General features: G+C 60.6%; 105 protein-coding genes and 7 pseudogenes (1 of these 112 cut by a window edge). 61 read left to right on the forward strand and 51 right to left on the reverse strand.

Features of this window, described 5'->3' with window-relative positions; genetic code table 11:
- The first annotated feature begins 15 nt into the window (after positions 1-15).
- Genes AC07X9_RS17695 through AC07X9_RS17705 form a run of 3 tightly spaced genes read left to right on the forward strand, consistent with a single transcriptional unit; the run spans position 16 to position 5,762 of the window.
- On the forward strand, positions 16-3,192 hold the full coding sequence (locus AC07X9_RS17695) for an efflux RND transporter permease subunit (RefSeq protein ID WP_086486342.1): 3,177 nt from the start codon (positions 16-18) through the stop codon (positions 3,190-3,192).
- On the forward strand, positions 3,185-4,357 hold the full coding sequence (locus tag AC07X9_RS17700; protein ID WP_086486341.1) for an efflux RND transporter periplasmic adaptor subunit: 1,173 nt from the start codon (positions 3,185-3,187) through the stop codon (positions 4,355-4,357). Before AC07X9_RS17695 ends, AC07X9_RS17700 begins: the two co-directional genes overlap by 8 nt.
- The gene (locus tag AC07X9_RS17705) at positions 4,344-5,762 is read left to right on the forward strand and encodes an efflux transporter outer membrane subunit (protein WP_086486340.1); all 1,419 of its coding nucleotides are present in this window, start codon (positions 4,344-4,346) and stop codon (positions 5,760-5,762) included. The genes AC07X9_RS17700 and AC07X9_RS17705 overlap by 14 nt, the downstream gene beginning before the upstream one ends.
- A 17-nt stretch (positions 5,763-5,779) precedes the next feature.
- Here the strand turns inward: AC07X9_RS17705 and AC07X9_RS17710 are convergent, their stop codons facing one another.
- Genes AC07X9_RS17710 through AC07X9_RS17735 form a run of 6 tightly spaced genes read right to left on the reverse strand, consistent with a single transcriptional unit; the run spans position 5,780 to position 11,990 of the window.
- Entirely contained in the window at positions 5,780-6,403 is a 624-nt protein-coding gene (locus tag AC07X9_RS17710; RefSeq protein ID WP_254908156.1) for a class I SAM-dependent methyltransferase, read from the reverse strand.
- A complete protein-coding gene (locus AC07X9_RS17715; RefSeq protein WP_086486338.1) occupies positions 6,396-7,745 on the reverse strand; it encodes an MBL fold metallo-hydrolase in 1,350 nt (449 codons plus the stop codon). The genes AC07X9_RS17710 and AC07X9_RS17715 overlap by 8 nt, the downstream gene beginning before the upstream one ends.
- A 47-nt stretch (positions 7,746-7,792) precedes the next feature.
- Positions 7,793-8,344 (reverse strand): DsrE family protein, encoded by a 552-nt coding sequence (locus AC07X9_RS17720; protein WP_286863887.1) that lies wholly within the window; start codon positions 8,342-8,344, stop codon positions 7,793-7,795.
- On the reverse strand, positions 8,328-10,493 hold the full coding sequence (locus tag AC07X9_RS17725) for a protein-disulfide reductase DsbD family protein (protein WP_086486452.1): 2,166 nt from the start codon (positions 10,491-10,493) through the stop codon (positions 8,328-8,330). Before AC07X9_RS17725 ends, AC07X9_RS17720 begins: the two co-directional genes overlap by 17 nt.
- A 17-nt stretch (positions 10,494-10,510) precedes the next feature.
- Entirely contained in the window at positions 10,511-11,191 is a 681-nt protein-coding gene (locus tag AC07X9_RS17730) for a DsbA family protein (RefSeq protein WP_086486336.1), read from the reverse strand.
- A 1-nt stretch (position 11,192) separates the two neighbouring features.
- A complete protein-coding gene (locus AC07X9_RS17735) occupies positions 11,193-11,990 on the reverse strand; it encodes a TlpA disulfide reductase family protein (protein ID WP_086486335.1) in 798 nt (265 codons plus the stop codon).
- An 85-nt stretch (positions 11,991-12,075) separates the two neighbouring features.
- Between AC07X9_RS17735 and AC07X9_RS17740 the strand changes: the two genes are divergently transcribed.
- The 4 genes and pseudogenes from AC07X9_RS17740 to bufA1 all read left to right on the forward strand — a co-directional run bounded on the left by AC07X9_RS17740 (position 12,076) and on the right by bufA1 (position 15,009).
- Positions 12,076-12,729 carry a winged helix-turn-helix domain-containing protein gene (locus tag AC07X9_RS17740; RefSeq protein WP_086486334.1) on the forward strand — a complete coding sequence of 218 codons (654 nt, stop codon included), beginning with the start codon at positions 12,076-12,078 and terminating at the stop codon, positions 12,727-12,729.
- Positions 12,726-14,066: an ATP-binding protein gene (locus tag AC07X9_RS17745; protein WP_086486333.1), complete on the forward strand. Its 1,341-nt coding sequence runs from the start codon at positions 12,726-12,728 to the stop codon at positions 14,064-14,066. The genes AC07X9_RS17740 and AC07X9_RS17745 overlap by 4 nt, the downstream gene beginning before the upstream one ends.
- A gap of 136 nt (positions 14,067-14,202) precedes the next feature.
- Positions 14,203-14,754 carry a DsbA family protein gene (locus AC07X9_RS17750; RefSeq protein WP_254908189.1) on the forward strand — a complete coding sequence of 184 codons (552 nt, stop codon included), beginning with the start codon at positions 14,203-14,205 and terminating at the stop codon, positions 14,752-14,754.
- A pseudogene (gene bufA1 / locus AC07X9_RS17755) lies at positions 14,751-15,009 on the forward strand (BufA1 family periplasmic bufferin-type metallophore). The gene AC07X9_RS17750 and the pseudogene bufA1 overlap by 4 nt, the downstream one beginning before the upstream one ends.
- Positions 15,010-15,276: 267 nt before the next feature.
- On the opposite strand, the gene AC07X9_RS17760 reads toward bufA1, so the two are convergent.
- Together AC07X9_RS17760 and AC07X9_RS17765 are read right to left on the reverse strand one after the other, a co-directional pair.
- A complete protein-coding gene (locus AC07X9_RS17760) occupies positions 15,277-16,476 on the reverse strand; it encodes an IS256 family transposase (protein ID WP_086486331.1) in 1,200 nt (399 codons plus the stop codon).
- Positions 16,477-16,610: 134 nt separating this feature from the next.
- Positions 16,611-16,889, reverse strand: coding sequence for a hypothetical protein (locus AC07X9_RS17765; protein ID WP_140159643.1), 279 nt, complete (start codon positions 16,887-16,889; stop codon positions 16,611-16,613).
- A 140-nt stretch (positions 16,890-17,029) separates the two neighbouring features.
- Between AC07X9_RS17765 and AC07X9_RS17770 the strand changes: the two genes are divergently transcribed.
- The 5 genes from AC07X9_RS17770 to AC07X9_RS17790 are packed head-to-tail and all read left to right on the forward strand — an operon-like array spanning position 17,030 to position 22,058.
- A complete protein-coding gene (locus AC07X9_RS17770) occupies positions 17,030-17,512 on the forward strand; it encodes a MarR family winged helix-turn-helix transcriptional regulator (RefSeq protein WP_086486329.1) in 483 nt (160 codons plus the stop codon).
- Positions 17,509-19,491, forward strand: coding sequence for an FUSC family protein (locus AC07X9_RS17775; RefSeq protein WP_086486328.1), 1,983 nt, complete (start codon positions 17,509-17,511; stop codon positions 19,489-19,491). The genes AC07X9_RS17770 and AC07X9_RS17775 overlap by 4 nt, the downstream gene beginning before the upstream one ends.
- Positions 19,488-19,700 (forward strand): DUF1656 domain-containing protein, encoded by a 213-nt coding sequence (locus tag AC07X9_RS17780; RefSeq protein WP_086486327.1) that lies wholly within the window; start codon positions 19,488-19,490, stop codon positions 19,698-19,700. Before AC07X9_RS17775 ends, AC07X9_RS17780 begins: the two co-directional genes overlap by 4 nt.
- 10 nt (positions 19,701-19,710) lie before the next feature.
- The gene (locus AC07X9_RS17785) at positions 19,711-20,619 is read left to right on the forward strand and encodes an HlyD family secretion protein (protein ID WP_086486394.1); all 909 of its coding nucleotides are present in this window, start codon (positions 19,711-19,713) and stop codon (positions 20,617-20,619) included.
- On the forward strand, positions 20,616-22,058 hold the full coding sequence (locus tag AC07X9_RS17790) for an efflux transporter outer membrane subunit (RefSeq protein ID WP_239019096.1): 1,443 nt from the start codon (positions 20,616-20,618) through the stop codon (positions 22,056-22,058). The genes AC07X9_RS17785 and AC07X9_RS17790 overlap by 4 nt, the downstream gene beginning before the upstream one ends.
- Before the next feature lie 791 nt (positions 22,059-22,849).
- On the opposite strand, the gene AC07X9_RS17795 is transcribed toward AC07X9_RS17790, so the two are convergent.
- The 9 genes from AC07X9_RS17795 to AC07X9_RS17835 all read right to left on the reverse strand — a co-directional run bounded on the left by AC07X9_RS17795 (position 22,850) and on the right by AC07X9_RS17835 (position 32,742).
- Positions 22,850-24,337: an efflux transporter outer membrane subunit gene (locus tag AC07X9_RS17795; protein WP_086486326.1), complete on the reverse strand. Its 1,488-nt coding sequence runs from the start codon at positions 24,335-24,337 to the stop codon at positions 22,850-22,852.
- A 7-nt stretch (positions 24,338-24,344) separates the two neighbouring features.
- On the reverse strand, positions 24,345-25,850 hold the full coding sequence (locus AC07X9_RS17800) for an MDR family MFS transporter (RefSeq protein WP_024020661.1): 1,506 nt from the start codon (positions 25,848-25,850) through the stop codon (positions 24,345-24,347).
- A 53-nt stretch (positions 25,851-25,903) separates the two neighbouring features.
- Positions 25,904-27,052: an HlyD family secretion protein gene (locus AC07X9_RS17805; protein ID WP_086486325.1), complete on the reverse strand. Its 1,149-nt coding sequence runs from the start codon at positions 27,050-27,052 to the stop codon at positions 25,904-25,906.
- Positions 27,053-27,620: 568 nt separating this feature from the next.
- A complete protein-coding gene (locus AC07X9_RS17810; RefSeq protein ID WP_405053679.1) occupies positions 27,621-28,094 on the reverse strand; it encodes a hypothetical protein in 474 nt (157 codons plus the stop codon).
- Between the two features lie 149 nt (positions 28,095-28,243).
- Complete coding sequence (locus tag AC07X9_RS17815) at positions 28,244-28,822, reverse strand: DUF4142 domain-containing protein (protein WP_235955309.1); 579 nt, start codon at positions 28,820-28,822, stop codon at positions 28,244-28,246.
- A 401-nt stretch (positions 28,823-29,223) separates the two neighbouring features.
- Positions 29,224-29,781: an ABC-type transport auxiliary lipoprotein family protein gene (locus AC07X9_RS17820; RefSeq protein ID WP_235955281.1), complete on the reverse strand. Its 558-nt coding sequence runs from the start codon at positions 29,779-29,781 to the stop codon at positions 29,224-29,226.
- Between the two features lie 137 nt (positions 29,782-29,918).
- A complete protein-coding gene (locus AC07X9_RS17825; protein ID WP_024020666.1) occupies positions 29,919-30,848 on the reverse strand; it encodes an MlaD family protein in 930 nt (309 codons plus the stop codon).
- Positions 30,848-31,624: an ABC transporter ATP-binding protein gene (locus tag AC07X9_RS17830; protein WP_031309820.1), complete on the reverse strand. Its 777-nt coding sequence runs from the start codon at positions 31,622-31,624 to the stop codon at positions 30,848-30,850. Before AC07X9_RS17830 ends, AC07X9_RS17825 begins: the two co-directional genes overlap by 1 nt.
- Positions 31,625-31,632: 8 nt before the next feature.
- The gene (locus AC07X9_RS17835) at positions 31,633-32,742 is read right to left on the reverse strand and encodes an ABC transporter permease (protein WP_495197989.1); all 1,110 of its coding nucleotides are present in this window, start codon (positions 32,740-32,742) and stop codon (positions 31,633-31,635) included.
- 222 nt (positions 32,743-32,964) lie between these two features.
- Here AC07X9_RS17835 and AC07X9_RS17840 point away from each other — a divergent pair, with 222 nt between their 5' ends.
- From AC07X9_RS17840 to AC07X9_RS17870, 7 genes and pseudogenes are all read left to right on the forward strand, one after another.
- On the forward strand, positions 32,965-33,459 hold the full coding sequence (locus tag AC07X9_RS17840) for a MarR family winged helix-turn-helix transcriptional regulator (RefSeq protein ID WP_086486019.1): 495 nt from the start codon (positions 32,965-32,967) through the stop codon (positions 33,457-33,459).
- Positions 33,449-35,065 carry an ABC1 kinase family protein gene (locus tag AC07X9_RS17845; protein ID WP_024020670.1) on the forward strand — a complete coding sequence of 539 codons (1,617 nt, stop codon included), beginning with the start codon at positions 33,449-33,451 and terminating at the stop codon, positions 35,063-35,065. The genes AC07X9_RS17840 and AC07X9_RS17845 overlap by 11 nt, the downstream gene beginning before the upstream one ends.
- Positions 35,066-35,135: 70 nt before the next feature.
- The gene (locus tag AC07X9_RS17850) at positions 35,136-36,077 is read left to right on the forward strand and encodes an MlaD family protein (RefSeq protein ID WP_086486322.1); all 942 of its coding nucleotides are present in this window, start codon (positions 35,136-35,138) and stop codon (positions 36,075-36,077) included.
- A 215-nt stretch (positions 36,078-36,292) separates the two neighbouring features.
- Positions 36,293-37,165 (forward strand): alpha/beta fold hydrolase, encoded by an 873-nt coding sequence (locus AC07X9_RS17855; RefSeq protein WP_086486321.1) that lies wholly within the window; start codon positions 36,293-36,295, stop codon positions 37,163-37,165.
- Between the two features lie 159 nt (positions 37,166-37,324).
- The gene (locus AC07X9_RS17860; RefSeq protein WP_130754661.1) at positions 37,325-38,089 is read left to right on the forward strand and encodes a class I SAM-dependent methyltransferase; all 765 of its coding nucleotides are present in this window, start codon (positions 37,325-37,327) and stop codon (positions 38,087-38,089) included.
- A 25-nt stretch (positions 38,090-38,114) separates the two neighbouring features.
- Positions 38,115-38,300, forward strand: a complete 186-nt coding sequence (locus tag AC07X9_RS17865) for a hypothetical protein (protein WP_086486319.1) — start codon at positions 38,115-38,117, stop codon at positions 38,298-38,300.
- A pseudogene (locus AC07X9_RS17870) lies at positions 38,297-38,518 on the forward strand (hypothetical protein); the annotation flags it as partial. The gene AC07X9_RS17865 and the pseudogene AC07X9_RS17870, both read left to right, overlap by 4 nt.
- Positions 38,519-38,892: 374 nt before the next feature.
- Here the strand turns inward: AC07X9_RS17870 and istB are convergent.
- Both istB and istA read right to left on the reverse strand, forming a co-directional pair.
- The gene (istB, locus tag AC07X9_RS17875; protein ID WP_370569475.1) at positions 38,893-39,642 is read right to left on the reverse strand and encodes an IS21-like element helper ATPase IstB; all 750 of its coding nucleotides are present in this window, start codon (positions 39,640-39,642) and stop codon (positions 38,893-38,895) included.
- A gap of 42 nt (positions 39,643-39,684) precedes the next feature.
- Positions 39,685-41,739, reverse strand: coding sequence for an IS21 family transposase (gene istA, locus AC07X9_RS17880; RefSeq protein ID WP_254908188.1), 2,055 nt, complete (start codon positions 41,737-41,739; stop codon positions 39,685-39,687).
- 188 nt (positions 41,740-41,927) lie between these two features.
- Here istA and AC07X9_RS17885 point away from each other — a divergent pair.
- From AC07X9_RS17885 to AC07X9_RS17915, 7 genes and pseudogenes are all read left to right on the forward strand, one after another.
- Positions 41,928-42,134: pseudogene (locus tag AC07X9_RS17885) on the forward strand (transposase); the annotation flags it as partial.
- A gap of 229 nt (positions 42,135-42,363) precedes the next feature.
- A pseudogene (locus AC07X9_RS17890) lies at positions 42,364-42,591 on the forward strand (IS21 family transposase); the annotation flags it as partial.
- 61 nt (positions 42,592-42,652) lie between these two features.
- Positions 42,653-42,889: pseudogene (locus AC07X9_RS17895) on the forward strand (transposase); the annotation flags it as partial.
- A gap of 227 nt (positions 42,890-43,116) precedes the next feature.
- Positions 43,117-44,475 (forward strand): IS110 family RNA-guided transposase, encoded by a 1,359-nt coding sequence (locus AC07X9_RS17900; protein ID WP_048578827.1) that lies wholly within the window; start codon positions 43,117-43,119, stop codon positions 44,473-44,475.
- A pseudogene (locus AC07X9_RS17905) lies at positions 44,476-45,366 on the forward strand (IS3 family transposase); the annotation flags it as partial. It abuts the gene before it with no gap.
- 158 nt (positions 45,367-45,524) lie between these two features.
- On the forward strand, positions 45,525-46,556 hold the full coding sequence (locus tag AC07X9_RS17910; protein ID WP_086486315.1) for an IS110 family RNA-guided transposase: 1,032 nt from the start codon (positions 45,525-45,527) through the stop codon (positions 46,554-46,556).
- A gap of 349 nt (positions 46,557-46,905) precedes the next feature.
- Positions 46,906-47,547: pseudogene (locus AC07X9_RS17915) on the forward strand (IS110 family RNA-guided transposase); the annotation flags it as partial.
- Between the two features lie 1,208 nt (positions 47,548-48,755).
- Here AC07X9_RS17915 and mobF read toward each other — a convergent pair.
- The 4 genes from mobF to AC07X9_RS17935 all read right to left on the reverse strand — a co-directional run bounded on the left by mobF (position 48,756) and on the right by AC07X9_RS17935 (position 54,579).
- The gene (gene mobF, locus AC07X9_RS17920; RefSeq protein WP_086486314.1) at positions 48,756-51,710 is read right to left on the reverse strand and encodes a MobF family relaxase; all 2,955 of its coding nucleotides are present in this window, start codon (positions 51,708-51,710) and stop codon (positions 48,756-48,758) included.
- Positions 51,707-53,797: a type IV secretion system DNA-binding domain-containing protein gene (locus AC07X9_RS17925; RefSeq protein ID WP_086486313.1), complete on the reverse strand. Its 2,091-nt coding sequence runs from the start codon at positions 53,795-53,797 to the stop codon at positions 51,707-51,709. Before AC07X9_RS17925 ends, mobF begins: the two co-directional genes overlap by 4 nt.
- Entirely contained in the window at positions 53,794-54,045 is a 252-nt protein-coding gene (locus AC07X9_RS17930) for a CopG family transcriptional regulator (RefSeq protein WP_254908187.1), read from the reverse strand. Before AC07X9_RS17930 ends, AC07X9_RS17925 begins: the two co-directional genes overlap by 4 nt.
- Positions 54,046-54,252: 207 nt before the next feature.
- Positions 54,253-54,579 (reverse strand): hypothetical protein, encoded by a 327-nt coding sequence (locus AC07X9_RS17935; protein ID WP_086486311.1) that lies wholly within the window; start codon positions 54,577-54,579, stop codon positions 54,253-54,255.
- Between the two features lie 649 nt (positions 54,580-55,228).
- On the opposite strand from AC07X9_RS17935, the gene AC07X9_RS17940 reads away from it, so the two are divergent.
- The gene (locus AC07X9_RS17940) at positions 55,229-55,456 is read left to right on the forward strand and encodes a hypothetical protein (protein WP_235209789.1); all 228 of its coding nucleotides are present in this window, start codon (positions 55,229-55,231) and stop codon (positions 55,454-55,456) included.
- A gap of 460 nt (positions 55,457-55,916) precedes the next feature.
- On the opposite strand, the gene AC07X9_RS17945 is transcribed toward AC07X9_RS17940, so the two are convergent.
- From AC07X9_RS17945 to AC07X9_RS17980, 8 genes are all read right to left on the reverse strand, one after another.
- Positions 55,917-56,897, reverse strand: a complete 981-nt coding sequence (locus AC07X9_RS17945; protein ID WP_043152361.1) for a DUF2493 domain-containing protein — start codon at positions 56,895-56,897, stop codon at positions 55,917-55,919.
- Positions 56,898-57,310: 413 nt separating this feature from the next.
- On the reverse strand, positions 57,311-58,321 hold the full coding sequence (locus tag AC07X9_RS17950) for a DUF2493 domain-containing protein (protein ID WP_086486310.1): 1,011 nt from the start codon (positions 58,319-58,321) through the stop codon (positions 57,311-57,313).
- A 73-nt stretch (positions 58,322-58,394) separates the two neighbouring features.
- On the reverse strand, positions 58,395-58,676 hold the full coding sequence (locus AC07X9_RS17955) for a hypothetical protein (RefSeq protein ID WP_086486309.1): 282 nt from the start codon (positions 58,674-58,676) through the stop codon (positions 58,395-58,397).
- A gap of 86 nt (positions 58,677-58,762) precedes the next feature.
- Positions 58,763-59,233, reverse strand: coding sequence for a DUF736 domain-containing protein (locus AC07X9_RS17960; RefSeq protein WP_086486308.1), 471 nt, complete (start codon positions 59,231-59,233; stop codon positions 58,763-58,765).
- Between the two features lie 523 nt (positions 59,234-59,756).
- Positions 59,757-61,055, reverse strand: coding sequence for a hypothetical protein (locus tag AC07X9_RS17965; RefSeq protein WP_086486306.1), 1,299 nt, complete (start codon positions 61,053-61,055; stop codon positions 59,757-59,759).
- A 12-nt stretch (positions 61,056-61,067) separates the two neighbouring features.
- The gene (locus tag AC07X9_RS17970; protein WP_086486305.1) at positions 61,068-62,270 is read right to left on the reverse strand and encodes an ATP-binding protein; all 1,203 of its coding nucleotides are present in this window, start codon (positions 62,268-62,270) and stop codon (positions 61,068-61,070) included.
- 98 nt (positions 62,271-62,368) lie between these two features.
- On the reverse strand, positions 62,369-62,932 hold the full coding sequence (locus AC07X9_RS17975; RefSeq protein WP_281823810.1) for a DUF5983 family protein: 564 nt from the start codon (positions 62,930-62,932) through the stop codon (positions 62,369-62,371).
- A 65-nt stretch (positions 62,933-62,997) separates the two neighbouring features.
- Positions 62,998-64,665 carry an ATP-binding protein gene (locus AC07X9_RS17980; protein ID WP_086486304.1) on the reverse strand — a complete coding sequence of 556 codons (1,668 nt, stop codon included), beginning with the start codon at positions 64,663-64,665 and terminating at the stop codon, positions 62,998-63,000.
- 144 nt (positions 64,666-64,809) lie between these two features.
- On the opposite strand from AC07X9_RS17980, the gene AC07X9_RS17985 reads away from it, so the two are divergent.
- Positions 64,810-64,989, forward strand: a complete 180-nt coding sequence (locus AC07X9_RS17985) for a hypothetical protein (RefSeq protein WP_086486446.1) — start codon at positions 64,810-64,812, stop codon at positions 64,987-64,989.
- On the forward strand, positions 64,989-66,386 hold the full coding sequence (locus tag AC07X9_RS17990; protein ID WP_086486303.1) for a DUF6880 family protein: 1,398 nt from the start codon (positions 64,989-64,991) through the stop codon (positions 66,384-66,386). The genes AC07X9_RS17985 and AC07X9_RS17990 overlap by 1 nt, the downstream gene beginning before the upstream one ends.
- A gap of 37 nt (positions 66,387-66,423) precedes the next feature.
- On the opposite strand, the gene AC07X9_RS17995 is transcribed toward AC07X9_RS17990, so the two are convergent.
- The 3 genes from AC07X9_RS17995 to AC07X9_RS18005 all read right to left on the reverse strand — a co-directional run bounded on the left by AC07X9_RS17995 (position 66,424) and on the right by AC07X9_RS18005 (position 69,299).
- Positions 66,424-67,488, reverse strand: coding sequence for a DUF5983 family protein (locus tag AC07X9_RS17995; protein ID WP_086486445.1), 1,065 nt, complete (start codon positions 67,486-67,488; stop codon positions 66,424-66,426).
- Between the two features lie 309 nt (positions 67,489-67,797).
- Positions 67,798-68,010: a hypothetical protein gene (locus AC07X9_RS18000; RefSeq protein ID WP_086486302.1), complete on the reverse strand. Its 213-nt coding sequence runs from the start codon at positions 68,008-68,010 to the stop codon at positions 67,798-67,800.
- 92 nt (positions 68,011-68,102) lie between these two features.
- Positions 68,103-69,299 (reverse strand): DUF932 domain-containing protein, encoded by a 1,197-nt coding sequence (locus tag AC07X9_RS18005; protein WP_176342165.1) that lies wholly within the window; start codon positions 69,297-69,299, stop codon positions 68,103-68,105.
- 187 nt (positions 69,300-69,486) lie between these two features.
- On the opposite strand from AC07X9_RS18005, the gene AC07X9_RS18010 reads away from it, so the two are divergent.
- Entirely contained in the window at positions 69,487-69,759 is a 273-nt protein-coding gene (locus AC07X9_RS18010; RefSeq protein WP_086486444.1) for a hypothetical protein, read from the forward strand.
- The gene (locus AC07X9_RS18015; protein ID WP_254908152.1) at positions 69,749-70,300 is read left to right on the forward strand and encodes a type II toxin-antitoxin system VapC family toxin; all 552 of its coding nucleotides are present in this window, start codon (positions 69,749-69,751) and stop codon (positions 70,298-70,300) included. The genes AC07X9_RS18010 and AC07X9_RS18015 overlap by 11 nt, the downstream gene beginning before the upstream one ends.
- Positions 70,301-70,351: 51 nt before the next feature.
- Here AC07X9_RS18015 and AC07X9_RS18020 read toward each other — a convergent pair whose 3' ends face one another.
- From AC07X9_RS18020 to AC07X9_RS18040, 5 genes are all read right to left on the reverse strand, one after another.
- The gene (locus AC07X9_RS18020) at positions 70,352-70,693 is read right to left on the reverse strand and encodes a hypothetical protein (RefSeq protein WP_140159641.1); all 342 of its coding nucleotides are present in this window, start codon (positions 70,691-70,693) and stop codon (positions 70,352-70,354) included.
- Between the two features lie 31 nt (positions 70,694-70,724).
- On the reverse strand, positions 70,725-71,678 hold the full coding sequence (locus AC07X9_RS18025; RefSeq protein WP_254908151.1) for an N-6 DNA methylase: 954 nt from the start codon (positions 71,676-71,678) through the stop codon (positions 70,725-70,727).
- Positions 71,660-72,358 (reverse strand): hypothetical protein, encoded by a 699-nt coding sequence (locus AC07X9_RS18030; protein ID WP_086486443.1) that lies wholly within the window; start codon positions 72,356-72,358, stop codon positions 71,660-71,662. The genes AC07X9_RS18025 and AC07X9_RS18030 overlap by 19 nt, the downstream gene beginning before the upstream one ends.
- A 76-nt stretch (positions 72,359-72,434) precedes the next feature.
- Positions 72,435-73,067, reverse strand: coding sequence for a hypothetical protein (locus tag AC07X9_RS18035; RefSeq protein WP_086486298.1), 633 nt, complete (start codon positions 73,065-73,067; stop codon positions 72,435-72,437).
- On the reverse strand, positions 73,060-73,656 hold the full coding sequence (locus AC07X9_RS18040) for a hypothetical protein (RefSeq protein ID WP_254908150.1): 597 nt from the start codon (positions 73,654-73,656) through the stop codon (positions 73,060-73,062). The genes AC07X9_RS18035 and AC07X9_RS18040 overlap by 8 nt, the downstream gene beginning before the upstream one ends.
- A 77-nt stretch (positions 73,657-73,733) precedes the next feature.
- Between AC07X9_RS18040 and AC07X9_RS18045 the strand changes: the two genes are divergently transcribed.
- On the forward strand, positions 73,734-73,841 hold the full coding sequence (locus AC07X9_RS18045; RefSeq protein WP_254908149.1) for a MucR family transcriptional regulator: 108 nt from the start codon (positions 73,734-73,736) through the stop codon (positions 73,839-73,841).
- Positions 73,842-73,856: 15 nt separating this feature from the next.
- Positions 73,857-74,612 carry a MucR family transcriptional regulator gene (locus tag AC07X9_RS18050; protein ID WP_254908148.1) on the forward strand — a complete coding sequence of 252 codons (756 nt, stop codon included), beginning with the start codon at positions 73,857-73,859 and terminating at the stop codon, positions 74,610-74,612.
- 97 nt (positions 74,613-74,709) lie between these two features.
- On the opposite strand, the gene AC07X9_RS18055 is transcribed toward AC07X9_RS18050, so the two are convergent.
- On the reverse strand, positions 74,710-78,990 hold the full coding sequence (locus tag AC07X9_RS18055) for a strawberry notch-like NTP hydrolase domain-containing protein (RefSeq protein WP_086486296.1): 4,281 nt from the start codon (positions 78,988-78,990) through the stop codon (positions 74,710-74,712).
- Between the two features lie 127 nt (positions 78,991-79,117).
- Between AC07X9_RS18055 and AC07X9_RS18060 the strand changes: the two genes are divergently transcribed.
- The gene (locus AC07X9_RS18060) at positions 79,118-79,783 is read left to right on the forward strand and encodes a UPF0149 family protein (RefSeq protein ID WP_086486295.1); all 666 of its coding nucleotides are present in this window, start codon (positions 79,118-79,120) and stop codon (positions 79,781-79,783) included.
- Positions 79,784-79,960: 177 nt separating this feature from the next.
- Here the strand turns inward: AC07X9_RS18060 and AC07X9_RS18065 are convergent, their stop codons facing one another.
- On the reverse strand, positions 79,961-82,000 hold the full coding sequence (locus tag AC07X9_RS18065) for a ParB/RepB/Spo0J family partition protein (protein ID WP_086486294.1): 2,040 nt from the start codon (positions 81,998-82,000) through the stop codon (positions 79,961-79,963).
- A gap of 148 nt (positions 82,001-82,148) precedes the next feature.
- Between AC07X9_RS18065 and AC07X9_RS18070 the strand changes: the two genes are divergently transcribed.
- Positions 82,149-82,424 (forward strand): HU family DNA-binding protein, encoded by a 276-nt coding sequence (locus AC07X9_RS18070; protein WP_086486293.1) that lies wholly within the window; start codon positions 82,149-82,151, stop codon positions 82,422-82,424.
- A gap of 56 nt (positions 82,425-82,480) precedes the next feature.
- Here AC07X9_RS18070 and AC07X9_RS18075 read toward each other — a convergent pair whose 3' ends face one another.
- Positions 82,481-83,389 (reverse strand): DUF7146 domain-containing protein, encoded by a 909-nt coding sequence (locus tag AC07X9_RS18075; protein ID WP_176342164.1) that lies wholly within the window; start codon positions 83,387-83,389, stop codon positions 82,481-82,483.
- Complete coding sequence (locus tag AC07X9_RS18080; protein ID WP_086486292.1) at positions 83,386-83,874, reverse strand: sigma factor-like helix-turn-helix DNA-binding protein; 489 nt, start codon at positions 83,872-83,874, stop codon at positions 83,386-83,388. Before AC07X9_RS18080 ends, AC07X9_RS18075 begins: the two co-directional genes overlap by 4 nt.
- A gap of 357 nt (positions 83,875-84,231) precedes the next feature.
- On the opposite strand from AC07X9_RS18080, the gene AC07X9_RS18085 reads away from it, so the two are divergent.
- The 7 genes from AC07X9_RS18085 (at position 84,232) to AC07X9_RS18115 (ending at position 88,259) form a co-directional block, all read left to right on the forward strand.
- Entirely contained in the window at positions 84,232-84,783 is a 552-nt protein-coding gene (locus AC07X9_RS18085; RefSeq protein ID WP_176342163.1) for a helix-turn-helix domain-containing protein, read from the forward strand.
- A gap of 59 nt (positions 84,784-84,842) precedes the next feature.
- On the forward strand, positions 84,843-85,187 hold the full coding sequence (locus tag AC07X9_RS18090; protein WP_086486290.1) for a hypothetical protein: 345 nt from the start codon (positions 84,843-84,845) through the stop codon (positions 85,185-85,187).
- Between the two features lie 35 nt (positions 85,188-85,222).
- Complete coding sequence (locus AC07X9_RS18095; protein WP_254908145.1) at positions 85,223-85,681, forward strand: hypothetical protein; 459 nt, start codon at positions 85,223-85,225, stop codon at positions 85,679-85,681.
- A complete protein-coding gene (locus tag AC07X9_RS18100) occupies positions 85,585-86,253 on the forward strand; it encodes a JAB domain-containing protein (RefSeq protein WP_086486288.1) in 669 nt (222 codons plus the stop codon). The genes AC07X9_RS18095 and AC07X9_RS18100 overlap by 97 nt, the downstream gene beginning before the upstream one ends.
- Positions 86,254-86,335: 82 nt before the next feature.
- Complete coding sequence (locus AC07X9_RS18105; protein ID WP_217884279.1) at positions 86,336-87,076, forward strand: AbrB/MazE/SpoVT family DNA-binding domain-containing protein; 741 nt, start codon at positions 86,336-86,338, stop codon at positions 87,074-87,076.
- Positions 87,069-87,470, forward strand: coding sequence for a type II toxin-antitoxin system VapC family toxin (locus AC07X9_RS18110; protein ID WP_086486287.1), 402 nt, complete (start codon positions 87,069-87,071; stop codon positions 87,468-87,470). The genes AC07X9_RS18105 and AC07X9_RS18110 overlap by 8 nt, the downstream gene beginning before the upstream one ends.
- Positions 87,471-87,512: 42 nt before the next feature.
- On the forward strand, positions 87,513-88,259 hold the full coding sequence (locus AC07X9_RS18115; protein WP_495197990.1) for a nucleotidyltransferase domain-containing protein: 747 nt from the start codon (positions 87,513-87,515) through the stop codon (positions 88,257-88,259).
- Here AC07X9_RS18115 and AC07X9_RS18120 read toward each other — a convergent pair.
- Positions 88,208-89,020, reverse strand: coding sequence for an IS5 family transposase (locus AC07X9_RS18120; protein WP_086485423.1), 813 nt, complete (start codon positions 89,018-89,020; stop codon positions 88,208-88,210). The two genes, AC07X9_RS18115 and AC07X9_RS18120, sit on opposite strands and share 52 nt — an antisense overlap.
- A gap of 95 nt (positions 89,021-89,115) precedes the next feature.
- Here AC07X9_RS18120 and AC07X9_RS18125 point away from each other — a divergent pair, with 95 nt between their 5' ends.
- On the forward strand, positions 89,116-89,367 hold the full coding sequence (locus tag AC07X9_RS18125; protein WP_176342162.1) for a hypothetical protein: 252 nt from the start codon (positions 89,116-89,118) through the stop codon (positions 89,365-89,367).
- A gap of 91 nt (positions 89,368-89,458) precedes the next feature.
- On the opposite strand, the gene AC07X9_RS18130 is transcribed toward AC07X9_RS18125, so the two are convergent.
- Together AC07X9_RS18130 and AC07X9_RS18135 are read right to left on the reverse strand one after the other, a co-directional pair.
- Positions 89,459-90,172 (reverse strand): hypothetical protein, encoded by a 714-nt coding sequence (locus AC07X9_RS18130; protein WP_086486285.1) that lies wholly within the window; start codon positions 90,170-90,172, stop codon positions 89,459-89,461.
- Positions 90,173-90,261: 89 nt separating this feature from the next.
- Positions 90,262-90,450, reverse strand: coding sequence for a hypothetical protein (locus tag AC07X9_RS18135; RefSeq protein WP_130754741.1), 189 nt, complete (start codon positions 90,448-90,450; stop codon positions 90,262-90,264).
- Between the two features lie 339 nt (positions 90,451-90,789).
- Here AC07X9_RS18135 and AC07X9_RS18140 point away from each other — a divergent pair, with 339 nt between their 5' ends.
- The 4 genes from AC07X9_RS18140 (at position 90,790) to AC07X9_RS18155 (ending at position 97,248) form a co-directional block, all read left to right on the forward strand.
- Positions 90,790-91,356 carry an RNA polymerase sigma factor gene (locus AC07X9_RS18140; RefSeq protein WP_495197991.1) on the forward strand — a complete coding sequence of 189 codons (567 nt, stop codon included), beginning with the start codon at positions 90,790-90,792 and terminating at the stop codon, positions 91,354-91,356.
- Positions 91,353-92,462 carry a FecR family protein gene (locus AC07X9_RS18145; protein WP_086486283.1) on the forward strand — a complete coding sequence of 370 codons (1,110 nt, stop codon included), beginning with the start codon at positions 91,353-91,355 and terminating at the stop codon, positions 92,460-92,462. The genes AC07X9_RS18140 and AC07X9_RS18145 overlap by 4 nt, the downstream gene beginning before the upstream one ends.
- 73 nt (positions 92,463-92,535) lie before the next feature.
- A complete protein-coding gene (locus AC07X9_RS18150) occupies positions 92,536-95,109 on the forward strand; it encodes a TonB-dependent receptor (protein ID WP_086486282.1) in 2,574 nt (857 codons plus the stop codon).
- Between the two features lie 6 nt (positions 95,110-95,115).
- Entirely contained in the window at positions 95,116-97,248 is a 2,133-nt protein-coding gene (locus tag AC07X9_RS18155; protein WP_086486281.1) for an Atxe2 family lasso peptide isopeptidase, read from the forward strand.
- Between the two features lie 7 nt (positions 97,249-97,255).
- Here the strand turns inward: AC07X9_RS18155 and AC07X9_RS18160 are convergent, their stop codons facing one another.
- From AC07X9_RS18160 to AC07X9_RS18180, 5 genes are all read right to left on the reverse strand, one after another.
- Positions 97,256-98,962 carry an asparagine synthase-related protein gene (locus AC07X9_RS18160; protein ID WP_086486280.1) on the reverse strand — a complete coding sequence of 569 codons (1,707 nt, stop codon included), beginning with the start codon at positions 98,960-98,962 and terminating at the stop codon, positions 97,256-97,258.
- Positions 98,963-99,009: 47 nt separating this feature from the next.
- Complete coding sequence (locus AC07X9_RS18165) at positions 99,010-99,660, reverse strand: lasso peptide biosynthesis B2 protein (RefSeq protein WP_176342160.1); 651 nt, start codon at positions 99,658-99,660, stop codon at positions 99,010-99,012.
- Positions 99,661-99,711: 51 nt separating this feature from the next.
- On the reverse strand, positions 99,712-99,843 hold the full coding sequence (locus AC07X9_RS18170) for a benenodin family lasso peptide (RefSeq protein WP_120252424.1): 132 nt from the start codon (positions 99,841-99,843) through the stop codon (positions 99,712-99,714).
- Between the two features lie 177 nt (positions 99,844-100,020).
- Complete coding sequence (locus tag AC07X9_RS18175) at positions 100,021-100,617, reverse strand: GntR family transcriptional regulator (protein ID WP_176342159.1); 597 nt, start codon at positions 100,615-100,617, stop codon at positions 100,021-100,023.
- 26 nt (positions 100,618-100,643) lie between these two features.
- Positions 100,644-101,060 carry a helix-turn-helix domain-containing protein gene (locus tag AC07X9_RS18180; RefSeq protein WP_140159640.1) on the reverse strand — a complete coding sequence of 139 codons (417 nt, stop codon included), beginning with the start codon at positions 101,058-101,060 and terminating at the stop codon, positions 100,644-100,646.
- Between the two features lie 532 nt (positions 101,061-101,592).
- Between AC07X9_RS18180 and AC07X9_RS18185 the strand changes: the two genes are divergently transcribed.
- The 14 genes from AC07X9_RS18185 to AC07X9_RS18250 form a co-directional block, all read left to right on the forward strand.
- Positions 101,593-101,817, forward strand: coding sequence for a hypothetical protein (locus AC07X9_RS18185; RefSeq protein ID WP_176342158.1), 225 nt, complete (start codon positions 101,593-101,595; stop codon positions 101,815-101,817).
- Positions 101,818-102,020: 203 nt separating this feature from the next.
- The gene (locus tag AC07X9_RS18190; protein ID WP_495197992.1) at positions 102,021-102,800 is read left to right on the forward strand and encodes a DsbC family protein; all 780 of its coding nucleotides are present in this window, start codon (positions 102,021-102,023) and stop codon (positions 102,798-102,800) included.
- Between the two features lie 196 nt (positions 102,801-102,996).
- On the forward strand, positions 102,997-103,311 hold the full coding sequence (locus AC07X9_RS18195; protein WP_171899175.1) for a hypothetical protein: 315 nt from the start codon (positions 102,997-102,999) through the stop codon (positions 103,309-103,311).
- Between the two features lie 131 nt (positions 103,312-103,442).
- The gene (locus AC07X9_RS18200; RefSeq protein WP_069064025.1) at positions 103,443-103,709 is read left to right on the forward strand and encodes a type IV conjugative transfer system protein TraL; all 267 of its coding nucleotides are present in this window, start codon (positions 103,443-103,445) and stop codon (positions 103,707-103,709) included.
- A 5-nt stretch (positions 103,710-103,714) separates the two neighbouring features.
- Entirely contained in the window at positions 103,715-104,350 is a 636-nt protein-coding gene (locus tag AC07X9_RS18205) for a TraE/TraK family type IV conjugative transfer system protein (protein ID WP_086486439.1), read from the forward strand.
- Positions 104,334-105,107: a type-F conjugative transfer system secretin TraK gene (locus AC07X9_RS18210; protein WP_086486275.1), complete on the forward strand. Its 774-nt coding sequence runs from the start codon at positions 104,334-104,336 to the stop codon at positions 105,105-105,107. The genes AC07X9_RS18205 and AC07X9_RS18210 overlap by 17 nt, the downstream gene beginning before the upstream one ends.
- A complete protein-coding gene (locus tag AC07X9_RS18215) occupies positions 105,104-106,450 on the forward strand; it encodes a TraB/VirB10 family protein (protein ID WP_086486274.1) in 1,347 nt (448 codons plus the stop codon). Before AC07X9_RS18210 ends, AC07X9_RS18215 begins: the two co-directional genes overlap by 4 nt.
- A 26-nt stretch (positions 106,451-106,476) precedes the next feature.
- A complete protein-coding gene (locus AC07X9_RS18220; protein WP_176342172.1) occupies positions 106,477-107,082 on the forward strand; it encodes a TraV family lipoprotein in 606 nt (201 codons plus the stop codon).
- Positions 107,079-109,601 carry a TraC family protein gene (locus tag AC07X9_RS18225; RefSeq protein ID WP_086486272.1) on the forward strand — a complete coding sequence of 841 codons (2,523 nt, stop codon included), beginning with the start codon at positions 107,079-107,081 and terminating at the stop codon, positions 109,599-109,601. Before AC07X9_RS18220 ends, AC07X9_RS18225 begins: the two co-directional genes overlap by 4 nt.
- On the forward strand, positions 109,598-109,927 hold the full coding sequence (locus tag AC07X9_RS18230) for a hypothetical protein (RefSeq protein ID WP_086486271.1): 330 nt from the start codon (positions 109,598-109,600) through the stop codon (positions 109,925-109,927). Before AC07X9_RS18225 ends, AC07X9_RS18230 begins: the two co-directional genes overlap by 4 nt.
- Positions 109,924-110,301: a hypothetical protein gene (locus tag AC07X9_RS18235; RefSeq protein WP_140159639.1), complete on the forward strand. Its 378-nt coding sequence runs from the start codon at positions 109,924-109,926 to the stop codon at positions 110,299-110,301. Before AC07X9_RS18230 ends, AC07X9_RS18235 begins: the two co-directional genes overlap by 4 nt.
- A gap of 222 nt (positions 110,302-110,523) precedes the next feature.
- Positions 110,524-111,195, forward strand: a complete 672-nt coding sequence (locus AC07X9_RS18240) for a conjugal transfer protein TraW (RefSeq protein WP_375713723.1) — start codon at positions 110,524-110,526, stop codon at positions 111,193-111,195.
- Complete coding sequence (locus AC07X9_RS18245) at positions 111,192-112,205, forward strand: TraU family protein (protein ID WP_140159638.1); 1,014 nt, start codon at positions 111,192-111,194, stop codon at positions 112,203-112,205. Before AC07X9_RS18240 ends, AC07X9_RS18245 begins: the two co-directional genes overlap by 4 nt.
- A gap of 319 nt (positions 112,206-112,524) precedes the next feature.
- On the forward strand, positions 112,525-113,464 hold the beginning of the coding sequence (locus tag AC07X9_RS18250) for a hypothetical protein (protein WP_086486266.1). The gene runs 992 nt beyond the window's last position; the window shows 940 of its 1,932 coding nt (coding positions 1-940); it begins with the start codon at positions 112,525-112,527; the stop codon falls past the right edge of the window.

Here is a 113,464-nt window from a genome sequence, read left to right on the forward strand (position 1 = left end):
AGGGCGCGGCGAACGATGATCGCGCTAGTGCGCACCGCGCTGACGAAACCGCTGACTTTTATCGTGATGGCCGTGATGATCTTCGGCATTGGGGTATTGTCTATCCTGCGGATGCCGGTGGACATCTTCCCGCGCATCGGCGTGCCAGTGATTGCGACGGCATGGACCTATACCGGCCTTTCGCCGCAGGACATGGCCGGGCGCATCGTCACGCCTTACGAACGCGTGCTGACAAATGCGGTCAACGATATCGAGAGGATCGAAAGCCAGTCCCTGAACGGGGTCGCAGTGGTGAAGATCTATTTCCAACCGGGCGTCGACATCCGCACGGCTACGGCACAGGTCACCTCCATTTCGCAAACCATCCTGCGTCAGCTGCCGCCGGGCATCACCCCGCCCATGATCGTCAATTACGACGCCTCGACCGTGCCCATCCTGCAACTGGCCTTGTCGGGAAAGGGCTTGAGCGAACAGCAGCTATTCGATCTGGGATTGAACCAAGTCCGTCCACTATTGGTCACGGTGCCCGGGGTAGCCATGCCATTCCCTTCTGGCGGGAAGCAGCGCCAGATGCAGATCGATGTTGATCCGGCCGCGTTGCAGGCGCGTGGCCTTTCTGCGCAAGACGTAGCGAACGCGCTGACCGCGCAGACGCAAATCAGCCCGGTCGGCTTCGCCAAGATCGGCGACCTGCAGTATAATGTCCGCTTGAACAACGCCCCGGCATCGGTCGAGCAACTGAACAATCTGCCGGTGAAGGTGGTGGACGGCGCCACCATCCTGATGCGCGATATCGCACAGGTGCGAGACGGGTCCGCACCGCAGATCAACGTGGTCCATGTGGATGGGCAGCGATCCGCTTTGATGACCGTGCTTAAAAGCGGTAGCGCATCCACACTCGCCATTGTCGACGGGATCAAGCGGCGCCTGCCGCAGGCGCTGGCAGGCCTGCCCGATACGCTGAAAGTGACGGCAATAGGTGACCAGTCAGAACTGGTCAAAGCGGCGGTTTCGTCGGTGGTGACCGAAGGCGCTCTCGCTGCGCTGCTGACGTCGCTCATGATCCTGCTGTTCCTTGGATCGTGGCGATCGACCATCATCATCGTCACGGCCATTCCGCTGGCGATCCTGGGTTCCATTGCCGGTCTGGGCGCGGTGGGCCACACGCTTAACCTGATGACGCTGAGCGGGTTGGTGCTGGCCATCGGCATTCTGGTGGACGACGCCACCGTGACTATCGAAAACATGAACTGGCATCTGGAACATGGCAAGGGCGTGATCGCCGCCATCATGGATGGCGCGGCGCAAATCGTGAAACCTGCGCTGGTCGCGCTGCTGAGCATCTGCATCGTGTTCGTGCCGATGTTCTTTCTGCCTGGCATTGCGGGGTTCCTGTTCGTGCCGCTGGCGCTGGCGGTGATATTCGCCTTGCTCACGTCCTTCGTGCTCGCCCGCACGCTGGTGCCGACTATGGCGATGTTCCTGCTGCGCCCGCATGATGAAGGAGCAAAGACCCGCCCGACGCGCAATATATTTGTTCGTTTTCAGCGCGCATTCGACCAGCGGTTCGAACGGATGCGCGCCCGTTATGGCCAGTTGCTGCGCCGCGTGCTGGATGTTCGCCGCGGCTTTGCCATGGTCTTTCTAGGCGTCATGCTTCTGTCGCTGGCGCTGGTGCCGTTGCTCGGTCGGGACTTCTTCCCGGCGGTGGATTCCGGTCAGATCGCCCTGCATGTGCGGACGCCTGCGGGGACGCGGATCGAACAGAGTTCCGCCACTTTCGCGCAGGTGCAACAACATATCCGCAGCGTGATCCCCGATGCGGAAATCGAAACGATGGTCGATAATATTGGCATCTCTCTGGCGGCGCTGAACAATATTTATGCCAATTCCGGCACGGTCGGCTCCAATGAAGGCGATATCCTGATCACTTTGTCAAAGGATCACGGGGATACGAATGAATATGTGCGTGCATTGCGCCACCAGTTACCGCTCAAATTCCCAGGCGTCGATTTTGCTTTTCTGCCGGCAGACATGACGAGCCAGATTCTCAATTTCGGATCGCCAGCCCCTCTCGATATCCAGATACGCGGGCGCAACATCCCGGAAAATCAGCGATATGCGCAAAAACTGTTGAAAAGCGTGCGGCAGATTCCGGGGCTGGCCGACGCACGCATTCAACAATCGACCCGCTATCCCCAACTGAATGTCGATGTCGACCGCGCACGCATCGCGCAATATGGCCTAAGCCAGCGGGATGTGACGGCCAGCCTCGGCACTGCGCTTGCCGGTACGGCGCAAAGCTCGCCCGTATTCTACCTCAATCCGGAAAACGGCGTGTCCTATCCTGTCGTGGCGCAATTGCCGGAACGGGACGTAGGCTCCGTCGCCGATCTGGCCGCGCTGCCGGTCGCAGGCGGCGTCGATGCAGCATCGCAAACGCTTGGCGGTGTCGCGCGGATCACGCGCGGCAACACCCTGTCCGTGGTCAGCAAATATGACATTCAGCCAGTCATCAACATCTATGCCACCACGCAAGGGCGTGATCTGGGTGCCGTTGCGACCGATGTGAACGCCGCCATCGTCGCGCTGGAAAAGAACCTGCCGAAAGCATCCACCGTTACCCTGCGCGGCCAATATGAAACGATGAACATAGCCTTCAACGGCCTCGCATTCGGCCTGATCGCGGCGATCGTGCTGATCTATCTGGTGATCGTGGTGAACTTCCAGAACTGGATCGATCCGCTTGTAATCATCGGCGCGTTGCCCGCCGCATTGGCAGGCATTGCGTGGATGCTTTTCCTGACCGGCACCACCTTGTCCGTGCCGGCACTGATCGGCGCGATCATGGCAATGGGCGTATCCACCGCCAATGCCATCCTTGTCGTCAGTTTCGCGCGCGAAAGGCTGGCGGAAACGGGCAACGCTGCAACGGCCGCACTGGAAGCGGGCATGGTTCGCCTGCGCCCGGTGCTGATGACAGCGCTGGTAATGATCATCGGCATGTCGCCCATGGCGCTGGCCCTGGGCGAAGGGGCGGAACAGAACGCGCCGCTGGGCCGTGCGGTGATCGGCGGTTTGGCGTTCGCCACAATCGCCACGCTGGTGCTGGTGCCCGCGCTGTTCGCGCTGGCCCACCGCAAGGGCGCCCCCAAAACCCGCACTATCGAACTGGAACCGAGCCATGTCTGATCCCACCCCATCACGGACTTCATCGCGAAAGGGCCGCCTTTATGGTGCGGCGGCAGCTGTTGGCGTAGCGCTGCTGGTGGGTGGCGGCATCGTTGCCCGCAATGCGGACCATACCGAACAAGCAGAATTCGCCCGCGCCAATGCATTGCCGACCGTCAATGTCTTGCACCCACAACCGGCGGAAGCAGGCGCCATTCGTCTGCCCGGCATGTTGGAACCAGATAACGAAGCCGCCATCCATGCTCGCGCCAGCGGCTATGTGGCGCGGCGACTGGTCGATATTGGCGATCATGTGCGTGCGGGGCAGGTTCTAGCCGTGCTGGACGCGCCGGAGGTGGAACAACAATTGGCACAGGCGCAAGCGGACCTGCGCACGGCAGAAGCCAACCGTGGACTGGCGCAAACTACGGCCGTACGTTGGGACGCGCTGCGCGCGAAGGACGCGGTATCGCAACAGGAAACCGATGAAAAGAGCGGGCGGCTAGCAGCGGCAACGGCCCTTGCCAGTTCGGCCCGTGCCAATGTCGAACGATTGCGCGCCACGCTCGGCTTCAGCCGTGTTGTGGCACCTTTTGCAGGCCGGGTGACCAGCCGCAACGCGGAAATCGGCGCCCTGGTGAATGCGGGCAACGGCGCGGCCAGCCCCCTGTTCACCATTGCAGATGACCGCCGACTGCGCCTGCGCGTCCGTGTGCCCCAGGCCTTGTCAGGACAGCTGACGCGGGGCGTGTTGGCCAGTCTGACCGTGCCGGAATATCCGGGCGAGAGTTTCGACGCCGTACTGGCACGCACAGCAGGTGCGGTGGACCGGGCCTCGGGCACGGTGCTGGCCGAGTTCGAGGTGAACAATGCAGGCCAGCGGCTTAAGCCGGGCGGCTACGCTGAAGTGGCCATCCCGATGGCGGCAGGCACCGCCGTAACGCTACCCGCCAGCGCGCTGATTGTCACACCGAAGGGAACGATGGTGGGGCTGGTCGATCGCGAAGGGCGCGTGACGATGCGCCCGGTTATGATCGGACGGGACGATGGCGCCAGCGTGCAGATCGCTTCCGGCCTGACGCCGCAGGCCCGCGTGATCGCCACTCCTCCAGAAGCGCTGGCACAAGGCGATCGGGTTCGCATCGTCCGCAACAGGGGGAAAGGTACTGCCAATGCGCAGAATTAAATTCGCCGCGCCCGCCCTGCTGTTGATGGCGGGCTGTTCCATGGCGCCGCCACTCAATATTCCGGCCACGCCGGTGGCGGAAAGTTACAAATATGGCGCACGGTGGCAGGATGCCGCGCCGGCGGACCGGCAGCCGCGAGGGCAATGGTGGCGTGATTTCGACGACCCTGTACTGGACGACCTGATCGCGCGGGCGGACGAGGGCAGCCCAAGCCTTGCCGCAGCAGTAGCCCGGCTTGACCGCGCGCGGGCGGAGGCGCGCCTTGCGGGGTCGGATCTTGTCCCCACGCTGGATGCCCGCACGGCCATTTCGCGCGAACGGCTTTCCGCTGGACGGCCCATCGGTCCCGGCGTTCCGATAACGGCGGACCAGTATATTCTGGGCGGTGCGCTGAACTATGAAATCGATCTTTGGGGCCGGGTGCGCGACAGCGTAAGGGCTAGCGAAGCGGACGCGGGAGTCGAAGCGGCCAGTCTCGCCTCCGTCCGCCTCAGCCTTCATGGCGCGCTGGCGGATGCCTATTTCCAGTTGCGTGGACTTGACCGGGAAGGTGCCCTGCTGCGCCGCACAGTGGACGCTTACGAAGCGTCAGACGCACTGATCCGCATCCGCCATGAAGGCGGCATCGCATCGGGCGTGGATCGCAGCCGATCGCAGACGCAACTGGCCAATGCTCAGGCGCTGTTCCGGCAGATCGCCGCGCGCCGGGCAACGCTGGAAAACCGCATCGCAACACTGATTGGCATGATGCCCGGGCAATTTGCCATTGCCCCCACCGATAGCATTGGAGCTTTGCCCGCCATTGCGCCGGGCCTGCCATCCACCCTGCTCGAACGGCGACCTGACATTGCCGGAGCACAGCGGCGACTGATCGCTGCCAATGCCCGCATCGGCGTGGCGAAGGCGGCCCGGTTCCCTCGCATCGATCTGGCATTGGCGGGTGGTTTTCAGGCCAGTGGTGCGCCCCTTGTCAGCGCCCCAACCGGATATTGGGCGCTGGGACCATTGTCGGCGGTGCTCAACCTGTTTGATGGCGGGCGGCAGCGGGCTCGGGTTGCCGTCAGCGAGGCGGAATACAACATCCTCGTCGCCAATTACCGCGAAACAGTGCTGAACTCCTTCCAAGAGGTAGAGGATTCGCTGGCCAGCAACGCGGCGCTGGCGGCCGAGGAAGCCGACCGGCGGCGGGCCGCGCAGGCCGCTGCGCGCGGGGAAGAACTGGCGTTGGACCGTTATCGCGATGGCGCGGCGGACTATCTGGAAGTCGTTACCGCACAAACTGCCGCCCTGGCTGCGCAACAGGCCTTCATCACTGTGCAGACAGCGCGGCAACGGGCTGCGATCACCCTTGTTCGCGCTCTTGGCGGCGGGACGCAGGACAGGATCGAACCGGCCGGTGGCTGATACGGATCCGGCTGAGGCTAGCCGGGCTGCAGCGCAACGAGATCGATCAGTGCGGACATCCCGCCATGGCCGTTGCCTTCGCGAATATCCGCATCGTAGCTCTGCAGGGAAACAATATCCCACCCGGCAAAGGCTTCGCGCAGCATGCTTTGGGTATAGAGGTTGTCTTCCACTTTCGGCCCGCCGGTGCCATATTCCAGCTGTTCCGGGCGATAGCCTTCCAGCAGCAGAATGCCGCCGGGCCGCAAAGTTCTGGCAAAGCCGGCGAACATCTTGGCCCGCAATATGGGATCGGCAAATTGCACGAAGATCGCGACGACCGCGTCAAATGCAGCCTCCGGCCAGTCGTAGGCGGCCAGATCGACCTGCTCCAGCGTCAAGGAAACGCCACGCTGTTGCGCCAGCCTGCGCGCCTTCGCGATTCCGGCGGCGGATATGTCGGTTGCGGTAACGTCCAGCCCCTGTTGGGCCAGATAGACCCCATTGCGCCCTTCCCCATCGGCCACCGCCAGCACCCGCCCGCCTTGCGGCAAACGGCCCGCTTCACGGCGCACAAATGCATTGGGCTCGGTTCCAAAGACATAGTCTTCCGAAGCGAAGCGACTGTCCCAGAATGCGGCTGAATCCATACGATCAGTCATGCGCTGCCTTCCATGCTCCCATCGAACCAAGATAGATGTCGAGCTTTTCAAAACCGCGGCTGGCCAGCCACCCTGCGGCGACCGTCGCGCGCATGCCGCTGGCGCACATCAGGGTGTAATGCCGCTTCTTGTCCAGTTCCTGCCAACGGTCGTTAAGCTGGCCGACATAGATATGGTGCGATCCGTCGATGGCAGATTTGGCCCGTTCGTCTGCATCGCGCACATCCAGCAACGTCCACCCTTCAGCACCACCTAAACGGTTTTCGACTTCGTCCGTGTCGATCATGGGTGTCTGCTGCACAGCTACGCCTTTCGCGGCAGCGGGCACCATGCCGACATAGCCACCCACCACATTATCCAGCGCGATCCGGACCAGATGTTCCAGGGCGGCGGCCAGTTGATCTTGATCTGAAGCGATCAGGGCGACGCTGTCCCCTTCGCGGATGAACCAGCCAGCAAAGGCGGAAATCATATCCACCGGCAGGCTCATTGCGCCGGGCAGATGGCCCGAGGCATAGGCCATGGGCTCGCGGATATCGACTAGGTGATCCACTTTGCGGTCCCTTAACTGCGCGAGCGAAAGGCGGCGGGGGCGCATCACAGCCGGCGGCGCACTGCCCCCGTCCACATTCAGCCGCTCCATCAGCCGGAAATAGGGCGGTTGATAGTGGTTCTCGTTCACTTTCAATCGAATGAATTCCTCGCGATCCGTGATCTGGAGGCGCGGATTGTTCAATCGCTCATGCCCGATGGTGGAGAACTCGCGATCGGCCATGCCTGATCCGCAGACCGAGCCGGCACCGTGAGCCGGGTAGATGATGGTCTGATCGCCGAGCGCCAGCAGCTTGCGGAGGGAATCGAACAGCAGCCCGGCCACTTCCTCGCGCCGGTCGGGATAAAAATCGGTGCGGCCGACATCGCCAACGAACATGGCGTCGCCAGTGAACACGCCCACCGCCTTGTCCGGATAGGCGGTATCAAACAGCGCGTAAGCCAGATGGTCATCAGTATGGCCGGGTGTTTCCATGGCCCGGATTTCCAGTTGGCCGATGGCATAACAATCACCGTCCCGCGCCGTCGTCGCATAAACTATGGGCCGCTCCGGGTTCGGCCCATGCAGCACCTTTGCACCCGTCATGCCGGCGAGCACTGGCGCGCCAGATACAAGGTCTTCGTTACGATGAGTCTCGAGGATATACGTGATCTCAAGCCCTGCTGCACGTGCCTTCTCCAGGTAGATGGCGCAGTCGCGGCGTGGGTCGATCACGGCTGCCTGCCCGCCCGACCCCACCAGATAGGACAGGTGGGAAAGGCCCGGCGTCTTGATCTTTTCCAGCAGCATAGTTCTTTCCTTCTGGTATGGGTTTCGCGCCGCGACGACTGCTATTGTCAATCCGTAACGAGGGGCCAGCCCTGGCGTTGCAGGAGGACCAGCGTCGTCATCGCGGACAGATCGAGAGTGACCGCCGGATCGATGTCCTCCCGCGCAATGCCCTGTCCAGCGGTGGCCTGGCCACAGACATGGATTTCAACGCCAGCCCGCTTGAGTGCGGCAATCAGCGGCGTGTTTGGGTTGGCGGAGTTGAACCGCTTTTGATAGGCTTCGTCACGCAGAATCAACGGTGTGGCTGGCCCGTGGATGATGACCTTGATATCGCCCGGTTTGGTGGACACGCCGCTCGATGCGAGCAGATTGAGATAGCGCGCGACCCTGTCGAGACTACGGTTGACCCCGTTTTGCCCACGTGCCTCGCCGGTGATTTCGAACAGCGCACGCATATCATCCGTCGCGGCGGGACGGTTGGCAACCTGCGCCATGGGCGCAATCGCGCCATAGTCCGCGACCGCAGGATGCCTCGCAACTTGAGCGGATGCGGGCATGCAAACAACCAATGTGGCGGCGCCCCCCAGAATGAGTAATTTGTTATAAATGCTCATCATCTGTCTTTCCTTCCGACTCATTAGCTAGCCTGATCAGCATCTCGCTGCTTAGCATCTGCGGCAGCTCCCGAACCGGACTTTTCGACGGCGCGTAGAGATAGTAAGGGATCGAATTGCGGCCGCGGCTGGCGAGGAAGCGCGTGATCTCTGGATCGCCCCGCGTCCAGTCGGCAACGAGCATCGTCACACCCGCCTTCGCGAATGCCGCTTGCGTGTCCGCCCGGTCGATCGCCACTCGCTTGTTGACTTGGCAGACGAGGCACCAGTCTGCTGTGAAATCGACGAAGACCGGTACGCCCTGCGCGCGCAACTCAGCAAAGCGCGCTTCACTGAACATTTGTACTCCGGTATCTGCGGGAGCGGTCGCGGCGGCCGGGCGCGGCAGCTCTACCGCGATCGCGACCAGAAGCGCCGCCATCACCGGTGCCAGTCCGACCAGGGCGGAGCGCCCCCCGCTTTGTCGCAAGCCCACCCACCATAATCCCATCGCGGCCAGCGCGGCGATCAGCAGGCCCATCGCAAGCCCGTCCACGCCGCTTTGCCGCCCCAGGACCCAGGCCAGCCCGATCGCGGTCAGCAGCATCGGAATCGCAAGAATGCGGCGGAAGGTTGCCATCCACGCGCCAGGTTTCGGCAGCCAGCGTTGAAGTCGGGGCACGAAGGCGATCAGCAGGAATGGGAGCGCCATACCAAGGCCTAGGCCTGCAAAAACCGCCAGCGCAGCTGGCACCGGCAGAACCAGTGCCGCGCCCAGCGCGACGCCCATGAAGGGGCCACTACAAGGAGTCGCGATCAGCGCAGCAAGCGCACCGGTGCCAAACGCGCCGAGGCCGCCTTTCTTCGTCATCCAATTGCCGGACAAAGTGGGGCCACTCACTTCGAACAGACCAGCCAAATTGAGCGCGATTGCCAGCGACAAGAGCATCAGCAGCAGAATCATCCGGGGATCCTGAAGCTGGAAAGACCAGCCAATGTCATGGCCCATCGCGCGGGCGCCGACCAATATTGCGCCCAGCGCCGTGGTCGTCGCTACGCTCCCGGCAAAATAGGCAAGCCCTTCCACTTTCGCGGTGTGCCGGTCAGCGCCCGATCGAGCGAGGCTCAGCGCCTTGAGCGACAGGATCGGGAACACGCACGGCATCAGGTTGAGCAGCAGCCCGCCAAGGATCGCACCGGTAAGTGCAATTCTGAACGCGCGCGTGTCGGTTGGCGCGGCACGCTTAGAGCCCTGCGCCGGAGTGGGCTTGTCGGCAACGTCGGGGAGAACGGCGGCTGTGGAGGCTGGCGCCGACTGTGCAGGGGCTTCGGCCCTCGGATTTTCACGGGCACCCGAAGCCATCAACGCGAAACTGCGCTTACTATCCGCAAACACGCCGCGAAAATCTGAAGGCGTGGGCGCAGCATTGTCCGATGCGGCGACAGTCACGCGCCATCCACCTTCCCGGCGTACGACGGTCTGCGGCGCCGATGCCGCGAACCAGCCATCTTGAGCGGGAAACAGGCGCACCGACGATGCATCCAGCCTGGCTTCGCCATCAATGTCGAAGCGCCAGTCTCCACTCTGACGCCAGACCACCAGTTTAAGCCTGCCTTCCACAGGCAGTGCCGCCTTGGCGGCTCGGAAAGCCGGCGCCGCAGCTGCATTGGTTGTTCCATCACCCGCCGTTAGCAGCAGATCGAGCGTGGCGCGTTCGGGGACACACAGCGTGTCCGAACAGGCAAGCCATGAGAGGTTAACGCGCAGCGGGATGGCAGTGCCCGGAGCAACATCGTCGTTCAGGTTCAAATCTGTAAGGAGCGTGAATGCACCTTTGTGAACATAGCTTGCCAACCCCGCGAGCTCGAGCAGGGTTGGTGCGGGATGGCGCAGGTCACCCATGGTTACGCCGTCCGGCACGGTCCAGTTCGCCTCTACCGAGAGCCCGCTGTCGCCCGGATTGACCCAATAGCCATGCCAGCCAGTGCGTGGCACCATGCGGATAGCGATGCGCGTTGTCGTGCCGGGCTTTGGGGAACTGGATTCGGCCAGCACCGACGCATTGATATTTGCCGTGCCCTGAGCGGCGATCGGTCCAGCGATGAAACCAAGCAAAGCGGCTGCGAAGAGTGCGAAAAACCTTATCGCAAGACGCGGTAGTCGATCAATCATCGTCCTGGCCGGCGTTTTCATTGTGATGCAGTTCCGTTCGGATCGCGTCGCGCAAGCGCCACTGCCTCACGCACCCCGCGCAGATCCATGCCGCCGGGGATGAGATAGGGGCCGATCAGCATACCGGGCGTGCCTTGAAGGCCCAGCATTGCTGCGTATCGGCTATTGCGATCCAGCACAGCATCGATCTCAGCCTTGTGCGCGGTGAGGTCAGCCTGCAGTTTCGCCCAATCCACCCCCGCCTTGCCTGCTGCGGCGCGAATATTGTCCGATGTCAGCTTGCCTGTCATAGTCATCAGCGCATCGTTGAACGCGGCATGCTTGCCTTGCCATTTGGAGGCGATGGCTGCCCGCGCGGCTTCGGTGGACGCAGCGCCGAAGACCGGCCAGTCACGAAAGACCAGTTTCACCTTGGGGTCTTCGTTCACCAGTGCTTCGAGCGACGGGTGGAGCTTGCGGCAAAAGGGACATTGATAGTCGGAGAAAACCACGACAGTGACATCGTGCCCCTGCGGCGCGATGGCCGGGGCAACAGGATCATTCTGGATTTGCGAGCGGATGCGCAGCGCGTCTGCGCTGGAGGTGTCACTCGACGCCTGACGAGCTTGCGCCGGGTCGGCATCACCGCTCCAAAGCGCCACGCCGCCGGCCAGAAGTGCGGCCATGCCGATGCCAGCGGCGATTGTCAGTGTCTTCATCTCATTGGGTCCTTTGCAGATCACGCATCCCTGCGGTCAGCGCCGCCCGGGATATCTCGCCAGCATGGAGACCGGCAATTTCGCCCGCCTTGTTGACGAACAGGGTGGTTGGAAGCGCCACCGAAGCGACAGCCTTGCCCAAGACGCCGCCCGGATCATTCACGATTGCCCGGTTGGCCAGGCCCTGCTTGGCAAGAAACGCACGGATGGTCGCAGCGTCCTCACCTTGATTGACGAGCAGAACCGGAACTTTGGAGCTTTGCGCCACGTCGATCAGCATCGGCATTTCGCGACGGCACGGCGGACACCATGTGGCCCACAGATTGATAACCATAGGTCGCCCCGGAATGCCCAGCTCGACCGGTTTGCCATCGAGGTCCGTCAGCATCAGGCGCGGCATCGGTCGTACATCCGGTGCAATCAAGGTGGCCGCACCGAGATGAAGTACAAAAAGACCTGCGACCGTGGCGGTCAGGGCAAGACCTGCAGGTTTGCGCCCCAGCATAACCAAGATGATGATCAACGCCGCCGCAGCGCCTGCCCAGACCGAGAACCCGCCCTGCCAGATTGCAAGCATGGTCCAGGGTTCGGCGACAAAGGCATCAAGATTGGCAAGAATAAAGCCGATGCGCGCTGCAACCAGTCCGGCGAGCAAGGACAACCATCCAGCACGCATTGCCCTACTATCCAGCCGCGCGGCAATCACACCCGCGATCGCCAGAAACGCCCAGATCGCTGCAACAGCGATCAAACGGTCTGTAGCCATAGCAAGTGGGCCGATCTGTATGACGCCATCCATTGTGGTTCTCCTTGCCGCCCTTTCTTAAGGCAGGCTTAGCATCCAGCTTAAGGCGGCGGTAAGGTGGGCAGGGAAAGGAGCAGAAATGCGGATTCTGCTTGTCGAAGATGATGATATTCTGCGCGACGGGATCGTGGTGGGGCTCGGCCTTGAGGGGTTCGAGGTCGATGCCGTCGCCTGTCTTGCCGACGCGCGCGCCGCGATAGGAGATCATGCTGGCGTCGTGCTCGATATCGGCCTGCCAGATGGCTCCGGTCTCGACCTGCTAGCGGAATGGCGACGGGCCGGCGTCGAGACTCCGGTACTGCTGCTGACTGCGCGTGACATGGTCACGGACCGGGTCGAGGGCCTTGATCGCGGTGCCGACGATTATCTGGGCAAACCCTTCGATCTTACTGAATTGTCAGCCCGCCTGCGCGCGATTATGCGTCGAGCCAGTGGGCGGGCAAGCGGCGATCTGGAACTGGGCGCGCTGATAATCAGCGAAGCGCGTAGATCAGTGGCCTTGGATGGCAAGGAAATCGCCGTCTCTCGCCGGGAGTTTGCGATCCTGCATGCTTTGGCCGAGCGCCCAGGGCACGTCCTGTCGCGCAGTCAGCTGGAAGATCGCATCTACGGCTGGCAGGAGGAAATCGAAAGCAACGCGGTGGAGGTACACATCCACAAGCTCCGTGCGAAACTCGGCCGGACCCGCATCGAAACGGTGCGTGGTGAGGGTTACCGGATTACACGATCATGACTGCGTTACGGATCCGTCTGTTCATTCTCGTCGCTGGCGTGACCATGCTGGTCTGGGCGGGTGCAGCAGGCTGGACGAGTTTTTCAACCAGGGCTGAAGTGGAGCGGGTGCTTGATGGTCGGCTGGTAGAGGCAGCGCGCATGGTCGCTGCGCTCGACGTTCCCGCCAGCGGGCCGGCGCAGCGACTGGCACCGGCGCCTTACTCCCGACAGCTGTCCTGCCAGATCTGGTCGTTGGACGGCGCTTTGGTCGGCCAGTCAGCCGGAGCGCCCGATGCGCCGTTGGCCGGCGGCGCACCCGGCTTTTCCAGTCGCCAGATCGGGGATGAACATTGGCGCGTCTACACACATGTCGACGCAGCGCGTGGCATCAGGGTGATGGTCGGCGACAGCCTGGCGGTCCGCCAGCATCTGGTCAACGATCTGATGCTGGGCTTGCTGTTGCCCGCAGCGGTTGGGCTGGTTGCGCTCGCACTGCTACTTTGGTTTGGCGTCCGGAGCGGTCTTTCACCACTCGCTCGTATTGCCCGCGCAATCGAGCTGCGTTCGCCACAGGCCCTTGAGCCGCTCGCCGTTGACCCCGTGCCCGAAGAACTGAGGCCTCTAGTGCAGGCAATGGACGATCTGCTCGCCAGACTTGAGGGGGCCAGACGGGCGGAGCGCGACTTCGTGGCCAATGCCGCGCACGAGCTCCAGACCCCGCTGGCTGGACTCAAAACCCAGGCGGAAGTGGCCCGTCGCGCCACTGACTCGGCTATGCGCGACCATGCCCTGGAGCGGATTGCTATCTCGGTGGATCGCACCAGTCGACTGGTGCGCCAGCTGCTGGAGCTCGCCCGGCAGGAGGGGCGAGAGGCTGAACCGGCCAACCGCTTCTCCCGCGTGAGTGACGTGGTGAGCGGCGTCGCCAGCGACTATGCGCATCTCGCCGCGACGAGCGATCGGCCAATCGTCACCGCCTGTACGCTGCGCGATGTCGAACTTGCCATTGATTCCGAAGCCCTGCGCCTGGCGCTCGGCAATCTGGTAGAGAACGCTCTGCAGCATGGGAGCACCGGCCCGGTGCGGATCGAGTGCGCCGCAAACGAGGGATTCGAGCTGCGTGTCGTCGATGGTGGCGCGGGCATCGCGGCGGAAGAGGTTGAGCGCGTGCGCCGCCGGTTCGAACGCGGTCCTCGCGCCATGTCGGGCGGCACCGGGCTTGGCCTTTCGATTGTCGAGGCAGCAATCGCTCCCGCCCAAGGCGTTCTTCAATTTCGTTCGAATGATGCCGGCTTTGCCGCCGTGCTGCGCTTTCCATCATATCGTGTCCGGAAATCGAGCAATGGTGCCAACTGACGTTCCCCCCGATCAAGCCGATGTAGCCCCGCGCAAGGCATTCAGCCGCCGCGACTTTGCCGTGTTAACCGGACTTGCCGGAGTGGGGTGGCTCGGAAGCTGGGTACTTCGCGAAAGCGCGCCTTTGGCTCAGGACATGTCTTCAAATGGCAGAGCGCAAACCGCCGCAGACCAACGGACGAGTCGCTCGGCCGGGAACCCGGATGGGTCAGTGACCATCGTTGCGTTCAATGATTTCCTCTGTCCGATCTGCAAGGTGACCGCGCACGTTCTTGCAGCCGCTGTGAAGCATGACGGTGACGTGCGAATAGAGTATCGCGACCTCGCATTCTTTGGGCCAATGGCAGAGCGCGCCGCCCTGGTCGGCCTCGCGATGGACCGACAGAGTCTTTATCCCGCCTATCACGACCGTACGATGGCAATGCACATACCGCTGAACGAGACAGTGCTGCGCGATATTGGATACGATATAGGCGCGGATTGGGAACAGGCCACAAAGGATCTGAAAGACCGGCGCCAAGCATTTCTAAGCCGTTTGCATCAGGACGCCAATCTTGCCTTCGGTCTCGGTATCCGCGGCACACCTGCGTTCCTCGTCGAAAGCCTCCTCGCCATTGGCCGTAAGACTGAAGATGAATTCCTGGGTATATTTGCCAAGGCTCGGGACTTGGCTCGCGTCGCTAAATGACTAAGCCCGGCCAAGAGCCAACGGCCGAAGTAAGGAGCCAAGGCACTGAAATCGCCGCGCGCGAAGAATGCTTTGGCGTCGCGCTCAAGGGCCAGAACGACTGCATGGCTGGTCCCGGAACCACGCGCCGGCACATCGACCACTGATTATCAGGGCAACGCCTGGAAATATGTCGATACTGGAAGCTGCGAGGCCTCTGGTGGGTCGTTGGTCGAGCGCTCCGAAAATCCACCTCCCGCCGCCCAGAAGGGCTGAAGCCGTAGGATCGCACGGATGCTGGCTGACATGAAACTCCGGGCAAACTTGCCCCACTTGCCGCGAATCCGCTCGAGGCCCGACCGAGCCGAACTCGATGCACGCATGGCGCGGATGGGCGGTGCCACAGCCGATCCTCATCGCGGGGCACGAAAGCTACACCAGTCTGGCGAGAATTTGGGGGATTTCGGAGGCTGAGATCGTGCCCCACAACGTGGTGTAGGTTCGCTGGGATAGCCACAGCGACCTCCGGCTAAGCCGGATTGATCATGCTGCCATGGCAGGCAACGTGATGATGGGATTATCGCTTAAACCTGAGACGCTCTCAAGTGTCATGTAGCGGCAGCGTTGGACGGCCCATTCGTCGTTCTGTTCCAGAAGGATAGCGCCGACGAGACGGGTGATGGCTTCTTCGTTGGGGAAGATGCCGACGACATCAGTGCGCCGCTTGATCTCGCCATTGAGCCGCTCGATCGGATTGTTGCTGTGCAACTTGGTACGGTGCTGGGCGGGGAACGTCATATAGGCCAGCACATCTTCCTCGGCATTGTCCATGAGAGCAGCCAGCTTGGGTACGGTGGGACGTAGTTGATCGGCGACACTGCGCCACTGGGCCTTTGCGGCTTCGGGCGTTTCCTGTGCGAAGGCGGTGGCGATGAATGCTGACACGACCCGGCGTCCGCTCTTGCCGGCATGGGCCAGCGCATTGCGCATAAAATGAACCCGGCATCGCTGCCAGGTGCCGCTGAACACTTTGGCGACGGAAGCTTTTATGCCTTCGTGGGAATCGGAGATCACCAGCTTCACGCCGCGCAGACCCCGACGGGCAAGACTGCGTAGAAATTCGGTCCAGAAGACCTCAGCTTCGGAATGACCGATAGTCATGCCGAGCACTTCGCGCCGGCCATCGCTGTTAACGCCGACGGCAATGATGACCGCGACAGAGACAATGCGACCGGCTCGCCGCACTTTGATGTAGGTCGCGTCCATCCAGAGATAGGGCCAGTCGCCTTCGATCGGACGATCGAGAAAGGCCTTCACCCGCTCGTCGATCTCCACGCACAGTCGGCTGACCTGGCTCTTTGAGATCCCACTCATGCCCATGGCTTTGACCAGATCGTCCACAGAGCGGGTCGAGATCCCCTGGATATAAGCTTCCTGGATGACGGCCGTCAGTGCCTTCTCTGCCATACGGCGGGGCTCCAGAAACCCTGGAAAATATGTTCCCTTACGCAGCTTGGGGATCCGCAGCTCGACCGTGCCTGCCCGCGTCTCCCAGTCCCGATCCCGATAGCCGTTGCGCTGCGCGAGGCGCTCGGGATCCTTGTCGCCATAGGCCGCGCCCGTAAGGTCGCCCACTTCCAGCTCCATCAGCCGCTGCGCGGCAAAGCCGATCATATCGCGTAGAAAATCGCCGTCGGCTGTCTTCCCAACCAGGGCGTGCAGGTCCATCTTGTCATTGGTCATCGGTGGTCTCCGTAAGTTGAGTCTCGCAACCCAAACTTATCCGAAGTTCGCCGGTGACCACCCGCGAAACTGACCGGCCGCTACAGCGCTTGTTCGATGAGCGCGCGTCCGGTCAGCTTCGCTACCCTCAAAACCTACACCACGCGCCGGGACACGACCGCCAAAAAATCGCAGCTTGGGGCCGACTGGGCCATGTCGGAAAATAGCGATTCCTGGTTGTCGTCTTCGGCGCGACACGGGATTGGGCGCGCCAGTTTGGCCTTGATCCACTCGTCTTCGAGGTCGCTGGAGCGGATTTGATAGGGCGCGTAGCGCATGACCTGCTCGGCGGCGATATGCCATTCCTGAGGAAGCGTTGGATCTTGACTTGCGGGACTCCGAGTTTGGCGGCCGCGTCCGACATCGTGAGCCATTCGCCGTTCTTGTCAGAAGACCGGTAACCGCTGATCTTGCGCACCACATGGCTCACTGGCGTGTTCAGTCTGCCCAATTTAATTGTTAAGGCAATGATTGCATATTGAACGTAATCGGATGATGGACTAGGTAGCCGCGCATGCCCCGCGACCGATCCAGAACCAGCCCCGTCACGCTTTTTGAACTCACGAACGCTTTGCAGCCGATCCGGCGTGTCTGGGTTCAGGCAGTCAGTCTCGCACTCGTCGACTTCGGACTTCCCGCATCGCTCATTTCGGCGCTCATTCTGGCGTCCCGTCATGGAGACAAGGGTGTCAGGCAGAACGCGCTGGCCGAGGAAGTCGGGGTCAATCCGGGCGGCATGGTGCGCATTCTCGACCAGGCCGAAGCCGCCAACCTGCTTGAGCGGCGCGATTCTCCCGAGGACCGGCGCATCAAGACGATCCATGTCATGCCGAAAGGTCGTGACCTTGCGAAGAAGATGGAAAAGGCGGTCACGCGGCTCCGCGACGACCTCCTTGGTGATCTTCCTTCGCAGGACATCGAAACGACGACGCGCACGCTGCGTTTGTTCGAGGAACGGATCGGTCAGTTCCTGCAGCAGGCGCGGACGGGCCGATGAAAGTCAGCGCCGATCAGCTGATCTTCTCTGTTAAGCTGTTCGTCGCGGGCATGATCGCATTCGCGATAGCGGTGCGGATCGGCCTGCCCAATCCTTACTGGGCACTTGTCACCTGCTGCGTCTGCATGAACCCCATGAGCGGGGCGATCCGGTCGAAGGCCGTCTATCGGTTCACCGGAACTTTCTGCGCCGGCTTCGTCACGCTTGCCATGGTCGCGCTGTTTGCGAGCGCGCCGCTGCTGCTGATCGCGGCGTCGGGAATCGTGGCAACCCTGGCGTTCGGTATTTCTTTCCTCGACCGCACGCCGCGCAGCTACGGCTTCCAGCTTTTCGCGATCACGCTCATGCTGGTGGCCGTCGCCGGCGTGGATCATCCGGAGATCATGTTCGATACCGTTGTGGCGCGGGTCAGCGAAATCACCCTCGGCATCCTCGCGACGACCCTCGTTGACGGCGTGATCGCTCCGCGTTCTCTTGAAGGTGCGCTACGCGCGCGCCTGCATCGCTGGCTGCCCAGCATCGAGACCTGGGCGAAGGATGTCCTTGATGGCCATGAGGCGGACGCCCAAGGAGAGCATGACCGGCTAAAGACGCTGGCCGACATCACATCCCTGTCACAGCTGACCGGAGCGCTGCGCTACGATCCGACGATCCATCGCGATGACCTGCGGCACGCGCTCGCGATCCAGCAACGCCTGCTGCGCATGGTCCCGCTCCTTTCCGCAATCGGCAGCCGCATCGCGGGCCTTGGCGAAGCGGAGCGCTTGGCCCTCCGACCCTCTCTCGCCACGGCCAGGGCCCATCTTGATGCCGGTACGGAACCGCCACCCGATCTGGCCGATGCCGTGCGCGCGCTTCCGCTCGATGCCAGTGACGCGCGCGCGTGGCAGCAGCTCATTCATGATGCGCTGGCCGACATGCTGGCCGAAATGCTGACGCTCTGGAGCGAAGTTTCGCGGATCGAGGCGGCGTTGAGCGGAAAGGCGAAGCTTGCGCCCGCGCTCGCGCGAACAGTCAGCGAGACGCGGGCGTTTCCGCTCAACCCCGACATTGATCACGCTGCCCGGATCGCGGCGGGAATCCTCGTAACCTACGCCCTCCTCTGCGGGCTCTGGTATGCGACGGGCTGGCATCAGGGCGCGAACGCGGTTCTGCTGGGCACCGTAACGCTGGCCTTTTTCGGTGGCGGCGACGAGCCGGGCCGAGCGATCGGAATGTTCGCGCGTTTCGCCCTGCTAGCGACCCTGCTGGCGGGGATCCTGTGCTATGGCCTGCTCCCGCTCGCCGCCGATTTCTCGACCTTTGCGTTGATGATGGGCCTGTTCATGCTGCCGCTGGGCGTCTGGGCGGCCGTCAATCCGATGGCGACGCTAATCCTCGCCTTCGGGCTCAGCAACATCAATCTCCAGGGCCATTATTCGCCGCCCGATTTCGGAACCTTCGTCGAGGCGAGCGTCGCCAGCATGCTGGGCATATTCACCGCCATTCTCGGTGCCGGCCTGTTCCGTACCTGGGGCGTGCAGCATCAGCTTCAGCGCGTCCTCCGCATCGAAGCGCGCGAGATCGCGCGGCTGAGCCGGTCGCCCAGCCGACGGTTGCGAGACAGCTATGTCCAGCGGGCGCTCGACCGCATTTCGGTGGTGACGGCGCGCCTTGCCGCAGCCGGGCAAATCGAGCGGAGCGCCGGCCTGCTCATCCGGCTGCGGGTCGGCGCGAACGTCGCCGACCTGCGCTCGATGGGCAACGCGCTTCCCGCCGATGCGCGGCAGGCGACGGATCGGGTTCTCGATCAACTCCGCAGCGAGTTCGACAAGCCGCAGCCGTCGTCCCGTCTGCTCGCGCTCATCGACGAAGCACTTGATGCGCTCTGGCCGGGAGATGGTTCGCCCGGCGCTCGCCCCGACCGCGCCATTCATGCCTTAGCGGGTCTGCGCATCGCCCTGTTCGAGCGCGCGCCGGCCTGGGTACCGGCGACATGATCGGCGAAATCGACATCGCGGGCGTGTTCGTTTCGCCGCTGCTCCTCTGCGCGATCCTCGGCTTCGCGATGCGCCTGCTGCTGTCGCGGGTGCTCGAGTCCATCAGCTTCTACCGCCTCGTCTGGCAGCGCCCGCTGTTCGACACCGCCCTGCTCCTCATCCTGACCGGCACCGCCTTTCTGGCTCTACGCCTTGTCACCGCATCCTGAAGTGCCCGCCATGACCCTAGATCGCGATACCCTCCTCCGCCTGCTCAAGCCCTTGCTCACCCTGCTGGTGGTGGGTGCGGGCGTGTTCGTCTTCTGGCACCTCTATAATTACTACACCTACGCGCCACAGACGCGCGACGGGAAGATCAGGGCGGATGTGGTCCCTCTCGCGGCAGACGTGTCGGGCCGGGTCGAGCAGGTCCACGTTCGCGACAACCAGGTGGTCAGGCGCGGCGACATCCTGTTTACCATCGACCATGTTCGGCTGCGCAATGCCGTTGAGCAGGCCGAGGCCGCTGTCGCCACGGCACGGGCAACGTTGAACGCCGCCGAACGGGAGAACCGCCGCTATCAGGCCCTCTCTGATATCGTCTCGGGGCAGCAACGTGACGACCGCCGCTCCACCGCCGAGGAGGCCCGCGCACGCTATGCCCAGGCGATCGCTGATCGCGATCTCGCCCGCATCAATCTGGCGCGCGCCGAGGTGCGTGCGCCGGTCAACGGCATCGTCACCAATTTCTCGCTCCGCCCCGGCGCCTATGCCACCGCCGGGCAGCCCGTGATGACGCTGGTCGATTCCGACAGCTACTACGTTGCCGGCTATTTCGAGGAGACGAAGCTTTCGCACATCCGCCCCGGCGTCCGCGTCACGATCCGGGTAATGGGCGAGGATAGGCCGCTTTCTGGCCATGTTGAAGGCCGATCGGCGGGCATTGACGATCGCGAACGGACGACCGCGTCCGGAACGCTACTCGCGAATGTCAATCCCACCTTCAGCTGGGTCCGTCTTGCCCAGCGCATCCCCGTGCGGATCGCCATCGACAAGGTGCCGCCCGGCATCGATCTGATCGCGGGCCGGACGGTCACCGTGACGCTCAATGGCGCGGAAAATGCGCTCGGCCCCGGCCGGAGCGAATGACGATGGGGCGCGTCGGAACGAAAAGGCCGCTCGGACTGATGGGCGCGCTGATGCTCGCTGGCTGTGGCACGGTCGGCCCCAGCTATCGGGCGCCGCCCTTGCCCGCAGGCATCTCGGATCGGCCCGCAAGCTTTGCCGAAGGAAAATCGCCCGCCTATTCGGCTGAACCCTTGCCCCAGCGCTGGTGGCGCCTCTACGCTATTCCCCAGTTCGATGCGCTGGTCCAGGAAGCGATCGAGGCAAACACCGACCTCAGGGTCGCGGCGGCCAATCTCGAACGCGCGCGCGCGATTGTCCAGGAGGTCGAGGCCGGCGCGGGCGTCCAGACTTCCACGGCGGGCGGCGTATCGGTGGGCGAGCCGTCCAATCTCGGTCTCGGCTCGCCCAACGGGACCCATGCGACATTCGACGCCGGCGTCGGCATATCCTATGAACTCGACGTCGTGGGCCGGATTCGGCGCACGATCGAAGCCGCGCAGGCCGATGCGGAAGCGCAGGCCGCCGCCTATGACCTTGCGCGCACGACGGTCGTGGCCGGAGTGGTCGGCGCCTATGGAGATGCCTGCGCGGCCGGCGCGCGGATGACCGTTGCGCGCCATTCGGTCGAACTGCAGCGGCAAAGCCTCGCCCTCACCGAAAGAGGCGTGCGCGCCGGCCTCTACACGCACCTCGACGCCACCCGCTCGCGCGCGCTCCTGGCTCAGCTCGAGGCAGCGCTGCCGCCGATCGAGGCAGGCCGCAAAGCTGCACTATTCAGTCTTGCCGTGCTGCTCGGCCGGACGCCCGAAGATTATCCGCCCAATCTCGCGACCTGCCGGATCATCCCTTCCGTCGACCGCCCCCTGCCGATTGGCGACGGTATGGCGCTGATCCGGCGCCGGCCTGACATCCGCGAAGCTGAACGCCGGCTCGCGGCTGCGACGGCGCGCATCGGAGTGGCGACGGCGGACCTCTATCCGAGCGTCAGCCTCGGCGCATCGCTCGGCACGACCTCGCGGAGCGTGGGCGGGCTGGTCGACGATTCGGCGTTGCGGTTCAGCTTCGGCCCGCTCATCTCGTGGTCCTTCCCGAACCGACGCGTCGCCAGGGCGCGGATCGCGGAAAGCGATGCAGCGGCGCGCGCGACGCTGGCGGCATTTGACGGCAGCGTCCTCGCAGCTCTCCGCGAAACCGAGACGGTCCTCAGCACCTATGCCCGTGATCTGGACCAGAATGCAAAGCTCAGGCGCGCGCGCGAAGAGAGCCGGAGGGCTTCCGGGCTCCAGGCCCGGATAACCGGGGGCGGTCTTGGAACAGGCCTTGAACTGCTCGACGCGCAGCGAAGCCTTGCCACAACCGAAGCGGCGCTGGCGGCCTCGGATGCGTCCATCGCCTCGGATCGCGTTCGGCTGTTCCTTGCGCTCGGCGGCGGCTGGGAAGGAGGGATGGCGGGGCCATGATGACCGAGCCTTCGCGAGGCGTACGCTCCGCGGATGTTTGATGGGGCCGAATTACAGAGGAGCAGCCCCGCCTCGATAGGTATCCTTTGTGCTGACGGATCAGGTCCCGGTGCCCCTCCACGCCGCAACTGACGCCATGGTGGCGGGAATTGAACGATCCGCTGCTCGATCAACTGATTTGACGGGCGCCGTTCTCCAACCCGTCGAATGATATCGCCGAAGCGCGTGTTCGGCACCCGGCAGCCTGATCATGTGGTGGGGTTGGTCTCGCCTCATGGATATCCAATTCGGCACGATGCTCGCCAATGATGCACTTGTGGGTTGTTTAATCGCATCACGGTCAAGGCAATTTCGATCTTCGTCGATCTATGGTTGTGAGGTCGTAAGCTTGGCTGGTTTTACAAGCGGCCCCATCTTCTGCCTGCGGGTGATGCCGTCTGTCGGGTACAAGGTCGTATACGCGGTCAGGACAACTCCCCGCGGGATAGATCTTCGTCGGACAGAAATTCTATTCAATCACACGTCGAGGCCGATAAACTGCTCTGTGGTTGTCTCCGGTCCGATGTTGCGTCCGGCTATGCGGTCGTGAATCCGTATTTCATCCTATCGGGGGCAACCCCCGTCAAAGACATCGCAATCGCCCCGGGGCGCGTTACCCCGCGAAACTCTGTATAATCGCAAGGGCAGCAGGATGGATGCCGAACAGGCGGGTTGCCCTGTGCCAAAAGTCATCATTGGCGGTGGGCAGGGCCGCCGATTCTTGTATTGGCAAGTCCGGACAGATACCATCATTATTTGCTCATAAGGGCTGAAGCTTGACTCCCAGCTTCTGTCCATCCCAGTCCAAGCGACTTCTGTATGGCAACATAGCTGGCGGTGAGGGCCGCAACCGCACTGTGCAGGTTTGCCTCTGCAAGCCGCTGCTGGCGGTCAGCCTCAAGAGTGTCGCCTCTCGAAATGACCTGCCGCGCATAGCGCTGCCGCATCAGCGTTGCCGCTTCATCTGCGGACCGCTTGATTTCGGCAAATGCGGCGACGTTTCGCCTTTGCTGTGCAAAGCGCGCAAGCGACGTCTCCGCGTCCTCAAGCGCGCCGAGCACTACCTGCCTATATTGTGCCTCGGCTTCATCGCGACCAGAGCGTGCCTGCGCTATCGCCGCTGACGTTCGTCCAAAATCGAGCAAGCCCCATTGCAGCTGAGGGACGGCGATGTTGGAAATATTGCCCAGATCTACCAGGTCTCCGATGGACGTGCCGCCAATCCCGAGAATCCCCATGAAGCTGATTTTCGGAAAACGAGCTGCTTCCGCGACCCCTATCCGGGAGGTTGTGGCGGCGAGATTGCGCTCCGCAGCGCGGATGTCGGGACGACGGCGCAGGAGCGCCGAAGGGTCTCCGATCGACACCCGCGCAGGGGGGATCGGGATATCGCGCCGTGGCGTCAATAGCGGATCGAGAGATCCCGGCGCTTCACCGGCGAGAACCGCTAGCGCATTCATATATATTTCGATCTCAGCATCGGCCGCGGCGAGATCGCTGATCGTGGCCTGAACCGCGCGGTTCGCTTGGCCGACAGTGAAGGCCGGGATTGTGCCTTGCCCGAAACGCTGCCGGGCTAGGGCGAGTTGCTGGCGCTGAAGGTCGAGACCTCCCCGAAAAGCAGCGGCGCGCTGCTGCCGGTCACGAAGATTGGTATAGGTCTGCGCGACTTCAGCGCTGAGCTGAACCTTTGCGTCTGCAACATTATACGCCGCTGCGGCCGCCAGCGCGTTTGCCGCTTCGATTTTTCGCACCTGCCCGCCCGCGAGATCTATTTCCCAGTTTGCGTTCAGACCAAGGTTGTAGAAACGCAGAGACGTGTCCGCATCCTGGGCGGATGAAGGTGCCGGAACAGGTGTGGGTAGAGTACTTCCTTGACTGGCCTGGAGATCGATCCCGGGAAGATCAGCAAATATGGCCGCGCCCTGAGCACCAGCCGTCGGCAGGCGGTTTGCTCGCTCCTGGCGTACAGACCCACGGGCTTGGCGAAGTCGGGCCTGCACAACATCAATCGAGGGATTCGCGACAAGAGTGCGCCGCTCGAGCTCATCGAGAACCGGATCTTGCAGCGTCGTCCACCATTCGGCGAGTTCGGGCTCGCTGGTCGACGCATCCGCTGGTTGACGAACGAATGTCGGCCGCGGCGCGGCTTGGCCGAGCTCTGGTGGTCCGGAATAGTCCGGGCCGACCACACATCCACCAAGGAGCAGCGGAAGGATGAGACCACTTAACTTTGCCATTACCACCTCAATGCATCGTCAGCGACATCCCCTTGGGGAGCGGGCGAAGGAAAAACACGAACGGAAGCGTCACAAAAGTCGCTACCGCCATCGTCAAGAATATGTCGTTATAGGTCATGACGAACGCCTGCTGCTGAATTGTGCCAGCGAGCGACTGAAGGCCCGCGTCCATATTTCCCAGAGTATGAGACATCCCCGCGATATACTCCTGCACGCTTGGATCGTTTGCCCACAGCGTTTCCTCCATCCGTCGGCTGTGGAGTGACATACGCTGGTCCTGGAACGACGTCAGGGCCGCCAGAGCGAATGAGCCACCGAGGTTTCGCGCAGCATTGAAGATGCCTGAGGCATCTCCAGCATCCTCCTTGCTGACTGAGGTAATGGCGGCCTGGTTCAGAAAGAGCATGACAAAGATCATCCCCACCCCGCGCAGCAGCTGACCGGTAGTAAAGGCTTCGCCTGCGGATTCCACTGTGAGACTGGTGTTCACAAAGCAGCTAGCAGCCATAAGCGCGAGGCCAGCGCCAACGGCCAGCCTGATGTCGACAACCCGCATCAGAAACGGCACGAACGGCATCACAAAGAAGGCAGGAACGCCCATGAGAAAGATGACCTGTCCGGTCTCGAGGGCATTATAGTCGGCGATAAGCGACAGGAACTGCGGGATGACGAAGGTCGATCCGTACATCACCATGCCCAGCGCTAGCGCCATGATAACGACACTGCCGAACTGTCTGCTCATGACGATTCGCAGCTTAAGGACGGGCTTTGCTGCCCAGATCTGTCCGATCGCCAACATCACAAACCCTGCTACGGTTATAAACGTCAGCCGGATGATAAGCGTCGATTCGAACCAGTCTTCACGGTGCCCCTCCTCGAGCACGATCGTCAGTCCTCCAAGGCCAAGGATCAGGCCTATAATACCCAACCAGTCGGCCTCGCGAAGATAGACCCAATTCGTACGTTCGTGCGGCAGGCCGAGCAACAGGAGCAAGAGGAGTATCCCGCAGACCGGAACATTGACGAAGAAGGCATAGTGCCAGCTCAAATTTTCCGTCAGCCAGCCACCGAGCAAGGGGCCAAGAACGGGTCCCAAGATTACGGTCATTCCGAAAAGGGCCATCCCGATGGGCTGCTGGGGTGGCGGGAGTCGCTTTGCGACAATCGTCATGGCGGTGGGTATCAGCAGCCCTCCCATAAGGCCCTGCCCGGTTCGTCCGATGATCATCGTCATAAGGTCGGTGGCGATGCCGCATAGGATGGAGAACCCGGTAAAGGCAGTCACGGAAATGAGAAGGAGGGTTCTCAGTCCCAAAAGCCGTTCAAGCCAGGCGCTCAGCGGAATGACGACGATCTCGGCAACGAGAAAGGCGGTGGCGATCCACGTTCCCTCAGTGCCGGTTGCTCCGATTTCGCCTTGGATCGTTGGCAGTGCCGAGTTGACGATCGAGATGTCGAGGGTCGCCAGCAGTGCGCCGAGCGAGCCGGCAGCAACAGCGATCCAAGCGGTCAAGTCCGCACGCGCGGAACGAGCTGCGTCTGGAGATGCTGTGACCGTGACCACTGTCAACGCTTCCGGCTTACGGCCTGACGGAGTCGATCCATCTCTCCTCTGGCTGAACGCGTATCGACCGTTACTCCAACCGACATTCCCGGCACAAGGAGCGTGCGCACTTCGAGAGGAGCATCGATTGCAATGCGTACAGGCACGCGCTGTACGATCTTTGTGAAGTTTCCGGTCGCATTCTGGGGGGGGAGCACCGAGAATTGGGCGCCCGTGCCAGGGGCGATACTGGCAATACGCCCGGTCAGTTCGACGCCAGGGAGCGCATCGATTTCGATGCCAACAGGCTGGCCGACGCGCATAAGCCCCAGTTGAGTTTCCTTGAAGTTCGCCTCAATGAACAATCGATCGACAGGAACCAGTGTCATCATGCGTGTGCCGGGCTGCACGAATTGCCCCACACGGACAGCCAGATCGCCCACACGGCCATTGATTGCAGCCTTGAGCACTGTCGATTCGACGTTGACGCGCGCCACCTTGAGTTGGGCACGCGCGGCCTCTGCTTGCGACTGGGCCTGACGCACCTGCGCGCCCAGTGTACCGACACGCCGTTGCGCGGCGATCAGCGCCGCCTGCGCAGCATTGGTTCGCTCGCGAGCTTGTCGTGCCTGCGTCTGAAGCTGCGCGAAACGCTCCCCTGGCTCAGCGCCTGATGCGGCAAGCGGCTGATATCGCGTAACCTGCTGTGCGGCGAAAGCAGCCTCGGCGCGCGCCGCGTTGAGCTGGGCTTGCGCTTGCGCTATGGCTGCCTGCTGTTCGGAAATCTGAGAGCGCGTCGTATCCCCCGCAGCCGTTGCCGTTTCGATCTGGCTGGTAATCTGTTCGGTCTGCGCCCGATATTCGCGGGGATCGAGTTCAGCCAGAGACTGCCCCTGCCGAACCGTCTGATTCTCGATAACGAACACCCGTTCAACATATCCGGCGATCTTGGGCGCTGTGATGACGGAATCTGCCGCAACATAGGCGTTGTCGGTCACCTGCATGTATCGGCCCCGGTTCTGATGATCCAAGTACCAGACAAAGCCACCGATGAGCAGCAGGATCGCGCCAATGAGCATCGCGAGGCGAACGCGCGGCGATTTAAGCGGCGACACCGCAGATTCGCCGAGGCCCTCAGGATCCGCCGAAACAGTGGCCGACTTGTCCGCCATATAAATTACAATCCCAATGTTGCGCGGTGTGGTTCTGTCTTGCAGCATTAAGGAGTGATCGGCAATTGCATATTATATGGAACCTCAGCATTACGCAGAGATAACCCGCTCCTTGCCCGCCGCCGCTGGACCGGTCCTACACCTAAGCCGCATATCAGGCTGTAGCTCCCCCAATCTTCAAGCAAGAATCAAAAGATACCGAGGAGCGGTTTGCCAGGCTGGTGCACAACACAGAAACTGATGGCGCGTGATGCCGAGCACTCCGACGCGAAAAATTACTTTCCCGATCGGGCGGTCGTTAAGAAGTGAGCCTCGAATTGGTGTCCCGTTTCAATCCCCACAATTGTGGCCTATGGTGATATCAGCCAGGGTCACACGAAAGGTGACCCGGCACTTTGATCGGTTGGGCCGCCGTCACCTTGCCTGGAAGCAATAATATAGATTGTTTCTGGCCCGAGTAGCTTTTCGTTATTCCCGCCCCGGCCCATTACCCTGCAATGCCATAGTTCAAGAGATAATGCGCAGCGTCACACAGAGGCGTCGAATTCAATAGCGTCAGCTTTCGTCGCTAATTTTTGCTCCCCGGACAGCGCCGCGCGAGCGCTGTTCCACGAAGAAAGCCGCGGCGTGCGAAGCCGGCGTCAATCGCTGCCGCCAGGCGTCTTTCGGCCGGAGCTGCGCCCGAAATCTCCCGAACTAAGCCCCGAAACGGTATGATTGTGTTAACAATAGTTTTCCCTCCAGCCTCGGCCAGCCGACCAGCCCTGTTCTCTTTTTTGTTGTTGCCGACCGCAAAATCAGGTCCGAGGACGCTATCGAGCTCCGTAGTTGCGGCCTTGATCTGCGCACAGGATTTCAAGCCGGCGAGACCATATGGATTTTCTTGCGCTCTTTCCAGAATAGCTGGAATTTCGGTTTTGGCCGCGCCAATATCTTTCGCCGGCTGCGTGACGATTTCCCGACCGCGGTCAACTGTCTCATCTTTTCTGGCGGGTTGCTCGGGGGTTTGTGCAAGAGCCGCCATGGCAAAAACAAGTATCATCATCCGCCCAATATCCTGAAGACAAGGTTGAAAGCATAAACACGACCGCTGTGGGGTTCGCTGTTACCGCGCTTGAAATAACAGCGGCTGCCCGCCAGGGCATGACGATCACATTGAGTGGCGCCCGTGAAGAACGGGCGCCACTATGATCATTGACCGCCGGTCAATGCTGAAGGAAGAAGTGCCTTCCCATTGGTGAGTTCTTGCTCAAGTGTGGGAACGGCGGTTCCCGCGACTTGCTTCAAGGCTGGGTCGGTGCCGTCTTGCGCATAGCCTTTGTTGATGGCCCATGCCGCCTGTAGTACCTGGGCGGACTGGGATAGATAAAGATTATCGAAGCTGCCGCGCGGCGTCTTCTGGAGCAGCTTCACGAGTGCGGCTCTGTCGGAGGAAAGCGATGACGATGGCGCTTTTATTGTCCGCTGATCGTTGCGCAGCGCGGCCATGAGTGCTTTCTGCGCGATTTGCGCTTCGGTCTGAACACGTTTGGCAAAAGCCTTCACATCGTCACGCTGAGCCTTGGTCACGGCGAACTGCGCTGCTTTTATTTGATAGAGGTTCGCATCCGATGCAGCCATCACAAAGGCTGGCTCATTCTGTCCAGCTATCGGTGTTGTGCCGGTATCCATGCTCGACATTGAACCTGTGTTTGTTGGTGAAACAGCTTGGGCGAGAGCCCCTGAACCTGAAAGCGCTAGCGCGCCCGCGGCCATAATGACTTTCAGCATAATACCTTCTCCGTAGAATAGATTTCGAGCGGTCAAGTGGCCGCATCACGTTAATCGTGACGACGTCGTAACGATGCTGTTGGATAATCGTTCCACCATCGCCCGCATTGCATAAATTAAATTGTCAAATGAGTGTCACTTAAATCGACAGCGGACTGCATTTCATAATCCGATAGCAATATTAATCATTGCGAGATTTGACTTATCACATGGTCGATATGCTATCGCTTATTAAGACGTAGAATCCGGGATTATACTATCTTGCTTACTCTGGCTCCGATCGGGTCAGCCCTTCAGATAAAAACAAAAACTCGTAGATACCTACGAAGCTATCTGGCGCATGGCGATTTTGTACATGCTTTCGCGCCCTAAGATTGTAGAGATCGGCGACAAGTTCATGATCAATTTATCCCCTGCTTGCGTTCCATTCGATCCTTCGATGTATCAAGCGCGCGCTCCGTGGAATGCTTCCGCGCTGCTTGCGCGGACCAATCCGTCAATTCTGTGGTTGAGCGAGCTACTGCACGATCGAAAGCGGCGACTATCCCGCTCGTGGTATTTGCGGACGCTGGCTCCTGCACCAAGAAGCGCTTGGCCTCAACGGGACGACGATCAGTAAGGTCAAACAGGGTTGCATCGCCTTCGATAATGACAGTGGGCGGTGCTTTTTCACCCCCATCTAGGGCATACCGTGCTTCGAATCGCTCGATATCAATCTGCAGCGCATGCGATGCCCCGGTGGCATTTCTGACGCCCGTCAGGCGCACGTCAGGTGCCCGCGCCGCATATTGACGCATCAGCGCCTGGGTGAAAAGATCGGGGACCGGCGCCACCCAACGAACCCCCTTAAGGTAGAGCGCACGTTCCCCCCGCGTGGTGAGCATGCGATCGCCCTCTACCTCCTGCGAGAACCGGGGGCGAAGCAGAGATACAGAGCGAGTCGGGAGCGCACCCTGCATCCCGGTGACGGACGTGGGCTCAACCACGCCAAACCTGAAAAGGTCAGCGCGCTCGCCGCCGCCTAGCAGGTTTCCACAGCTACCCAGCAGCAAGGCGCTCGACAGAAGTGCAAAAGTCCGATTCCTGGTTGATAATGTCACTTAGGCAACTCCAGTTCAGCACCCCGGCTTTTGGCCAGAGCTTCGCGGGGACTTTGTCGGATCCCGCGAATTAGCCCGTCCAGCGATTCAGCTGTTTCTTGCAAGGTCAGCATGGTCGCATTGATATTAGGGATCGTGGTCGTACCGATATCGGCGCTTTGCGTGTCGAGTTTGGCGATCACGCCGCGAGCCTCATGAACTGCCGATTTGAGTTCGTTTGCCGCCTGGGAGATATCGGCGAAGGCGCGCTTGCCATCGCCATCGGCAATCTGCCGAACGGCCGAGGCCGCGCCCTGAATATCGTCAGCCGCCCGATCCAGTTTGGCGAGCGCGGAACCGGCATGGGCGAACATGGTCCGATTGGCCGCCAGTTCCGCCGTAGTCATTCGGACATCGCGAATGGCACCGCCGATGTTGGCGATATTACGATCCGAAAGGACCTTGTTCACACGGCTCAGTGCCTCGGTCGCGCTTGCCACCACCTGTCCTCCGCCTTGCAGCAATGAAGACATAGCGTTGGGCTTGCTGGCGATGACAGGCCGCTTACCGTGATCATTGGTCTTGAGCAGCGGCTTGCTCGGCGTGCCCGCGCTGATTTGCACGATGCTGACCCCTGAGATGCCCTGACTTTCAGAGGATGCGACCGAATCTTCGCGCACCGGTGTCCCGCGCGTCAGTTCGATATCCGTGATCACACGGTTGGGGTCGCGCTGGTCGAGGCGGATTCCGCCGATTTCCCCGACCTTGATGCCGTTGAACTGCACTTCGCCTCCAACGCTTAAACCTCTGACTGGCCCATGAAACACGATCTGGTAAGAATCACTTCCTTTGGCCGAACCGCCGAGCCAGACCACAAAAACAAGCGTGGCGATAAGCAACGCGATGGAGGCGGCGCCTACCAGAGCATAGTTGGCATGGCGTTCCATCAGCTTTCTTTCTCTTTTTTCGCGGCACGGCCGCGCGGTCCCAGAAGATAGCTCCGGATCCACGGGTGATCTGACCGTTCAAGTTCTTTGATCGTTGCAACAGCGGCGATTTTCTTGTCAGCGACAACCGCAACGCGGTCGCAAATCGCGTACAGAGTATCGAGGTCGTGGGTTATTATGAACACGGTGAAGCCAAGAGCATCCCGCAATGTTCTGATAAGATCATCGAATTCGGCTGCAGCAATTGGATCGAGGCCGGCAGTCGGCTCGTCGAGAAAGAGGATATCAGGATCCAGCGCGATTGCGCGGGCTACCCCCGCGCGCTTGCGCATTCCGCCAGATAGCTCGGCAGGCTTCAAGCAGCCTGCATCTTCCGGCAAACCAGCAAGCTTGATCTTCAGCCTTGCAAGATCGTGCACATACTCACGTGTAAGTTTCGTATGTTCCAGAAGTGGCGCCTCGACATTTTCTTGTACGGTGAGAAAGGAGAATAATGCGCCTTGCTGGAACATCACCCCAATCCGACGCTCGACTTCACTGTGCGCTTGCGGATCGCGGATGTCCTGCCCGAATATCTCGACGGATCCGCCATCGGGCTGCTTGAGGCCCAGGATGGTGTTGAGCAGCACCGACTTACCGGAACCCGATCCGCCAACCACACCCAATATCTCACCGCGCTTGACCTCAAGGCCGAGATCCTCATGGATGACCTTGTCGCCAAAAGCCGTGCGCAGGCCTTTGACGCGAATGGGCACGTCTTCGGCATCGGTTTCCACAAGCGCCCTCACAGATCGAGCGCCATGAAGATAACCGCGAAAATCGCATCGAACATAATGACCATGAAGATTGACTGGACGACCGCGGACGTCACATTTTGACCAAGGCTTTGGACGTCGCCGCCGACCATAAGGCCATGCCGACAGCCCGCAGCAGCGATGATCAGAGCCAGAAACGGCGCTTTGCACATGCCTATCCAGAAATGCTTAATGTCCACCGTTTCGAGCGTACGCTGGATGAAGAAGACCGGGCTGATATCAATCGTCACCCAACTGACCAAGAGTCCGCCAGCAAGACCGCCGATATCCGCGCAGAAGGTCATAAGAGGCATCATGAGAAGCGCGGCTAAGATGCGCGGGATTACCAGCGCATCGAAGCGGTCCACGCCCATAACCTGCATCGCATCGGTTTCCTGGTTCATCCGCATCGAACCGATCTGAGCGGCAAAGGAAGATGCGGAACGTCCAGACAGAAGGATGGCAGTGATCACCACGCCGAACTCGCGCAGGATGGCCACGCCCACCAACTGGATCGTGAACACCTCAACGCCAAGCGTTGTCAAAAGGTTGGTGCCAACGAGCGCAATGACCGCGCCGATGAAGAAGGTCATGATAAAAACTATCGGAAGCCCATTAATGCCCGCGTCCTGCATGAACGCGACAAGCGGCGTCATGCGCAGTCGGCGAGGATCGCCAAGGGTACGGCCGAGCGCCACAATAAGCTGCCCAGTGAACACCAGCATCTGGTAGGCGTCATCGGCGATCCCGACTAACTGACGGCCGAAGCGCTCGAAAAATCCCAGAACACCAGTGACGCCAGCCTTACCGGCCGTATCTGATTCAAGGGCAGGTCGAACAAGGTCTATCAGCCTTTGCAAATCCTCTCTTTCGCCAAAGTCTATATCGGCGTCTGGAGCCATGGACCGCAAAAGCAGGAGGGCACCGGCAGTGTCGATCCGCCCCAGAGCAGAAAGATCGAGACGCTGCACGACTAGACTCCTGGCCGCCTGGGCACCCAGGCGCCCTTCCGCATCGCCCAAAGCAAGCGAAGTCCAGTCACCGCTCACATGCAGAGTCGGGCCGCCACCCTCGTCAATATGCCAATCTGCCGCGATCATCGCACTAGCAGCATGGGAATTGAGCAGCGGACGATTTCGGCTCCTGCTGGCATCAACGCCACGCAGCGCATATCTTGAACCTTGGCATGGTCAAGCATTGGGGTCTCACGATGATGATCGAGCAATGGCACGCCATGGGCCAAGAGGTGCCAGCTTCGTCGCAGTCATAACTTTATCCTCTCCCCTTGCCATGCCATCGAAGATTGAGCAAGGACATAACATATGGAACCTCAGGAAGTTCATTTGCGCGCACTCGCGACGGCCTTTGGCTGGACCTGGTACAGAATGCGGCGGCTGATCGACACGCACCTTGCGTCCCAAGGTGCATCGATGGCCCGTCTTAAGCTGCTGGTATATCTCGCCGAGCAACCCAGCCGCTCAACCGATATTGCAAGCTTCTTCGATCAGGCCCCGCGCACGGTAACCCAGGCGATTGACTGGTTGGAGCAGAATGATCTGGTCACGCGCTCGCCCGTTGAAGAGGACCGTCGTGTAAAGCTCGTGGAAATCACGGACGCAGGCAGGGCGATGCTGGAGCAGGCCCTGCCACTCTACGATGGCATTGTGGCGAAGACCTTCGGCAGCTTGACCGCGGAAGAACTGGAAGCATTGGATAGGGCGATCCTTCACCTCGACAAGGTCGTGGATCAACTCGAAACGCAAGCTGGCTTCCGCCAAGGTCGCGTCCCCACGCTCAAGGCACATAATGATGGCTGATCCTCATTTGATGGACGGGCCTGAAGCGGTCGCATTGAAGGAGCGGGAGCGGTTCGCACAAATCCTGCTTCTGTTCGGGCGACACGGCCTCAAGGGAATGGCCTCCCGGCTAGGTCTCAGACTGGGTGGTGAGGAACCATTTGATAGCGCTCGACCAGAAGCAGTCGTTGCGCTGCTGCAAGATATCGGTCCTGCAGCGGTCAAGTTCGGGCAGATTCTTGCAATGCGAAGTGATCTGCTGGAGCCCGATTGGATCGATGCGCTTTCGAAACTTCAGGACCGGGTTCCGCCGCTGCCGTTCGCCACCGTGCGACCACTTATCGAAGAGGCGATCGGCGGAACTGTGGAAAGCTATTTCGCCTCCTTTGAAGACGAAGCGATTGCGGCCGGCTCGATCGCTCAGGTCCATGCAGCAACGCTGCTCGACGGCCGGGACGTTATCGTCAAGGTCCGTCGTCCCGGGATCGAGCGGATTGTCGACGCCGACCTTCGGCTGCTGCGCCGCGTCGCCCGGATCGCAGAGCGCCGCATCCCCGAGATCGCGCGACTAAAGCCGGACGAACTGCTGCGCCACTTCGCTGAAAGTATCGATCGGGAAATGGACCTTGGCGCGGAAGCTCGCGCCAGCGATACGATCGGAGAGTATCTCAAAGCTTTCGGCGTGCGAACGGCTCGCTTTGACTGGGAGTTGTCCGGCAGGCGTGTCAACATACAGGAGCGGTTTCGAGGCGTTCCGGCAAGCAATCTGGAGGCGGCGCGGCAAAGCGACCTTGATCTCATTAGCCTCGCCAGCACCTATGCGCAGGCGATCCTCCACATGATCGTCATCAATGGTCATTTCCACGCCGATCCCCACCCCGGCAACGTCTTTTTCCTGGAGGACGGAACGCTGGGGCTTATCGACTTCGGAGCGGTGGGGACGCTTCTGCCACGACGCCGGGAAGAATTGGTACGGCTTGGCCTGGCGATCGCGGCGGAGGACACAGGCGGGGTCGTCGATATTCTGCTGCTTTGGGCGGGCGACCCTGATGTTGACCGTGTCAGGCTGGAAGAGGCCCTGGCCGAACTGATCAACCGTTTCAGCAATGTTCTGCTCGAGCAAATTGACCTTACCGACATTTTCCAAATCGTCTTTGCGATACTGCGCGACTTTCATCTCGCGCTCCCGCCCGATCTGGCACTGGTGCTCCGGACGCTGCTCACGGCAGAGGGATTTGTCCGGCGCATCGATCCGACATTCGACATCACTCGAGAACTGGCTCCGCTGGCAAAGGAACTGATGCGCGAGCGAACGAGTCCGGCGCGATTGCGTGGCGAAGCGGGCAAGCTGTTTGCAGCGCTTGGAAGAGCCGCCTTGTCAACGCCGAGCCTGGTGGGACAGATCGAGAGAGTTGCGCGTACCGGATCGATCACCGTCAGTATCGCACCCAGGGATCTTGAACGATTGCGCGGCGATGAGCGCAACAGCAGAGCCACTCCCCAGCTCTACCCCGCAGCATTGGGAATATGTGCTGCAATCCTTTTCGCCTCGGAACCGATCATCGCCGGGCTGCTGGCGGTGCTTTCCATTGCCCTGGCAATTGGCGAACGAGTGAAGCGGCGGTGATCACGTTCCAAATCTCGCGAAAATTAAAAGCTCATTTGTCGCGCTACCGGCTCCAGGATTTCTAGGTCACATGGAAACGCGTTCGAACTGGTTGAAGGTGAGCCTTGTTGTCGGCCTGCTCATAACCGCCGTCATTGGGTTCACCCTGTGGCTCATCCAGTCACGTGAGGCTGACGGGGCCACGTATGAGGTGCAGTTTAAACAATCGGTTGACGGCGTTCAAATCGGATCGGGCGTCAACCTTCTTGGTGTTCCCGTTGGGAAAGTAACCCAGGTCCGGCTCCAACCTTCAAATCCGGATACGGTCGTGGTCCGGTTCGTCCTTACCAAGGACATCTTACTCCATCGCGGCGTGACAGCGTCGGTCGATAAATCATTCTTCGATGGATCGGCAGAGATAAGCCTGGCGGGAAGCAACAAGCGTGAACCAGCACTTACAGTTCAAGCGGGACAGCCATTCCCGCTTGTACCAGTGAAGACCGGCGGCCTCCTCAGCGGCGACCTCAATCCAGGCGAGATGATCGCCAAGATATCGTCAGGTGCCGATAGCATCGCAAAGAAGCTGGACCCTGCCGGTCAGCGATCCATCGAGGAACGTCTTGGCCAACTCGCGCTGCGCTCGCGGAACTGGAAAAGCGATGTCAGTCAAATCGCGGGGGAGGCCCTGCAGGAAGACAGGATCCATTCTCTAGGGAATGTAATGGCTCGGGCGGGAGACGACGCGGAGAGGCTTCGCCTGAGGCTCGAGGCATCGCGGGGCGGTCTTCACGACAGCCTCGGCCGGCCCTTGCATGATGCCGAAGGCAAAGCCCGGTCTCTGGGCCTATCCATTTCGCACGCACGGCCCCGGATCAGGCAATTGGAAGGGGATGCGCAACAAATCGCCGAAACCGCCCGCGCCGTTCGCGAACCAGTTCGACGCATGGGCGATGCGGCCAAGAAGATTGACCGGGAAGGCGTGGGATCTCCCAAACTACCTGACTACCGTCCCACGACTGAGGAAAGGAAATAGATGATCGCGATCGACCGCTCAGGAACAGACCGACCCTCGTCTTCATGCACAGGCGCGCAATCAGCTTCTGTGAAGCACGAACTCAGGACGATAGAACGACCCTCTCAATTCTTCGCGCGTGAGTGGATGCAACGTCCTGAAGTGGCGCAAAGGCAGAGCCAAAAATGGACTAAGGGGTTTATCTTCAATCGGGCCTGCAGGATCGAGACTGGTGGATGACCGGGAAGAACTGCAAAATCGATGGAGCCGCTGGTATCAGCCTGGCTGCTGAAGTGAAGGGCGAATGCAGGGCGATGCCCGTCTTGCTTGCCCACGGGGCGGGTCAGACTCGCCGCGCCTGGAAGCGGGTAGTGCAAGATCTGGTCGAGGCGGGGTTTCGCGCTATCGCTATAGACATGCGTGGGCATGGCGACAGCGACTGGTCGAGCGCAGGTGCGTATGACGTGCGCGACTTTGCGGCCGATCTCGTCGCGGTAGCATCAGGAATGGATCGCAAACCGGCTCTGGTAGGCGCCTCCCTCGGCGGCCTTGCCGGAATGATAGCAGAAGGAGACCTCGCCCCAGGCAGCTTCGCATCGCTCACTCTTGTAGATATAGCCCCGCGTATCGAGCCGGGCGGCGTGATGCGGGTGGTCAGCTTCATGCAAGAACATGTCGAGACTGGCTTTTCGTCTCCGGAAGAAGCTGCACAAGTCATTGCGCGCTACATGCCACATCGTCGCAAGCGCAGAGCGGGCGATGGCCTACGGCACTATCTCCGGCAGAAAGAGGATGGCCGCTATTACTGGCACTGGGATCCAGCATTTATTCGCAATATGGTGGCTGCACATTGCAGCGACACCGCGCATCAGGAGCAGCAAGTCAATATATTATACAAGGCTGCCGCTAATTTGACGCTACCGCTGCATCTGATCAGGGGCGGATCCAGTGATCTTGTCTCGGAAGGCGCTGTCGAACATCTGCGCGAACTGGCACCGCATGCTGAATATACCGACATTATCGATGCCACGCATATGGTCGCAGGCGATGCAAACGACGCCTTTTCTGCCGCAATTCTCGGCTTTTTAGGGCGCCAGTCCAGCTCCTAGAGGGACGAGCATGGGAGAAGAGATTTGCTCCTGATCATCGAGGGTCGGACGACTTGCTGTGCAGAGCGCCATACATTGGTGGGTTTGCCTAAGATGACACTCGGTAACTGGCTGCTGCCTCGCTCACTGGACTGCTATCCATAACGAAGGTGACGAAAGTTGACGACCAGAAATCTGACCGGCATGCTGGCCAAAAAGATGCCGCGGGAAACAGGCACCGCGCGCACAAAGGGCGAAACCCTGTTCCAGCTATTCTTTGCGCTCATCCAATGGCCTTGGCTGTTGAAAAGCCTTTATGGGGGAAACAAAGCTGAAAAAAATGCTGTTCTTGAGCGTATAAACCTTGAACAGGACGCCTTGCCTCATCTTGGCAGCTGGAAAGCAGATACTTACCTTCTTCACAGGATTGTTGATGAGATTGAAGTCCGACAACCGAAAAATGTTGTGGAACTAGGTTCCGGAGTAACTTCGCTGGTTATCGCCAAAGCATTGTCGCTTCACGGTGGCGGGCATTTATACAGCTACGATCAGTATGAACCGTTCGTTGAGCAGATGGGCATTTGGCTCGCTGAGCACCACCTGTCGGCAAGTTTCAGCCATGCTCCGCTGAACTTTCGGGACCAGGCCTGGCCTGGATTATGGTATGCCTTGCACGACCTTCCACAGACAATTGATCTGCTTGTCATAGATGGACCGCCTTGGTCAATTCATCCCTTTACCCGAGGAATGGCGGAACGCCTTTTCGAACGTATCGCACCGGGAGGCCTTATCATGCTCGATGATGCAGCAAGACCGGGAGAAAGATACGTGGCGCGACGCTGGAGGAAAACCTGGAGAGACTTCGAGTTCAAGTTCGAAGGCACGGGCGCCAAAGGCCTGCTAACGGGACGGAGGATCGACAGATCGGATAATCGCCAAAAGTGACGCTGTAATGCATTAGCGACTTCCGTTGCTGATTCCGAGGCAAGCCGAACTCGCGGAACTGCTGGCAGCCGAAGTGGCTGCCGACCGTTTCCCCGACATGGATGCCTTGCGGATACGCTTCGCTCCCGATCCGGCGGCGCTTCCCGACGTGGTGGTGGAACTGGTCCCCCTGGTCACCTATGATGTTCTCCTGGCGGGAGAAGCCGCATGAGCCGGAACGCTCCCGCTATCGACGCCCAGCGCCTGAGCCTCATCCTCAACGACCTGCGTCTGCCCGCAATCAAACTGATCTGGCCCGACTTTACCACGCGGGCCGACAAGGAAGGCTGGCCTGGTGCCCGTTTGCTTGCAGCGCTCGCTGAGCATGAGATCGCAGAACGGGACCGACGCCGGATCGAAAGGCATCTGGGCGAAGCCCGCCTGCCACCTGTCATCGGTCGTGCAATTCTCCGCAAAAGTGGGCTTTGAAAATTCCCTAGTTGGTGGCCCCTTCATCTCATTCTGCCGGGGCTAGCCCCGGCAGAATGAGATGAGCCAACATTGTCCTCATCTCCTTTGCAGACGCGGAGACGGGGCCGATGATCCGACTTGGAGAATTGATGATGATCCTCGAACTACATCGGCAGGGCGTATCGATAGCCGCGTTCACTGACATCCATGACACGGCAGAGCAGTTCAACGGGCCAACGATGCCGCCAGCTATGCGTATTTCGCAAAAGTCGGACAGCTGCTTCGCTAAATCCCGGACAAGCGCTTCAGTAAATCCGGGACAGCTGGTTTAGGCATTGGATGCCTGGTTGCTGTTAGGGTTGAGTGATTTCCGGATTTGGATCCTGGGTCAAGCCTGAAGGCGCTTTTTGTCGTCGCATGCTGTCGCCTTCGAGGGCGATGCGATGAGCGTTATGGATGATGCGATCGAGGATGGCGTCGGCGATGGTCGGCTCGCCGATCATTTCGTGCCATGCCGCCACGGGGAGCTGGGCAGTGATCAAAGTGGATTTCCGGCGGTAACGTTCTTCGAAGATTTCCAGGAGGTCGAGACGCTGCTGATCATTGAGGCTGTGCGTGCCCCAGTCGTCGAGAATGAGCAGCTGGACGCGTGCAAGTTTGTCGACCACGCGTGGGAAGCGACCGTCGAGGCGCGCGAGTGCAAGATCTTCGAACAGGCGCGGCATGCGCAGATATAAGACGGAGTGATCCTGACGCGCCGCTTGTCGCCCGAATGCGCAACCCAGCCACGTCTTTCCTGTGCCGGTTTGGCCAGTGATGATGAGATTTTCGCGGGCATTGAGCCACGCGCCTTGCGCGAGTGAGAGGATATTACGTCGGTCCATGCCTCGGCGTGCGGCGAAGTCGACATTCTCGATACAGGCGTCGACGAAGCGAAGCTTTGCGCTGGCAAGCCGGTTGGTCAGCCGCCGGTCGGCACGAGCGGCGATCTCGCGGTCCAGCATGAGCCCGAGCCATTCGTCGCGGGTCAGGTCGCCTGAAGTGTCCTGCTCGGCAATGTCGCGCCACGCGGCCGCGATGCCCGCTAGCCCCAAGCTATGCATTTGATCAAGGGTAGGATGCGTCAGCACAAGATCGTCCTTTCATTATTGGTAATAGGACCCGCCACGGATGTTGCCGTGCGCCGGTGTTGGTTTGAGCGGCCCCGTTGTCGGCTGGATCTTGTCGAGCCCGGCTTTGAGGATGGCGTTGACTGAAGAGTAGGTGACGGCACCGATCACCAGCGCCCGGTCGCAGGCCGCTTCGAGCCGATCGTGCTCATAGCGCCGAGCAAGGGAGAGGATGCCCATAGCAGAGCGATAACCCTGCTCGGGGTGCGGCTTGTCGACCATCAACCTTTCCACGAACATCGCTGTGTTAGGACCGGTTTTCCTGGCACGTTCGATCAGGCTTGCTGGTGATATGTTCGCATAGCGCTGATGCGACTTGGGCATATGCTCGTTCACCGTGACATGCCCGCGGCGCTGCGATGTCCGCATATGGCTGGCGACCCGCACATGATCGTAGAAGATTTCTACCACCCGGTGCGTCAGCCGAACATCCACCTGCCGGCCGATCAGCCGATGCGGTACCGAGTAGAAGGTCTTATCCGCCTCGATATGATAATCAGGGTGAACGCGGGCCGTTTTCCACTCGGCATATTCGAACACTGACGTGGGCAACGCTGCCAGAGCTGTCCGTTCGATCTCCTCGAAGATCGCCCGGCGGGATTTGCCGACATGGCGCATGGGCCGATCATTGAGATCAACCAGCAGGTCCGCGATCGCAGCATTGAGATCCGCCAGGCTGAAGAAGCGCCGATTGCGCAGACGCGCCAGGATCCAGCGCTCTACTATCAACACAGCGCCCTCGACCTTTCCTTTGTCGCGTGGTCGCCGGCTCCGGGTTGGCAGGATCGTCGTATCGTAATGCTCGGCCATCGCTGCAAAGGTCGCGCTGAGCGTGGGCTCGAACCATAGCGCTTTGACAACGCCTGACTTGAGATTGTCGCACACAATCGCGCGCGGGACCCCGCCGATAAAGCTCAGCGCACGGCACTGAGCGTCGATCCAGTCCGGCAGCTGCTGGCTCAGGCTTGCCATCGCAAAGGTGAACGAGGAAGCGCCAAGAACCGCCACGAAGATCTGCGCCGGGGTGATGACGCAAGTCACAGGATCGATCAGCGGAACGGTTTGACCAGCATAGTCGGTTTGCATCACGGCGCCCGCCTCATGCCGATTGCGGAAGCTGACATGGGTCCGCCGCTGGAAGGACAGGAATCGATCGCAAAACCAGGTATAGCCGTACCCGTTGGGATGAGCGGCCCGATATTCCTGCCATAGCAAGACCAGCGTCACGCCCTTGCGCTTGATCTCCCGCGCAACGAGCGGCCAATCCGGTTCTTCCCGATCCTGCGCAGGGCGGCCCACACGCCGGAATACAAGCCGTTCAACCGCAGCGTCATCGTCATAGCCCGGCGGCAATGGCCAGACTGTTAGCCCCGCCTGCCGCGCGCGCAGCAGGTACGTCGACACTGTCGTCTTGCTCAGCTTCAGCCGCTCTGACACGGCCCGTACCGACAAACCCTGCTCGTAGGTCAGCCAGTCCGGCAGAGTCTCGGTCCAGCTTCCTTCAGCGTATGTGAGGCTGGATGCACCGAGCACTGCCACGAAGATATGGGCATCACGGATTTCGCCAGTCAGCCGGTCGACCACGATCCCGATCTTGTCCCCGGCATAATCGACGAACAGCTTCTCCCCAGGTGCATGGTTCTGCCGCATCGTAACCGGCAACTTCATGGCCCAGCTACGATACAGATCGCAAAATCGGCTATATCGATAGCCGTCGGGATGCTCCGCGATATACTCGTCCCACAGCACCTGCAATGTTACATGCTTGCGCTTCAACTCGCGGTGGAGCTGCGCCCAGTCGGGTTCCGGACAACGGCGATGTCCCGTCTTCTTGCCCGCATCGCGATATAGCGATGCCTCGAGCGCTGCATCGCTAAGTGCATCATCCAGCGGCCAGCTCAGGCCCGCATCCGCTGCCCGCTTCAGGGTCGCGCGCACTGTCGAGGGCACTGCGCCCACCCGCAGCGATATCGCCTTGTAGCCCAGTTCCTGTTCGAACCGGTATCTCAATATCTCGCGGACACGCCGCATGCTCACCCTTTCCGCCGGCATCGCTCAACTCCTCGGACACATCCAAAAGAGCGAACATAACCCCGCCAGCGAACCCGGGCAGACCCACCCCGCAAGGGGGCGACATCATCTCGGAATCAGGGGGCGACTATTTCTCGGAACATGGGGGCGGCATCAATTCGGAATGAGGGGGCGGCTTGCCTCGGAATCAGCAAACAGATGTCGTTATCCCGCCCAAGCGTAATCGAAAGACGCAACGGTACTACGACAGCGAACTCTACAAAGAGCGCAATCGCGTCGAGCGCTTCTTCGCCAAACTCAAGCAGTTCCGACGGGTGGCAACCCGATACGACAAGCTGCTCGCCAACTTCATGGGCTTCGTCAAACTCGCTGCCATCGCTATATGGCTCCGATAGTTAAATCGTCACCACGACCTAAGTCGCGGACAGGCATTTCATTAAATACGGGACAGTGATTCCGCTAAATCCCGGACAGGGTTTGGGACGGGATCAAGGTTAGGCTTTGTGATGCGCCGCTCTGGCATTGTTGCTCCTCATCGTTGCGATGGGAGGGGTGATGCCAAGGCGGAAGCAGACGAGACGAACCGACGTGAAAGACATGCGATCGATCCTCCGGCTGGCAGCCCATACGCGCGCGCTGTCGATGTTCGGTGGTGCGCCCGCGTTGTTCGTGCCCGACAATGCCAAGGTCGCGGTCATCAAGGCATGCCTGTACGATCCTCAGGTCAACCGCAGCTATGCCGAAATGGCTGCGCATTACGACAGCACGGTGCTGCCGACGCGACCACGGCGACCGCGCGACAAGGCAAAGGTCGAAGCTGCAGTTCTGATCGTCGAGCGCTGGCTGTTTGGACTTGTAACGGATTTGCGCCGGTCACCTGAGCGATTAGAGCTCGCAACAGGAGCCCGACGAGATGATCAAGCACACAGAAGAGTTCAAGCAGGAGGCGGTGCGCATCGCGCTGACCAGCGGGTTACCCCGCGACCGGGTCGCATCGGATTTGGGGATAGGTAAGTCGACACTGGGCAAATGGGTGTCACAGTATCGGCCATCTGACCTGGCGGCAGCGCCGCAGGCAGATCTGGCGCGTGAGAATGAACGCCTTCGCCTTGAGAACCGTGTGCTGCGGGAGGAGAGGGAAGTGCTAAAAAACCGTCGCCGGCTGAGCCCGCCTGTGCGCGGTAGAAACGGGTCGTGCTATGGTGCGGTCGGGAGGGTCGCGGCCGATGGCTTATTGGAGGCATGATACCCCGTTAAAAAACGTGGCCCGTGGGTGTTTGCGTACTTGAGAGTGGTGACGCCGTCTTGCGGCGATCCCGGTTAGGAAGATGACGTTTAGCATCGCCCATACCCTCCTGTTTTGAAGGAGGACTTGGAATGGAACGATCAAAATCCGGCGCGTTGTCTATGGTCAATCCGCGCGCCGCTGCCATCGACATCGGGTCGACTATGCATATGGCGGCCATAAATCCCAACGCCGACGATAATCCGGTACGAGCGTTTGGCACATTCACCGGCGATCTCCATGATATGGCCCGCTGGTTCAAGACATATGGCGTCACTACTGTCGCGATGGAATCGACCGGTGTTTACTGGATTCCGGCCTATGAAGTGCTTGAAGGACACGGCTTTGAGGTGATCCTGGTCAATGCGCGATATGCCAAGAATGTACCGGGTCGCAAAACCGACGTCAGTGACGCTGCATGGTTGCAACGCCTGCACAGCTACGGGCTGCTGCGGGGGAGTTTCCGTCCCGAGGCGGGCGTGGCGACCATGCGTGCCTATCTGCGGCAGCGCGAGCGGCTGATCGAATATGCTGCCTCACATATTCAGCACATGCAGAAGGCGCTGATGGAAATGAATGTGCAACTCCATCACGTCGTCTCCGACATTACCGGCGTGACAGGAATGCGGATAATCAGGGCCATTGTGAGCGGGGAACGTACGCCCAGCACGCTGGCACAAATGCGCGACGTCCGCTGCCACGCGACTATTGAGACCATCTGTGCGGCATTATCGGGGAACTGGCGCGACGAACATATCTTCGCGCTTGGCCAGTCTCTGGCCCTGTTCGACTTCTACCAAACCAAAGTTCTCGAATGTGATCGAAAGCTTGAGATCGCACTCAAGGCGCTCGAAATCAACGAGGGACATGATGTTCGCCAACTCCCAAAAGTCCGGACCAAAAGGCGACAGGTGAACACGCCCGACTTCGAGGTCCGGTCAGCGCTCTATCGCGTGCTGGGCGTCGACCTGACACAGATCCACGGAATCGGCCCTTCGCTCGCGCTCAAACTGGTTGGCGAGTGCGGCACCGATCTTGCCGCATGGCCCAGTTCGAAGCATTTTACGTCTTGGTTGTGCCTGGCACCAGGCAACAAGATATCGGGGGGTAAGTTGCTGTCGTCCAAAACCCGACGATCTTCGAGCCGCGCTGCAGCACTCCTGCGTCTGGCCGCAACCACCATCGGTCGAAGTGACACCGCGCTGGGCGCTTTTTACCGAAGGCTGTCGGCGCGCGCTGGAAAAGCAAAAGCGGTCACCGCAACCGCACGCAAAATCGCCGTGCTGTTCTATAACAGCCTGCGCCACGGCATGGCGTATCATGATCCCGGCGCCTCACAATATGAGGAGCGCTATCGCAGTCGGGTGATCGGAAATCTGCAGCGCCGCGCCAAGGCCTTCGGCTTCATCCTGCACGAAATGCCTGGGGAGCCTGATATGGCTGTTTCTTAGGAAGGCCACGCAGTTCTTCGCGAGCCAAAAGCCGTGAAGTTCGCTTTTGTGCATAGCTGGCGGCACCGATGGCCCGTTGAACTGCTCTGCCGTGTCATGCTTGTCAGTGAGCGCGGCTATCGTTCCTGGCGCTCGCGACCGATCAGTCGGCGGGAGCGGACGGATATGAAAGTGCTGGCCCATATCAGGGAACAGTACAGCCTCAGCCTTGGCAGCTATGGTCGTCCGAGGATGACCATGGAACTCAAAGAGGTTGGGCTCGACGTTGGCGAACGCCGGGTCGGGCGGCTGATGAAAATCAACGGGATCAAGCCGGTCCGCACGCGCAAGCACAAGGTCACGACCGACAGCCACCATCGCCTGGGGGTCGCAGCGAACTGGCTGGACGGCGACTTCGCCGCCGATGCGCCCAACCGTAAGTGGGCGGGCGACATCACCTATATCTGGACCTCAGAAGGCTGGCTCTACCTTGCCGTCATTCTCGACCTGCATAGCCGTCGCGTCGTGGGCTGGGCAGTCAGCGACAGAATGAAGAAGGACTTGGCGATCAGAGCGCTGGATATGGCGGTGCGCCTGCGCCAGCCTCCGGAAGGCTGCTTTTTTCATTCGGATCGTGGCAGCCAATATTGTTCTTACGACTATCAGAAAAAGCTGCAGGCCTATGGCCTGCGTCCATCGATGAGCGGCAAGGGAAATTGCTACGACAATGCGTCCGTCGAGACCTTCTTCAAATCCCTGAAGGCCGAACTCATCTGGCGGCAGAGCTGGCCGACGCGGCGTCAGGCAGAAGCCGCCATCTTCCAGTACATCAATGGCTTCTACAACACCCGTCGTCGCCATTCATATCTGGGCGGCATCAGCCCGCTCGCGTTCGAAGCCAAGGTGGCATAATGAGATAGGTGACCGGCACAAAACATGGGATAATCGCGGCGCGATTCGTCCCGGGCATCAGCATTTTGATATAGCTGACAGGGGTGGTTGCCCCCCGATATGATGGAAAAACGGGCTCACGATTGGCACCGGGCCCAAGCATCGCACGGAGAGCAACCATGAAACAGTATATAGGCTTTGACGTTTCACTAAAAGATACCGCGATTTCCATTCGTCAGGATGGAAAACGGATCTGGCGCGGCAAGTGCGCATCGGATCCCCAGATCCTGGCGCAGATAGTCCGCAAACACGCCCCGCATGCGGAGCGGGTGGTATTCGAGACAGGTCCATTGTCGACATGGTTCTATCATGCATTAACGGCGGCGGGAGTTCCCGCGGTCTGCATCGAAGCGCGTCATGCGCAGAAAATATTGAACGAGACGCTCAACAAGACTGATGCCAATGATGCTGACGGTCTGGCCCAACTGGCAGAAGCCGGCTTTTACAAGGCGGTCAGGGTGAAGTCGTTCGACGCCATGTTGACCCGCACACTGGTGGGCGCCCGCAACCTGTTGCTTACCATCTCAACGCAGCTGAGCAATCAGATCCGCGGGGTCATGAAGACGTTTGGCATCATCGTTCCCAAGGGTACAGGCCGTGTATTCGACGGGAATGTCCGCGAGCTTCTGGACGGCAGGGATGGCCTGGCACAGATCATATTGCCTTTGCTAGAGGCCTGGCGCGACATCCGCAAGCGCGCCGCAGAACTTGATCGTCAGTTGCTCGCCGCAGCCCGGCAAAGCCAGGCAATCAAGTTGCTGATGACGATCCCGGGAGTCGGGGCGGTCACGGCCGTCTCCTATGCTGCGGCGATCGAAGACCCAGCAAACTTCAAAACTTCACGCGCGGTCGGCGCCTGGCTCGGGCTTACCACGCGGCGTTACCAATCAGGCGAAGTGGATTATGACGGCCACATCTCGCGGCGAGGCGACAACTATCTGCGCGGCCTCTTATACGAGGCGGCAACGGTCATTCTCACGCGTACCCACGCTAGCAACCAGAGCGGCCTCAAAGACTGGGGCCTCAGGCTGCGCGAGCGGCTGGGTTTCAAGCGCGCCGCGGTCGCTGTGGCCCGCAAACTGGCAGTCATCATGCACACAATGCTCAATACAGGAGAGGCATTCAACACATCGGCTGGCGTCACCGCATAACCAATTCACCTGCTTAACTTCTCAGCGCGTCAGCATCTGACGTATTGAGGCGTCCCTGCCGCGGACGTGGGTCAGGTCATTCCGCTTTAACGGCTGCAGCTTTTTAAAGACTGCGCACAAAACATAGGAAGACCTTGCCTGCGGAGACCCATCATGCGGCGGCTTTATGCCGACCGCGAAGACAACCCTGCTCCCGGCATACGAAAACCCTCGCGCGACACGCCGTATTGAGAAAAACAAGCACAAGGTTGATTAACGTGTCGACGCCCTGCCCGACGCGATTAGCCTTCCCATGCCAACCACGCTTGACTGCAGGGATGCGATTATACAACCGTTACAAGTCCAGACGGTGCTCTGCAAAGTGCGGGACATGGAGAATGCGGTTCGCGCCGTACTACGCGAAAGCGGGCTCAAAGTGGGAGCTCCAGGGCGCAAGCTGTTCGCCACGCGGGTGCGCGAACTCGCTGAAACCGATCCTTCGCTGGCGGATATTACAGAACCCTTGCTGGCCATCATCGCCGCCATGCACTGCCAACTTGAACGGCTGACACGCCGTGTTCTTGAGGCTGTTCGAGTTGAACCGATCTGCCGACAGTTGATGACCGTGCCCGGCGTGGGGCCGCTGACGGCGCTCGCCTTTCGCGCGACGGTGGATCGACCTGACCGCTTCCGACGATCTCGCGATGTCGGTGCCCACCTTGGCCTGACTCCAAGGCGATATCAATCGGGTGAAACAGATGTGCAGGGACGCGTCAGCCGGTGCGGCGATGAACTCGCGCGCACATTGCTTTACGAGGCGGCCCATACGTTGTTGACCCGATGCAAGAAATGGTCGGCGCTCAAGGCCTGGGGCATAGGTATTGCCAAGCGGCGGGGGATGGCAAAGGCCCGCGTCGCTGTCGCCCGTAAGCTCGCAGTGATCCTGCATCGGATGTGGAGCGATCAGACCGAGTTTCGCTGGGGGAAGGTTCCTGCAGGCCAGGCAGCATGAGGAGGCACAATCAGAATCCCGCCTGAGAAGACGGGTAGCGTCGTTCCCATGGGGACGAAGGGCAAGACGATCTCGCTTAGAGTCCGGAACCTCAGCCCAGCTGAAGGTCGCGAAACAGATTGAGACGCCTTGCTCTCCATGACCCCATTATGCGGCGGCCTTGCGCCGACCGCGGAGAGAAGCGAGTGATCCATGGGAACGATCACGTAATCGAGGAAGCAGCTTGACCCAAAGGGCCCCAATCAGAGAAGACTCTTAGCAGCGCCACGTAGCATGGTTCATCCACACAGCGACTTGGGGATCGACTCCGCTGCGCCAGCTGCGGGTGAAAGCACATGCTACTCACGAAACACTCTGTGCACTCGGTCTGGCAAATCAAGGTCACTCACGGGCGAAAGACAGCATCTCCGTATCTCGTCCGCATATGCTGAGCTACCGAACTACGATAGCGTCTCTGCCGCCACGTCGTCGGGCTGTGATAGACGCCAATCGCCTTCCAGTAATTGCCGTTCGAGCGCAGGGCAGATAAGAATATCCACCTTGCAGCCTCCGCGTTGAAGCAGGGATCAAACCGCAGCCAATGTCGAACCTGAACAGGTGCACGCCCAACAAGCGCAGCGATGCGAGGTATCCACCAACTGTTGATCTGCAAGGGACCAAGATCGTAAGAGCCATTGATGTTACGAACCTCAGCGCCGATCCAGCCCGCTTCCTGATCGCGCAATCCCCAAAGCGTTTTCTCGAGCCAGGGCTGACCAAGCGAGGCTCGCCGAATACAGGCGGAGATCCGCAAGTCCCCCTCGTCAGAAGACTTCGAAAGTGTGGGGGCGGTGTACAATGCCATAGTGATGACGGCAGTGCATAGCAGCCTGGGGATGCCGTATGACCTCATCCGACCCTCCTGATAGCGGTTCCAGGCGTAGTGATCGTATTGGTCGGATCACTGTAAAGTGACAGCGCCGCAACTGGGCCACCTTTCAGAAATGCATAGAGCGCTCTCCCCGAACTGATCTCGGCGGCGGCGCTACGAGCGAAAGAAGTCCAGCTGTCAGGCCCGGTCCATCCAATGCGTCTGAAGGAAACTCTACACCTTCCGGTCAGGCGCGACGTACGGAATTCAAACCCATGCAGAGGTGGGACAGCGCCCGCGAAGCGCTTTCCCTGGGTCAGCTGAACGGCAAACTTACAGCGAAGCATAGGCAGTTACCTTATCGTTCGGGGCCATGGGAGGGTCCGGGTCGATGCGCAGGAGATTCGCTTTCCCGGTCGATGCCGGTTTTCGGCGCTGTCCATTCGGCGCGCGCATGGTCGAGAATGCCTGCGAGAAACCTGTCGAGCACCTGCGCGATGTTCCGGGCACCGTCGGCAAGATGCTCAGCCGCGCCACGGGGTGAGCGGTCACGATAGTGGAGTTGTCGCTCGAGCGCCCGATCGCGCCGCTCGTTTCGGTCTCGCTCCTGCTCGGCCCTCAAATTTTCCAGATGGCCTTCCCGGCGTTTCGAGAAGGCATCTACGCGGTCAGTCTTCAACCGGCCCAACCCTTCCGACGAAGACGTCTTCTCTCCTGATTGGCGCTCGAGCTTGCCAATCAGTTCCTTGACGTTGTTGGTCCATAGCCTGGCACCGAATGCCGCGCGGGTAATGGCAGTGTAGAAATTCTGGGCGTTGACCAGCGGCGATTCGACCGGCGCCAGCACGAAAACGCGCGGATAGGTTTTGGACTGGGCGGAATAGACCGTCTCTGCATAACCATGATCCCAGGTCCGGTGTTCCGACAGATTAACCTGCTGCACGCGCCCATCTCGATCCCAGCGGATCGTCGCTACCGGCCCATCAAGTTTTTCTGCGGTGCCGCGCTCCGCATTGCGTAGCCCGAGTTCGCGATTGACGAGCCGCCACTGCATACGGTCACCCTCCGCAATATCCCGTTCTTCAGGATTGAACACATTGATGTGGCGGGCCTTCGTCGTCTGCGGATCCCAGCGTATGACGCGCCCCTGATCGTCGACAAAACGCACAACCTGGCGCCCATTGACCTCCCGGCCTAGTCCAGCGACCCGATAGTCGGCGTGCCGTGCGATACCGAGGTCTGCAATGTCCCGCTCGAAACGCACCACCTGTCCTGCCCCGTAGAAGCGGGCCATATGCTTCTGGATATTGGTCGAGCCCGCTGGGGCCAGGATGGAAAACCTACTATCCTCGGCGGCCAGCCCATTCTCGTTTTTCAGCGCTTCGCGAATCTTACTGTTGACGATCAGCCGGGTCGCATTGTCGAGAACAAGGATATTGGTCCCTGCCCGTGATTCCGGCTTGAGCCGTATCCAGGCATTGACGACCTGCTCCGCCATCTTTTCATTGTCGTCGACGGTGTTGACGCTATCGAGCTTTGCCAATGCCTCGGCAAAGTTCCCGGCGCGCGCGGCGGTAACGGCAGCCTTGATCGATTTCGTTTCCTGCCGAACGGCTTGCGTCAACTCGACCGTCGGCAAGCCCAGCCTTCGCATCAACCAGAAGGGTTTGCCCTGCTCGATCGCCCCGGTCTGTTTCTCGTCTCCGAGGAAAAGCAGCCGTGCGCCGGTTGTCCCGCTGATCTCCAGCATCCGCTGGGCCTGGCGGCTGCCGAGCTGCCCTGCTTCATCGAGAACCAGCACATGGCGGTCCGTGATTCCCTGCCCGCCGCGCGCGACGAAGCTGGCGACAGTATGAGACATGATGTTCGCCTTGCTTCCCAGTTCCGCAGCGGCCGATGATGTGGGTGCTAATGCAATCAATGACGTTCCCGGCTCGGCCGCCTCAGCGAGAACTCTCACCAGCGTCGATTTTCCAGAACCGGCAACACCGTGAATCGCCGTGACCCGATCCCGCGTCAGCGCCGTCTCGACAAGTGCGCGCTGCTGCTGCGTGTTGAGCGACGTCCCGTCGAGCACGGCCAGCAAGCGATCGCTGGTGGCGATTGGACGCGCGTCATCAAGGCCAAGCGCGATATGCTGGGTCAATGCCAGCTCCAGACGCCAGGACTTCCGGCTGGTGCGGCCACGGGTCAACACCCTGTCACCGGTCTGATCATGGGTCGGCAGCAATTTGCGCAGGACCTCATGTGCTGCGATCCGGGGACGGATATCGTCGAGCCGGACTTCACCGACATAGGCAGCAAGACCAGTGCGCAATATATCGCCTAAATTGTTGACCGCCTCGGATGTCTCCAGTTGCCGCAAGCCAAAAAGAGCCGCACGCGACGCATCGCGTTCCGTGGGCGCCGGATGCTCCCCTTCCAGACCCCGCGCCAGCGCAGCAATCTCCTGCAGCGTTTCGACACGCTTGCCTGTCCGCTGATGCCATTGCGCGCTGAGTTCGGCCTCGCCGATCTTCACCTTCGCCTTGCGGGTGGCGTAAAAGGAAGCACGCTGGGCTTTCTGGCCCACCAGACCATGCTCGCGCGCATGGTCTTCAATCGCCTCGGCGCGCTTCGAGAAATGGTCGATCAGGTCCTTCGGCACGCTTCGTATCTCGAACAATCCGGAACGCGGATCAGCATCGATTTCATAGCCCGCTTCGCGCAAACCGAAGGCCAGCGCGTTGCGATAGATCTGCCCGGCCACGCGCTGTTCGCCATACATGACCCGGCTTTCCAGGCTTGCCATGGGATCGCCATTCTCGTGGTTCGTCATGTTGAGCACGACGAGATGCGTATGCAGATGTGGATCGAGTTCCCGGCTGCCATGCTCGGTGAAACGAGCAACCAGGATCCGGCCCGTTGTTTCGTGGACGATCTTCCCTTCATCACGGCGGCGCAACTGCGCCTGCTCTTCCAGATAGGAGATAGCCGCGTTCACCGCGCGCTCATGGGCGGCGAGCACGCGTTCGTCACCTGCCACCAGCCCCATGATCGAAACCGACTTTGGCGCATTGACCGCAAAATCCCAACCGGGGTGATGCTGAATTTCGCCATCCGCACGGTGTCGTCCGAGTTGTTGATCGCCGACTTTTCCAGCAAGTAGGTCGCGCAACAGCTTTGGATCAACAGCGCCGGAGAGGCCGAGATCGGCTGCCAGCTTCCCACCCCATTCAGACGGTTCGTTACCGCCCTTGGTGTAGTAATCGCCAACCGTGTAGTAGCGGGCGATATTGGCTGGTGTGCCATGGAGGCGTTGCGGCTGGATCATGCTGGCCTCGCCCGCTCACGCGGTCCGTCATCGCGGCCATGCTGGACAAGATCGGACCGGATTTCTCCCTGCTTGCCGGCAAGGATCGTCCAAAGGTTGCGGGCGGGCGCAGGCAAATCCGCATTCTCGTCATTGAGCAATAAATCTTCCACACGTTGCGGATCGATGTTCGGCGCTGGAAGCGTAAACAGTTCCGGCTGCGGTGATGGCCTCGGGACAGATTCTGAAGATAGCGAAGGCTTCGCTGGCTTGATCTCGACATGTGTCGCTGGCGGAGATGACTGCGTGGCTTCCCGCTCCATCGCTTCACGAACACGCGCTTCGGCGTGAGCGATGCGAACGAGCATCTCGGCCTTGTCGATCTGAATGGGGGGTGTCGTGCGTTCGAGGAAGGCTGGTCCCAAAGAGGGTACGTCGTTGAACCGGCTATCGAACCGCACCACGGGCAAATTGCGGCCGAAGCGCAGGAAGCCCACCAGGTTGGGCAGGTTGGTGACCTCGGTCGACATGACCAGTGGCCGCGTCACCTGCATCCGCGACAGATTGACCCCATCGCGCATGTCGTTGACCCCATAGGACATGCCCTCATTGGCTTCGACCTGTTCGACCTGACCAAGGTTGATCGAAACATGCTCGGCGGTATCCGTGTCATTCGCGCGCAGCGCCACCCAGGTCGAGCAATAGCCAGTGATCGCAGCCGCATCGTCCTTGCCGTAAGTGGCCTTGAGCTGGGGATAGGACTGGAAGCCCAATATGCCGCAGCCGCCATATTTGCGGGCACGGGCAAGGAAATCCGAGAGCGACGGCAGCTTATGCAGCGTCGGCAGTTCATCGATCACGCAATAGAGCCGCCGGTCGCGATCTGGCGTCAGGCTCATGATCGCGCTGATTGCGATGTCGAGCCAGACGGTGATAAGCGGGCGTAGCGAGGGAAGCTGATCGGCTTTCACTGTGATGAAGAGCCAGCTTCCATCAGCGCCCTTTTCCACCCAGTCTCGGATCGAGAAGCCGTCTTCGGTGTCATCGAGATAGCCGAAGCTGCGCATGACCGATGCAAGTTCGGCCTGGATGCCGGCTGATGTCCGTTCGCCTTCGGTGCTGATGAAGGCGGCGGCATCGGTCCCGGTGACAAAGGCGGCGAGGTCCTTCAGTTTAGAGCGCAGCAGACGGTCGAGCAGGACCGAGACATAGGTATGTTTCTGGCGCGCCAACTTGCGCATGACCGCAACCAGCGTCCCCCGCGCCGCCTTCGCCCAGAAGGGATCGCCATGCTTGTCGGGAATGGTCGATTCCGCGATCTGATCATAATGGTAGTCGCGCGGCACATCGACCCAGGGCGACCAGCGCGCCGCGCGCTGGTCGAGCGGGTTGAGCAACATGTCAGTGCCCTGCCGATAGAATTTCTCGACGAAGGTCCCGGCGGTATCATAGACGATGGCGCGCCGACCCGATTTGCGGATGCCGTCGAGCATGCCGACGATCAGGTTTGTCTTGCCTGTGCCCGGCGCACCGCACAGCAGGATATGCTCAGGCTCATAGGCCTCAGGCACCGGCACATTACCGATTACCAGCGGTCCCTTGGTCTGTCGCCATAGCGCGCGTTTCACCTGACGGATCGTGCCGAACCTTGCCCCTCGCAGATATTCGTTGGAGCCCAGGCCCTTACCCGTCCGGGTGAAGTAGAACCAGGCCCAGGCGAGCATGACAAGGGTGAACAGGCCAGAGAGCAGTGCGCCATGCAGCAGATAGACTTCAAATGCATGCAGGGTCTTTTTCGCGAGGGTGGAGGCAACCAGCCAGTCCGCCGAGGTCCAGTAGGCCTGGCCTTCGGGGGTGCGAAACTGCACCGGATCATTGGTCCCGGCGGCGGCATCCACCTTGATCGTGGCTTCGGCCAATTTGACCAGAACGAACCGCTCATACTCGGTCGACTTCTCGAACGCATACCAGAGCGTGCCGATGATCCAGATGATGAAGCCGGCCAATATGGTCTGGTAGAAGACCTGGGTCGTCATTCGGACATTGTGGACGATCGCCTGTCCGCCCCGCGTCCAGGAGCCTAACGTGTCGTTGCGAAAGATGCTCATGGGATATCCTCGCCGCCAAGCAGTCCACGTTCGGCAAGGATCATTCGGGCCTGCGCCATGCCCTGCTCGAGCGCGCTGGGAGATTGCTCGCCGACGGACGTCGCGACGATTGACAGGATCTGGATCGAGGTGGCGAGGATCTCATCCTGGGAGGAGAAGACATAGCGTTTGCGCTCATCGACCGCCTGTTCAAGGAGCTGACGGATGAACCCCGATAAGGACAGGTTCGCGCCGAGCGCACGGCGCATCAAGGCGGCATGCAGCGATTCATCGAGGCGGAAATTTAGCTTGGGCAAGCGAAGGGTCTCCTTATCCGGAGACCTTCGAAAATATCATGAAGCGGTCGCATATTACCGGAACGGCAATATTGGTGCAAGCCGCCCTATCACCAGATTGATCCAGAGATTTAGCGCTGAGAATACCTGCCGACAGGAAAACGGGCTGAGCGGACTCTGTCAGTTGCCTCTGATGATGATGGAAGGCGGCGGCGTTCCGCCTGTCTCCCCGCGGTGTCGACGGATTTCGCCGATCCCCAGTCTGATCTTCTTGGCTACAACGTCCGACATGCGCCGCACCTCACTGGGCGTATCGAGACCAGGGACGCCCTCCAGAAACTCGGCCAGCAAAATCGTGAGCATCTGACAGACTTCGGCTGAGCCGATATAGAGTGTGTCCCCCTTCCCCGCTTCCGGAGAGTGCTGCCTTTGCGCCGACACTTCGCAGATGGCCTTTACCACCGCCCGGCGTAGGTCGCTGATATAGTCCTCGTTCAATTCCGGCATGGCGCTATCCTTTCTGAAGCGGCAAAAAGACCATGAATTCGGCCAGGATTCAACGGGCGTCGCCCCGACGGTTCCGGCGTCACTACATTCTGGGATCCGCAATGGCGTACGACGCGTATCACCAAATTCCAGATGTCGTTTCAATAAGATAGGTTGGACCAAGTGAGCGTGGTGTTTCGCGTACGACAGCCCACCGGTTCGACGTAAGACATGTAGTACAGACTTATCTTAATGTTTTCAGGGCATAATGCGCGCGCAGCACCCGTGCGTAGGGTCCATTACAATACGGCCTTGCGCCGTGCGTCCCGCCTTACGCAGCGCGCTCGCGCTGCGCAGCCTCGTGCCGGTAGGCGCGGGGCACCCTTTCTGCTGGTTTTCAGGGGTCGATATTGAGGTGGATCGAGGGGTAAATCTCATGGGCTTGTTCTCCCAGAATGTAAAAAAGGGGGACGTGCATCAGGGCCGGTCCCGCGAGCGGGATTACCTTCTTCAGGGGATTTAACGACAGGCTCATCGCCGCCTCGTCGGCGCGCCCTTCACCCCGCCAGTTCCGCAGTAAGGGGCAAGCCACTCTTGCTTTGGCCCGTCGAAATGGCAAAGTTGCGTGTGACGGGCAGGCCATCGGGGAAGGACGATGGAAATGCCAAAGATGACCGAAAGGGATCGGCTTGCCGATCTCGAAACACGTCAGCGTAAGCTGACGGAAGATCTGGAAACCGCCCGCCGCGCTCTGCGCGGCAAATATGCGGCCATGGTGAACGATGTGCCGATAGAAACCCTGACGGAGCGCGAGTTTCGCGAACTTCTGACACAGGCTATCCGGGTTGGCGGCAGCGCAGCGCTGACGGCCCTGAAAAAGTTGCCGCCAGTGACCTGACCCGCCGCGAAGCGGCAATCTGATGATAACCGGCAGGGGTGGAGCATAAGGAACCCAGTCCTGTCGGTATCGGAGCGCAGGATGACGATGCGGTCTTCCGGCGCAAATCAGATAATGATGAAGCATCCCCGGTCGCCACACCGACGGATATCGGCGAGACTTCACCTGCGCCGACCTTCCCCGATCACAATGCCACAGGAGGCATCCCTCGCCACTGCCCTCCCCTCCTCTGATCGTCACATTGGACGTTTCCGCGACGACCAGCCCTTCCAAACCGCACCCGAAGGGTGTCCCTGCGACGAGCACGGCGAAGCCGCGCGCAGGAGGCCGGGACCGCGCTGGCGGTTCCGCATCGCGTCCGCGACGGGCCCGCTTGCGGGTCCCTGAGCGGGGGCGAGTGCTGCGCTCGAAAAAAGAAATGAGGATCGGCCCGGTAAACCGGACCGATCCTCTTGAGGCATCATTGCGCCTCCCATTCCTGATCGCTCAGCCTCACAAACCGCGCCGGGATACGCTTCTCCCTGACCAGTCGCGCAAGGTGCGATTGCAATCCCGATCCTTCGCAGACCAGCGCTTCGACGGGACGTAATCCGACCATCTGCTCGTTGCGTACGAACCCCGCCCGTTTGCCAAGCTTTGCGCTGAGCCGGAATGTTATGAGCGTGATTTTGCGCGACGCTGCCCACGCTGCGGCCATGGCGTCGCACCCCTTGTCCTGCGCAGTCGTCGCCAGCACCATCATCGGATTTCGGGATTTGGCTTCGTCGAGCTTCTCCCAGATGAGGCGGTCGTCGAACCAGCATTCCGCGCCTCCTGAGAAGATCACGATGGGTCCCTGCGGGTTGTGCGCGTCGGTTCTGCGCTGGCGACGGGCGGCGAGGAAATCGGTGGCGGCAATCACCGACGCGGTGCGCTTGCTCGACACCAGCGAGCCCCTCGGCGCGGACCATGGCCGCCCGGTTTCGGCGTGAAAAACGTCGGCGGCATGGTCGCGCATGCACCGCAGCGCATCGGTAGCTTCGTCGAGATATTCAAGTTCGTAGCGTGCCTGCTCGAGTTCGACGCTGTGGATTTCGCTGCCATCGGCGCGACGCAGCAGGTCCTGAACCTGCCGTGTCGCCTTGTCGGCCTGGCCCTCCCACTGGTCGGCGACGTGATGAAAGCTGTTGACGATACCCCATGCCAGGCGTTGCGCGGCGGGTTCCAATCGCGTCTCCCGCAGGACATCGAAAAGTGTCGTGACGATCAGTTCGACGGCGAGCTGGGCTTCCCTCGGATCGGGCATATCGGTCGCCATCTCCTCACCGCCTCGCCCGATGCGGACACCATCGAGATCGGACGCGAAGGCGGTGTGGAAATCGTCGGTGGTGGCCGCTGTCTCCTGCGTGATGAATGTAGCAATGTCGGAAAATGTGCGGTCGGACTGGTTGATCTTCGTCATGTGAACCTCCTTTTGAAACGAAAGAGGTTCTCCCCTGGGCACGGGCTCCGAGCGGCGGGGTCAAGGATCGCGGAACGCGACCGGCGAAGCCGGCGATGGGGGTCACGATTTTTTGGGGCGGCCACTTTGGTCGTAGGAGAAGCGCCCCGCCTGACCCGCCCCGAAAAATGGTGGGGCCCCGTCGTCCTTGAGGCCGACGCGGTCCCGTGCCACCCTTGGAATTCTTGAGAGAGAAGAGGCGTTGCGAATCTGGGGCTCGATGCCCCTGATTCGCAAATGGGTGCCTCCAGACGCTGTCCTCGGGGGAGAGAGCTAGCCACGCTTGCCCTCATCGCCAGGGTCAGCATCTGTTCCATGAAAAAGGGGACAGCACGCGTAGCGCTGTCCCCGAACGGAATGCGAGCGATGTAATGTCAGGCGGCACGGCGAAGTCGGCTGCGCTGGGGCGGAGTGACTTTTTCGACCGGCACCTGGTCGGCCTTGCGGAAGGCATGGATCGGAACGCTGGCCTTGCGCAGGGCCTGATAAAGGTTGGCCTGAATACCCGATCCCTCACCCAGCAAGGCTTCGACGGGTTTCAGATCCACCAGCTTGCGGTTGCGGGCAAAGGGCGCTCCGCGCCCTGACCCCGTCAGCGAATAAGTCACAAGTTGCACCTCCCGATTGCCCGCCCAAGAGGCCACGATCGCGTCGAAGCCCTTGCGCTGCGCGGTCGTCACCAGCGTCATATGCGGGATGCGTTCGAGGATGGTATCGAGCCTGTCCCAGAGCAATTGCCAGTCATGCCAGTCGGCATGGCCTGAGGCGATGACGATCGGTCCACGCGGTCGGTACCGCTCGCGTTCGGCCAGTTCCCGGGCACGCAGGAAATCCTGTATCGACACCTGCGTGGCGGTGGCGGCTTTCGACACACGCGATCCGCGGGCGGGCGACCAGGGGCGACCCGATAGCACCCGGAAAGTTTCGGCGGCATAATCGCGCATGCACTCGACCGCTTCGCGCTGTTCGGTCAGCGACTGGCACAGGAGCTGTTTCTCCTCCAATTCGCTATTGAAGACCTCGGAAGGCTCCGTGCGCCGGATCATGTCGCGCAGTTCATGGGCCAGCATGTCTTCCTGCCGTTCGAGCTTGCCCGCGACGAAATGGAAACTGTTGACCATGCCCCATGCGATCTCGGGCGCGAGCGCGTCGAGGCGGGTATCGGTCAAAAGATCGAATATGGTGGCGATCACGCCAGCACAGTCGGCCTGCGCATGGAGCGGTTCGGGCATGTCATGCTCGCCCGGCGCGTCGCCCGGCGCAATGATCGAAAGCGGGATGGGATCGCCAAAGGCGCGCTTGAATTCCGGTGTCGCCGTCATCTGCGCAAACAGCGCCGGCAGGTCTGCGAAGTGGCTGATACGCCGCGAATGGTCGTGGGTCATGGGACTTATCCTCATCAGGGAAAAGGAAAAAGGGGCGCGAACGCGCAACGACGTTCTGCCCCATTATGTCGGATCAGTGCGTGCTCGCCCGTGCACTGGCGAAAGCGGTCGAGCGCGTCAGGACGGCATCGACGATTTGCGCCGCATGGGGCGCAAAGGGTGTGCCTTCGAGCAGGTCATAAATAGCAGCGATGATCTCGCCGCATGTAACGCCGCCAGGGATCTCCGGCGAGCGGACCGCAAGCGTGTTTTGGGGTGCCAGCAGGTCCCGGATTGCGGGGCTGGCCATGATCGCGACGCAGAGCGCCGAGAGATCGGAGAGCGGCGCGATGTCATGAAAACAAGGAAGCGGCATGGACTGTCTCCTCATGCGAAGAAAGGAAAAGGGCCGAGGAAGCCTGACGCCTCCCCGGCCCGGAACGGGTTCCGATCAACGGATGATCAGAACGGGTCCTCCTCGCCAAACGGCGCGCCCACACCGGCCAGCTCGCCGTCAGCCCCTGCGGTGCTATCGCCGAAGCCGCCCTGATCGCGCGCGCCGCGATCGTCATAGTTGGTGCGGCTGGTACCCATGCCGCCTCCGAAGTCGGAGCGCATGGTGTCGCGCCGCCATGCAACCATGTAGCCGCCATGATCGGCCGGGAAGAGCGCGATCGGCAGCGGCTCGGGCAGGCTGGGGTCGTCGATATTGCCGGCAAGGAAAACCTCGCCGGTGCGCTTGGACGCAGCCTCCCACAAAGCGCCGACCTGAACCCAGCGACGCGCGACGTTGAGCGCCAGGATCTCGTAGACCGGAGCCTTCTCATTCCCGCTCATGACCTTGCGCAGCCCGATGCGCGGGAGATCGATCGTGCGGGTGGCGATCGAGCCCGTCAGGCGGCCGTTCTGATTGAAGATTTCACCGATGTTCATCGTCTTGACCTTTCGAATGTCGCTCGAAATCCATTTTCCGGCGACACCCTCCCCGTCCCTTCTCTCCTCTCTGTCCCGCCCTTGCCCTCCCGCGCCGCCCGTCGAAGGAACAGCGCTCCCCATGCCTCCCGCGCGACGCTCACCCCTCCACCCCACCCGCCGCGCTGCGACCGGCGCACAATTCTGCGCAAACCCCCGGCAAGACGGGCCGCGAATGCAGGGCCGCCGGGGGCAGCGAGGGTGGATGAGGCGCGAGGTTGGGGGAGTAGCGGTAGCGGTCCGCAAGGCGAGATCATGCGGCCATCGCCAGCCAGCGATCCGGCCACACCGGTGGCCTTGTCGTTACCCGATAGGCCTGAAGGGGCACGATCCCGCGAATGACATAATGCGGGATACCCGTGTCCCGCCGAAGATTGAGGGCGATTTTATAGGCGTGATCGAATGAGCATAAACGGTGCCGGCAAGGTGACAACCGCGCGGGCAGATCGGACGAGGGCATCATGGCCTCCATGCAGGAATATGTTCAGGCAGCGATTGACCGGTCGACATCGACCGCCGCAGCCGCGTTAAGCGCAAGCAGGCTTTGGAGCGTGACGGGTGTGCGATTTGCCCGCCGGGTCCTGGGACCTCGGGAGAGCCTGGCCGGATCGTTGAACCGGCAGCCGATACGCGCGCCATGCTTACCGATGACGGCGGGATCGCGGCCAAGCGCCTGGGCGACATCGACCATCGAGACGCCATGGGTCCAGGCGTTGCGGATGGCGCTATCCTCGTCCGCACTGAACGCGCGCATGAAGCCATGCACCAGCCCCAGGCGATTGGCATGATAGAGGACAGCGCGCACGCCGCGACCAAGGTCTTTGGCAATGTCCCGCGTCGAGACCTTGCCATAATCCGCTCGCAGCCGGGCTTCTTCCCCGGCCGTCCAGACAGGTCCCTGCCGAAACCCGTCGCGGCGGACATGCGTGCCGCGCAAGCCAAGCGCCTCTGCACGCCAGCGGATGGAATGCGGGCCGCGGCCAAGCCGTTCCCTCAACGGCGTCAGGCTCGCGCCATTGGTATAGGCGTAGCGCAGCAGCTCGTCTTCTTCGGTGATCCAGGGCCTGCCCCACCCCCTGCCGTAACCCAGTTTGCGCAGGCGTTGGCCAAGGCTGCGACTGTTCCGGGCCGGAAAACCTTCAGACGCCAGCGCCCTGGCAATGGCGACATAGGGCGCGCCGGTGGCCGCGAGTGCGAGTGCGCGGGCCATTTCCGCGTCGCTCCAGTCGTCCGGCTGGCAGGCATGGCGCAGCCCCAGCGCCGAAGCGCGGGAGATGACGCCAGCGAAGGGACGGCCGATGAGGCTGGCAATCTGGGCGACGGGAACACCCTTCTCGTACCCGACGCAAAGCTGTGCATCTTCCCAACCGCTGTAGGGCGGCGATCCCGGTTCGGAGAGACCGAGCAGTTGCGCACGGGCATAGAGAGCGCTCACACCCCGGCCGAGACGCGCCGCTAGCGTCGCGGTAGGTTCCTGCGCATAGCAGCGCGCCAGTTCCTCATCTTCCCATGCGATCCAGGATCGCCGCGAGTTCCGGCGCAGGCCAAGATCATGGATGCGGGTGGCCACGCCCGCACGGGACCGGCCAAACAATATCGCGATCTCATCGATCGTGCAGTCGTCGGCGAAGGCTGCGCGCAGGCGCTGTATTTCATCGGGGAGCCATGCGTCGGCACGGAAGGCGAGTTCGACAAGTGCTGTCGTTGCGCCAATGTCCCGTTCAGGAATGAACGGCGTGAGCTCGACGATATCAGCGTCAAGATCGAAGCTTGTCTGGGTCATGGCGTTCTTCCTTCAGACTAGGCCGATAACGGGCGTATCGACGACACGCAGGCGCAACCGGGCCGACAGCCGCGCAATCCGCGTATCGCCGCGTGGCATGGTGTCGGACGCACCGATCGCGGCGAGCAGGTCGAGCCCGGCATCGATATCGTTCGCCGGCAATGCGAGGTGACGCGCGAGATCGTCAGCCGTGGTGGCGTTGGGCGCTATGTTGCCCAACGCGCCGACAATACGGGCTGCGGCGGGGGCGGCCGGATCGAGGAGGAAAGCGTCGAGCGCACGCTGGCCTCGCATGGCTCCCTGGTTCCCTCTGGTCGGCGCGACCTCGCGCAGGGTGTCAAGATCGAGCAGGGTCCGGCTCTGGTCCGCATCGAGATCGGCGGCAGGAACGAGATCAGGCGTGCGCCCGATATGGGGGGTGATCGTGGGATCAATCTTCGCGAGCACCGGCGTCGCCGCAAGCGCCGGGCCGAAGGCGAAGAACTCTCCAGGCGGAAGCTGGCGCAGCAACGCCGCCTGATCGCTGCCGAACCCGAGAAGGTCGGCAGCGCGCGCAACATCGCGATCGAAGACGTTAAGGCCAATCAGATGATTATGCAGTTCGGAGACCACCGAACTGGCGAGCTTGGCGAGGCGCTGGGTCGCAATGATCGTGCCAATGCCGCGCTTGCGGCCGCGAGCGCACATATCCGTCAAGGTGGCGACCCCCAGACGGCGGGTTTCCGCGTCGCGGGCCGAGGCTGCCATATGGGGCGCGAGCAGATGCGCCTCATCGATGCACACCAGCACGGTGTGAGCCCAATGTTCGCGCGGCGTCGAAAGCAGCCCTGCAAAGAAGGCCGCCGCCTTCTCGATGCGATGATCGGGTTCCAGATCGGTAAGGTCGAGATGCAGGGCGATGCGGTGGTGCCGTGTTCGAAGTGCGAGGGCGGTGAGGCCATCATTGGCATAGTCACGCGCGATGACCGTGGTGGCGCCAATATGGGCGGCCAGGTTGGCGAACTCGCCTTCCGGGTCGATAATGATGGTGGTGAGATAGTCGAACGCTTCTTCGATGATCCGGCGCAGCGTCTGGCTTTTTCCCGCGCCCGAAGATCCCTGGATCAGACAGCGCCCCGCCATCAGTTTGCCCAGATCCAGTTCGAGCGGACTGGTCGATGAGCGGCCGAGCGGGACTTTCGTGTCGCGAGTAAAATCATGATTGGCGATCGTCATGGGATATGCTCCTTCGCCCGGGCTCGCTGAGAGCGGCCGGAGATGCTGGTCGAGGGAATGGCGGGCTTAAGGCGGCAATGCCTTGGAGTGCCTGGCGATCAGGGATGTGTGTGCTGCAATCCATCGAGCGGCTGCTCGGACAGCGTCGCGTCCTTTTCACAGGCCTCGCAAAAGGCGGCGTCGAACACGGCGCCGAGCACCCAGTCCTGGGCATCATCGTCCCAGCGCGCCCAGGCGTCGCGCATCACCTCGGCGCTGCCACATGCAGAACAGCGGATCGTGATCCTCCCAGCAGGGGTTGCGGCATTGACCGATTCCCCAGCGTCGCCCGTTGCCTCCCTCTGCATGGTTGCGAAGACCGGGAACCGATCGGAAGGCGGTTCATCACGGTCGAAGCTGAGCCAGTTTGCTCCGGCTTTGCGGGCGTCTGCCAGCAAAGCCCAGAATTCGGGTGAAAGCGCATCGGGGCGCTCGGGCCAGTCATCCATGAAGCCAAGATGGACCCAGAAGCCATATTGGTGCGCCTCGATGGTCAAGATCGGATGATCGACGATCATCCGGCCGCGCCTTCGCGGCGCGAGTTGGATCAGCCGGTCGATGGCGTCATGCTCAGCGCAGGGAAGATGCGCTGTCGAACAGGCGCAGACGGGGAAGCGGCGCATGGCCGGTCTCCTTGATTGGGTTGGGACAGGGGCGACAGGCGCGGCGAACAAATTCAGGGGCCATTTCAATTCGGCAGGAAATCGACCGTGATGGCACCGCGCTCGGCGTGAATGACGATCTTGCGATCGAGCGGGATCAGCCAGCTCAGATTATCCCACGCGCTCATGTTGATGGCTTCGAGGGTGGCAGCGTCCTCCCCAAGGAGGATATGCGTAGCGTGCTGCCGCGCTTCGCGCTCGAAGGATCGCGACTGGGTATCCCAGCTGTCGCAGTCGCCATCATCAGCCGCACAGAAGATCGTCGCATAGATCATGCGGCTCAGTCGGTCCGGCGTTATGCCACCATCGCGCGTGGCCAGGATGATGGCCTCCTCGATATCCCAACTGCCATTGCGGCAGACGAGCGCCGGGATTTCGATAGAATGGACGCTATGTGGCGCGTCCTCGCGACCGGTTTCACAAACCGTCAGCTCGATGACGATCCGGTCGACCAGGCCACAAGCGAAATCGGCGGAGAGACACATATCCTCGTCATAGCGATGCACGGCGCCTTCCCGGTCGATGCGCAGGGAAATATCCCTGATGACCGGGAGCGTGTCATACCAGGCGTAGCCTTGCAGCGCGTCTTCCGCCTCGACGAGTTGTACATCCTCGATGGGCGGTTTGCCCCGAGCCAGCGCAAGCGCCTGCGCAATATCGGGCTCCAGGGAGGGCACGATCAGCATTGCGCCTTCAGGAGCGATCATGCGGCTGCTGCGCCCATGGCAGTCGTCGGCGGTCTGCGGCCGCCAGATCGCCAGCCCTGAGCGCGCCTGCGGCAGCGTGACGCCCAGCTCGCAGGCCCGCTGCCAGGCGGAAGAGGGCAGCCGATGGTCCGGCCGGGTCGCGATGGCCTGGTACAGGATCTGCTCGGCAGCGTCGCGAAGGGCCTTCAATGCTGCGTTGTCGATCACCTCCTTGCGTGCCGGCAGCACCAGATGAATTTCCGGGGCATTGATAATGTCGATCCGGACCGTCCAGAGACGGCCACTATCCATTTCTTCCTGAACCGTAGGCAAGGCGCATTTGACGCGGTGCCCGTGGAAATTGATGCGTTGGTCGCCTGGCCAATCAGGATCCCGGTCATAGACACCGATACGGCAGCCGCAGGCGTTCTCGACAAACATGGCGTCCTTGAGGAAGTCTTCGCGGGGCAGCAGCGCCCCGTTCAATGTTACCGGTAAGGGATAGTGACTGGCTGCATCGGCGACGACCGCAGACAAGCCTTGCTTCCAGTCGGGCGGCAGTTCGATCGAGATCAGCGTGCCCCAACCGATCATGGCCGGGTCGATGGCAACCGGCACGCCGCTGTCCCATGCGTGCGCGGGGATCTGGACTTTCCAGGCCGTGGCGGCAGAGGGGGAGAAGGACTGGATTTCGATCGTGCGGCCGGCAAGGCTGAACATGCCCATGCCGGCCGGGTCTTCGCTGCGCGCGATGTCGGCGCCCCAGCCTGAATGTCCCAACATCAGCAGGGCTGCTGGATCGTCGATGCCGCAGCCATCATCGCGGATGTGCAGAAGGGATCGGCCGTCCTGTTCGGTCAGATCGACCGCGATGCAGGTGGCGCCGGCGCGTCTGGCATTCTGGAACATCTCATGAAGGCAGTCCCGGCTGTCGCCTGAAAAAAGGCGTGAAGCGAGGCGGATCGCGTCCGGGCTGACGGCGCTACGGATCGTTGCGGGAAGGGGCATGACGGTCTCCCTGGTTCCGGACTGGAACCCATCATCCCTTCCCCTCTTCCTCCCCTCCATTTGTCGTCAAAGGGCATGGTGCCCGTTGAGGCCGATGTGCAACCCGCTGTTGCGGCAGCGGTCCCCGGCTGCGAAGAACGAGGAATGCCCAAGGATATGGATTCGCAACTGACCGCCTTGCTCCGGCGCCTGCCGGACTGGATGCGCCGGGATATCGCCGCCACCGATCCGGCACGGCGCGAACGGGCCGAGGAGGCACTGCACGCCATGCTGCTTGCCCTGATCCAGGGAACGGCAGGGTCGGTATCAGGGCAGGACGGCTGATGGCGGCCTCCGGAAAGGGCAGTCGCGGTTCGGGCAAGATGACGTCCGAAGCGCTCGAGGCGCTGGGACCCGCTCGCCTTGCCCGGCTTGTTCTCGCCCAGGCCGAGCGTGACGCCGTCTTCGCCCGCGCCGTCCGCATGGAGCTGGCGGCCAAGGACGATAGCGGCGCGCTGGCGCACGAGATCGACAAGCGACTGAAGACCATCCGGCGTTCGAGAGGTTTCGTCGAATGGGACAAGGCGCCTGCACTCGCGCGCGAGCTGGATCAGTTACGCGAAACGATCATGGGGCCGCTAGCCGGACACTCGCTGAGCCAGGCGGTCGAGAGCATGCGGCTGTTCCTGAGCCTTGCCGAGCCGGTGTTCGAAAGATCCGACGACAGCAGCGGTTCGCTCGGCGAGATATTCCGCCAGGGCGGCGAGGATCTGGGCGGGCTATGGTGCCAGGCGGATGCGCCCAATGTCGAACTGCTCGCCGGGGATATTTTGACGCTGATCGAGGGTGATGGCTACGGTGTCTTCGACAACCTGCCGGATGCGGCTTCTCCAGCCTTGGGACAGAGGGGCCGCGCAGCTTTGCGCGGGATGCTGCTTGAGCGGCAGGCGGCCAAGACAGGAGATGACCGGCGACAGTTCGACTATAAGGTCGGCTGGCTGCTACCCAAACTCGCCGATCTCGACGGCGATGTGGACGCCTATATTGCAACGGTCGATCCCGATCGTCGCAATCCCCTGCTCAATGCGCAGGTGGCCGCCCGATTGATCGCACATGGCCGTGCGGTCGAAGCCCTCGACTGGATCGACGCGCCGGTTGAGCGCAGCCATAACGAGCGCGAGCTTGCCGAACTCAAATTACGGGCCTTTGAGGCACTGGGCCGCAGGGACGATGTACAGGCGCAGCGCAAGGCGATCTTCGACCGCTGGCTCGACGGGCAGGTACTGCGCGACTGGCTCAGGGCTTTGCCCGATTTCGAGGATGTCGCTGCGGAGAGGCAAGCCCTCGATCAGGCCATGGCATATGATCGGGCGACATCGGCGCTGGCGTTCCTGGTTGCCTGGCCCGATCTCAAACGCGCCGGCAGACTGGCAAGGAAAAGGCTCGAAGAGCTTGAAGCCCGGGCTTATGACGTTCTGCGTCCCGCCGCTGAGGCATTGGCGCAGGCCGATCCGGGCGGGGCGACCCTGCTCTATAGGCGGCTGGTCGCAGGCGTCCTCGACCGGGCAAGCTCGAAATATTACCCCTATGCCGCGCGGGACTTCGCGGCGGCGGCCGCCCTGTCCGACCGTATCGCAGGCGACACCGACATCGTGTCGCATGAGGACTGGCTGGCCGATCTTCGCAAGGTGCATGGACGCAAGATCGGCTTCTGGAATCAGGTCGCGGGGAAATTCGGATAGTCGCGGGGAAGCCGGGGCGACCAAATTGGAAACCTCCCTACCAATGGTGGAGCGGCAGTCCGTCGACGTCACTGCCGTCACAGTCGAAGAGCAGGAACTGAAAGCCGCGCGTGCGCGCGAAGGCGATGAGCCGCAGCAGGTCCTGCGGCAATTGCCCCCGGCGGTCGTCATCCATGGCGCGCGTTGGCACGAACCAGCCATAGACGGAAGCTGCGATGTCGATCGGTCGATCGCTGGGCGGCCAGGACGCCCATTTATCGAGGCATGAGGCGGTATGGACCGTCAGATGTGCGGTCGACAGTACACAATAGCGGCCTTGCTCGATCGATCCGGCAGCAAGGGGATATGGGTGTCCGACTGGGGCAAGGCGCACGCGATCCTTCGTGCAGCTTTCCGACAGATGACATTCGAAATAGATTGATATTGCTTGTGTGTTTGACAGATCATTCGGATTGCGGGCATCGTCGATCTCGCTCCAATATTCGCGGCAATAAGCGGCGATTTCCGCGTCGAGAGCCATCTCATCGGCCGCGACGTGGATGTTCATTCCATGCCGATGTTCAATCACTGCCGTGTGGACCTCTATCGGCCATGGAAATGGGCAAGCGGCGATCGCGTCTTCGCTGGCGCGGATAGCATTGATCAGGGCGTAATGCGCCGGTGGATCCAGAGTATCGGGCGCTACCAGGGCAGTGCGCGCACGCGCGAGAAGCGCGAGATGGTCCTCGCGGTTGGAAGCCGGGTCACCTCCTATGGGCGGAGTCGAAGTCACTGGGGCAGTGGGGCCGGGTGCCTTTCTGCGGATAACCGGATGGCGAGGATCCGACCAGTCGATCGCGTCGGCAATCCAGCGGGGCACGAAATCCCAGTCGAACGACAACGGATATTCGCCTTCGACCGCGCGCCATGCGGCCTCCACTGCATCGACCCAGCCTACCACGACAAGGCGCAGCGCCGCGGTCCCCAGCGCATCGACACTTTTGCCCAGAGCGAGTGCCAGATCGACGGCATGGGGCGCGACCGCCGGGTGGTCGCGAAGCTCGATGACGGCCTCCCACAAGCACGCGGCGGTTTCGAGATGGGAGAGCGTGTAGCGGGTCATCAACATGTTTCCTGGGTGAGGTGGCGAGGCGTACACGATCCCGACCGACGTAGGGCTCGGCTACGGTCTCGCGGCACGCGCGGACAGAAGGCGGCGCTCAGACCCTTGGCGGAGAACAGGGCGCAGACGTGGTCTCAGGGCCGCTCCGGATAGCCCGCGCATACCGATGCGAGGACTTGCGCCTGCGTTGACGGGAGCCGTGGGCTGTTCAGTAAGCAACCCAGGCGGGATCGAAAGCAGCCGGATCGGCGCTCATACCGCTAATTTCCGCAGCACAAGCGCCCGATTGGAAAAGATCGCGCGTAGAGATCAGACGGCGCGGACGGTAGCGGTTCGGCTGAGGTCGGGAATGCGCGCATCGTCATAGACGCTGTTCACGGACATCTGCAGCGCCTGTTGCTCCGCAGCGAACCAGGTGGATGCGGGAACGACGTAGGTCTCGGTGGCATATTGCTCGCCGCCGCTGAAGAAGGCGATGTCGACGATAAATTGTGGCAGGGAATGGGACGAATGGGCGCGCATGGCGGCATCCTTTCATGACGATGACCATCCCGGTGCGTGTCCGGGATGGCCGTGAGTAGGTGAAGCAGGAATGGGAGTGGTATCGCCGGGCGTCAGATCGCCTGTTCGAGCAGCTTTCTGGCCTTGTTTTCCAGGTCGAGGCGGCTGTCTTGATGCGGCTTCGACCGGGCCAGCGCTGTTATACCCTGGACAAAATCATAGATGGATTCAGGCGGACGGCCTTCCTCGGCGAGCACGGTCTGGATGATTTTCGCCGTCTCGGCTTTTGAAAAGCCGCGCTTGCGCAGGAAGGGTTCGCGGTCCTCCTCCTTGCGCGCGACGATCCGCTCGCGGGCGGCCTTGATGCCGGAGATGAAATGCGAGGGTGATGAGTTTGCGAAATGCTCAAGCGCCGGCGCGGCCTGATGCGCAAAACGGGCGGCGGCGAATTTCGAGTGGCGGATGTTGACCTCCTCGAAATTCTCGACACCCCACAGACAGCGGTTGGCGCATACGCCGCGTAGGTAAAAGGTCGCGATCCCGAGGGTCTTCGAGCCAACCTCGCTGTTCCAGGCGTAGAAACCGCGAAAATAGAGGTCGGGATCGCCGTTAGGCAGCTTGCCCGCCTCAATGGGGTGCGTATCGTCCACGAGGAACAGGAAAATGTCTCGGTCCGATGCGTAAAGTGTGGTCGTCTCCCTGGTGATATCGACATGAGGGTTATAGGTCATGCTGCCCCAGTCGATGGTTCCGGGCACCTTCCACCTTGTGTCCCCGACGCCATCGCCGGCAAAGGCCATCACCGCCTGCACCAGTTCCCAGTCGAAGATCCTGCCATATTCCGATCCGGTAGCCGCTCGCAATTCGGGGCGGCCATTCTCGGTCTGGAGCAGTTTGACCTGCTCGCCCCGGTGGTTGATCAGCCCATGCTGGAGATTGATGCCGGCAAGCGCGGCTGGCAACTGGCGCAGATAGGAGGCCGGAGCACCGACGAGACTTGCCACCTGGCCGAAGGACCAGTTGGTCGGCACAAGCGGACGATCATCGCCCGGCGCCATGAGCATCAGCCGCTCTGGATTGTCGCTTTTTGCCTCGACCCGGATCGACCGGCTTTCGACGATGCGCGTGGTCGCACGGTCCGCGCGAGTGCGCACGGCGTCATAAAGGCTGGTTAGCGAGAGATATTTCTCGTCGTCGGGGCGTGAGAACCACTCGGAGGATACGCGGCTGCTCATATGTCCGCGCGAGACATCGATCCGATAGGGAGCCTTGAGCCGGGGGCTGTCGGTCATGGGGGCAAGAGTCGCCATGGAAATCGTCTCCTTGAGATATAGAGCGACAGGCGCTTCTCGGCCCCTGTCACATCCCCACCCCTCACCTCCCCTTTTTCGGGTCATGCGATCGCGGTTTCGCAAGACCTCGACCGACGGCAGCAGTGATGACGGCCGTTTGCGCGTTTTACAAAATAGTGTATATGTTGAACGAAAGGAGTCTGTGATGACGGCGAAGCACGAAGATCATCTGTCCCAGCGACATGGAGCGGTCGTGGCCGCTGCGAAGGCGGCGGGCTTGCTGTCGGGCACGAACAGTGCGGTCGGCGCGCGCGTGCCGCGTGAACTCATCGATCGCGCCAAGATGCGCAGCGGCATCGCCTCGACCACCGATCTCGTCGAATATGCCCTCGCCAAGGTGGCGCTTGAGGATGATTTTGGAGCCAGGCTTGTGAGCCGGAAGGGTGCGATCCCGGCGGATATTGCGCTTGGGATTTGATCGCAAGGCCTCGTTGCGCAGGATCAGGCCGCAGCGATCTGCTGCCAGGCTGTCGCGACGCCCCGAAACTGAATTGCCGCTCGCTCACAGAGCAGCTGTCATAGGCCGCGAGCTTCTGCTCGACACCTGCGTCTATATTGATGTGCTTCAGGGCAAGACACTAGTTGAAGTAGACTCCTTGCTGGAGAACAGGATCGTCAATCATTCCCGCGTCGCGCTTGCCGAGATGACCCACCTGATGGGCGCGCTCGATCCTGCCGACAAACGCACGGCTTCGGTTCTCAAGACGCTGGGACGGACGATCGACGATATCCCTGAGCATCGCCTGAGCGCGCCGTCTTCGCGCGTGTTCGGAGAGGCCGGCATGTTGGCAGGAATGGTGACAAGGTTTTCCGGTCAACCGCATTCGATCGCCCTGCTGAACGACGCCCTGCTGTTTTTACAGGCTGCCGCGACTGGATGTGATCTGCTGACCGGAAACCGGCGCGATTTTGATTTTCTGGATCAGCTCATTCCAGGAACGGGCCTCATCCTGTATTGACCTCTCACGCAGGCCCGGCAAACCAGCTATGATCCCGACCGCAATGATCTCTCAGGCGACGCGCCAGCAGCACCAGCGTTCAGCGGCCTGTCGGGGACTGAGCAGGCCATGATTTCCGGCACACCATGAACGAAACGAAGGATCGAGCGCGAGAGCCGGATCGCCGAGCCGGTCGATGACATCTTGCATGAAGCAATCCACCGGGTCGATGACGGTCTCGGCTTTGGCGGCAGCAACGACGGCCTGAAGCTGCGCCATCATCTTCTCGGCCTCATCAATCGAAATATCCTCGACCGCACGCATGCCGCCGCGCGGTCCGCAGATGGCCAGGGTAATGATTGTTGTACCAGACGGTATCCGGCCCAGGGCGTCGATATGGACATGTCGGGACATGCCACTCTCCTATGATGTGAGATGTGGGAGATCAAAAGAGGCTCAACTGTCGGGGCATGGATCGCTGCGATGCCCTTGCTTCGCGCAATGGCGGAACCGCGTCTCGCGCTGGTGTGGGCGGACCTGGCTTCTTGGTAACATGTGGCGCCGTCGCGGCCAGGGGCTCGTGACATCGACGAACGGCGAGCCGGGCATCCCATCCACCCAGAATATGGGCCGGTGTAAACCAATGGTCACATATTTCACCAGACAGGGCGTTGCCGACCATAAGATGTGCCGGGATATGAAGCAGAGAAAGTTGGACATAGGCCATGTGGATCGCACGCGGATCGATATCGATCGCCGTCACGTGCAGGTGACGCTGATAGTTATGGCCGATATCGCCCATAGCCTCGGCCAGCGCGATTACCATCGATCCCGCGCCGCATGCTGGTTCCATGGCGGTCACGAAGCCATGCTGGGCAATAATCTCTTTCACATTTTCAGGATCGCCAACAACCGCCTGCGCCATAAAGCGACTGAGCGTATAGGGTGTGAAATATTGCCCACGCGCCTTGCTGCGAAGTTCGAGGTCGTGAAACAGGGCGCCCGGCACGTCGCCAGGCCCAGCCTCGAGCGCCTGCACCAGTTCGCCCAATATTTGCGGAAACAGATCGATGACATCCGGCCGATAGCGCCTAACGATATCCAGATAACGAACCTCACGCGGTTCGCGTTGATGCACATCGACACTGTTGGCCATAGCGATCGCCATGGCCTCCATGCAGTCACCGAAGACGGCATAGAGATCATAGCGCGGCTGGCTACGGCGCAATAGCGCCGCCATGGCCTTGGTATGCGGCTGGTGCACGCAGGCCTCCACGCTTGATTGTGAGATGAACGGCGCCGGGTGGCCGATGGCGACGGATTTTCCTCTGAAGCGCTGTTTGCGGCCGATCGGCGTTTGAGCGGATAGTGAGGTCGTACTCAGGAAGCCTTTTGCCATTCGTAGAGAAGATGATCGTCGGGACCATATTGCGAACCGATGGCGATCCTGATCAGGCGGCCGTCGCAGGCAAAGGAGGATGCCCGGGGAAAGGACAGGTAGGAACGACCTTCTAGGATAAGGTCGCCGGAGCGCACTTTCGTGATTTCGCGGGTCGTCCCGAGAAGTCGATGACCGGCGGGCGCGTCGATCAGCTTCAACCGATCACCGGCTTTGATGCGCTTCTTGAACGCCGCCAATGATATCACTGGGTCGACGGGATTGCGGATACCCTGACGTTTTGCCAATGCCGACCAATAGGCCTGGCCGATGCGGACCTCGCAGTAGAAACTGCATGACCAAAAATCCTGCAACGGATTGGTCCGCGTGAACCCGAACCGTTCCATCTGATCGCGCACCTCGACAATGAAGGCGTTCTGCGCATCACGGCCGGTCAGGTCGGCAGGGGAATCGAGTATCTCCGCAATGACTTTGCGCCCTCCGGAAAATTTCTCAGTGCGGATCGCGAAGACGGGTCCGGTAAAATGCTGTGCCAGATGGCGTTCGATCCGGGACGCGAGCGATGGCAACGCTTCACCGGCGCGATAGAGATCGCCCTCATAATGAAAATTGCCGCGTTCATCATACTCGGTTTGGCTATAGAGGCGCGCGGACGCGCCCGGCGCGCTAGCGTCGGTCATCATGATATCCTTGTTGCTTTAAGAAGATCGGGGGAAGTGAGGCGCGTTACGCCAGCGGCGCTCCGGTTATGGGACTTTAGCTGCCAGCAGCTTCAGTCCTCGCAAATACCCAGTCGCAATAGCCAAGTCGCGTATCGCCATTGGCGACCTCGGCCTGCCAGTCGGCCGAGGGATATTCGGGATCGTCAATCCATGGATCGAACGCTTCTGCCGTTGAGGTCGCGGCGGATTTGCCCAGCCGTCGCGCCAGTTCTTCCTGGGTGCTGGCGAATTCGACATGATCGGCGAATATCGCGCACCATCCTCCACCAAAGCTGTCGCGGCGGGGGCGCGAACAGCCATAGCACCAGACGAACCCGACAGGCGCTACTTCCAAGCTCTCCTGGTAACAGCGCCGGATGAGTTCAGCAATCGGACCTGGCTGGAAGTCGGTCGTGCCATAGATGGCGACAATGCACTGGGCTGCGCCCGCTATCTCGATCTCGGCACCGAAGTCCGGGAAGTCGGGATCATCGAAAATCTCAAGCAGGCCGTTGAACGGATTGGCGAGATCGGTCGGCATGAACGCAGCGAGAAATTCGGCGCTCGGTTCGCCTGGAGCAAGGTCAGCCAGCAGATCGGAAGCGTGCTGCCATGCCTCCTCGATCAGCGCGCTTTCACGCGCCGTGCAGGTGAACGCGAAGGATCCTTGAACATAATGGTCAGCCATGGATTGTCTCTGTCATTGCTTCATCGCTCGGCACTTCATCGACAAGCACCAGCGGCGGCGGGTTCAGACGCGCCAGTCTGTATTCAGCTTCGATTGCCGCGATGCTTCCCAGTTCCCGGATGCGCGCGATCGAAAAGACCTTCTTGTCACCCTGCGTCGTGACAAAGTTTTGCGGTTCGCCATGGCCCCGGTAAATGACGCGGACAAAGGGGCAGCTTCCGCAAAATCCGTCTGACCATCGGACATAATGGAGACCAAGACGTCGGCAGCTTTCTTCGATTTTCTCGAAGCATCCATTGGCCACTTCATGATCCATGAGCGTGAGAGGGTCGGTTGCGGGAAGATATGTGGGATCGAATGGTGTGCCGTCCCAATCGACAGCAGGATTATCGTGGGTGATCGCCTGGACGAAATCGGGATATTGCGAGCGGGGAATTATTCCGCCGATCATGATATGTGCGGATACGCGGTCGGACATGGCACGCCTTTCCTTGATACAAGATACCGGTCGTTCTCCCCCTTTGATCTTCCCCCTCTCCTTTTGCGGTGCGGATGAACGCCCTTCATTCCCGGCTTGCAAATGCAGCATATTCCCGTTTAGCTGCTGCAATCCTCATCCGGTGATATCCGGCATCTTCCCTTCATTCCTCAACCGGGAGTTCCTTCGTGGCCGATACCGAGCAGTCTGATTTCACCGCAATGACGGTGCAGTTACTGAGCGCCTATTTCTCCAACAATCAGGTTCCGGCCGGCGAGATTGCCGGAATCATTTAAGCGACACGCGGCGCGTTGGAACGAAAGGCCCAGGTGGAAACCCCGCCAGTAGCGCCCGATCATGTTCCCGCGGTCTCGATCCGCAAGAGCCTTGGCTCACGCGAGCACATCATCAGCATGCTTGATGGCAAACCATACAAAACCCTCAAGCGGCATCTGGCGGTGAATGGTCTGACACCGGCCGAGTATCGCGAGCGCTATAATCTTCCCATGGATTATCCCATGGTCGCGCCCGCCTATTCGGAACAGCGGCGCATCGTCGCGCAAAAGCTCGGACTTGGACGCCGGGTCGGCGCAAAAACGCAGGTTACGGCACCGGTGGAGGAAGCATCGCCAGTTGAAGAGGCAGCACCGGTCGTCGAAGCGGCGCCGGTTGTCGAAGCGGTGCCGGCACCTTCCAGCCCCGAAAAGCCCAAGCGCGGGCGGGTCAAGGCCGCGGCTGCCGAGCCTGACGCTCAGCAGGATATCGTTCCAGTCGAGGCTAAGCCTGAGCCAGTGCTGCCCGAAATGGCGTCGGCAAAACCAGCCAGGAAGACATCAACTTCCCGGAAGTCCCCCCGCGCCGGCACGAAGACATCGCCCGCCTCGCAGGAAGTGACGCTTGCGCCGATGACTGTGAAAGCCGTAAAGTCGGTTGGCAAAACGAAAACCGGGGCCAAAGCCACAAAGCCCAAAGCATCTGCATCTGCGGAGGCGAAAGGGACCCGACGCCGGACGTTGAAGTTAAACCATGTGGCGGATGAAACGCCAACGAAAGCTTCCGCGGAGTAAGGCGCTCAGGCGAAGTGTGGGTCCAATGATCCGCCCTTCGCCTGCTCTGAGTTCTAAAACGCGGAGCGATAGCCACCAAGTGCTGACCCGTCTTGTGTCAGCCACGTTCCGCAATGATCCGCGCGAGTATCTCGCCTGCCCGTTCGGGCGGTAAAAACAATCTGGTCTTGAAAGCGACGACCTCCGTGAATGCGCCACAAGCCTTCAACCAGGTCCGATCCTCTGGCCGATAGTCCCGTATTTCGAGGCGCGGGCTGTCGTTGACATGAACCCGGGCAAGCCTTGCCGGACCGAGACCTGGAATAGACACTCCGCCGGCGGAACGCGCACCATCGATGATTTCGACGGGACCAAGAGCTGTCGTGCCATCGAGGCCAAACTCTCGTTCGATCCGTTCGAGAGCGGCTGGATGGATGATGCGCCCCAGGATCGAACTCCCCGCGCCATCATCGATCCGCCACACGCGCACGTCATCTTCGGGCAATTTATGCCATACTGGCAGCAGCAGGCCGGTGGCCATGGTGATGGTTTCGACCATGAGATTCTTCACCGCTTCGGCTACTTCCTGTTCCCAAAAGACCTGGAATGCGTCACGATCGATCTGGTGCCAGTGGCTGCCGCTCAAGGCCGCGACAACCATGCGCGCCTGACCGGTCGGACGAATGAGATAGCAACGTTCGATCCATTCGCCCTCTTCGTCCTGTCCCGGCCAAGTCGGCATACACAGTGCAACCCGACCGGAACGGGCATTATGGAGCCACGCGATATTGTCGGTGCCTTTGCAGACGAGTTGCAGCGCAGCCCAACTGGTAACCGGCGAGCGTCGGTGCAGTTTCAGCCGCAAAAGCCTCGTCTCGGCACCGGTCACAGGATCTGTGCGCAGGAGCCGGTCAGACAAAAGTTGCACTTTCTCGGCGCGGATCGTCTCGATGCCCAGGTCAAGCGTACCGACTGCGCGCGCGGCCTCGACGCGGTCCTCGACCAGCCCCAAAAATTCCTCGAAGATGCTATTCTGGGTCGCGATCCGCAGCGCCAAGATGCGGTTGAGCCAGCGGTGAATGGGCGGCAGGCGTTCCAGCAGTTCCCCGCCCTCGTCGCAAAGTTCAAGGCCCGTCATGTCCTGGAAGTCGGCGAGCGAGACGCTGCGAAGCTTGCCTTCATAGAGAAGATGGAACCATTGGACGAGCGCATCGCGGGCATAGTCCGATTCCAGGTTGTCGGAAGGGTCGAACAGATTCTGCGATCCCGTCTGGCGCTGCCCCCTGGTCAATGCGCCGAGCGCTTCCAGACCGCGGATGATGGTGCTGAGGAAACGCCGCTCCCCGCGACAATCGGTGGTAAGCGGGCGGTAGACGGGTGGCGTCAGCTGGTTGGTCCGATGGCTGCGACCGAAGCCCTGCACCGCCGAAAGGATGCGAAAGCCAAGTTCCAGCAAAAAATGCGTGCGGCGCTTATGTGCGCTCGAACAACCCCGATCGGAATGCATGGATCGCCCCGTGCTACCGGCCAGGGAGAAGGCGGCGATGGACTTGCGGCCATCCTGAAACGCCTGAACCTCGAACAGATTGGCGCGCGCGCCACGCCTCTCGACTTTTTGTCGACCGGTGGTGTCGGTCACGATGCGTCGCGAGCGCCCCGTAATCTCGGCAACGCGGTCGATTCCGAAATGCGCGATAAGTGCATCGAGCGCGGTCGGGATCCCGGGCAGCGCACATAGTTCCTCGATCAGTTCGTCACGTGCGGCTATCGCCTGCCGACAAAGCACCGGATGGCCTTGCGCATCGGTCATCGGTTCGGCGCGCATCGCGCCATCGTCGGCCCGAAAAACCCGCATCTGGCGCACGGGAAAGCCATTCTTCAAATAGTCAATCAACGTCTCCTTTGGCGAAACCTGAATATCCATCATCGCTCGTTCTTGCGCGGAGAGTTCGGAGAGACGCCGATCCATGATAGCCTCGCCCGTGCTCGCGAGTTGTACCAGCACGGCATTATCCAAGGCCAGTTCCTGCTCTATCGCCTTGATGAGCGAGGGCATTTTCATGCTGACCAGGAGACTGGAAAAGAAGCGCAATTTCGCGGATTCAAAGGCGCTGAGGGCTGATCCCCGCGCCCGGGCGTTCTGGGTCTTGCCCGATATCCTGTCGACTATGCCGATCTCGGCCAGCACATCGCGCAATCCGCGATGAATAATGCTCCAGCTATCGGCATAAGCATCGTAGATCGAAATCTGATCTGGCGTCAGCGCATGTTCCAACGGCTCATATTCGACGCCCGCAAAGCTCAACGCCCGGGCCGTGTAGAGGCCCATGGCCTTGAGATCCCGGCACACGACCTCAAGGGCGGCGATACCACCCTCTTCCATGGCCTTCATGAACATGTCGCGCGTCGCAAATGCAGTGCCTGGTCCCCAGAGGCCCAGGCGAACAGCATAGGAGAGATTGTCTGGCCTGGCCGCGCCCGTTGCAGACATGTAGAGAATGCGGGCACGCGGAAGCGCATTTTGGAGCCGGACGCCGGCCAGGCCCTGTTCCGAGCCTTGCGCCTTTCCGAAATCATTCTCGGTCCCGCCCGCGTGCGCCATGGCGTGAGACTCGTCGAAGACGATCACCCCGGCAAAATCCTCTCCGGTCCAGTCCAGTAGCTGTTGCAGGCGCGAGGCTGTATCGTGGCGCGCGGAGCGCAGGGCGGCATAGGTCAGGAAGATGATGCCGCTTTCCATCGTGATGGACGTGCCCAGCGGAAAGTTTGAAATGGGCTGAATATCGATGGCAAGCCCGCCCAGCGCCGTCCAGTCGCGGCGGGCGTCCTCGATAAGATCGGCCATGGAAATCCATATTGCGCGGCGATTGGCGCGGTTCCACTGATCAAGAATGATACCCGCCGCCTCGCGCCCCTTGCCCACACCAGTTCCATCGGCGATGAAAAAGCCGGTCCGATAGAGTTTGCCATCCCTGTCCTCGATCAGGCGATCACCGGCAAGGTTGGCCGAAAAGCAGCCGACAAGATCGCGTGCATGCGCTTCACCGGCATAAATGATGGTTTCAAGCTGCGCCTCTGATAGCGCCCTAACTGCCCGGGTCTGAAGAAGGGGCCGATAGCGCGGCACCGGCAGGAACACCGAGGCCATGGCGATGGATTCGACAAGGTCATCAGGATGGCTGGAAACGCCATCAATAGCGATCCGGGCGGGCCGCCAGGCTGAATAAATGCCCACGGTCTCGCCGGGAGCAAGCGGCTCCTCCCGAACCATGTAGGTGACAGGCCGCGCATCATTTGCCACCGCTGCGACCCGAGACGGCGGCGCGAGCCTATGGACGCCCATAGGGGCAAAGAGAGTTTTGGCCGGGATATTGATGACGGGTCGGGCGGGCAACAGAGCAACGGCTGGTGGCGGAACGAGAGGCGGCGGCTGCCGGAGATCGAGCCGATCTGGGATGGCGAGGACAAGAGCCAGTGCAGCTTCGAGGTCGCCAGCGACGTGGCGTTCCGGCTCGCCGACCCATCCTTTGTCGAAGACCAATAGTCGCACATCGATCCCCGTTCCATGTTTGGCATAGGGGCGACCCAATATGGTGATTTCGACGCGGGGCGGCACAAGCTCTGCGACTATATTGTAGCCAGGTGCTGCCGAGCCTTCGGGAAAAAAGCTCGCCGGCATGATAGCAACGCAGCGCCCGCCAGGTGCGAGGGACGCCAATGCGCCGCGCAGATGGCGCGCACCGGCATGGCGATCGATCCCGCGGCCCGTACTGCGGCTGAAGGGTGGATTGATCAACACCAGCGTGGGAAGCTGCTCGGTGGTCAGCAGATCCTGTATATGTTCGGCATCATGGCCCGTCACGATCTGGCCCAGGCTTCGGGACAGCAGGTCGGCGCGTGCGGAATCCTGCTCATTGAGCAGCAGCCGCGCGCCTGCGCGTGCGCCATGGACTGCCAGCATGCCGGTGCCGGCCGAGGGTTCGAGCAGGATATCGTCCGAGCGGCAGCGCGCTGCCATGGCAGCAAGCCAGGCGAGGCTGATGGGCGTGCTGAACTGCTGGAGGTCGATCTGCTTTTCCGAGCGGTAGGTCTGGGTGGGCAATGCCCGTTCAAACTGCCGCAGTCGCTGGAAGATGTCGGCAGGCGTTCCTGCAAGAAGCGGGCTTTGCGGATCGGCGAGGTACAGCACCTGCGCGGTTTCGAGCGCATCATAGGCATCGCGCATCGACCAGCCGCCAGCAGCGTCGTTCTCGCCGAACGCCTGGGTCATCATGCGCTTGAGCGACTGGCGATTGACCATGCCGCCATTGCGCAGGCGGTGGGCAAGGGAACGGGCGACCGCGAACAGGCGCCTGGGCGCATCCTGGGACTGCGACAAGGCAAGTTGGGGCAAGGTCATGGGCACCTCATGCAAGAAAAGGACAATCTTCCTGTTCCTTCCCGCTCTCCTTCATTTCGTTCCCTGGATTGTCTGGGCGACTGATCAGAGCCGATGACGAGAGATCGGCGCGCGGCTATGGAAGGGCATGGCTATTCCACCCGACTATCTCGACGAACTCGACCGGCTGCTGTTTGACCAGGGCGAGGATTGCATGCTGCTGTCGCAACTGGACGGCTTCCTCACCGGAATCCTCGTCAGCCCCGATCTGCTTGCCCCCAGCCAATGGCTGAAGAAGATCTGGGCGGGTGATGACGGCACGGGCATGCTGCAGTTCAGCGAAATGGGCGGTCTGCAACATTTCACCGATCTCGTCATGCACCACTATCATGTCATCCTGGCCTGCCTGGACCAGCCGGGCAGCTTCGAACCGGTGCTGGAGATCGACACACGGTCGGACGAGACATTATGGGAGTTGTGGATCGAAGGCTTTGGGCAGGCGATGGATCTTGCGCCGTCTGGATGGCAGCGCATCCTCGAAGACGATGATGCCGGTTGCCGCGCCGCGATCGAGGGCATCCGCGAGCTGCGCGCGTTTGCCGATGGCACGAAAACGCTCTCTCTCACTGTGGAAGACCGATGGGATAAGGAAGCACCTGACCTGATACCGATCTGGGTCGAAATGCTGCACCAGTGGCGGATTGAAAATGACCCTGATCGACCGGTTACCATCAAGCGCCAAAAGACCGGGCGTAACGATCCATGCCCCTGTGAGTCAGGCGCCAAGTACAAGAAATGCTGCGGCCTGAATTAAATGATCGCCTACCGCGGCTTGGCCGTCAGTTCGACGATTCTCTGCGCCCCTGCAAACGGCAAGCGGCAACTCGCTGAAGGCAATTAACATCGACATCTGTCAGTCATTCGGACCATTGAATAGTTTTATCCAAGGCCGAAGCCGAGGGCGGGGATGAAGCCATGCCCCCGGCCGTGTTCAGGCGGCTTGCGCGAAGCTTTCTTCGCCTTCGCTGGCGCCTTCCTCGTTCACCCCGTCCGCAACGTTGCTCCCGCTATGGTCAGACGCGGTCGGCGCTGCGCATTTTTCCGGCACGGCGAACCGCATTTCATCAGGTAGCCAGGCCAGCGCCCGTTGCTGGATCTCAGGCTCGATGATGACATCGCCACCAAATAGCCGCTCGGCCGATGCGGCCAGATCGTGCTTCTTCGACCCGGAATAGCGCATGCGAAGTTCCAGTCCGCCGATCTCCTCGAACAAAGCGAGGATGCCGGGCTTGGTCAGCTTGTCAAAATAGGTCAGCGCCGTCGGCCGCCACCAGGCCGCGACATCGATACCCATCTTGCGCCCCAGATGATCGAGGAAGCCTGCCTCGCGGCGTCCTGCAGGAACCGCGTGAAGCGTGCGCGCGATCGCCCATCCCAGCCAGGCCGCGCGCGCTGCATCGGCAAGGGCGCAGAAGGCTTCATAGCGATCTGGAACGGTATGGTGTTGAAGCCAGCTGCGATCGAGCGCCTCGCCGAGTTTCGTCCATTCACCGGCGGCGGCCGTTGTCGGCTTGAAGTCGGCGAGGAGTCGGGACGGCGCGGAGGCCCGTAGATCGCTCGGGATGTCGAAGGATCCCAGGCGGGATTCCCGGTCGACCATGATGAAGGTGCCCAGATTCAACGCGAACGCGGGATCGCTGGCGACGTGGACCGCCAGCAGCTCTGTCTTCATCATCGCCAGCATTTCGCGAAGGCGCTGGCTCATCGCCGGACGAGCGTCGCCGACGATGCTGTTATCCTGCCTTTCGTCGCCGGCGTCGTCATCACCCTCGTCGCAGTCATTGTCGGCCTCGCCGCTCTCCTCATCGGAGACCGGCGCGACATAAAGCTGGTGATGGATTTGCGGCGTGCCATCGGCGGCGAGCACGACATAGGCGAGCGCAGACGCTTTCTGTTCAGCGTCAAGCACCGGCGCGCGGTCAACGATCATCGTCAGTTCTGCCTGAAGCGCGGCATAGCGCTGCTCCTCGTCATCATGGGATTCATGATCCTCATCTTCGGCAAGGCGCTCGATATCCGCGATCTCATCCTCGATCTCCTGCTTGCGCGCTTCCTGCTCGTCCGTAAGCAGCTCGGCAGCGCCCGTCAGTGGCTGCAGCGCATAGGTTTCCATATAGGGAATATGAGCACCGGCGACGACGCGGACCTCTCCCAGACCCTCACGCTCGCGGATCGCCTCGGCCTGAGCTGTGAGTTGCGCCTCGGCCAATTCATCGAGGATATGGGTGTCGATCCAGCGCTCGTCGGCAGCGGTGGAAAACAGATCCGCGTCCTCAACACGGCCGCCAGCTGCGATATAGGCATCCCGCCCGACCAACAGGGCCTTGGGATCGTTCGCCCGGTAGCTGTAGCCATTGAGCGCCCGTCGGATTTCATTGACGTTGTCGCGCGAATAGCTGTTGCGCAACGCTTCCCAGGCCGCCGTCTGGCGACCGGTGTCGGCAGTGGTCGCGTAGGCCTTGGCGATATCGAGGGTGATTTCGTCAGCTTCAAGCGCCTCGAAGATAGGCTGGGCGAGGTTAGCAAGACGCAGGCGCCCGATTACGAAACGTTCCTCGATGCCGAAGCGCTTGGCGATTTCCGCTGTGCTGCGACCCTCGATCTCGATCAGATCGCGAAATGCCAGGCAGTCTTCGGCAGGCGACATCTGAAGCCGGTCATAGTTTTCAGAGAGGCTGATTTCACGGCCGTCTTTCGTGTTGGTAAGAATAAGGACAGGCACCTCATGATCGGACGGCAGCGTCCCCTTCTCGATCAGGCGATGGATTGCATCAAGGCGTCGGCCACCGGCCGTGATCCGATAATGACCCTTTTTGCGGGACACCGGCACCCCGACGAGGTTCTGGATGAGGCCATGTCCCGCGATGCTGGCTTCGAGTTCCGCGTCAGCGCGCGGATCGGTCCGCTTGCGCACATTGACGGGCGACTTGGTGAGATGGGTTGCCGGGACGAGGATGGATGGCTTGGTCATGCAACAAACTCCGCAAAAGCTGCGGCCCGCACATCGAACCGCGCATCCGGTCCCTTCCCCCTCTCCTTCCGTTTGCGCCGTTTTGACGCGTGACGGCACGATGCCGTGGCGCTAGACACGGCAGCTGCATAATTTCAGGAGGAAGTTTATGAACAATTCCGAGCTGGCTGAAGCGCTCACCGCCGATCATGGACTGACCAAGGCGGATGCACGCAAACTCGTCGACGCCCTATTCGGCGCGATCGCCGACGCGGCGGCCAGAGGCGACGAGATTTCCCTGAACGGCTTCGGCAAGTTCAAGGTGAAGGACATAGCGGCGCGCGAAGGCCGTAATCCGGCCACCGGCGAAACCATCGCGATCAAGGCTTCGAAGAAGCTGACGTTCACGCCTGCCAAGGCGATCAAGGATCGTCTGAACGGTTGAACGGCGTCGGCTGCCCTGTTCCTGGCATTGCAGGGCAGCCCTCCGTTTCATAGTGATCAGGCAGCGCGCGGCCGGCCTTCCAGGACGTCCGCCCAATCATTGTTTGGCGGTGGTGGCCATGCGCTGATGATCTCCAGGCCAGGGCGTTTATAAGCAAGGCGCGCATTTTGGTTCGCCTTCCAACCGGCCGCATCCCTGTCGAACAGCAGGACGAGCCGATCGAGCCAGTCGGGTAACAGAATGTGTCCGGCCCGTTCCGCCCCAAGAACCGCCCAAACCGGAATCCCATGCAGTTGCATCGCCGCCAGCGCGGTTTCGATGCCTTCGGCCAGGCCGAGGACCGGGCCGGGAGGTACAAGTTGTACTGCGCCGCGACCAGGACGCCCGAGCATCATGCGGGGATCGGCCAGATCGCTTGCCCGGGTGGCGGCTCTCGGATCGAGGAAGGTGCGGTGAATGGCGACGATCCGACGCCGCTCGCGCACGGCTGCGATCATTGCGGGCCGGAACTCCGCGCTCCGGCCTCTTCCCAGCGGCGTGCGTGAATTATAGCGCAAATCATGCCAGGGCTGCGCGAGCGCACGTTTCGACAGATAGGTTTGCGCGGGCGTGCCGGTGAGCTTTGCCGATGCGTCCCATATGCGCAGGGCGGGACCTGCCCCCGCTTGAGGCAAAGATAGGTTGCTCGACAAAGCCGAAATATGTCGCTCCGAATGGGGCGGGCGTAAATGCCGGATTGCCCGCAGGACGTCTCTCCTGTCGCAGCCCGCAAAACATTTGAAGAGCAATGCGCGCTCGCCAACGCGGATCGACAGGCTGGGGTTATGGTCATCATGGGCCGGACACAGACATAGGCCTCGATCTTTCTGCCATGTTCCGCCCAGCTTACTGCACAGGGAAGCACCCTCAAATTCCAGTTCAAGAGATTTCATCGGCGTCAGCCGCACTGGCGGATTGTCCTTCATGTCTCGTCGAGGGCCTGCGAGAGTATCAAAAGCGCCGATGCCAGTTCGCACTGGACCTCAGCAACTTCGAGCCTCAGCCTGCGGGCTATCGCCGGATAGGCAGAACCCTCGACGCAATGGGCTAGGAAAACGGCGCGAGTTTGCTGCGGCAAATCCGCAATCGCGTTGCGGAGCTTCGTCATTCGCATCGAATCGCAGGACGCCAAGGCTTGCTGCTCCACCCATATCCATCCCCTGACCCACACGCCTTCCGGCGTCTCCTCGATATGGGGCTCGTCCGCATCGATGCGCAGCACCGGTGCGCCTTCCAGTCTGCTCCTAGCGACTGCAACTGCTGGATGCGGCCCCGCGTCCAGTTGCGCTGTGATGGCATCGAGACGCTCCAGCAGATGCGCGCGACGCCGACGGCGTGAAGGCGGCCAGCCTCCGGTCACAAGATATGCTTTAATATCTTGCAGCAGAGCAGGAATTTCAGAATATTGCATGGCAACCGGATCCCTCTGGGCTCTTCCGCTCGCCTTGCCTCCTCTCTCCTTCGCGAGGCTCGATCGCTGCAGAGCAGCGCCCGGCCGAACGTCATGTATCCGGGGACGATGGGATGGGTTCGTAAGCGCCAAGCCTATCGCCAGCTATGATCCTCTGGCGTCGCTGCCGTAGCGTGACCGGTTCGGATTGCTTGCAAAACAATCTGTTAAACCCGATGCAGAACGACTATGTTTTCGAAAGGTTTTTGTTTGAAGCAGAATGGCTGCAACCGGATACTGACGGCAAAATAAAATCGAATATAATGATTTGAGAGGACGCCAATTCCGGTCGCCACGAACTGGCGAAGGGACACGCCCTTGAACGAGGAAGACTATTCAGACCGGCTTGAGCGGCTCAGCGCGCGTAAGGGCGATTGCCTGCGAGAAGCCGCCAAAGGCTTATCGTCCAAGGAGATCGGGCGGGCCTTGAACCTGTCCCCTCATACCGTGAACAACCATATTCTGGAAACCCGGCAGATACTCGGGAACGTCTCGCGATGGAAAGCAGCCCAGCTTTTCGTGGACTGGGAGGTTGGAAAGGGGGGGCAGATTATACCCCCCTATCCGATGACTATTCCCGGCAGAGCCCATTGTGGGTCAAATGCGTCTACCGAAACCAAGGCGGACGCACAGCCAGCGCAAGAGGAACTCGAGGATCTGTTCGCAGAAGGACAACGCCGATATGGCGTTCGCAAACAGCCCTCCTCCTTGCTCGACATCGTGCCGTTCCGCGCAGCCGGGAGGCAACGCAATGACCTGAACGGACCTTCCACCCTGATCGTGTTCGCGATCCTCACGCCCATGATGCTGTTTGCCGTAGGGGCCGGAATATCCCTGCTGTTGGTACTCAACGACCTTGTGGCAAAATAGAGCAGCACATCCTCTAATCCATCACCATGACCTGCCCCGATGGGCGGGAAGGAGAAACCATGCGTGCTCAACGCCAATCCGTCGCCAAACATGTTGCCGAGCGTTTATTCGCTGCCGAAGAGGCCATCGACATCGCAGCCGCCCGTATCGCCGAACTCAATGCAGCATTGCCGCTTGCGCGACTGGATGCCCGCCTCTCGGCCATGATCGGCCAGGACGCCATCCAAAGCTCCGCCTCGGCTATGCTGCTCGTTGCAGAAACGCGCGAGAAGATAGTCACCACCCACGCCAATCTCAAACATGCCAGTGACGCGATGGGATTGCCGGAGACCAGCTATGGCGACCTTCTGAAGGTGGCAAGGGCAGGGTCGTCCGCCCAGGGACAGCATCTCCGAGCGGTATGATGCTACCGCCGGGAGAAATTGACGGAGCGGGACATTTGTCGTTCCTCTACGTCATGACGCGACAAATATTGTTCCTGGCTCTTCTGCTTCTGAGCAGCGCCTATGCCTTCATCAAGGGTGGCCAACCCGAGCGTATCGGTGCGGCCACCCTGCTAGGTGGCGCAAGCCTGACTGTGTTTGTCGCGTCTCCTTTCGGAATCCGGTTTCAGGGCGTCGAAGCCGGCATCCTGATCATCGATTTGCTTATATTGGGCATTTTCCTATGGCTTTCAATTCGGAGCACCCGTTTTTGGCCGATCTGGATCGCCGGGATGCTGGGCGCCGAAGTCATCATTCATGTTGCACTGATGATTGCGCCCAGCGTGGTTCCCCGTGCCTACATGCAGGCGCTGGCGGTATGGAGTTGGTTCGCCCAACTGGGCCTGATCATCGCCACCTGGCGGCACAAGGCACGATTGACACGTTTGGGTGCCGACGCGCCCTGGAAGAACTGATCGGGCTTACCTGTCCTGATCGCGCGCAGGAACTTTCGGAACGCCTCTTTGCTCGCTTTGGCTCTCTTGGTGAGACTGTCTCAGCGCGTTCGGCGGCCAGGATCGAATTGCTGGACGGCTCGATCGAGGTCGAACAAACCTTCCTCAGCTTCAGGCGTGCGATGACACAGATGCTGAAGGGGCCACTCATGCAGCGGCCCATATTTTCCAGCGATGAGTTTGTGCTCGATTATTTGAGGGCGCAAATGGCCTATGACCCGATCGAGCGGTTTCGGGTTCTGTTCCTCAATGCGGGCAACGAGCTGATCGCGGACGAGGTGATGGGCGTCGGGACCGTGTCGGCCGTTCAGGCCTGGCCCCGCGAAATCCTGAAGCGTTGCCTGGACCTGGAGGCAACGGCAATTCTCCTCGTCCACAATCATCCCTCCGGTTGCTCCAAGCCGTCCCGGGCGGATCGGGATTTGACCGAAAGGATCGTCAAGGCTGCGTCCAGCCTCAGCGTCATCGTCCACGATCATCTGGTCGTGGCGCGGAAAGGTACGACGAGCTTTCGAATGGCAGGCTATTTATGACAGGCGTCGGCCTTCTTTCAGACATGCCCGGCAGAGGATGGACGCAAGAGTGGTCTTCCCCTCGCTCCGTCGGAAGTCATGCATGATGCCCGCGTCGAACACATCGGCGCAAATTGGGGATCAAGGCGGCTGGCCTCTATCCTGCCGGGCAATCGCGTGCCGAACGATTCTGAAAATGCAAGCTGCAATCCTCAAGAAGATGGGGCCCAAATTATCGTCCAGCCCCTATCTGGGTTCTTTGCTCCAGGTCTATCTTGCTGAGATCGAGGGTGAAAGAATTTATCAGGCGTGTCTTTCCACGGACCATGCATCGTCAACGGCGCATCGTCGCTCGACGCGGCTGGAGGAGTTAGGCGCGCTGGTGCGCGGGGATGACCCCGTCGATGGTCGATGCACTGATCTGAAACTAGCTGACCCGACGAAACAGGCGGTGGAGGAGGCGATCGATATTCTGATCGGACATTGCCTCAATCTCGGGGCTGAAATCTCTGCTTTTGACCTCGGCGACACCGTTATACCCAAGAGCCGAATAACGTACAGCTGCCGCACCAGTACCAGCGAGGATGCAAGTGGCATGACTGTCCTGCGAGGCAAGGTCATTGCAGGAGGGCGAATAGCCCTTCCCGCTGATATCCGCCGTTCCTTGGGTTTGCAGAATGGCGACACGGTTCTGTTCGAACTCAATGGCGAAGAAGTTCGTATTCGACCTGCGCGCTCCGCCTTGCGACGGGCGCAGGAGCGCCTGCGTGCTTTTGCGCCGAAAGAGGGCCTTGTCTCCGAGGCGTTGATCGCCGAGCGGCGGGCCGAGGCGGCCCGTGACTGACAGCGGAGCAAATGCCGTTTATGCTCTTGATGCATCGGCGCTTTTATGTCTCCTGTTTGGCGAACCGGGTGCCGATCAGGTGGAGAAGCGATTGAGCGGTGCTCTGGTGTCGGCGGTAAACTACCATGAGGTGTTGGCAAAGCTTGCGGACCAAGGTGTCAATGTTGCAGATGCACAGACGATGCTGGCAGAGCTGGACATTGACGTCGTACCCGTCGATCGAATCCAGGCTGATGTCGGTGGGAAATTGCACAGCGAGACGCGCAGTATCGGCTTGTCTCTTGGTGCTCGTTCCTGTCTGGCCCTGGCATCATGCCGGGAGGCAATCGCAGTGACAGCTGATCGGGCATGGGAGATACTCGACCTCGGGGTCGTAGTAGAATGGGTTCGGTGACGCGCTTGGCAGGCCTTGATAACAGGATTAGAGATTGAACTAATGCGGACTGACCTCAATCATCTGCCGATGACCAAGCAGCGCGAACTCGATCGCGTCGTGGAAATTCTTTTCCAGGGATTTCGCGAGGCGACACAGGACGCGACGGGACGACGTAAGTCCGCCAGGATCCTTAAGGTCATTCTTTTCGGATCCTATGCGAGGGGCGATTGGGTCGATGCACCATTCGACGCCAACCAGTTTACCTCCGACTATGACATCCTGGTGATCGTCAATCAGAAGGAGCTGACCGACGGCGTCAGCTACTGGGAAGAGACGGAGCAACGCCTTTTCGACGCCTATCAGGTCGAGAAGATCATCCGCACGCCGGTCAATTTCATTGTCCATACGTTGCAGCAGGTGAATGATGGCCTGTCTCATGGGCGGCTTCTGTTCACCGAGATCGCCAGGGATGGCGTGATCCTTTATCAATCTGATGATCGATCGCTGGCGGAGGCCAAGCCAAAGACGCCTGAACAAGCCTACCTTATGGCGAAAGAATATTTCGAAGATTTGTTTCCGGGTGCGATGAGGCGCTTTGCACTCGCTGAGGTCAGCCAGGGTAGAAGTTGGTTCAGCGACGCAGCATTCGATTTTCATCAAGCAACTGAAAAACTTTATAGATGCGTTCTGACGACCCTCACATTCTATGCTCCGCGTAGCACAAATATTATCTTTCTCAGAGTCGGTTTCGAAACTCATGCTGACCGTGCCAGTCTGCGGATCATGAGCAGTGCGGCGGCGGCGTAGAGGAAGGCCGCTGCGGATTTCAGCGTAGCCTCGACATCCTTGGCCAGGCGGCGATTTCGGTTGATCCATGCGAAGAAGCGTTCGACGACCCAGCGTCGTGGCAGGACGACAAAGCCGGTCTGACCGGTGATCTTGTTGACGATCTCGACCTTGATATTGGTGGCCTGGGTGACGCGCTCATGGTTGTAGCCACCATCGGCCCAGACCTTCTCGATGAACGGGAACAGGCTGCGGGAGATTTGCAGCACTGCGCCGCCGCCATCACGATCCTGCACATCGGCGGTGTGGGGTTCGACCAGCAGCGCCCTGCCATCGGTATCGACCAAGGCATGGCGCTTGCGGCCCTTGATCTTCTTGCCGGCGTCGTAGCCCCGTGGGCCGCCGCTTTCCGTAGTTTTGACGCTCTGGCTGTCGATGATGGCCGCGCTCGGGCTGGCTTCGCGCCCCACGCGTTGACGATCCGCCATCACCAGCGCGTGGTTTATCCGCTCGAACACGGCCTCGTCCCGCAAACGGGCAAACCAGCGATAGACCGTCTGCCATGGCGGAAAGTCTTTCGGCAGCAAGCGCCATGCGATCCCGCCGCGCAGAACATAGAAAATGGCGTTCACGATCTCACGCATCGGCCATCCGCGCCGTCGTCCGGTCGAACCGGGCATCGGCAGAAAAACTGCGATCAACTGCCACTCCGCGTCGATCAAATCCGTCTGGTATCGCTTCGAGACCCGCGTATGCTGCGCGCGGGTGGCTGGGGTCCACATACCTGCCTCCGAGATGTCTGCAAACTCCCGGAATCACATGTGCCTCAGCTGCTCAACCCCTTTCGAAACGGCCTCTCAGAGGGATGGCGGAAGGATTGGACAGGCGGCTCTTTGATGCCTGGCCTCGTGCAACCCACGCCGAACGCGCTATGTATCAGAAATTGAAGGACGCCTATCGCAAGGGCCAACATTCGAAGCATTTTGAGATTTCATCCGAAGAGCTCATCTGGCTTCAAGGCAGGATTCAGATACTTGGAGAACTTGTGCATGAGGTGTGCTCTGGACGCATCGCAAAGTTGAAAATCGATGCGGAAACCGCGGCGAAATCGGCATTCGAAGGGGAATAGCCGGAAGAGACACACCATCGTTTCAAGCGGCGCAAAGCTATCATGAGACTTCATCAAGCTGCAAGGCGTTGGTCTCTTATCTCAACGCCCATTATTTCTCCCGGCGGGAGGTCAGCGCAGCGATTGCGCGCCCAATCGCCGATCGCTGCCTCTCGATCTTCACAATGGCGGGTCTCAATATCTTCTCACGATAACGAGCGTCGATACGGTCATCATCCACGAACGCCACCATGACGTCGAGGGGATCCCGGGCTGCCAAACGATGCGCCTGTCGTCCTGACGGATCTTGAGAGAGGAAACGGAACAGCCCTTGCAGAGTACGGGTCGCCTCCCGATGATCGCCGTCGCGCAGGGCGTGGCTGATATATTCCCGTAGCACAATCGGAGCTGCTGCAGCCTGCCGTCTGGCGGTATCATCGGGTCGTTTCAGAATATTTAGATTGGCAATCCGGCTTTGCAGACAGTGGAGTGGATTCATCACAGGGATTGCAACCTGCCCTGCCAGGCCAGCGCGTTCGTAGGGCACGATAATTTCGGCAACGCCAGCCGTCAGTTCCTTGGGCCGAACGCCAAGGACATGCCCCAAAAAATCAATACGGATGGATATTCCGTCCACCACCGCTTCGACAATCGCGGTCTCGGGTGTCTGATTGTCGACCTCCGGGATAAGCACCTTGCCTCCGAGCGCTTGCGCCAACTTTTGCGCGGCTTCACGCCGTCCGAAATAGTCGATGTCCTTGGAGGTATATGGGCGGTAAAGATGAAGCTCTTCGGCTGCGGAATAAAATTCCGCCCAGAGGTTCAATGCCTGTCCGCCTATGACGAATGCGCCATCCTCCAGAACGAGGTGGGAAGCAATATCGAGAACGGCAGCTGGATCTAAGTGATTGTCGCTCAGGCAGCGCCCCGCCGCGAACGGCGCACAGAGGCGCGGGAAAAATCGACACCGGAGAAAAAGCCGTTGCGCTGCCCCAAAGCCTCGGGCGAGATGACACCAGATTTCAAGTCGTGATCATCCTGCTCGCGGGCGCGCTGCTTTTCGCGCCGACGATCAAACGAATCGAATTGATCAACTTTCTGCATGGCTAACTCCTCGCATATATCTATATGCGATGCGCTTTCCGGTCAATTAACGCTTCGATGGAGGCGATCTGCTGGAAACCTGTCCCAAAATGTGGGCAGCAATATTTGCCGACCGGACGTTCTCCAAGGCTTGATCGAACGCCGATACCAAGGCATGATCGCTAAACGAGTGGACTATGGCAGCCACTCGCAGGATTGTCCTGTAGGTATCTCGAAGCTCGACATACGGGTCGAGCGCCGGCGTTGCTCTGTTCCGACAGCGATACGGCTCACCTCACTTAAGATAACTCCTGGCTTGGGCCGGGGGATCTCTGCCGTGCTGTGAGGAATCGTGATTTCATGTCGTCAAATAATTGCAATTCCCCAAACGGGTTGAGCGAGGATGCCGCTCAGCAAAGTACCGGACCGGATATCAGCGACATTCGGCATATCTACGAAACTGAAGCCCCGAGGCTGCGACGCTATTTTCAGGCGCGCCTGCGTTCGCGGGATGATGCAGGTGATCTCGTTCAGGAATCCTTTGTCCGTCTCGTCGGGTGTATGGCGAGAGCCGAGCTTCCCCGACCGGCCGCATATCTTCAGCGCATCGCGCAAAATCTCCTACTGGATCGCTACAAACGACTTGAGACGCGCCTCTCGGCCTTTCACGTGCCGATCGGCGAGGACTTTGAAATCGCAATACCGCCGGACCAGGCCGCCCGCATGGAGGCCGAAGACGTGATGCGGATCTACCGGCGCGCGCTTGATGAGCTTCCTCAAAGAACCCGGGAAATCTTCCTGGCGCATCGTGTTGACGAACTAACCTACCGGCAAATCGCGCAAAACATGGGAATTTCCATTCCAACTGTGCAATATCATGTGGCCCGCGCCCTCGCCCATATCGACGCGGCTCTGGAACAGGAATGATGGAAGACACCGATCCGCCGCGTCGCCATGGACAACTGAGGGAGGAGGCCGCCGATTGGTTCGCAATCATGCGCGATCCGGAAGAAGCTCAGATCAAACGGAAGGATTTTGAGGCGTGGCTAGCGCGTGGTGCGCTTCACCGTGCCGCCTATAACCGCATCGCCGAAGCTTACAGTATCGGCAAGCGATTGAAAGAGTTGCCCGAAGATGCGGCGGTGACGATAAACGAGACGCTTGACGTCGACACCCGGCAAAACAGGTCTGGCACGAAAGCAGCAAAATATGCCCTGCTGCTGATCGGCTTGCTTGGAGCGACGGCCCTTGTCGCGCATTGGGCGCGGAGTGCCCCGATTCACGACGAGCCAACGACCCATTTCGCCACGAAAGACGCGTCACGGTCCTCCAATCAGGCCATGGCAACGCTTGTTACCGCCACCGGCGATATTCAATCCTTTCATCTCAAGGATGGCTCCGTCATCACGCTCGATACAAATAGCCTGGTGCTCGTGAATTTTGACGATATCCAAAGAAACCTCCGACTGCTGCGTGGCCGCGCGCGCTTTACCGTCGCCCATGACGGCAGGCCTTTCACGGTTCATGCCGGCCGTGGGAAGGTTGTAGCTCGAGGTACAATTTTCGACGTCGACCTTCTGCCGGGCAATCACGTTGTTGTTTGGCTGGTGAGAGGCGCGGTTGACGTCGAGATCGAATCCGCCGCGAGAGCGGCGCATCTCCAGCGGCCAGTCCAACTCATACCCGGTGAGCAGGTTGAACTTGAGAATGATACCATCGCCGTGCCCACAAAGATCAGAGAGGTGGACGTTAACGACAGCGACTGGCCCAATGGCTTGAGGAATTTCACTAATGTTCGCCTCGGGGATTTGTTCGCGGAAGCAAACCGCTATGCTTCTATTCCGCTGGTCAGCGAGTCACCCGATATAGAGGACATTCGCGTATCGGGAAGTTTTCGTATCTCTGATAGCGCACGGCTGGCGCGCAATCTCGGTGACATGCTGGGCTTGATGGTCATGAGCAGCCCCAGTTCCATTCATCTTGCGCGCCACTGCCCCACGCCTTCGAAAGGAAATTGTCGAATACCATCATAATTGGCGCAACCCGCTCGTCGCTACTCCCAATGGAACCGGCTTTGAACCACGCCGGAAAATATAGGGGACAACGATGAGCAAGGTTAGATGGCGCTCGGTCAGTTCGGTTTTCGCTCTGGCTCTGATGAGCACGGCCACGCCCTCGCTGGCCGAACCGGAGCAGAAGCTGAACTGGAACCTCGAACAGCAAAATCTCGACGCGGCATTGCGCGCCATCGGCCGCACAACCAGCCACGACATCATCTTTCCTGCTGAGGCGGTCAAGGGGCACCGGGCTCCCGCACTCAACGGAATTTATACCGCGCTCGAAGCGGTGGAAATCGTTCTGAAGGGAACATCTTGGACGGCTGTCGAGCGTGATGGAGCCATTCTGATCCGGGAGCGATCTTCAAAAGTCGCTAGGGAGGTAAACCATGATGCCGCCAATACCGAGATCGTGGTTACAGGATCGCTGATTGCGGGAGTCGCCTCTCCATCGCCAATGCAGGTTATCAATCGCGAAAGAATGCTCGACAACGGATATAATAGCCTGGGTGAGGCGATCCGAGCCTTGCCGGTCGCTTCAGGCGCGGGGCAAAATCCAGGAATTGGACAGAATGTACCAGAAAGCGTTGGCAGCAATCTGGGAGGAGGCACTTCGATCAACCTGCGCGGCCTGGGTTCCGATGCAACCATCACGCTTCTCAACGGCCACCGACTGGCATTCAACACAGCGGTTCAGTCAATCGACATTTCGGCCATTCCTCTTGCTGCTGTGGAAAGGATGGAAATTGTAACTGATGGCGCATCCGCCATTTATGGGTCCGATGCCATCGCTGGTGTCGCCAATATCATTCTGCGCAAGGACTATCGGGGACTGACAACCCGCGCCTATTGGGGAGCTTCCACCGATGGCGGGAACGTACAGCAAAATTATAGTGTTACCGGCGGCACAACCTGGAAGACCGGCGGATTCATTTTGGCCTATGACTTCGGGCACTCGACGCCGATTCTATCAAGTCAACGTGGATATGCAGCGGCTCGCTCGCCGGGCCTGACCCTGTATCCAGGCTTCGATCGCCATAATATGTTGTTTAGCGGCCACCAAGACCTCGTGCCAGGTGTGACGTTCAGCATCGATGGATTGTATGGCGAACGCACGACGGATCGGGCATTTGCATCGTCGGTAGCTGGTGATTATCGAATACAGGGTTTACGCCGAGTAACGGAAACCAGAACACTTAGCGTGGCACCCAACATCAGCCTGGACGTCAGCAATTCTTGGAAAGTAAATTTTTCGGGCGTGTATGCCACAGATCGAACTCTCGCAAAGTCCGATGACTACTGGAACAGTGTTCTCACAAGAACCGAACTCTGTTATTGCAACACGGCATTTAGTGTCGAGGGCATCGCCCAAGGGACGTTGTTCGATCTCGGCGCAGGTGCGATCAAAGCTGCACTGGGCGGTGGATATCGCAAGAATTTCCTCCACTCCTATAATCGGCTGGTCGAAAACGGCCAGAGCATCAGAGCAAGTCAGGATAACCGTTACGGGTTCCTTGAAATCAACGCTCCGATTGTCAGATCAGATGATAGCGGTGCGTTCCTCCAATCGCTCATTCTCAATGGCGCGGTTCGTTACGAGGACTATCCTGGAATAGGGGATGTGGCGACGCCGAAGCTCGGCGCGGTGCTATCGACGGGCTATGGGATGATGTTCAAGGTGTCGTGGGGCAAGTCGTTCAAGGCACCGACGCTCTACCAATTGCATAGTGTCCGCGGCGCAAGCGTCTACAATATTGGGGTGTTTGGCGGAACTGGCTTTCCGGCAGGAACAGTTGGACTGTACAGCGGCGGCGGAAACCCTGATTTGAAACCGGAGCGGTCCACGAACTGGACCGCATCAGCGATACTTCAACCCGCAATCTCACCCCATTCAAAGATCGAGATAACCTATTATTCGATCCGCTATCGGAACCGGATCGTGACCCCGGTCACTTACATCACCCAGGCGCTCAGCAATCCGATTTATGCTGATCTGGTTAGCCTGAACCCGACCGGTGATGAGATCAACGCGGCGCTCGACGGAGCCTTGTTCTTCAACAATTCCAGCAGTTCTTGGAACCCTGCGAAAGTGGGAGCAATCATTTACAGTCAATATGCCAATGCGGCACGTCAGAAAATCGACGGTGTCGATATCAGTCTAAGCCATCATGCCGACATCGGTCAGATGGGAGATATCTCCTTCTGGGCAAATGCGAGCTATATCGAAAGTCAACAGCGGCTGAGTGCTTTGCAGCCGGAAAGCGAACTGGCCGGCACCTTGTTTTTCCCACCGCATCTGCGGGGCAGCGCGGGGTTCACATGGGACCAGGGACCTTTCAGGCTAACCCCGGTTTTGAACTATATCGGTGGCGTGGAAGATCGACGCGCGACGGCGACATATGACGTCGCTTCTATGACCACAGTCGATCTGACTGCCAGGCTGAAAATAGACATTTCAACGCCGATTTTTCGCGGCATGGACATCTCACTTTCCGCACAAAATATCTTCAACAACAAGCCATCTGTGATTGCGACAACCCAGGTCAGTCAGGCGCCGTACGATTCCGCGAATTACTCACCATGGGGTCGATATATCAGCTTTTCGATCTCGAAATCCTGGTGAAGGGCCGTGAAGTGTTTTGGCCTGTTGGCGACATGCGCCGGCATAATCGTGGCGGCTTCTCATGCAGAGGTAGCCGCCACTGAAACCCCGCTGGTTTGCCGTAATCTTTTTGACGATGATGCAAATGGGCATGCGGACAATCGCGGTGTCACAACAACCGATCTGATCGGTCTGCGCGATATCGGGCCGAACTTCGGCACCGATCTGCCCAAAAGCCCGTTGGCGCTATCACCCGATGGCAAGCATCTCGCCTTTGTCCTCAGCCGGGCAGATCCGGCGTTGAATGACTATTGTCAGGCATTGGTCACCATCGACTCCCAAAGCCAGAGACCATTGAAAATTCTGAACATGAGCCGCGGCCTTATCAATGATGTGCAAAACATTCGCGGTTTCCGCACAACCAACGGTACGCCCCTTATCAATAATCCGCATTGGTCGCCAGACGGCCAGTATCTGGCATATCTGGTTCAGGTCTCCGGCATCCCGCAGGCCCGTGTCGTATCGGTCGATCGCGCAAGCGTGGTCTTTACCACGACCTCTGAAACAGCCGTTCGCGAGATACGATGGTCGTCCGATGGAAGGCTGTTGTTTGGCAACGAGCCAGAAGCCGCGAGATTGGAGGCTGATATCGATCAGCGAGGCCGCGCCGGCTTTCTCTATGACGACAGCTTTGTACCTAATAGGGAAGCCCGTCCTTCCCTCCCTGCCCCCATACCGATCCGATTTCAATCTTTGACAGCCAGCGGCACGGACCTGCGTCTCGCGACGATTGAAGAAATGTCCGAGCGCGTCGAACGTCAGGATGATCGCACGTCACAGGCGCTTGTTCGCTCAGTTCCGGCGAGCAAAGGCCTCGCGGCTCAGTTGGTGCGGCGGGATCGGACCAGCCTTTCATCCCCCATAGACCTATGGATTCAACATGCTGATGGCCGCCGCCAGCGCTGCAATGATCCCGCTTGTACGAGCGGAATTCAGAATATGTGGTGGATTGGGGGAGCAAAAAGGCTGTTGTTTCTCCGGCGGGCGGGCTGGGGCAATAGCGAGTTGCAATTCTACAGCTGGGACATGAAATCTGCCCCGAAGGCAACGCTGAAGACCGAAGACCTTATCACCGGTTGCGAGTTGGCTTCCGACACGCTTATCTGCCTTCACGAAGCGTCCAATCAGCCGCGGCGTATCATTCGTATCAACTCAGGTAGCGGCGCAAGAACAATCTTGTTCGACCCCAATCCGTCGTTTCGCAGATTGCAGATGGGAGGAGTAAAGCGCCTGCGCTGGAAAAACTCTATCGGCATCGAATGCTTCGGAGATTTGGTCTTGCCGCAGAAGCATTCTAACCAATCGAAAATCCCGCTGATTGTGGTCCAGTATCTCACGAGGGGCTTTTTGCGTGGCGGTGTCGGAGACGAATATCCGATTTTTCCACTCGCTGAACAGGGCTTTGCAGTCCTAAGCCTACAGAGACCTGCCGACTACTATATGACGATCAAGGATGGCTCGATTCGAACAGCGCTGGATGCAAGAACCATCAATCAACGCGACTGGAATGACCGACGCAGTGTGCATTCCGCCTTGATGAACGGCATCGCCTTGGTTGAATCTCACGTCGGCATTGATACCGATCGTATAGGTATCACAGGTTTGAGCGACGGAGTTTCTACCGTGCAATTTGCATTGGTCAACGCTCTTGGCCGGTTCGCGGCCGCATCCATTTCGACCGGCTTTCAGGAACCGAAGTCAACGCAAATCTATGGCGGCTCGGCATGGGCAAAGCAACTGATCGCTATAGGGTACCCACCCCTAAACCATGATCAAACGCATTTCTGGTCAACGACGTCTATCGAACGCAACGTCGATAAATTCAGTTTGCCAATCCTGATGCAGATTTCGGACAACGAATATTTGATGGCGATGGAGAGCTACGGGATCCTCAAGGCAAAAAATCGCCCAACGGATTTATATATTTTCCCGAATGAAAACCATATCAAGAACGGCCCTGCCCACCGTTTTGCTATCTATGAAAGGAACATAGACTGGTTCAAATTCTGGCTGAAACATGAGGAGGATCCGTCAGCCAAAAAGAAATCAACCTATGATCGGTGGCGGGCGATGGCGGCTCAAAAAAATTTGGCACCATAGGATATCGTCATGACGACTTCATCGCGGCTACCCATGCTTCTGCATCAACGAGTTCGAGGATTCGGAAATGCATATGGTTGTGCCTGTCTCCTTCCAGCTTAATTGCGGCGTCCACTGCTGAGCGATCGATGATATTGGCCGCTGCAAGATGTCCGCCCAGCAGCATATCTTTAATTTTGCTCCGATTACGTTCGACCAGTCGTTGCAGGAAGCCATCAGGGCCGCCCTTCGTTCTGCGGTGAAGGATCGAGTCAGGGAGACGGGAGTCGAACGCCGCTCTTGCGATCGATCTATTTTCTCCTCCCATGCAAAAGTACCAGGAGGGAATGCGCAGGCACGTCTCTACGATCGGTTGAGACATGAGGGGGTTTATCATCGGCAGGACCGTTTCTCTTCTGAATCCCTCGAGATGGTTTTGGATCTGGATGAGATAAGCAATGTGCGCTGCCTTGCCCGGCAGCTCACCGATTGGCACCTCAAGCCATGAATGCGAAAATTCCGCGCCTAAGCGGCTCACAAAATCCCGACTCAGCAAATCAGCCTTCGGTTTCCAGCGATATTGTGGCTTGCGCAGCCACGCGCGGCGTGCAGCTAAGGCCGCGCAGCGTATGATACTGGTCTCTGCCATCTCAGCGACTTCTGCAGCCGTCACCATTGCCCCACGGCCAACGCCTTCAAAGAGGAGCCGATCTGCGATCGGAAGGACTGATTGCTGGAAGCAGAACACGTTGTCGCCACCCGACCCGGTGAAAAACGCATCGGCACTTACCGCGCTGGCGACAGCCAGGTAGGCTTGGTCTCCTGACTGAGCGAAGGATCGGGCCAACGGCCGTGGCAAATGAGCGGCATGGCTCATTTCAAGATCTGTATCGTCGGCGCTGAAAAACACCTCCTCCATTGGGATGTGCAGGAAATTTGCGATTGCGCGCGCATAATAGCGCTCATCACCAGCAGTTTCATCGGTCACAAGGGTCAGGCCTGTGACCTTCGCCCCCGCCTGAACGGCTGCTGCCGCTACTATCGATGAATCGAGTCCACCTGATAGTCCCACGACAAGCGTTGGAAATCGTGAGACCCATGCCCCTATTGTGGAGGTCAGTGTCGCTCGCAGATCCGATATTGCCGCAGCCGGTTCGCCATAATATTCCTGTCGCCTGGCATAATCCCAGGGGTTCCACCGTTGTGCCAGCTCGCTCTTACCAAGCTGAATGTCCAATTGAAAACCCGCCGGAATTTCATTCAGTTCAGCCAGGCATGTCCGACTTGTTCTCAAATTTGGGAAATACAGATGACGACCCAGTTGCTCATCGTCGATGGCGGAGCCCAAAAGGCCGACCTGACGAAACAACGCCATATCTGAACCAATTGCCGTCACGCCCTGCGATTTCATATAGTAACATGGCATGCCCCCCGACGGGTCACGCACCACCGTGATGTCGTCGTGATCCTCATCGTGTAGGATCGCAACATATGAGCCCCAATATTTCTCGAGATGGATCGCCCCTTCTATGGTGAATACGTCCTGAGCATCTGCAGGATTGAGGGGATCGACTGACATCTTCGCGCCATCGCGGCGATAGATCCACCCTAGCAGGAAAGCCGTTCTTCCCGGCTGGCTAAAAACTCCCACCGGTTGATCGGCAAGCAGCAGGAAATTTGGCCGATTTATAGCCACCTCCATTCCGGCCAACGCTGCTACTTCGACAGCGCGCATGTGGACGAGATTACCGGACCCGGACAATGCGAGATAGCGAACGCGCTTCACAGGATGAGCACCGGCACATATTCACGTGCCTTGTCGCGGTGGTCGCTGACGCTTCTTTCGCCTTTCTGAATCCAGCAATGTGCACCGAACGGCCCCGTACGGACGCCGATCACGAGATTGAACACCACGCTATATCTCGTCAGGGACCTGGCGAGCGCGAATGATCGCACCAAGCAACGGTTTTCAGCGGAAAGAAGCAGATCAATGAGCCGATAGGATCCGACCAGACGGCCAATATCATCGTGACGTTCATGACCATGCGTTCGCTGTATCCGGCGTTCCAGCTTTGCTACAGCCGCCGCCAGCCCGACCCAGCGTATTATGGCGAGAGCCCATAGCTGGTCGATCACGGCAACCATGACATGTCCCAAGGACGGACGCCTCGCCTGGTCAAAATAAGACCCAGTGATTGCGGGCATATTCCCGGTTGGTGCAACGATGGAAGGGTATTCTGTTGCGGAAATGAGGCCGGATCCGAGCAATATCTCGGCGTCGCCGGGTATGGCCATCTGACCCCGTTCCAGCCGCCTAAGTGCGGCTGCCCCGCTGGGTGACAATTTGAAATATCGGTTATGATAGAGATCCAGAAATACCGGGGCAGGTCCGACCCAGACATAGGAGACACCCGATCGCAGCTTATAGGCCATGAGCAATTCTCTAGCTGTATGGCGCGCAAGCATGGCCTGCGCGCCACCGTTTCAGTCGTCGGAAAGCCCGGACTGCAGCCGCTGCTGAGCCTGGTCGATGTCGACGCCGTTGTTGCCCTTCGTCTGCTCGGTCACCGCTCCCAGGTCGACCAGGTCGGCTTCCAGATGGTTGTCGCGTTCCATACTTACCTCCTTCTTTGGACTGCTGCACTCGTTGCAGCCCAATCATGGTAAGTCAGACCCCAATTGATCAGCCATCTTATAAGGTCTCGCTTGTGCAACCAGTCGGTACTATTATGCTATTCAACCAAAATGTAGCCTATATGATCTGAGACAACGTATTCATATTGCACCACATGATCATGAAGTGATGCTTTCACAAATTCTTCCGACACGACGAATTCGGCGCCTGTGATAAGCCCAAAGGACCTCAAAACGGTCTGAACCTTGACCGGAAGTGGTCGCGATCTCGACCGCCCGCAATTCCGAGGTCAAGTTGCGCAACACGCGAAACTCCGCCAGGCGAGCCATATGGAGTCGTTCGGTCGCAGACTTCAGGGCCGTTGCATGTTCACCGTCGTGACAAGCCCGTGCGACTGACAGAAACAAATCAGTCGCCGCCTTCGCCAATGACTGGCCATCTATATCGGGTTGAAGATAGGGCCTTGAGGCACCGCCTACAGACAGGCGCGTTCCCTTGAGCACGAGGCGCAGGAGATGACCGTGCCAGCGGTAAAGGTCTCGCAGGCCGTCTGGCGTCAGATGAAGCAGGCGATAGCCACCACCGTAGGCGATTTCGAGCATATGCTCGCCGACCAGGCGCTGGGCTCCGTCCCTGAATGGCGACACGGATACGCCGTATTCCGCTGCCAACGCCCTTTCTATGAGCATGCTTCCTGGCGGGAAGCGCCCCGCCATGATATCGGACTTGAGAAGGAGATAGGCTCTTTCAGCCACCACGGGTTCCGGAGACATACCGACTTCTAACGGTACTGGTCAGGTTGCGTGACAGATCCGGCACGCGAGGCACGGCGCGCGACTGCTGCGGCCTGATGTCGGCTCACGACCTCAAGAATATCTCTCTCGAGCTCCCACAGGTCATCTTGAAGCAAAAGCTCACGCGGCAAGTCCATATTGTGCTCCGTTGCAAGCAAGGGAATGAACAAATGAGGCGTGGTCATCCGCAGCGAATGCGCGCAGCGAATATGATCCTCAAGCGCAGGTGCCCCAGCTCCACCCTCAAGTTCGCGGATCCAGCGTTCGCTGCAGCCGACGGCCTTTGCCAGGCTGTGTTGAGAAATCCGGTCTCTGCGGCGACGCCGCTCGATAAGCTTCCCGGAAAGCTCCTTGATCAACGATAATATTCCGCCATCGATTGTTTGTGGACTTTGAGGCGTCATCTGCAGGTCCCCCTGGCAGCGGCTCAAAATCACAAATCACATCGCCTGTGCTCGGCAATTTGTTGTAAATAAAACTGTGCGTCAACTACAAGAAGGTCGATATTACGAGACCAGTTTCCGCTGCTTGCGAAAAATAGTATCGCGCAGGCGACTATCCTTCAGAACGATGAGGAGACCGTCCTGTTTTGCCGGGCATATCCCGGAATGATCGTATGACCCGCGCATCCTCGGTTCCCTGCATGTGCACTAGAGCTGAAAGGAAGAGTTTCCACACCTGGGGCGAAGGATGAATGGCTTCGGAGTGAACTGCTGTGCTGACGATATCCCCGATAAGCCGCGAGAGGGTGGAGGATGTTCCGACATGTCGAACATTACGCCCACCAAGCCGATCCAGCTGAGGATCCAGCAGTTCGGATAAAAGCTCGGTCTCGTCGCATCGATGAAGAAGATCGACCGCTACGAACAGGGTCGTTCCATAGGGCAAGAAATCGCCGATCAGATGACATAAGCGGCAGTGGCACTGGAGAAACAGGTGAATGCCCTCAGCGGAAAGCTGAAGCTTGTACGCCCTGGATTGCTGACTCCCCATATTCGCTCTCCCACCACAAACAGCGATTCTTCCGCGATCGATCCAAATGCCGGTCTAACGACGCTGTGCAATGTCGATCATTTCGCCAAAGGAACAAAAGGTGAAACCGGAACTATACTTCCGGTTTCCGGAAATGGATTTCCGATAGCCGGAACTGAACTACCTTAAACCGGAACTGAAATTCCCTGTCACTTGCGAGAAGCAAGGTTTCCCCGCCACTCAAGCCTCTGTCGAGACGGCAGCAAGGGTGAGAATTTCCGAGCGATCGGCAGCCCGCATCCGTTCCGATCCCCCTTTTGGGAGATTTCGCGGTTATGACCAGAACATGTTCCAGTCGCGCGGCAATGCTCGTCGCACTCCTGCCGGCTATTATGCCTCTTCATGGCGCAGGAGCGCAAGCCGCTCCGTCCGAGAGAAAAGAACCTGCCCCGATCACGCGCGAAGCGGCTACGCTTCGCGACGCGGCCAATGAAGCCCAGGTCAAGTTGCAACAGACCTTCACGAACCTGCGCTTCGAAGAATTTGGTCCAGCGCCGGTCGAAGGTCCGATCTATCAGGCGACCGCCGGCGGCCGGATCATCTACTACGCGCCGCGCAGTGAGCATCTTTTGTTCGCGACGGTCTACGACCGCAACGGTGTCAACCTGACCGCGCTGGCGCAGGAACAGGGCGCGGCGCGCCGTCTCAAGGCCATCGATCCTGCCAAGGCACTGGCGATAGGCCCGGCAGATGCGCCCACGGTCATCGAATTTACCGACCCCGACTGTCCTTACTGCCAAGCGCTCGACCGCTTCTGGAGCGCCAAGGCCGCCGAAGGCAAGACGGTCAGGCGTCTCATTTTCTTCGTGAGCGGTATCCACCCGACCGCAGCCGCCAAGGCGGAGCATATCTTTTGCTCCCCCGATAGCGAGGCGGCATTCCGGGCGGCCTATTCAGGACAGACACCGCCCGTTCTGCGCCAATGCGCAGCGGGACGCGCCAGGGTCGCGCAAGATGCTGAGCTCGTCGCCAAAATCGGCGTCTCAGGAACGCCGACGCTGATCGTCGATGGCAAGCTCATATCGGGCTTCCAGCAGGCCGAGCTCGAGGCGTTCCTCGATCGGCACGCAAAGCCGAAGCTTGCAAAGGCAGTTTCCGATGCGCGGCGCTGAACGCAGGCGCGCCATCGCAGCGAACCACACTCTCTTTCCGGAGGGCATCCGTTCTGGCCCCAGCTGGCCTGCGCGGATGAACCAGGATGCCGGCGGCGGCGGGCTCATGGAGCCGTCCACCGACGCCCCGGCCGACACCGATCTTCCTTCGATGCCGGCAGGCTTTGGTTGGACGGCTCCTTTTTGGAGCAATGCAATGATGCGTACATTTGGCAGCAAGGTCCTGGCGGTGGCCAATATCGGCCTCCCTTTAGGTGCGATCGCTCTGGTGGGTGGTCCGGCCCAAGCCTTCTCGGCACCGGCCCAGGGCGATCTTGGTTACGACATATACGATATCGTCGTGAACCAGGGTGTGAAGGGTCCGATGGGATTTGTAGGCGGCGTCGCCGCCTTCCTGTTCGGCGTCTCACGCCTGTTCTCGAACATCATGATCGGCATCCCGACCATTGTCGCGGCCGTCTGCCTCATCAAGGCGGACTCCATTCTCCAGACCTTCGGGATGGTCGTCTGAGACGCGCGGCGCGGCTGCGGCCTGGCTGACCCGCCAGGCGCATGCCGCACCGGCAACAGGCTGGGGATCGATGGTCGGTCCCTGGAAACCGACACCTTCGCAGGTGTCATGAAGCAGGAGGAGAAGGGCAAATGGACGAACGCCTTCCGCAATATCTGCATCGGCCGGTCCAGATCCTGTGGTTCGGATCGGACGAGTTCCTGCTCGCGACCTCGAGCATATTCGTGGCCGCGATCGTAGGCGGACTTGTCGGCTGGGCGCTCATCGCTGCCCTTCTCCTTTTCATTCCGTGGAAGCGGACCAAGCCCAGGGGTTATCTCCCCCATCTTGCCTGGCGCTGGGGCCTTGTTTCCTTTCCCCATTATCCGGGTCCCACCCAGACCCGCTTCTTCGAGTGAGCGCCATGGGGCTATTGCATCGCAAAAAGAGCGAGGAGGATCCGCTGCTGGGTAAACCGGCGAGCTACGGCATCCATCGCTACCTGCAGGGGTCGGCGAACCTGTTCGAGGAGAACCGGTTGCTGAAGGTCGCGATCGCGGGCATGTTCGGCGTCACCGCCGTGCTGGGCGCGGTCATCTACACGACCAACCAGAATGCCCGGACCGTGATCGTCCCCTTCGGCGCCACCGGCGACCTCCATGTCTCGGGCAACACACCGTCCGAAGCCTATATCGTCGCCATGACGCGCAACATCGTCGCGCTTTCGGGCACATGGTCGGCCTATTCAGCCGACCGGCAATTCCAGGAGCTGCTGGGGCTTGTCCACCCGTCCGCCTATGGCGCGATGCGCGACAGCCTCAACGCCATACTCGATGAACTGGCGAACAATCCGACGCTGTCGATCGCCACCTATATCCGCAACGATCAGCCGGTTCGATGGACCGCCCATGAGATCGTCGTGCCGGTCGAGAAGGTCCGGGTGATCGGCGGCGTTATCCGCAAATTCCGGGGCATTTTACGCATCGGCTACGGCATCGAAAATGGCCGTTTCTGGCTGACGCGTCTTTCCGAGGAGCAGTTCGATGTCGAAACACGCTAATTACGGCATAGGCGCATGCGCCGCCCTGTCCGCGCTACTCCTAATGGCCGTGCCAGCCTCAGGCCAGACGCTCCACGCGCTGCCCGACCAGACCAGTCGGATCCGTCTCTCCAACCGCGACATCAACCATGTCGTGTGCGAGGGTGGCGAGATCGAGGATATCAAATTCTCGGCCGAGAAGGGTCTTGCCGTCGAGAAAGGCGGATCTGACGCCTGGATCAAGTTCCTTGCCCGCGAAATCGACGATGGCGGCCAGATAACACGCAGCTATGTGACGCAGCCTTCCGAATTCTTCGTGCACTGCAACGGCGCCACCTACCCGCTTTATGCCGAACCGGCGGAAATTCCGGCGCAGACGATAGTACTTGTCCCCGGCGCCCGGCAGCGCGCGCAGGCCAATAGCGCGTTGATGGCTGCGCTGGCGGATGAGGACCGCGCCGTCTCGATCACCATGGCCCTGCTCGATGATCGCATTCCCGCTTCGTTCAGCGAGGTTGCGCCATCCGGTAGCGCGATTGCCATCGCGACCGTTCCGGGCCTGTCGATCAGCGAGCAACGCCGCATCGCCGTCGAGGGCGCCGGGCTTTCAGCATCCCAATATCATGTGCGAACCACGGCAGCGGTGACGCTGGACGAGCGCCTGCTGGTCGATCCGGTCCTGGGGACAGGCATTTTCTCGATCACGCTGGACCGGGTCCATCTCGATGCCGGTGAAACGGCGCGGCTTGTCGTGGTCCGCCGGGGAGCCGGGCAATGAGCGGCGAGATGGACAGGGAGCGCCCAGAAGCCCCCGCCCCTTCCCCCGAAACCCTGTCCCCCTATCAGACGCATCTTGCCGCGCAGAGCGCCGGGCAAAAGGAGGAGGCCGTGCGCCGTCCGTCCCCGGCCTTGCTCGACTGGAAGGCGCAATGGGCCAAAATGTCGGCGCGGCAGAAGCTGCGCGCGCGCCAGCTCGCCGTCGGTGTTGCCGTCGGCGCGCTCGGGATCGGCCTTTATGCCGCATCGGGCAGCAAGGAGGAGGTGAAGCCCACCGATCCTGCCGCATCGCTCAACATGGGCGCAGGGCTGCGCGGCGACAGCCTCGAGGTGAAACTGCGCGGTGACCTGAAAAAGGTTCTCGATGGCCAGCAACTGCTGGGCGACAGGGTCAGCGCGATCGAGGAAGGCAAGGTGGTTCCCGGGTCCCATGCCCCCGGAGCGCCGGGCGGCCAGACTATCGATGGCGATCTGCCGCCCGCCCTGCCCGGCAACGTTCCTGCCCTGCCCTATCCGCCCGAGACCGGCGACATAAGCGCGGATGCCGACAGGCTGCCAGCGCCGCCCACCGGTCCGGTTGCGCCGCCTGCCCCGCCTGCGCCGCCGGTCGAAAAGACGGTTGGCGCGATCGGCACAGCGACCGGTCAGCTCGTGGCCCAGGGCGGGGCCGACAATGCCGCATCGTCCAAAAAAAAGAATCGGACGATCTATTTACCGCCTGGTTTCATGAAGGCGCGGCTCCTGACGGGGATCGACGCGCTGGCAAGCCGGGACGCGACCAGTAATCCTGAACCGATCATCGCGCGGGTGCAGGCGCCCGCGGTCCTGCCCAATGAGGTGAAGGCCAACCTTGCCGGCTGCTTCGTGGTCGGCAACGCCACCGGAAGCCTCGCCAAGGAGCGGGTTGAGGTGCAGCTCGTATCGCTCTCCTGCGTGGATTTCGACGAGCATTCGATCGTCGATCAGCCGGTCAAGGGCTTCTTTGTCGATACCGACGGCAAGAAGGGCCTGTCTGGCAAGGTAGTAACGCGCGCCGGGGCGACGCTGGCGCGCGCCTTCATTGCCGGGACGATCAGCGGCATCTCGCAATCAGTCGAAAGCACGTTCGGCAACACTTCTACCTCGGCGCTGGGAACAGTGCGCACGCTTGATGCGGGCGATGCTGCAAAGACAGGCATTGCCGGCGGGCTCTCCAAATCCTCGGACAAGCTCACCGACTTCTATCTCGATCTCGCCCGCCAGGCTGGTCCCATCGTCGAAGTGGGTGCCGCCAAGGATGTGGTCGTGGTGATCCAGGAGGGCACCACCCTCGAAATCAAACCCGGCGCGGGAGCCAAATTCTGATGTCCGCGCCCATGGGAGACACAATGATGAAGATGCTGCGACCCTGCCTCCTTGTCCTGCCATGTCTTGCGCTGCCCGGCTGCGCGACGATGGGTTCGGTGATGTCGCCCTATAGCGAGAAATTCTCGTGCAAGAATAGCGACCATGGGCAATGCATCCATCCCGATCAGGCCTATGCCGATGCGCTCGCCGGCCGCGCCTCCAAATCCGATCCCGCCGTCACCCATAACCGCAAGCTGCTCGCACCGGACAAGAAGCGAGCCCGCGGTAGGGACAAGGGCCGCCCCGCGGCTGCGGCGACAGCTGTGGCAATGGCGCAACCTGGCCAGGGCCATGTCGGCGCGCTGATCGAGGGGCCGCAATCGCCGATGCTGCGCCCATCGCGAACGATCCGTACATTGATTCTCCCCTATGCGGACAAGCAGCGTCCCGACCGGCTTTATATGGCGCGCTATGTCTATTCGATCATCGATCGCCCGGCCTGGGTCGTGGGCGACTATCTGGTGGAACCGGGCGGGCGAACGCCTGCGCCACCGGTGCTGCGCACGCTGCGCGAGCGCGAGCCGGGCAGCGCAGACGCGCCAACCGCAGAGGCCACCCCGCTGGCCGTCCATCCGGAGAAGCGGCCATGACCGCGCGGCCCGCCCACAAGGGTCTGAGCTATCAGCGCCTGCGCGCCGCCGTGACCCGCGACGCCTATTCGGATTTCCTGCCGATGGTCGCCTGGGTCGAGGAGGAGGAAGCTTTCCTCTGCATCGACGATGGCTGGGGCCAGGCCTGGGAGCTTGTCCCTTCCGCCTATATGTTCGCCCATGTGCAACAGGCGTTGCTGGGGCTGCTCAATATCCATTTTCCCGAAGGGACGGTTCTCCAGCTCATCACCTTTGCCGATCCGCTGATCGATCCGGCGCTCGACGCCTATCTCGATATGAAGGTCCGTCCCGACCCGCTGGTCCAGGCCTCGGCCCGGCGCACCGCCGACTATCTGCGCGGCGGAACCAGGGGCCTCGATGCGCTCCATGCCATCCCGGTGCGCGACTTCCGGTTGTTCCTCTCGATAAAGACGCGGGTGAAGCTCGGCGCGGACCTGCGCCGCCAGGTCGAAGAGCAGCTGGCGAAGATGGGCATCCGGCGTCTGCCGCCCGACGCGCTTGTCAGCTTCTATCGCCGGATTTTCAACGGCGTGTTCGCAGCCGCGCCGGGTGTGTTCCTCAGTGAAAGCATGGGCGGCATGCCCGCGCCATCGATCGCGCGGCAGATTATCGAGGCCGGCCCGGACCTCTGCTTCGAGGGCCCGGAAGTGTTTCTGGGCAACCAGGTGGCCCGTTGCCTCACGCCCAAGGCACCGGCGCGCCGGATTACCGCCGAACGTGCCAACCGGCTCATGGGCGGGATGCGCGGGAGCGCCGAGGATAGCGACCAAATTGGCGGGCCGTTCCTCTATTGCCTCTCGGTCCTGTTCGACCATTCGCAGTTCGAGATTCACAAGCGCGCGCAGATCCTCTCGGCGCAAAAGGCGGCCGGCAGCTTTGCGGTCGAGGTCGGCAAGCAGATCGAGGAGATTGGCTGGATTCTCGATGAGGCGTCGAACAGCCGCTTCGTCTCGGTAATCCCGACGATGTGGGTGTTCGGCCGTGACCGCGCCCAGGCGCGAGAACTGGCCGCCCGCGCCAAGCGATTGTGGGAATCAGAACCCCTGCCCTTCATGGTGCAGGAGGAAAGCTATCTGCTGCCCGTGCTGCTCGCGGCCAGCCTGCCCTTCGGCCTCTATCCCGAGAAGCAGACATTGAAGCTGCTGGAGCGCGATTTTCGCATGCCAGTCAAAGCCGCCAGCCTGATGGCGCCGGTGCAGACCGATTTTCGCGGCGGCGGCCGCCCGGTCCTTCTCTATGTCGGACGCAAGGGCCAGCTCATCACGCTCGATCTCTTCGACCCGCGGATCAATAATTATAATTTCATCGTCTCGGCCGAGAGCGGCGCGGGCAAGAGCTTCCTGCTCAATAATCTGTGCCAGCAATATTATGCGCAAGGCGCGCTCATCCGCATCATCGATATCGGTGGCAGTTACCGCAAGCTTTGCACGCTCTGCTCTGGCCGTTATATCGACATCGGCGAGGAGCGCCTGGTGCTTAATCCCTTCGACATGGGGCTCGCGCTCGATGGCGAGGACAAGCAATCGGCTATCGCGATGGCCGTCGCCATCGTCGCGGAAATGGCGAACGCCTCTACCCGCAAGCCGGTGACAACCTCGGAATGGAACCTGCTCAAGTCCGCCGTGCAGTGGACGGTCGATAGCGGGCGGGGCGAAGACGGCATCGACGCGGTGCGCGACTGGCTCGGGCACTATCCCGCCAATGCCGTTTCCGATCTCGACCGGGTCGACCATCTCGTGCCGGTCGCGCGCGAATTGGCGTTCAACCTGCGCGATTTCGGGTCGCAGGGTGCTTATGGCCATTTCTTCAACGGTCCCTCGACGCTCGACATCTCGCGCGACGAGTTCGTGGTGCTGGAGCTCGAACGTTTAAAGGCGCTCCCGGATCTCTTCAACGTGATCGTGATGGTGGTGGTGAACGCGGTCACCCAGGAGCTTTATCTCTCGGCGCGCGACAAACCCCGTTTCGTGCTGTGCGACGAGGCAGCCCAGTTCATGACCCGCAGCGACGGGCAGGATCTCTCCCGCCTCGCCGAGGCTTTTGGCCAGGGCTATCGGCGCGCACGCAAATATCAGGGCAGCTTTGGCATCGTGCTCCAGAGTATGAACGACCTCATGCTCTTTGGCGGCACCGGACAGGTGATCCTGGAAAATGCCGCCACCAAATTCCTGTTGCAGGGCTCCACTTATGACAAGGCGGTGGACAACAAGATCCTCGATTATTCGGGCTTCGTCCTCGATCTCCTGAAATCGGTCAGGAACGCCAAACCCAATTATTCCGAAGTGTTCATCGACAGTCCGCTGGGCCTGGGGATAGCGCGGCTGGTGGTCGATCCCTTCAGCTACTGGATCAACACCTCTGCGCCCAATGAGGTCGCCGCGTTCGAGGCGCTCGTGCGGGCGGGTCGCAATCCGCTTGAGGCGGTGTGCGACCTGGCCGGTGTCGATCCCGCGCAGGTGCTGGGCGGAGATATCCGCCCGGACGGGAGGGCGGCATGACGCACAAGCCTGTGGCCCATCCCGATCAATTGGCGCTCGACTGGGAAAACGACCCGGCGATCGAGGCGATGATCGAGGCGCGCGTCGCGAGGCGCGCCGAGGCCGCCGCCTTCCAGTGGCGCGTGCGGCTGGTGGCCATCGAAACCTGCATGATGGGCAGTCTCGTCATCGCAGCCGGGATCGCGCTCGATCAGCCGCCGCTCCAGACCATTCGCGCGGGCATCCTCGTGGCTACCGCCTGCTGTGCGAGCGGCATGCTGCTGATCGGCCTGTCGGGCGCATGCGGGATGCTGTGCTCGCGCTTCAGGCAATGGAGGGCGCGATGAAGGCAGATCACGCCAATGGCTTCGATCATGGTCTTGACGTAGGAGACGATGTCCATGGGCTTCTCGCCTATGCGCGCGGCGTGAGCGACCGGGCGCTTGGTATCGACGCGGTTGCGCAGGCGATCGTCACGGTCATCCAGGCGGAACGCCGCTTTGCGCGGCTGTGCTACGCCCTGCTGGTAACCGGCGGCATAGCCAATGCCGTGTTTTGCGCATTCGCGGCGGCGTGGATCCTCCAGGTTCCGCTGGTCGAAGCCATCTTCATCGGCATCTGCGCCGGAATGGGCGCCAGCTCCACGGGCCTGATCCTCATTCCCTGGGACGCAATCGCCCAACGCCTTCGTGATTTCATCCAGCGGTGGAGGCGGGCGTGAACGGCATCTTCTCAAGCACGCCCGCGCCAGGGCCCATCCGCCTCCTGGTCGGCAGCCAGGGCCTTGCGCTCGTGCAGTCCTGTATCGCCTGGCAATTGCCCGCCATGCCCGCGGTCGTTCGCCTTCTTGGCGCGGCCATAGCGATCATTGCGACAGCGGCCCTTATCAGCGCCGCGATCGGCGAGGGGCGCGAGAACCGTCCGCCATATTGGAGACGGCGCCATGGTCGCTAGATCCATATGCCCTGGCGGTCGCCTTCCTGCCCTGTCGGCCCTGGCGCCATTGGCGCTGATGACGGGGCTGATGACGCCCGTGTCCGTACCGGCTGCGACCAGCACCATCGGCCGCACCTGGCCGATCGCCGAACCCGATGCGCTGAGCGAGATCGAAGGCCGCGCCGCGCATGTTCCAGACATGAAAACCGCTTTTGGGCCGCGCGAGCGCTGGTCGGCAATGCAACCTGCCGCGCTCGGTATCGCCCGCGCCGATCGCAACCGGACGGTAGTGCCCTTCTACACGCTCGATCAGGATATCCGGCTGCCGGGCGGAAAACTCCTCTATGCCAAAGGGTATAGCTTCAATCCCCTTGCCTATGTTGCGCTGCCCCAGCGGCTCATCGTCGTGCATCCGCGCGATCTGGCCTGGGCGCTGCGTACCGCAAGGCCCGCCGACTTCATCCTGCTTGCCGCCGGTGGTCTTTCCCAGGCGGGAGATACAGATGCCGATGCGATCACATTGGGTGAGCGTCACGGTCGGGCGCTGTTCCTGCTTGAAGAGCGCGTAAAGGCACGGCTCGGCCTCACGGTCGCGCCGGTGATCGTCGCCCAGACGGGGCAAAAGCTGGTGCTGACCGAGGTCGCCATGCCCCCCAGTCCGCGGAGCATCGCGCGATGAACATGCTCGCGATCCGAAAAATCCTGATATGCGGTTCGGCCTTTGCAGCACTGGCGCTCGCCTCGCCCGCTTATGCCTCCAAATGTGAGGCGGGCACGGTCTTCAACCCGATCACCAAGGTGCGCTGGAACTGCATCTTCCCGATCACCATCGGCGGCGTGAAGGTGGGTCCGAGCGATCCGCTCGGCAAGGCGCTCGATGCGCAGTCCGCCTCCAAACCCTTATGTGCCTGCCGCAAGGGCGTGACCTTCTGGTTCGGCGTGAAGGTCAGTTTCTGGTCGCCCAATCGCATGGTCGACGTGGCGACGGAGCCGGGCTGCATGATGGCGCTGGGCGCTGACCTCATGCCGACCGGCGGCAGGCTGCAGGGCAGCCAGACCAGCATCGCGGACGGCACCAATACCCGCAAGATGTTCGCCCAGATGCATTATTATATCGCGCCGGTCTGGAAGATGCTCGACATGTTCACCGACCTGCCCTGCGTCGAGGATGACGGCTTCGACGTGGCGCTGATCACCGAGGTGCTGCCGACCTGGCAGTCTGCAACGCTGGGCGCGATCATCCAGCCCGAGGCGATCCTGTTCGGCAATCCGGCCGCAGGCCTTGCCTGCATGGCCGACAGCGCCGCGGCCGCGGCCGGCAAGGTCGTCGATCCGCTCTTCTGGTGCATGGGGTCCTGGGGCGCCACTTATCCGGTAGCCGGCGACATCCATTTTGGCGACAGCGTCGAGGCCTGGGCGGGGCTCGCCGCGCGCGGCGTCTTCATGATGGGGCGGCTTGGCGCCCTTACCGTGAGTTCAGCGGACGGCTGCTCGTTCATCCCGCAACCGGTCTGGACCAAGAGCCGCTACAAGTTCCAGCTCATGGAACCGGTCAAGGGCGGCCAGTGCGTCAATGTCGGGCGGCCCGGCACGCTTTGGACCAGCGCCAAGCATGCGCCGGGCAAGGACAATGCGCAGTTCATGCTGTTTGAAAAGACGATCTGCTGCGCCGGGGTTTCGACGCCATGAGCAGATCGCCTGTCCCGATCCGCATGGCAGCGCCTGGCCCCAGCCGATGGTCTGCCCGTCATTCCACCAGGCCAGGCGTACCCCCTGCGGTCAGGCCAGTGTCGCATCCCTCCTGCGGCATTGGTCGGACGGTCGGCGTGGCCACAAATGCAGACGATCATGCGGCGTGCCCCTCCTCGCTGCATGTGGTCGTGGCCACGCTGACCGTTTTTGAAGGCCAAGCTGTATTCCGGGCAGAGCGTGCCGGGCTTGTTCCAGCGGTTTTGCTGTTCCGGCTGCGGCGCGGGTCGCGGCAGATTACCCCGGGCGAGAACTGGCCATGAGGCCAGGCACCCTCGTCCTTGTCGCAGCGCTCGCCCTGCCTGCCCCGCTTCATGCGCAAACGGCGCAGGACCGCGCCCGCGCTGCGGCGGCCTCCGCGCGGGCTAAGAGCGCGGACAGCGACGCGCTGCTTGGCCATTATGTGACGCCGGGTATGGCCGGAGCGCCGATCGCCACCGTGGATTCCTCAAAGACTTTCACGCCCAACCTTGCCTGCCAGAAGAGCGCGACACTGCTCGAACTGCTCGCCCAACCAAACGCCACCGGCGATATCGGCACGCTCAGCATTGCGCGCGACAGCGATCTCGACGGGAGGTTCGATGAGGCATTGACCGTTCCTGTTCCCACCTCGGGGATTTGCGCGAACGGGATCATCTCCTGCACGCCGGGCCGCTGGGACGCGTGCCGTTTTTTCCGCTGGGACGCGTCCGCGTCCGGATCTTTGAAGCTGGCCCAGGTCGAGCTGACCGATCTGGCCGGTTGTTACTGCGTCAATAATAGCTGTGGCAGCAATCTGGTCTGGGGCAATATGGCCTCGATCCTCAAGGATCTGGGCGGCGGCGTGGTCGGCGCGCTTACCACGGCCGATCCGCGTATCGGCATCGCGCAGGCGTCCATCGATGGCCCGCTCATCCGCTATACCGGCGCGCAAACCACATCCTGTACGGCGCAGCCCCGGATTGGCGCCACAGCCTACAAGGCCAATCCGGGCGCCATGGCGAGCGACGCCTATGGTGCCGCGCAGACGAGCAGTGTTTTCCAAGCGCTGTCCGCGTCTTCGGCTGGAACCGGCACGTCGCAGGTCATCAAAAGCTGCACCATTACCCGGCAGATCGCACAGGAAGAAGTAACCGCCGAAATGATCATCGATCGCGTGTCGGGCGGCTACGCAACCTCTGCTGCAAATCCAAGCAGCCGCACCTTTGTCATGGGTTCGC

The organism is Sphingobium sp. GW456-12-10-14-TSB1 (assembly GCF_059424385.1).

Excerpts from the sequence above, each read along its gene's own strand:
- AC07X9_RS17965 (WP_086486306.1), bottom strand. The coding sequence starts at position 61,055 with ATGACCCAGACAAGCTTCGATCTTGACGCTGATATCGTCGAGCTCACG.
- AC07X9_RS18230 (WP_086486271.1), top strand. The coding sequence starts at position 109,598 with ATGACGCACAAGCCTGTGGCCCATCCCGATCAATTGGCGCTCGACTGG.
- AC07X9_RS17970 (WP_086486305.1), bottom strand. The coding sequence starts at position 62,270 with ATGACGATCGCCAATCATGATTTTACTCGCGACACGAAAGTCCCGCTC.
- AC07X9_RS18010 (WP_086486444.1), top strand. The coding sequence starts at position 69,487 with ATGACGGCGAAGCACGAAGATCATCTGTCCCAGCGACATGGAGCGGTC.
- AC07X9_RS17730 (WP_086486336.1), bottom strand. The coding sequence starts at position 11,191 with ATGAAGACACTGACAATCGCCGCTGGCATCGGCATGGCCGCACTTCTG.
- AC07X9_RS17695 (WP_086486342.1), top strand. The coding sequence starts at position 16 with ATGATCGCGCTAGTGCGCACCGCGCTGACGAAACCGCTGACTTTTATC.
- AC07X9_RS18120 (WP_086485423.1), bottom strand. The coding sequence starts at position 89,020 with ATGTGGACCCCAGCCACCCGCGCGCAGCATACGCGGGTCTCGAAGCGA.
- AC07X9_RS17725 (WP_086486452.1), bottom strand. The coding sequence starts at position 10,493 with ATGATTGATCGACTACCGCGTCTTGCGATAAGGTTTTTCGCACTCTTC.
- AC07X9_RS17715 (WP_086486338.1), bottom strand. The coding sequence starts at position 7,745 with ATGCTGCTGGAAAAGATCAAGACGCCGGGCCTTTCCCACCTGTCCTAT.
- AC07X9_RS18240 (WP_375713723.1), top strand. The coding sequence starts at position 110,524 with ATGGTCGCTAGATCCATATGCCCTGGCGGTCGCCTTCCTGCCCTGTCG.
- AC07X9_RS18150 (WP_086486282.1), top strand. The coding sequence starts at position 92,536 with ATGAGCAAGGTTAGATGGCGCTCGGTCAGTTCGGTTTTCGCTCTGGCT.
- AC07X9_RS18160 (WP_086486280.1), bottom strand. The coding sequence starts at position 98,962 with ATGCGCGCTGTCGAAGTAGCAGCGTTGGCCGGAATGGAGGTGGCTATA.
- AC07X9_RS18235 (WP_140159639.1), top strand. The coding sequence starts at position 109,924 with ATGAAGGCAGATCACGCCAATGGCTTCGATCATGGTCTTGACGTAGGA.
- AC07X9_RS17765 (WP_140159643.1), bottom strand. The coding sequence starts at position 16,889 with ATGGCTCACGATGTCGGACGCGGCCGCCAAACTCGGAGTCCCGCAAGT.
- AC07X9_RS18035 (WP_086486298.1), bottom strand. The coding sequence starts at position 73,067 with ATGGCTGACCATTATGTTCAAGGATCCTTCGCGTTCACCTGCACGGCG.
- AC07X9_RS17935 (WP_086486311.1), bottom strand. The coding sequence starts at position 54,579 with ATGCCGGAATTGAACGAGGACTATATCAGCGACCTACGCCGGGCGGTG.
- AC07X9_RS17990 (WP_086486303.1), top strand. The coding sequence starts at position 64,989 with ATGGCGGCCTCCGGAAAGGGCAGTCGCGGTTCGGGCAAGATGACGTCC.
- AC07X9_RS18100 (WP_086486288.1), top strand. The coding sequence starts at position 85,585 with ATGGAGTTGGTTCGCCCAACTGGGCCTGATCATCGCCACCTGGCGGCA.
- AC07X9_RS17790 (WP_239019096.1), top strand. The coding sequence starts at position 20,616 with ATGACGATGGGGCGCGTCGGAACGAAAAGGCCGCTCGGACTGATGGGC.
- AC07X9_RS18075 (WP_176342164.1), bottom strand. The coding sequence starts at position 83,389 with ATGAAGGACAATCCGCCAGTGCGGCTGACGCCGATGAAATCTCTTGAA.
- AC07X9_RS17735 (WP_086486335.1), bottom strand. The coding sequence starts at position 11,990 with ATGGATGGCGTCATACAGATCGGCCCACTTGCTATGGCTACAGACCGT.
- AC07X9_RS18205 (WP_086486439.1), top strand. The coding sequence starts at position 103,715 with ATGGGGCTATTGCATCGCAAAAAGAGCGAGGAGGATCCGCTGCTGGGT.
- AC07X9_RS17835 (WP_495197989.1), bottom strand. The coding sequence starts at position 32,742 with ATGATCGCGGCAGATTGGCATATTGACGAGGGTGGCGGCCCGACTCTG.
- AC07X9_RS18040 (WP_254908150.1), bottom strand. The coding sequence starts at position 73,656 with ATGCTGCATTTGCAAGCCGGGAATGAAGGGCGTTCATCCGCACCGCAA.
- AC07X9_RS18195 (WP_171899175.1), top strand. The coding sequence starts at position 102,997 with ATGATGCGTACATTTGGCAGCAAGGTCCTGGCGGTGGCCAATATCGGC.
- AC07X9_RS18190 (WP_495197992.1), top strand. The coding sequence starts at position 102,021 with ATGCCTCTTCATGGCGCAGGAGCGCAAGCCGCTCCGTCCGAGAGAAAA.
- AC07X9_RS18135 (WP_130754741.1), bottom strand. The coding sequence starts at position 90,450 with ATGCAGAAAGTTGATCAATTCGATTCGTTTGATCGTCGGCGCGAAAAG.
- AC07X9_RS17925 (WP_086486313.1), bottom strand. The coding sequence starts at position 53,797 with ATGAGCATCTTTCGCAACGACACGTTAGGCTCCTGGACGCGGGGCGGA.
- AC07X9_RS17825 (WP_024020666.1), bottom strand. The coding sequence starts at position 30,848 with ATGGAACGCCATGCCAACTATGCTCTGGTAGGCGCCGCCTCCATCGCG.
- AC07X9_RS17760 (WP_086486331.1), bottom strand. The coding sequence starts at position 16,476 with ATGACCAATGACAAGATGGACCTGCACGCCCTGGTTGGGAAGACAGCC.
- AC07X9_RS17910 (WP_086486315.1), top strand. The coding sequence starts at position 45,525 with ATGAAACAGTATATAGGCTTTGACGTTTCACTAAAAGATACCGCGATT.
- AC07X9_RS17815 (WP_235955309.1), bottom strand. The coding sequence starts at position 28,822 with ATGCTGAAAGTCATTATGGCCGCGGGCGCGCTAGCGCTTTCAGGTTCA.
- AC07X9_RS18000 (WP_086486302.1), bottom strand. The coding sequence starts at position 68,010 with ATGCGCGCCCATTCGTCCCATTCCCTGCCACAATTTATCGTCGACATC.
- AC07X9_RS18245 (WP_140159638.1), top strand. The coding sequence starts at position 111,192 with ATGAACATGCTCGCGATCCGAAAAATCCTGATATGCGGTTCGGCCTTT.
- AC07X9_RS17810 (WP_405053679.1), bottom strand. The coding sequence starts at position 28,094 with ATGATACTTGTTTTTGCCATGGCGGCTCTTGCACAAACCCCCGAGCAA.
- AC07X9_RS18115 (WP_495197990.1), top strand. The coding sequence starts at position 87,513 with ATGCGGACTGACCTCAATCATCTGCCGATGACCAAGCAGCGCGAACTC.
- AC07X9_RS18225 (WP_086486272.1), top strand. The coding sequence starts at position 107,079 with ATGACCGCGCGGCCCGCCCACAAGGGTCTGAGCTATCAGCGCCTGCGC.
- AC07X9_RS18105 (WP_217884279.1), top strand. The coding sequence starts at position 86,336 with ATGATGCCCGCGTCGAACACATCGGCGCAAATTGGGGATCAAGGCGGC.
- AC07X9_RS17785 (WP_086486394.1), top strand. The coding sequence starts at position 19,711 with ATGACCCTAGATCGCGATACCCTCCTCCGCCTGCTCAAGCCCTTGCTC.
- AC07X9_RS18030 (WP_086486443.1), bottom strand. The coding sequence starts at position 72,358 with ATGACCGACGCTAGCGCGCCGGGCGCGTCCGCGCGCCTCTATAGCCAA.
- AC07X9_RS17705 (WP_086486340.1), top strand. The coding sequence starts at position 4,344 with ATGCGCAGAATTAAATTCGCCGCGCCCGCCCTGCTGTTGATGGCGGGC.
- AC07X9_RS17960 (WP_086486308.1), bottom strand. The coding sequence starts at position 59,233 with ATGAACATCGGTGAAATCTTCAATCAGAACGGCCGCCTGACGGGCTCG.
- AC07X9_RS18070 (WP_086486293.1), top strand. The coding sequence starts at position 82,149 with ATGAACAATTCCGAGCTGGCTGAAGCGCTCACCGCCGATCATGGACTG.
- AC07X9_RS18170 (WP_120252424.1), bottom strand. The coding sequence starts at position 99,843 with ATGGAACGCGACAACCATCTGGAAGCCGACCTGGTCGACCTGGGAGCG.
- AC07X9_RS18055 (WP_086486296.1), bottom strand. The coding sequence starts at position 78,990 with ATGACCTTGCCCCAACTTGCCTTGTCGCAGTCCCAGGATGCGCCCAGG.
- AC07X9_RS18145 (WP_086486283.1), top strand. The coding sequence starts at position 91,353 with ATGATGGAAGACACCGATCCGCCGCGTCGCCATGGACAACTGAGGGAG.
- AC07X9_RS17820 (WP_235955281.1), bottom strand. The coding sequence starts at position 29,781 with ATGCAGGGTGCGCTCCCGACTCGCTCTGTATCTCTGCTTCGCCCCCGG.
- AC07X9_RS18215 (WP_086486274.1), top strand. The coding sequence starts at position 105,104 with ATGAGCGGCGAGATGGACAGGGAGCGCCCAGAAGCCCCCGCCCCTTCC.
- AC07X9_RS18060 (WP_086486295.1), top strand. The coding sequence starts at position 79,118 with ATGGCTATTCCACCCGACTATCTCGACGAACTCGACCGGCTGCTGTTT.
- AC07X9_RS17955 (WP_086486309.1), bottom strand. The coding sequence starts at position 58,676 with ATGCCGCTTCCTTGTTTTCATGACATCGCGCCGCTCTCCGATCTCTCG.
- AC07X9_RS17980 (WP_086486304.1), bottom strand. The coding sequence starts at position 64,665 with ATGCCCCTTCCCGCAACGATCCGTAGCGCCGTCAGCCCGGACGCGATC.
- AC07X9_RS17700 (WP_086486341.1), top strand. The coding sequence starts at position 3,185 with ATGTCTGATCCCACCCCATCACGGACTTCATCGCGAAAGGGCCGCCTT.
- AC07X9_RS17780 (WP_086486327.1), top strand. The coding sequence starts at position 19,488 with ATGATCGGCGAAATCGACATCGCGGGCGTGTTCGTTTCGCCGCTGCTC.
- AC07X9_RS17940 (WP_235209789.1), top strand. The coding sequence starts at position 55,229 with ATGACCGAAAGGGATCGGCTTGCCGATCTCGAAACACGTCAGCGTAAG.
- AC07X9_RS17745 (WP_086486333.1), top strand. The coding sequence starts at position 12,726 with ATGACTGCGTTACGGATCCGTCTGTTCATTCTCGTCGCTGGCGTGACC.
- AC07X9_RS17845 (WP_024020670.1), top strand. The coding sequence starts at position 33,449 with ATGATGGCTGATCCTCATTTGATGGACGGGCCTGAAGCGGTCGCATTG.
- AC07X9_RS17770 (WP_086486329.1), top strand. The coding sequence starts at position 17,030 with ATGCCCCGCGACCGATCCAGAACCAGCCCCGTCACGCTTTTTGAACTC.
- AC07X9_RS18140 (WP_495197991.1), top strand. The coding sequence starts at position 90,790 with ATGTCGTCAAATAATTGCAATTCCCCAAACGGGTTGAGCGAGGATGCC.
- AC07X9_RS17840 (WP_086486019.1), top strand. The coding sequence starts at position 32,965 with ATGGAACCTCAGGAAGTTCATTTGCGCGCACTCGCGACGGCCTTTGGC.
- AC07X9_RS17720 (WP_286863887.1), bottom strand. The coding sequence starts at position 8,344 with ATGATGAGCATTTATAACAAATTACTCATTCTGGGGGGCGCCGCCACA.
- AC07X9_RS18180 (WP_140159640.1), bottom strand. The coding sequence starts at position 101,060 with ATGACGCCTCAAAGTCCACAAACAATCGATGGCGGAATATTATCGTTG.
- AC07X9_RS18200 (WP_069064025.1), top strand. The coding sequence starts at position 103,443 with ATGGACGAACGCCTTCCGCAATATCTGCATCGGCCGGTCCAGATCCTG.
- AC07X9_RS18080 (WP_086486292.1), bottom strand. The coding sequence starts at position 83,874 with ATGCAATATTCTGAAATTCCTGCTCTGCTGCAAGATATTAAAGCATAT.
- AC07X9_RS17750 (WP_254908189.1), top strand. The coding sequence starts at position 14,203 with ATGTCTTCAAATGGCAGAGCGCAAACCGCCGCAGACCAACGGACGAGT.
- AC07X9_RS17950 (WP_086486310.1), bottom strand. The coding sequence starts at position 58,321 with ATGACCCACGACCATTCGCGGCGTATCAGCCACTTCGCAGACCTGCCG.
- AC07X9_RS17985 (WP_086486446.1), top strand. The coding sequence starts at position 64,810 with ATGCCCAAGGATATGGATTCGCAACTGACCGCCTTGCTCCGGCGCCTG.
- AC07X9_RS17740 (WP_086486334.1), top strand. The coding sequence starts at position 12,076 with ATGCGGATTCTGCTTGTCGAAGATGATGATATTCTGCGCGACGGGATC.
- AC07X9_RS18025 (WP_254908151.1), bottom strand. The coding sequence starts at position 71,678 with ATGGCAAAAGGCTTCCTGAGTACGACCTCACTATCCGCTCAAACGCCG.
- AC07X9_RS17805 (WP_086486325.1), bottom strand. The coding sequence starts at position 27,052 with ATGGCGGACAAGTCGGCCACTGTTTCGGCGGATCCTGAGGGCCTCGGC.
- AC07X9_RS18065 (WP_086486294.1), bottom strand. The coding sequence starts at position 82,000 with ATGACCAAGCCATCCATCCTCGTCCCGGCAACCCATCTCACCAAGTCG.
- AC07X9_RS17930 (WP_254908187.1), bottom strand. The coding sequence starts at position 54,045 with ATGCGCCGTGCGCTCGGCGCGAACCTGTCCTTATCGGGGTTCATCCGT.
- AC07X9_RS17995 (WP_086486445.1), bottom strand. The coding sequence starts at position 67,488 with ATGACCCGCTACACGCTCTCCCATCTCGAAACCGCCGCGTGCTTGTGG.
- istB (WP_370569475.1), bottom strand. The coding sequence starts at position 39,642 with ATGCATAGCTTGGGGCTAGCGGGCATCGCGGCCGCGTGGCGCGACATT.
- istA (WP_254908188.1), bottom strand. The coding sequence starts at position 41,739 with ATGCGGCGTGTCCGCGAGATATTGAGATACCGGTTCGAACAGGAACTG.
- AC07X9_RS17775 (WP_086486328.1), top strand. The coding sequence starts at position 17,509 with ATGAAAGTCAGCGCCGATCAGCTGATCTTCTCTGTTAAGCTGTTCGTC.
- AC07X9_RS18020 (WP_140159641.1), bottom strand. The coding sequence starts at position 70,693 with ATGTCCCGACATGTCCATATCGACGCCCTGGGCCGGATACCGTCTGGT.
- AC07X9_RS17855 (WP_086486321.1), top strand. The coding sequence starts at position 36,293 with ATGACCGGGAAGAACTGCAAAATCGATGGAGCCGCTGGTATCAGCCTG.
- AC07X9_RS18165 (WP_176342160.1), bottom strand. The coding sequence starts at position 99,660 with ATGGCCTATAAGCTGCGATCGGGTGTCTCCTATGTCTGGGTCGGACCT.
- AC07X9_RS17795 (WP_086486326.1), bottom strand. The coding sequence starts at position 24,337 with ATGGCAAAGTTAAGTGGTCTCATCCTTCCGCTGCTCCTTGGTGGATGT.
- AC07X9_RS18220 (WP_176342172.1), top strand. The coding sequence starts at position 106,477 with ATGAAGATGCTGCGACCCTGCCTCCTTGTCCTGCCATGTCTTGCGCTG.
- mobF (WP_086486314.1), bottom strand. The coding sequence starts at position 51,710 with ATGATCCAGCCGCAACGCCTCCATGGCACACCAGCCAATATCGCCCGC.
- AC07X9_RS18210 (WP_086486275.1), top strand. The coding sequence starts at position 104,334 with ATGTCGAAACACGCTAATTACGGCATAGGCGCATGCGCCGCCCTGTCC.
- AC07X9_RS17945 (WP_043152361.1), bottom strand. The coding sequence starts at position 56,897 with ATGACGAAGATCAACCAGTCCGACCGCACATTTTCCGACATTGCTACA.
- AC07X9_RS18090 (WP_086486290.1), top strand. The coding sequence starts at position 84,843 with ATGCGTGCTCAACGCCAATCCGTCGCCAAACATGTTGCCGAGCGTTTA.
- AC07X9_RS18005 (WP_176342165.1), bottom strand. The coding sequence starts at position 69,299 with ATGGCGACTCTTGCCCCCATGACCGACAGCCCCCGGCTCAAGGCTCCC.
- AC07X9_RS17975 (WP_281823810.1), bottom strand. The coding sequence starts at position 62,932 with ATGCGCCGCTTCCCCGTCTGCGCCTGTTCGACAGCGCATCTTCCCTGC.
- AC07X9_RS17710 (WP_254908156.1), bottom strand. The coding sequence starts at position 6,403 with ATGACTGATCGTATGGATTCAGCCGCATTCTGGGACAGTCGCTTCGCT.
- AC07X9_RS17900 (WP_048578827.1), top strand. The coding sequence starts at position 43,117 with ATGGAACGATCAAAATCCGGCGCGTTGTCTATGGTCAATCCGCGCGCC.
- AC07X9_RS17850 (WP_086486322.1), top strand. The coding sequence starts at position 35,136 with ATGGAAACGCGTTCGAACTGGTTGAAGGTGAGCCTTGTTGTCGGCCTG.